Consider the following 115,343-nt stretch of genomic DNA (forward strand, 5'->3'; position numbering starts at 1 on the left):
CTTCGGATTCTTCACAAGCTGCCGAACCGCAAGGAATTCCAGGATCCGCTCCTTGATCTTCTCCAGCCCATAATGATCTTCGTTCAGAATCTGTTCCGCATGCTCGATCGAACGAATCTCCTTCGACCGTTTCTTCCACGGCACAGCCAGCAGCCAGTCCAGATAGTTCCGCGACACAGTCGACTCGGCCGACATAGGCGGCATAGCCTCAAGCTTCTTCAGCTCCTGCAGCGACTTCTCCAGCACATCCTTCGGCATTCCAGCGGCTTCAATCTTCTTCTTCAGCTCATCGAACTCCGACTTCTCGCCTCGACCAAGCTCCTTCTGGATAGCCTTGATCTTCTCGTTGAGGTAGTACTCCTTCTGAGCCTTCTCCATCTGCCGCTTCACCCGCGACTGAATGGTGCGATCCATATTCAGCTTCTCGATCGCCACATCCAGCACATCCGCAACCTTGGTCAGCCTGTTCTCCGGATCGAAGACCTCAAGCAGTTGCTGCTTCTCTTCAATCGAAAGCTGCAGGTTTGCCGCAATCGTATCGGCCAGCTTTGCCGGCTCATCCGCACGCACACTCGCCGCCATCGTCTCGTAGTTCAACGACTGCTGCAGCTTCACATACTGCTCAAACAGCGAGTGCACCCGCTGCATCAGCTGCTCCACCTGCGGAGTCATCTCGAGCTGCGTTTGACCCGTGCGTACCGTTGCGACAAAGAAACCATCGACGTCATTGATCTCGGTAGCGTGCGCCCGCTCCACACCTTCAACCAGTACTTTAATATTTCCGTCCGGCATCTTCACGCTCTGGACGATATTGCCAATCGTGCCCGTCTCATAGATATCGTCGGCGTTCGGTTCATCCACGGAGGCGTCATGCTGCGTTGCTAAAAAGATCTTACGATCGCCCGACAATGCTTCTTCCAACGCCCGAACGCTGGACTCGCGCCCAACGACAAAGGGAGTCATCATGTGAGGAAAGATGACCATGTCACGAATGGGCATCATCGGAAGCTTGCGAACATCGCCGCTTAGCGCTTTTTTTGGTTGATTTGTCATCTCTCTCCAATTAGACGTTAAAACGCCGGAAATGATGCAACGGCGTTGCGGCTTCAGGTGATTGTAATTCCTCACGCGTCATAAAGGTATTCCACAAATACAACTGGCAGGGAATTGAAAAATATATTCCGCTGTTAAAGCAGCAATCGCAACGACAATCGATGCCGTTGCGACCCACTGAACATCAAAGCTAATCTCTCCCGTCAGGCAATCTATGCGCCAGCCCGGTGCTCCTGATTAACCTGCCTTTTCCAGCAGCATCGGCAGCGTCAGGCTGTGCTTCTTCACCATCTCGGCAGTAATCGAAAGCTCCTTGACCTTCTTGTTTCCTGGAACGTAGTACATCAGATCCAGCATCAGCTCTTCGAGAATCATCCGCAGGCCGCGTGCCCCAACCTTCCGTTGCAGTGCCTCACGAGCGATCTCTCGCGCAGCCTCGTCCGTGAAGATCACCTTCACGCCTTCGAAGTCAAACAGCTTCGTATACTGCTTCAAAATGGCATTCCGCGGCTTGGTCAGAATCTCGACCAGAGCTACTTCATCCAGCTCGTCGAGGATCCCCAGCACCGGCAGCCGGCCAACGAACTCCGGAATCAACCCATACTTCAGCAGATCCTGCGGCTCAGCCTGACGCAGCAACTCCGCATCCCGCTGCGCCCGAATCGGCGTCACATCGCCATCCTTCGCATCCGGGTCAGCAATAGCCTTGAATCCCAGCGCCTTCTTGCCAATTCGCCGCCCGATCACCTTCTCCAGCCCGACAAAGGCCCCGCCGCAGATGAAGAGGATGTTCGTCGTATCAACAGCAGTAAACTCCTGGTGCGGGTGCTTCCGTCCACCCTGTGGCGGAACATTGGCAACGGTTCCTTCCAACAGCTTCAACAGCGCCTGCTGGACACCCTCACCCGAAACATCACGCGTGATCGAGGGGTTTTCGTCCTTGCGGCCAATCTTGTCGATCTCGTCGATATAGATAATCCCGCTCTGCGCCCGCTGTACGTCGCCATCTGCAGCCTGCAGCAGCTTCAGGATGATGTTCTCAACGTCTTCGCCCACATACCCGGCCTCGGTCAGCGTCGTGGCATCGACAATCGCGAACGGCACGTCCAGCATCTTCGCCATCGTCTGCGCCAGCAGCGTCTTACCCGACCCGGTCGGTCCCACAAGCAGAATGTTCGACTTCGCCAGCTCCACATCGTTGCCGCGCGTCTTGTTCATCTGAATCCGCTTGTAGTGGTTATAAACCGCCACCGCGAGCTTCTTCTTCGTCTGGTCCTGCCCGATCACATACTCATCCAGAAAGGCCTTTACCTCCTGCGGTTTAGGCAGGTGAGCCGGCGCAGCGCCCGGCTGGGTCTCGGTGCGGTCGTCTTCCAGGATCGAATTGCAAACCGCCACGCACTCATCGCAGATATACGCCCGCGGATAGTCCGAAGGCGACGAGATCAGCTTGGCAACGGCGTCCTGCGATTTATGGCAGAAAGAACAACGAAGAGATTCGTCTGAGCCCCGTGAAGTTTTCATAGATGCGACTACTCCTGAGTCATGCGCGCAACAAAGTCTTACTGTAAGTTTACACCCGATTCAACTTACAAAGCGTGGCCCGAAAGACACCACAGTACCCCGAAATGGTCATAGGCGAAAGAGCCCGAACCAGTGGCCCGGGCTCTCCCAATAGCACTGCGGTAACTAGGTGCGGGGCCGATCGATGATGTCGTCGATGATCCCGTACTCCTTCGACTGCGCGGCCGTCATGATGAAGTCGCGCTCCACATCCCGCTCGATCCGCTCCAGCGTCTGGCCCGTGCTGGCGCTCATCAGCTTGTTCGTGATCTCCCGAATGCGCAGAATCTCCCGCGCATGGATGTCGATATCGGTAGCCTGTCCGCTCAGCCCGCCCATCGACGGCTGGTGGATCAGAATCCGCGAGTTCGGCAGAGCAAACCGCTTGCCCTTCTTGCCCGCCATCAGCAGAAAAGCACCCATGCTGGCAGCCTGCCCGATGCAGAAGGTCACCACATCGTTCTTGATGTACTGCATCGTGTCGTAGATCGCCAGACCGGCCGTGATCGATCCGCCCGGCGAGTTGATGTAAAGCTGAATGTCCTTCTCCGGATCCTCGCCGCTCAGAAACAGCATCTGCGCAATGATCACATTGGCGATGTTGTCATCGATCGGCGTGCCCAGAAAAATGATGTTGTCCCGCAGCAGACGGCTGTAAATGTCGTAGGCGCGTTCGCCCCGGCTCGTCTGCTCGATCACCATCGGTACTAGTCCCATAACGCTCTCTTTCTAAAAAATCTGTAAACAGAATCCTCTGTTTTGTTTTTTATATCTACGAAGCCAGCTTTTCGTAGAGCACGCTTCCAGTCTTCTCGCGCCGCATCTGCTCGCGAATCCGGTCCAGCCCGCCATCGTTCGACAGCCTGTCACGAAGCGTCTCCAGCGGCTCACGCGACTGAATCGAGAGCAGCAGCAACTCGCGCTCCAGATCCTCTTCGCTCAACGTGACGCCCTCCACCTCGGCGATGCGATCGAGGATCATCGAAACCTTTACCTCGTTCACCGCCAGGTCGCGCTGCGAGGCACGCAACTGAACGAAGTCCAGCTTGCGCATATCCTCAACCTTCATGCCCTGTTGCGCCAGAGCCCGCAGCCCGCGATCCAGCCGCGCCTCAATCTGCTGCTGCACAAACGCCTCGGGAACAGGGAACTGGAACTTTTCCACGAACTCGCCAAGCATCTTGTCCTTCGCGGCGTTCTCGAGCGCGCTCTTCTTGCGATCAGAAGCATGCTCGCGCAGCTTAGTCTCGAACTCCTCCCAGCTCTCGTAGTTGCCCAGTTGCTTGGCGAACTCCGCATCGCGCTCCGGGAAGCTCTTCTGCTTGATGCCCTTCACGGTCACGTCGTAGCTCACCGTCTGCCCCGCAAGCCGCCGCTCGCCGAAGTCTGCCGGATAGTCCACCTCGAACTTCAGCTCCTGCCCAGGCTTCGCCCCACGCAGCGCCTCGTTGAAGGCCACCAGTGTATTCTTTCCGCCAATCTCGATCAGCACATCCTCGCCCGTAATCGGCTCGCTGTTCGAGACGCTCTGCACGCCATCCTCAGTCACCGTCTGCGCCAGATCCTTCACTTCGCCGCGAAACTGAATCTCCGCCCAGTCGCCATCGACCAGCGGACGGTCCTCTTCCACCGGCTCCACCGTCGCATGGCTGTCCAGCACGCGTTCCAACTCGGAGTTGTACTCCTCATCGGTCAACGCAGCCTCAGCCTTCGGCACTGAGACGCTGTCATAGCCGTCAACGTCGATCTCCGGCGCAACCTCAAACGCAGCCTTGAACTTCAACGGCTGTCCGTCGAACAACTGCAGGTCCAGTAGCTGCGGCTCCGACACCGGGCGCAGCTTCTGATCATCAATCGCCTTGCGGAAGCGCTCCGACACCAGGCTCTCCAGAACCTCCTGCCTAACCTCCTTCGCAAACTTCGAGCGCACCAGCGTCTCCGGCACCTTCCCGGCACGGAAGCCAGGAATCCTCGCCAGCTTCTGATACTTCTTCACCACGCTCTTGAAGCTCTTCGATACTTCGTCAGCGCCAACCTCGACGTCGATCTCCCGGGTCAGCTCCGGATTCAACGCGGGTGCATGCTGATGGGTGTGCTCATGATCGTGATGGTCGTGAGCGTGGTCATGATGCTCATGATCATGCGTCGTCGTTACTTCTGGCTGCAGCTCTGCAGTCTCATTGGTCTCTGTCATCTCAGTCGGGGTCAAATCCATGCCTTCTAAAGTGCGCCTGTGTATGCCGCGCCGTCGCCGTTATCCTGACGAGCGCGAACCACGCCTCTTATCTACTGTACGAGCCCCGGTACAAGGGGGTCAAACCAGCGTCGCCCTTCGCGCCGGTCCGGATCTTCGCAAAGTCTCCGCAAACCCCACCCAACAACTCCAGACCACGAAGATCCAACCCTAAAAGCGTTCCGGCTGGGCCGAATCTAAGGAAAATATCTCCAGCCTCACCTTCCATTGCGTGGACTCGCCCGGCTGCAGCACGACCATCCCGGTATCCTCAGCCTTGGCCCACTCATGCCCGAAGGGATCGTCGTAGTTGAACTGTGGCTCGATCGAAATATACGATCCGTCCAGTGGGGCATACACCCGCAAAGCCTTAATGGTGGGTGAGGTCGCAGTGATTCGCAGCCCGTAGCCGCTCTCAGGATCACGCAACTCCGCTACCGGGCCATCTGCCATCATTCCGCGCTTCAGCTCCACAAAGCTGTCGTCCATGTTCAGCGCACCCAGCTGCGCCCCCTGCCCGGTAAAGTCATACTGGGTCCCCGCCACCGGCAGCAGTCTTCCGCTCAACTCACCTGTGCGGCGATCCTTCACCTCCGCGCGAAGGCCCTCCGGCAACCGCAGCAACATCTGCCCGCGATGCCCGCTCAAAATCGCAAACCGAGGATGCCAGCCAATCCCGATCGGCTCCGCGGTATTGCCGATATTGTGGGCGACAATCTTTATCTCAATCGCCCTGCCGCTCAACACCACGGTCGTATTGATCTCAGTCTGCGAAAGCCAGTGGCCATCGAAATCCCCAGGACGAAACGTTGCCCTCGCCTCTCCTCCATCCGGCATAATGTTGGTGCTTGCCGTATTTGACGGCTCCTTCAGCAGCAAACCCCCCGCAGAAACCGCACTGTCCAGGCCATAGCTGTCCTTCACCCCCGTCGGCAGGTTCAGATGAACTCCGCGCCACATGGCCGTCAGTCCACCATCCGGGGTCCGCGCCCCATAGATCCGGCCCGCCCACGGAGCTTCGATCGCCGCGCCCATCGCCAGGCTCTTTGTTCCTGTAGCGTCCGCTCCACTGCCGCTCAACTGCTCCGCCGCACTCTCCAGCGGCGGCGAAGCCAGCAGATTCACCTCGCCCTTGTCTGGAAGATAGGCCGAGATCTGCAGCATATTCATCCCGCGCCCCGGCATCAACGTCGTCGACAGAAACTCAGGCCCGCTCCCACCCACCAGTTGGGTGCGCTGCAGCGTGATCACATCCTGCCCACCCGGTCGAAAGACAATATCCTGCTTCGGCTTGGCCCGTAGCTGCTTCTTCAGCAGCGCAAACTGCCCCAGCCTGTGGGTCCGCCAGCCAAACGCCAGTCCCGCAATCAGCAGTCCGAGAACCAGCACCGTCAGCAGGCCGGAGCGCATCACCGCGGCATGCCAGATACTTCTGCGACGCCGGACCGCCCACTGCTTCAGTAGCGCCCAGTACATCCTGCTCAATCTTGGATCTTCCAACTGCCCGCCTATTCCCGTCGTGATATACGAACATCATTCTACCGAGTTGTTTGACGCGCCAATCTCCCCTCCCGTCTCCCACCAACTATCATTGGAAGCAGTGACACCGGCCAACACACAAAGTACGTCTCCCCTCCTGCAGCAGATTCGCGAAACCATCATCACCTGCGAACGTTGCCCTCGACTTCGCGACTACTGCCGCGGCATCGGCGAGACCAAACGCCGCGCCTACCTCGACCAGACCTACTGGTCCCGCCCCGTTCCAGGCTTCGGCGACCCGCGCGCCAGCATCCTCATCCTCGGCCTCGCCCCAGGCGCCCATGGAGCCAACCGCACCGGCCGCCCCTTCACCGGCGACGGCTCCGGCGACTTCATGTACCCCGTCCTCCACGAGCTTGGCCTCGCCAGCAAACCCCGCGCCGTCACCCGCGACGACGGCCTCAAGCTTCGTCACGCCTGGATCGCCTCCGTCGTGCGCTGCGCCCCGCCCGGAGACAAACCGCTTCCCCAGGAGATTCGCAACTGCGGCACCCACCTCGCCCAGGAGATTCAAGCTCTGCCCCGAGTGCGCGTCGTCGTCTGCCTCGGCAAGATAGCCTTCGACGGATACATGGCTTTCCTCCTCGAAACCGGCGTCATCAGTCGCAAATCGGACTACCGCTTCTCCCATGGGGCAGAGTACCTCCTCCCCAACGGGCTCCATCTGCTCGCCACCTATCACCCATCCCTGCGCAACACCAACACCGGCCGCCTCAACCGAGTCATGTTCACACGCATCTTCCTGCGGGCAAGGGAACTGGCCGGACTTGCCGTCTAAAGCTGGTTCTTTTCTCCAAACACATCCAGGGCAAAGAACGCCGGCCCCACAATCATTGCAAGAAAAACCAGCCCGATCAAAACGTCTTTCATCGTTCACCTCTTCCTCACTCTAGCCTGCGCCTCCCCTCCGCTGCGCAGCGTGGGCAAGCGGGGCAACTGCGTCGCCATTACCTCGAAAGATTCCCTCTAACTGCTTCAAAACCTTCACCGTGTCAAACAAAAACCAACCAATTGCTGTTACGGCGAATCATACTTTTCAGGAAAGCGAAATCTCGCACGAGGTACTTCGAATGAGTGCAAAGAACTACTGGTTTGCGTTTGGCATAGGCGTCAGTGCAGGAGCCGCAATCGCTCTCCTCTACGCTCCGCAAACAGGAATCAAGACGCGCAAGCAACTCCGCAGGACAGCGGAGGACGCAGGCGATTATCTCGAGGACGCAGGCAACTACCTCAAGGCTCAGGCTGAGCGCCTTAGCGACGAGGCCCAGAAGGCCATCAAGCGCAGCAAAGGCCAGGTGGATTACGCCATAGACAAAGCAGGCGACGCCGTAAACAGTGCCGTTAAGACCGCTCAATCGCTGGTCTAGCTCTCCCCATTGCTGAGCCCTCCCCGTCTACTCTGCTGATCTGATCCTCTTTCTCCCTCAAGATCTTTCTGCACCAATCTGCCTTCTCTGGAACGGAACATCCCGGGCCCCTCCGGGATGTTCGCGTTTACCCCACTTCCAAAAGCCTGTAAAAATTCAGTCCCCCAATCCCACCTCCAAAGCCGTCATTCTGAGCGCCGCGAAGAATCCCCGCATTTCGCATTTGCTGTTGTCTGTTCTTCACCTCACGCTACTTCAAGTATCTGATGTGTCGGCACGTTCCAAAAATCAAACAACCCCGGCGGTCAGCCGAGGCGTTTGAAGTCGAATCCGTAACACCACTAAACAGTAGTCAGTTCAAGCCCAGCCATCTTCTCTTCGCCATCAGCCGAGATCGGACGGTAGTACAGCTTGTTATTCTCCATGTACACCTCAAGGAACGCAGGCCGCTCGACGATCCCGCCGCCGATCAACGCCTCCGACAGAGGATCCTCAACGAACCGCTGCAGCGCGCGACGCAGAGGCCGCGCCCCATAGCTGCGGTCCGAAGCCGTCTTCTCGATGATCCACTTCTTCGCATCATCGGCCACAGAGATCGTGATCGCCTTGTGCACAAGGTTCACATTCAACTGCTGCACCAGCAGCTCGAGAATCTGCATCAGGTCAGCATCCGACAGCGACGTGAAGATGATGATCTCGTCCAGACGGTTCAGGAACTCCGGGTTGAAGGTCCGCTTCACCTCGCCCCGCACCAGTTCCTCCATCTTGTCCAGCACCATGTCTTCCTTCTCACTTTGGAAGCCCAGCCCCTGCCGCTTTTGCAGATGCTTCGCTCCAATGTTCGACGTCATGATGACGATGCAGTTCTTGTAGTCGACCGTATTACCAAGTCCATCGGTCAGCTGTCCATCTTCAAACACCTGCAGCAGCAGGTTGAACACATCCGGATGCGCCTTCTCGATCTCATCCAGCAGCACCACGCAATATGGATTCCGCTTCACGCGCTCCGTAAGCTGACCGCCCTCTTCGTAGCCCACATATCCCGGAGGCGAGCCGATCAACTTCGACACCGAGTGTTTCTCCATGAACTCCGACATATCGAAGCGGATCAGCGCCTTCTCGCTGCCGAACAAGAACTGCGCGAGCGTCCGGGCCATCTCCGTCTTACCCACGCCAGTAGGTCCAAGGAACAGGAAGCTTCCAATCGGCCGAGCAGGATTCTTCAACCCCGCACGCGACCGTCGAATCGCCCGCGCCAACGCAGAGATCGCCTTATCCTGCGAGATCACGCGCTTGTGCAGCTCTTCTTCCACCCGCAGCAACCGCTGCGTCTCCTCTTCCTTCAACGAAGTAATCGGCACACCCGTCCAGCGGCTGACGACATCCTCGATATCCCCGCGCGTCACAATCCCCGCCGAAGAGTCATCCAGGTGATACTTGTCCCGCAGCGCCCGCAGATTCTCCCGCTCCTTGCGCTCCTCATCCGAGTAGAACCGAGCCTTCTCGAACTCATGATTCGCAATCGCGTTCTCCATCCGGTGCACGATGAACTTGATCCGCTTCTGAACCTCGGTCAGTTCCTCAGGCATCGAGGTCTGCCGCAGCTTCACCCGCGCCCCCGCCTCGTCGATCAAATCGATCGCCTTGTCCGGCAGGAACCGGTCAGGAATATACCGGCTCGAGTGCGATACCGAGAACGTAATGGCGTCGTCGGTGTAGCTCACCGCATGGAACTTCTCGTACTTCTCCTTGATCCCCATGATGATCTTGATCGCATCTTCTTCGTTCGGCGGAGGCACCTTCACTGCCTGAAAACGCCGCTCCAAAGACCGATCCTTCTCAATTGACTTCCGGTACTCCGCAGGGGTCGTCGCGCCGATACACTGAATCTCGCCGCGAGACAGAGCAGGCTTGAGGATATTGGCAGCATCGAGCGAACCCTCAGCCGACCCAGCCCCCACCAGCGTATGCAGCTCGTCGATGAACACGATCGAATTCTGATTCTCCATCAGCTCTTTCATGATCGTCTTCAGCCGTTCTTCAAACTGTCCGCGATACTTCGTTCCCGCAACGATCAGCGAAAGATCCAGCGCCAGCACCCGCTTGTCCGCGAGAAAACTAGGCACCTCGCCATCAGCGATCTTTTGCGCCAGTCCTTCAACAATCGCCGTCTTACCCACACCAGGCTCACCAATCAGCACTGGATTGTTCTTCGTGCGCCGGCACAGAATCTGGATCACCCGATCCACCTCCGAGTCCCTGCCAACCAGCGGATCCAGCTGCTGATCCATCGCCGACTGGGTCAGATCCCGCGAAAACTCCGCCAGCATACTCTGCTCGCCGCGCTGTCCCTTGCTTCCGCTCGAGGAGGGCGTCTTCTCCTGCGTCGTCCGCTGCAGCTCTTCGCGAATCGCAGGCAGCCGCAACCCACGCTCCTGCAGAATCTCCGCCGCAAAGCACTTCTCCTCACGCAGCAGTCCCAGCAGCAGGTGCTCGGTCCCGATATGTTTGTGCGAAAGCCGCTCCGCCTCCTCCGCCGCATACGCCAGCACTCGTTTGCACTCATTCGAGAGCGGAAGATCGACTGAAGTCGAAACCTTCTCCCGAATCGTCGTATGCCCTTCAATCTGTTTGCGGATCGACTCCACCGACGCGTGCGACCGCAGAAAGCGGTTCGTCAATGCCTTGTCCTCACGCAACAAACCAAGCAGCAGGTGCTCAGTCTCGATGTAAGGCGACCCAAACTGACTGGCCTCATAGCGGGCAAAAAAGATCACCCGCCGCGCCTTCTCCGTATAGCGTTCGAACATATATCCCCTTCAAGCCGGCCACCATCCAGCCCGAAGGCCGCATAGCGCCGTTGGTCCCACAACCGTCTCCGTGCCGCTCGCTCCCAGAGACAAATCAGGCTACTTCAACCTGCGAAGCATCCATCCCACTACTTCTTAGTGTAGTCGTCCCCGCAAAATATTCGAAATCCCTCGAAAGTTATGCATAACTTAGCACTCTTTTAGACGCGGCCTGTGCAAAACCAGCACCAAATTAGGTGCACTCCCCAAAACCATCATTTCCTGTTGCTTGATTGGATGATTTCCAGACCACGAAGAAGCAGTATTGCAACTCGCTGAGAGATCGCAAGATCGCGGACCGAAGCTGGGCCGAGCGCTATCTCAGCCGAACGGTCTTCCCGAAAAAGAACACGAAGAAGAATCAACCGCTGCGGTAAAACCTACGAATCAACTTTTCAGCCCGTGAGCGCAGCACAGTCGCTTTCAATCCCGCGGACTCTCTTCCGTTTAAACTCGACCGTCTCCCGCTCGCCCATCTACCAGCCGCCCCTCTCGCAGCTTCAGCACCCGGTCGCACCTCTCCGCAAACTCCAGATTATGCGTCACCAGCACACTCGTCAGCCCATGCGCCTCATGCAGCCGCTGAATCAAACTGAACACCGCCTCCGCCGTCTTGCCATCCAGATCGCCCGTCGGCTCATCGGCCAGCAGCAGCCTCGGCTCCGTCACCAGCGCCCGCGCCAGGCTCACCCTCTGCTGCTCGCCCCCGCTCAACTCCCCCGAGCGATGCTCCGCCCGATCCCCCAGCCCCACCTCCGTCAGCCAGAACTGCGCCTTCTCCAGCGCCTCCGCCCGCCTCATCCCGCGAGCCAGCAGAGGCATCGCAGCATTCTCCAGCGCAGAAAACTCCGGCAACAGGTAGTGAAACTGCCACACATACCCCACATCGCGATTGCGAAACTCCGCCGCCTGCTTCGGCGTAAACAAGCTCAACCGCGCCTCCCCGCACCACACCTCCCCAGCCGTCGGTGTATCCAACGCCGCCAGCAGATGCAGCAGCGAGCTCTTGCCCGCACCGCTCTCCCCCACAATAGCGATCATCTCGCCCGCATGAACCTTCAGATCCAGTCCGCGAAACAACTCCAGCGCCGGTCGCGCCGAACCTTGGTTCGTCGAACCTTTACTCGCAGACCCGCCTCTCGAAGCCACCGCCGCATAGATCTTCGTCAGCCCAACCGCCCGCATCACCACCGTCCGCTCCCGCACCACCGGCAGCGGCTCCAGCGTCCCCTCATTCTCAAACCGAACATCGCCATCCAGCGGATCGCTCAACCCTTCACCTCATCCATCCCTGCCCCAAAAGCCCCTGCCAAAAAAAATCGTCATCTCGACCGAAGCTGGTCGCGGTCTCATCGCGAGCAGCGTAGTGGAGAGACCCCTGTATTTGTCTTTCTTCAGACTGCCACATCCGCCGGCTTCCCCCCGCCGTCACCATGTCCCGAATGCGTCCCCAGTGCAATCGAGATCCGGTTCCACGCATTGATCGTCGTAATCACCAGCGTCAAATTCACCGTCTCCACATCGGTGAACTCCGCCCTCACCGCCTCATACAAAACATCCGGAGCATGCCCCTCTTGAATATTCGTCAACTCCTCCACCCACGCCAGCGCCGCCCGCTCCCGCTTCGTATAAATCTCCGAGTTCCGCCAATCCTCGACGCCCGCAATCCGCTCCGCCGTCTCATTCATCTTCCGCAGCTCCGACGTATGCAGACGAACGCAATACTCACAACCATTCCTCAACGAAGCCCTTAGCCTCACCAACTCCCGCAACGAAGCCTCAAGCCCCGTCTCCATATTCAGGTAGTGCTCCAGCGCCGACATCTTCGCCAAGCCCTCCAGCGCCAACTGCCCATACTTCAATCTCGGATTACTCATACCGCAAAGCCTCCCTCCACAGCACTCTCATTTTCAAAATGCAATATCCCATCTCGCACTCCAACAGACTTTATCGTTCCGCCACGCCTGTCGAAGACTGCCCACTCCGGATCTCCGTCTGAAGTCATCATCGAGCAGAGGTAGAGCCCGTTGGAAAACACTAGCTGCACTTCCGGCAAGCGTCCGAAAAGAGAAACTCCGATCACTTTGCTGCGGGTGATGCGATCAAAGAGAGGTTGCCACAACTCTTCATCACTCCAGCTTCCGGCAAGAATCTTATGTTCATCCTCGATGCGCCAGCTCCACTCGATCATTAAACCCATCTCTCCATGCGGATTACCTGGCGTCCCATCGCGCCTTATTCGCGGAGTAAGCTTCCCCATCTCAAGGAAGAGGGCAGATCCGTGTCCCCGCCAGAGGTGTGTCACCTCTAGACCAAGCATCGGCCTAGAGAAAACTTCGAAGGCGCTTAGTTGGGTGTCAGTTTTTTGCTCACTCATACCTCAGCGCCTCCGCCGGGAGCACCTTCGCCGCACTTCCACTTGGATAAATCGTAGCAATCAAACTAACGCCCAAACTCACCGCCGCCACAATCACCGCATCCCAAACCCGCGGCGCGAACGGCAGATAATCAATCGAATAGACCGCCGCATCCAGCCGAATAAACCTGTAGTGCCCACCCAGCCAACTCAGTCCATACCCAAGAATCAACCCCAGCACCGTCCCAATCACCGAGATCAACAACCCCTGCATCAAAAAAATCCGCCGCACCTGGGTCCCACTCACCCCAAAGCTCATCAGCACCGCAATATCGCGCGTCTTCTCCATCACCATCATGGTCAGCGCAATCAGAATATTCAGCGCAGCCACACACACAATCAGCGCCAGCACAATAAACGTCACCACCTGCTCCAGCTTCAGTGCGCGAAACAGCTCACGATTCTGCTCCATCCAGTTCGTCGTCTGAAACCCTTTGCCCGCCGCATCTTCAATCGCCCTTCCCACGCGATCTGCATGATAAAGATCATCAACCTTGAAGCTGATCACCGAGATCAGATCCGGCTCACTGAACAACCTCTGCGCATCCGCCAACCGAAGAAACGCATAGCTCGAGTCATACTGATAGAACCCCGACTTGAAGATCCCCGCCACTTGAAACCGCTCATACTTCGGCACCAGCCCCAGCGGCGTCAGCTCCCCCTGCGGACTCGTCACCAGCACCCCATCCCCCACCTTCGCCCCCAGCGACTCCGCCATATCCTGTCCAATCACAATCGGCGGAATCTCCCGCGACACACCTCCTCCGCAATCATTCCGCGCACTCGTCCCGCTCCCGCAAGGAGCAGCCGCCACAGCAACCGGCTCCAACGCCGCAGCCGACCCCTGCACCACACTCTGCAGCAGATCCCCGACCGTCTTCTCATCCGCCGGAATCACGCCCTTCACCAACCCGCCCCCACTCCTCGCCCCCTTCGAGATCAGCACCTGCCCATACAGCCCGGGAGCAGCGGCCACCACATGCGGCACGCCGCGAAGCCGCGCCAGCAGCGGTCGCCAGTCCCGTATCCCATCGCCCGCCACCCTCATCAGGTCCACATGCGAGGTCGACCCCACCAGCCGCTCCTGCAGATCCCGCCGCATCCCATTCGTAATCGCCAGCGCAATAATCAGCGAAGCCACACCAGCCGCCACCCCGATCACGGAGATACCCGTGATCACCCCCACCACAGCCTGCCGCCGCTTCGCCCGCAGATAACGCGCCGCAATAAAAAATTCAAATCGCATCGACTCCCAGCTTACTATCCGCCCAGCCGAGCAACGCGAGGCCCCCCGCGCCTTTCACCCGCCCAAACAAGGTATACGCGTCACGAAGTTACCGCCCCACGCGCAGGTGGCCCGTCCGACAGGACAACCAGCCTCAACTCCCCACAACCCTCGGCAGATTCCAATGCCGCCAGGCCGCCACCATCCGCAACACAAAGCAAGCCGCAGCCCCAAGACTCATCGCCACCCCCCGCGGCATCTTCAGCTTCAATCCCATCACCACAACCGCCGCCCCCGCCAGCGCCGCGGCCGCATACACATCCGAGTGCAGCACACCAGGCACCTGCGCCAGCAGCACATCCCGCACCGTCCCGCCACCCGCGCCAGTCACCGCTCCCATTATGATCGCAAGCAGCGGCGTAATCCCGAACTCCAGCGCCTTACCCACACCTGCAACCGCAAACAGAGCCAGCCCCGCCGCGTCGAGCGTAATCATCAGGTGTACCGGCACCCTCTGAATTAACGGATGAAAGAAAAACACAGCGCCACCCCCGGCAAACGCCGTCGCTCCGTACCTCCAGTCTCGAATACTGTTCGGCGGAATCGCGCCAATCAATAGATCGCGAATGGTCCCTCCACCAAGAGCAGTCACAAACGACAGCACCAGCAGGCCAAACACATCCAGACCCGCATACATCCCCGCCAGCGCCCCCTCTACCGCGAACACAAACGTCCCCACCAGGTCCACCGCCAGCAGCACCACATCCTGCCTGTACTTCGGGAACCAGTCCCGCACTGCCATTACTGCACCACCGCCTTCACCGCGACGACATTCTCATACCGGTCATACACCCTCACCGCCAACACATGCTCCTTAGCATCATTCACCGGAGCCGTAGCCGCAGGCACAGCCACCGTAAAGTCATATCGCTCAGCCAACGAATCCGAAACCTTCCCCACCGGCTCAAGATACTGCCAGGGTCCCGCATCAATCGAGTACTCAGCATGCGCGATCGGCGAAGTAGCATCCCGCACCTCCAACGTCGCATGAATAAAAGTCGAGGCAGCTTTGTTCGGACCGCTTTGTTCATATAAAGTCTGTTTCGTAGCCTTCAACACCCCCGGCACCGGCGGTGTCGTATCCACCACAAACACCTCGCTCGTCCGCTCTCCCGTCAACGCCTCCGCATCCGTATGCACGGGAGCATCGCTCGCCACCACCTTCACCTCATAGCTCCCATCCGGCAGCAGCGCCGAATCGAAGCTATAAACCTTCTCCGAGATCTTGTCCTTCAACAGCCTCCAGTTCGCCTCACCCACCCCGCGATACCACACCGCGAACATCAATTCATCGCCGTTATCGTCATGTGCCATCCAACGCACCGTCACCGCGGTCTTATCCTTCTGCGCCATCAGCGGAGCAGCATTCGCATCGGTCGAAAAACTTACCGCAGGCGCAGCACCCGTAACAGCAGGGAAGGCCACCGACACCGTAGCATTGGCCGCAACCGGAGCCACCGGCGTCACCCGAGCCCCCGGCTGCACCACCACCTCATCCACCACCGGAGCCAGGTTTCGCTGCAGATAGTTCAACCCCACCGCATCCACCGATCCCCCGCCACGCAGCACCGCCTTCCACTGCACAAATCGTCCCGGCGGAACCGCAAAGCTCCCATCCGCGCCAACGCGAGCCCACTCGCTCCATCCCATCACCGGGCTCTCCACATTTCCGCTCCTCACAAACAGATCGAACCCCGCCGCCCCACCAGATCGAACCTCCGCGCGTCCCCACTGCGAAAAACTCTGCGCATCGAACACATCACTCGTATAAGTCGCCGCCGATGCAACCGCATCGCCCAGCCGAAACACCTTCCCGCTATTACTCGTCGCCACCAGCAGCCCATCCTTCACCGCAGCAAACGCCATCCCCTGCGAAGCCTCCAGATGCGCCACATCACTAAACCGCCCACTCCCGTTGGTCTCAATCCGATACACACGCCCACGATTACCCGTAGCCGCCAGCAAGCTTCCACCCCGCACCGCCAGCGCATACACCACATCATCCTTCAGCGTCAGCAGCTTCTGCGGAGCACCATCCACCCCAATCCTATAAATCTCCGACCCATCCGGCACCAGCGTATTCGCCCCCGCCGCCGCCGACGACCCCGGCTGCACAAACGTAATCGTCACCCCCACGCCCCCCGTCACCGGCAGCGGCGGCAGTGCCGAGTGTCCCTTCGTCCCCACCCCCGCCGCATACACATCTCCCGCCGCATCCATCGCCAGAGCCGTAATCTCGCGCCGCCCCGCAGCATACGCCGCAAACGGCTTCGCCCCCGCCGTCCCCGTCGCAAACCGGTACACCACACCCGATCCATCCGACCCAGCCCACAACGTCCCATCCGCCGCCAGCAACAGACAACGAATATGCTGATCCGCCGTCCGGAACAAAACCTCCGCCTTACCGCCACCCGCCGCCACCCGGTACACCACCGCCGGAGCCCCCGCCGCCACATAAACCTCGCCGCCTTTACCCACCGCCAGGTCCCAGAGGTACTTCGGCTTCTCCTCCGTAGTCGAAGGATCGAACACCACCACCGCCGCCCCGCCATCCGCAGGAATCCGATACACCTTCCCATCCGGCGAAGTCGCCGCCAGCACACTCCCATCCGCCGCCACGCGGACTGCCTGCACCGCCAGTTCCTTCCCGGCAAATATCTGCGTCGCCTTCCCCTCCGGCGTCACCTTCATCACCACGGCCGACCCCGCCGCCGTCCCACCCAGCCCCACATAGCCGTTCCCCGCGGCATCGCTTGCCAGCGCCCACGCGTAGCTCTTTCCCGTCTCATACACCAGCGAAGCAGCCGGCCCCGCCTCCAGCCGTCCATCGCTGCGGATCGCCACCCCATCCGCATTGCCTTTCTCCATCTCGTCGTAGCGTTCCACGCTCCACAGCTTCGTACCCTGCGCGCACGCCCACCCAGACAGCAGGGAAGACACCACAAATCCCGTAACCAACACTCGTCGCATCATCACCCTGAGTCTAAAGTATCTCCACGATCTTCGAACGATCTCCGAACGGCGCGGTCGACGCACTCCCACCGTCAGCCTAAAATCGATCACGTGAGCAAACCCGCCACCATCCGGGCAGTCTTCACCGGCCAGCCCAAATCCATCACCGACGAGCGCGGCACCTGGACCTCCTCCATCTTTCGCGATCGCGTCGACGGCCCCGTACAAGTCACCCGCCAAGGACTAGCCGGAGACAAGGTCGCCCAGCCCTATCATGGCGGCCCCGGCGCAGCCCTCTGCGTCCATCTCACCGATCACTACGCCTTCTGGAACACCCGATACCACATGAACCTCGAAGCCGGAGTCGTCGGCGAAAATCTCACCCTCGACGACCTCGCCGAAGATCAGGTCTGCGTAGGCGACCGGGTCCGTCTAGGCACGTCGCTCGTTCAAGTCAGCGGCCCGCGGATCCCGTGCGCCAATCAAGCACGACGAATCGGACGCCCTGACTGGATCAAACTCACCATTCAAGAAAATCGCACGGGCTTTTATCTGCGCGTCCTTGAGCCGGGAACACTTCAGCCGTTAGACCCGTGGATCATCGAGGAGCGACTCAACCCCGAAGGCTCGATCCCTGCAATCAACCGCTGCATGTATCTGAAATTCGACGCAAGCTATGCCCAAAAAATGCAGGAGATGTCCGGCCTCGAATCATGGTGGAAGGACCAGGCACGCGAAAAACTCGAAGACCGCGCCGCCCACTGGACCTCGACCATGAAGAACGGAGGCGACTAGCAGCTATGCGTATCTGATAGCTGCTAATTCGTCAAAACCGCCCGATACCGCACCTGGTTCTTCTTCACCTTGGTCACAGCATCATTCGCCTTGGCCATCGCAAACCGCTCCGTAATCGCCTTCACCCCATGCCGAGCCGCAACGTCCAGCATCTCGCTGATCTCCTGCGGACTTCCGGTATTGCTCCCCGCAACCGCCTTCTGGTGCGCAATCAGCGACCCACCCAGAATCGGCATCGGAGAAGGCGGCGCTCCAACAACACACAAAGTTCCCTTCGGCCGCAGAGCATTCACATAAGCCTGCCACTCCTGATCCGCGCTCACCGTCGAGAGCAGCAGATCAAACGACCCCGCGACCTTTTTCAGCGCTCCCGTATCGCGCGTATTCACAAAGTGATGTGCACCCAACTGCTTCGCTTCGGCCTCTTTATCCTTCGAGGTTGAAAACGCCGTCACCTCCGCGCCAAACGCCTTCGCAAACTGCACCCCAAGATGCCCCAGCCCGCCAATCCCAATCACGCCCACCCGCGACGACGGACGCACCTCATAGTTCCTCAGCGGAGCGTACACCGTAATCCCAGCACACAGCAGAGGAGCCGCATTCTCGCTCTCAAGCTTTGCAGGCAAGGGAATCGCAAATCGCGAGTTCACCCGAACCCTGTCGGCAAATCCGCCATTGCGTCCCACGCACGTCGGTTGAGCCTTCGCGCACAGCTGCTCCAGTCCCTGCCGGCACCATTCGCAGATCCCGCAGCTATCCGCCTGCCAGCCAATCCCCACGCGCTCGCCCATCGCGCGGTCCTTCACACCCGAGCCCACCCCCACCACCGTCCCCACAATCTCATGGCCCGGAATAAAAGGATACTTGCTGATCCCCCAATCGTTATCGATCAGGTGAACATCGCTGTGACATACGCCGCAGTGCGAGATCTTTACCTCAACCTCATTCGCCTGCAGCTCGCCCGGATCGTATTTATAGGCTAGTAAGTGTGCGCCGGCCGCATGCACAGCGAGACCATGTATTTCACTCATTCGAAGTCTTTCCCTTTTGGCGCAGAACATATCCGCCGCGCCGACCCTTTGATGCCATCTACCTTTGCTGCTACCTGCCCTTTGATGCTACAACACCAACCGGAGCAAAAAAAATCCGCACGCTAATCGCACCCGATCGCAACAATCGTGTAACAAGACCTGCCTCAACACTTATTAGCGTCGCCCAAAAGTCTCACCCTGCTACCGCACCACCAGGTTCAGCACCTGGTAGCCACTCACAGCGTATCCCGCCTCCACCGACCCCGCAGCCACAACACTCTCCCCTGTCAGCTGCATCTTCTGCGCCTCTTTCAACGGCTCATAGATATTCGCCATCGACAACGGAACCTCCGGCAGAGCCTCGCCCTCCAGCACCACCTGCGCCGCATGATTCAACAGAGTCACATAAACCCGATCGTTCTCATGAATCCTGTTCAGCGCCGCCACCGTATCGGCCAGCCCCACCGACCGCTCCGCCCCCGCCTTCGTCGTCAGCTTGTCCACCGTCGCGCCATCGCTCACCACCACCCGCATCGACCCGGCGCTCACATCCTCCGGCAACCTCACCTTCACCCGCACCATCCTCGTCTCAGCCTGATAGGGATGCACCACCGCCTCCACCTCAATCTCATCCCCCGCCCGAGCCTCCATCCTGCTCAAACGCGCCGACTCCAGCACCGCCGACATCCTCGCCGGAATCGCCTCCACCCTCAGCTTTACCCCCGTCACCACCGGCTGATCCAGCGCATTCCCGTACACCTTGCTGAACCGGTCATTCACCAGCAAAGCCGCGTTGATCGTAGCCGGATTGAGCTCGTTCTGCGTCATCAACCCCTGCATCGCAACCGGCGGTAACCCCTTCACATCTATCTCGCCCGACAGCCGATAGCTCAACTCCTCCGCCGCCGTGTTATTCGTCTGCAAACTCTGATACACCGACACCACCATCGCCGACGGAGTCAGTTGCCGGTTATCCAACACCTCAAAGTGCAGCGTCCTAGTCTTGGCCTGCACTCCCTTCTCCGTCGGAGGAGGAACCACCTCCACCACCACCGGAATCATCCGCGCCTCCACCCCAAACCGCCCCATAATCGCCGAAGCGCGATCCTCCGTAAACGCCCCCACCGTCTCGGTCGTATTAATAATCTTGAACGCATTTAACGGCGACGCCAGCGAAGCCAGCACTGTAGCCTTGGTCATCGGCATATCCACCGGCCCATACTGCGTAATCGGATGCCCGCACGCCAGCAGCCTCGTCGGGTCCACATACGTCACCGTGCAAGTCCCCGCCATCGACAGATCCCCTCGAACCAGCACCGCGCTCACCGCACTCCCCGGAACCAGTGGCTCCGGCTGCACCACGGCCGAGTCCGCCCCACCCAGCCCCACCACCGGCGTCAAACCCATCGCGCGAAACCGATCCCCAAACCGCTCCACCGTCTCCTGGCTGAACCCGCCCATCATCAGCGGAGTCTCCATCGCCCGCATCTCCGGCTGCCCCTCAAACTCTCTGCTCACCCCAGGCAGCTTCACTCCGGCCAGCTTCATCCCCCCCGCCGCCCCATCTTCATCCCGTACCTGCAGCATCGACTCGATCGGCGTAATCCCCGCAATCGGCTCCTTGCTGAACTGCCCGATCCGATAACTCAGCGCCCCCACCAGCCGCCCGTCGATATACACCGGACTTCCGCTCATCCCCGCCACCACGCCCGTGTACTCCGGCTTATCCCCATGCAGCCGAGCCAGAATCATGTCCTGCCCCGGTCCCAGCGCATCCTTCAAGAGCCCCAAAATCTCCACCTGCATCGGCTCCGGATTCACCCCTTCGAAGACCGTATAAGCCACTCCGCGCATTCCCCGCCTCACCTCGGCCAGAGGAAAAAACTTCGTCACTGCCGGAGCCACCGAAGGCGCCGCCACCGCAGTCCATCCCGTCCCACTCACCGCCTGCCCCGCAGCCGAGGCCAGCGCAGAACTCCCCAACACCCAGCCCATCATCAGGCCAGTCATCCACAACCGAGTTTTTACCGCATCCATCACGTCTACAGACTACTAGGAAGTCATAAGTAGTGGCACAAACTCACCAAGCGACCAACGGGAGCAACAGGCGAAGCGGTATACAAGTCACGAAGTGACCGCCTCCCGCGCAGGGAGCCCGTCCGGCAGGACACACGCTCTACTCACAATTGCACTTAAACCCCGTCCAACATTCGGAGTAAAGTTTCAGATGATGACTATCCTTCCGCATCCCAGGGCTCGCATCCTCCTCCTTCTCTCCTGCCTCCTCCTTCTCACCCTGCCCGCCGCCGCCCCCGCGCAGGAAGCACCCGCACAAAGCCCACCCCAGCAGACCAAACCCACCCCCGACGACGCCGGCCCCGACACCGACAACGGCACCATCGTCCTCAAGAAGAAGAAGGAAGCCGACGAGCCCCCGCCGCCCCCCGCGCCCGTCGCCCCCAAGGTCAAAAATCCCGACAACGAAACCTTCTCCCTCCGCGTCGACGTCCCCATCGTCAACATCGACGCCAGCGTCATCCTCGACAAGACCCACCAGTTCGTTCCCGGCCTCAAGGCCAACAACTTCCTCATCCTCGAAGACGGCGTCCCCCAGACCATCACCAGCGTCCGAACCACGCAAACCCCAATCACAGCCGTCATGCTGCTTGAGTTCGCCGCCAACAGCTACTACCTCATCAACGACATGCGCAACGCCTCCTACTACTTCTTCCGCTCCCTCCGCCCCGACGACTACATCGCCGTCATCACCTACGACCTCCGCACCCACATCCTCACCGACTTCACCAACAACAAGGATCTCATTGCCCAATCTCTGCAGTCGCTCATGATCCCCGGCTTCTCCGACACCGACATGTTCGACGCCCTCTACGAGACCCTCGACCGCACCAGCCGCATCGAAGGCCGAAAGTACATCATCCTCATCGGCTCCGGCCGTGACACCTTCTCCAAGCTCACCCTCGACAAGATCCTCGCCAAAGTCAAGAACACCCCCAATGTCACCATCTTCACCATCTCCACCGGCGCGCTCCTCAACGAGCTCCGCGCTGGCGGAGGCCCCCGCGAGCTCGACTACCTCCAGGCGCAGAATCAACTACAGACCTTCGCCAGGATGACCGGCGGCCTCAGCTTCGCCCCCGTCTTCCAGGGCGAACTCCCCGACATCTTCTCCCAGATCAACCAGTCCATCCGCAACGAGTACATCCTCACCTACCGCCCCACCAACAACAAGAACGACGGCACCTACCGCAAGGTCAAGGTCCTCCTCGTCGACAACGAAGGCCACCCCTTGCGCATGCAGGACGAAAAGGGCAAGCCGCAAAAGTACTCCGTCATCGCCCGCGACGGCTACAGCGCCAAACTCCCCGTCGAATAATCCAGGCGTCGATTCTTCAACATGATCAGAGATCCAAATCAATCTCCGACAACGGTGTCGAGCAACAGATCAAAACGTCTCCCTCGGCAGGCCGATCAAGCGGCTCCGGCGCATAGTCGATTTTGCCCCCAATCAACCCGGACTCGCACATATGGCAGACACCCGTCCGACAAGACCATCTGACAGGAATATCGCAAGCTTCGGCGAATTCGAGAAGACTTCCATATCGCTCGCTCCACGGAACTGTAAGGCCGCTGCGCGTGAAGAAAACCTTCGGACCGCCGCCAACTGCTCCGGCAGGCTGATGCGGCTGCACCAAGGCAGTCCTTGCGATTCCGGGTGTTATTGATGATCCCGTACCGAACGTCTCTGAATGAATACAGGAATCAGGGAGACCCCAGTCCTTCAACGCCGTAGTCAGATCTGCGAGGAAACTGGCAGGTCCGCAAAGATAGAACTCCGCTGTCTTCGGTACGTTGCGCTCTTCCAAGAAGGAAAGATTCAGGTGCCCGTGAACGTCATAGTCACTCCCCAATCGATCCCCAGCTTCGGGCTTGCTATACGCAACCAACGAATGACTCTTAGGAAGACCCTTCAACAGCTCCCGCACCTCCAGCGCAAAGGGGTGTTCTCTGCCATTGCGGCCTCCGTAACACCACCAGATCTCCCGCGTGGAATTTGCCTCTGTAGCCGCAAGCGAGTGAAGCATCGAGAGCACCGGCGTCGCCCCGATACCCGCGCTCAGCAGCACAACGGGTCTGTCATTCGGTGCAAGCGTAAAGCTGCCTCTCGGTGCGCTCACCTGAAGGAGATCGCCAACCTGAATACGTTCATGAAAGTAGTGGCTGCCTGCGCCATCAGCACGCTTCACGCTGACGCGATAGGTTCCGGCACTCTGCGGACCAGACATCGAATAACTTCGCAGGATAGGAGCGGAGTTCTTGTCGAGTTCGAGCTTGAAGACAATAAATTGACCCGCAAGAGGCGCCGGCAATGCACTCCGATCCTCCGACTCGAGAAGAAAGGAGAGCACGGCAGCGCTCTCTCGTCGCACCGCCCCCACTCGCAGTGATCGAAACCCACTCCACGCCGGCGGTGGCGCAGAGGATGGAGCCAGGCCGGCATTGCCACCCTTCTCGTCCCCCTCGAGCAGAGCTTCGAACGATCCTCTCCAGCCTGCACTGAGTGCCGGGACGCGAAGGGCACGTTCCAATTGATCGCGCGGATGGTCAGGCAAGTAAAGCAGTGCATCGATCGCGGCGACGCTCATACCCTCCGGTCCATCCGCCACCTTCACGATCTCATCTCCGGCGCCGATCTCTCCCTCCTCAATCACACGGAAGTAGAAGCCCGGCCGCTTATGCGAAACCAACAGCGCGGGCATCTGAGGGTTGTTCATCCGTAGGCCGACGCGATAGCAGGTAACCCGTGGCTGCGTCACCTCGAACAGCGCTCCACCGATCCGGTAGCGATCCCCGATACAGACCTCCTCATCGGGCAGGCCATCAACCGTCAGGTTCTCGCCAAACTGACCGTACTCAAAGTCATGCCGCTGAAGGTACGTCTCCCAGTAGCGGTAAGAGTCGAGTTGGTACACCATGACGGCGCGATGTTCTCCGCCATGTCCTGCAAGGTCGCCCTGCCCATCGCCATCGAGATTTAAATGACGCGCCATCACCCTGCCTGGTGCCGATCGTTTCCAGATAGCGGTATGGACCACCTTGCCTTGCCAGTCGACGTCGTGTGGAAGACCGACATTCACGGAGATAAGCGAATTCATCCTTTGCTCCCTCACGCCGAAGATAGAGCGAGTCGTTTCCGAGGAGCAGCGCGTCTCTGTGATCCTCTGCTGCCGTCTTTGTTTTTTGAGATAGGTCCAGGCTTTAGCCTGGACATGCAAGACCCACTCCTCGATAGCCGACTATCAAGAGTAAACCCGTTCGTAGCCTTTTATCTCCGAATATCTCGTCATCCAGCCGTTACGCGCAATCGGTTCCATGACGCCAAAACCCAGTAAAAAAGTGTTTTATCGAGAGACCAGACACCTGTGATCCACCCGCAAGCACCAGCGAAACCATCACCCAACACTCTTCCCCAGTAACTCCCGCACAGCCGACGCTATCTCCTCCACGTGCGTCTGCAGAGCAAATTGTCCCGTATCTAAAAACCGCACACAGCATTTCGGACTATCCCTCCTAAAAGCCTCCGCCTCCGGAGGTAGTACTACTTTCTCTCTTGACAAACCATAACCACACGGTTATGGTTTTGCCTGTGAAGCCGGCCAGCGCCCATCACGTCTTCCGTGCCCTATCCGACCCGACCCGCCGGGCCATCTTCGAGGAGTTGACCCGGCAGGGAGAGCAGACCGTCCACGCCTTGACCAGCTTTGCCGGAGTCTCCCAGCCTGCCGTCTCCAAGCACCTCACCGTGCTCAAGCGGGCAAAGCTGGTACGGCATCGCCGAGCGGGACGCGAAACTCACTACCGCGCGCAGCCAGACGCCCTGGCACCCATGGTCGACTGGCTGCGTCACTACGGTGTCTTCTGGCGCGACCGGTTTGACAAGCTTGAAGCACTTTTGGAAAGGATGGAATAATGACCCAAGCAGTTGACGTCTCCACTCGCTCCATCGTCGTCGAACGCCAGATGCCGCATCCACAGGAGAAGGTCTGGCGTGCGCTCACCGAAGGCCCGCTCATCGAGCAATGGCTGATGAAGAACGACTTTCAGCCCATCGTCGGGCACAAGTTCAACTTCCGCGCCAAACCCATGGCCGGCTGGAACGGCATCGCCGACTGCGAGGTCCTCGTAGTCGACCCACCCCAGCGTCTCTCCTGGAGCCAGAACGCCTCCGGCGACCAGGCCGCCGACGGTCTGCGCTCAGTTGTCACCTGGACCCTGACGCCCACAAGCGCTGGCACCCACGTTCGCATGGAGCACTCCGGCTTCCGCCCGCAGGACGAAGGCGGCTACCAGGCCATGAACTTCGGCTGGCCACGCGTCCTCGCGAACCTCGAGCGTGTGGCAGGAGTGTTGAATCCCGAAGAGTTGAATCCCAGCGAGGTAAAGCAATGACCGCCCCCAATACCCTTGTCATTGAGCGAGTCTTCCCACACGCACCAGAAAAGCTCTGGCGCGCCCTCACCGAGAGCCCGCTCCTCGCGCAGTGGATGATGAACAACGACTTCGAGCCGGTGCCCGGGCGAAAGTTCCAGTTCCGCGCCGACCCCATGCCAAACTGGAACGGCATCGTCGACTGCGAGGTGCTCGTCGTCGACCCACTCCAACGCCTGTCTTATAACTGGGGTGTTGGAGGAGGCGAAGCCGGGCTTCAATGGGTAGTGCTCTTCACCTTGACTCCAGCCGACGGCGGCACTCGCCTTCGCATGGAGCAGTCCGGCTTCGGTCCCGATCAGCAGGCAGCGTATCAAGGCGCAAACTACGGCTGGCAGAAGTTCTTCGGCGGCCTCGAGCGTGTCCTTGGGGAGGTGCAATGACCACGACGGCAAAGAACATTACGTATTGGACGACGACCGGACTCATAGCATTTTTTATCGGAAGCGGCGGTGCCGGGCAGCTGGTACAGTTTCAGCGCAACCCCCATGGCGTCGTGCCCGTCCTTGGCTACCCCCTGTACTTCTTCGCCATCCTGGGATTCTGGAAGGTGCTCGGAGCCATCGCCATTCTCGTGCCACGCTACCCGAGGCTCAAGGAGTGGGCCTACGCCGGCATCTTCTTCGACCTGACAGGCGCAGCCGCATCCTGCGCTGCAGTCGGCGGTTACGGCGCCTATGCCTTTCACATCCTGGCCCCGCTCATCCTCGCCGGTATTACTGTGGCATCCTGGGCCCTGCGACCGGAGAGCCGCACTATCGGCCTCCTCTTTCCCGCAACAAACAGCACTCCGATATAACCACCAGAGCTGGAAACATCGACCCAAGGTGAGACAGAGGAATCATCGGAAGAATTGCTGCATCTGATTTGATACAACTTCCACCCATCGCGGCAGGGCCGACGGATCGGGCCACGCTCTGGGTAGCCACTTGTAGTGGAAGCCACCGGATATCTTGCACAGGGCCCAATCTCTAATTGACGCTGAGCTTTTGTAGTTAAGTTAGTTCAGTTGTGGGTGCTATGGATTGCGCATACCCTGCACACCATCCAGTACCTGTATGTTCTTCAACCAGAGGTGGAGGTGTTGATATGAAGTCAAAACGCATACTCATCAGTGTGGGTCTTGTGGCATCTCTCGTCGCCGTCTCCGAGATTGCGACCTCCGCCAGTCAGGACAAGTACACCGTAAAAGTTACAAATGGCCTCGCCTTCTCCGAGTTCAGGGGATACGAAAGCTGGCAGGTGATCGGCGTCAGCCATCACGGAGATCTGATCGCTGCGATCCTCGGAAATCCCGCGATGATCGACGCCTACAAGGCTGGCATTCCAGAGAACGGCAAGCCCTTCCCCGATGGCGCCAAGATGGCGAAGATCCATTGGAACGCGAAGAAGGATGAGGCCATGCCCGGTGAGCCGACCGTGCCAGGAACTTTGCATGACGTTGATTTCATGCTGAAGGACAGCAAGAGGTTTGCGGACGGTAAGGGGTGGGGCTATGGCGCGTTCGAGTATGACTCGGCGTCCAATACGTTCAGGCCCGCCGACTTGAATGACAAACCACCGCAGGGGCATGACGCGGAGTGTGGGGTTTCTTGCCACATGGCCGCGCAGAATCGAGACTATGTTTTCACCCGGTACGGGTCGAGGTGAGCGGTGCGGTTGCGCATCCAACCGAAAGGAGGCACTCCCTTACTCCTCCGACCAACGGGAGGACCGTGCGAAGCGGTACACAAGTCACGAAGTGACCGCCGAATCGACAACAGGTCTTCGTCGCCGGGGTAACTGAGCGCAGCAGGCCCGTCCGGCAGGACAGCGTCTTGCAGGTCACGCTCCAGCGCAGCTAAATTACGTAGGAGAGTCTGGAGCGATAAATGAAAAAGGTTGTCCCGGTGGAATCTGCATCTGCGTACATCGATGCGAAGATCAACGAACTCGGCGACTGGCGCGGCAAGACGCTCGCGAAGGTGCGCGCCATCATCCACAAGGCAGACCCTGAGATCGTCGAAGAGTGGAAGTGGATGGGCACGCCCGTCTTCTCCCACAGCGGCATCGTCTGCACGGGAGAGACGTACAAGAGCGTCGTCAAAATGACCTTTGCCAAAGGAGCTGCGTTGCCGGATCCATCGGGTCTCTTCAACTCCAGCCTCGACGGAAATGTCCGGCGCGCCATCGACCTCCACGAAGGCGACAAGCTCGACGAGGCGGCCTTGAAGGATCTCATTCGCGCCGCCGTAGCCCTCAATCTCGATCTTAAAGCCGCCAAAGCCAAGCCCAAACCGAAGCCCAAGCCAGCGAGCAACAAGTAGCTCGACTAATCTCGTGGCACCGGCGAAACCATCACTCATTACTTTTGAGAGGAGTAGACGATGCGTGTATTCGTTGCAGGAGCGAGCGGAGCGATCGGTGAACCTTTGATCGCGGAGCTACTAAAGCAGGGACATTCCGTAGTAGGCATGACAACGAGCGCGACGCGAGCGAAGAACTTGGAGGCTCAGGGGGCCGAGGCCGTTCTCGTTGACGCGTTCGATGCCGTGGCGCTGGAAACGGCGCTGCGACGTTCAAAGGCGGAAGCGGTAATCGACGAACTAACGTCGCTGCCCAAAGAACAAAGTGATATGCCTAAGTATGCGGCTGGCGACAGAAAGCTAAGGATTGAGGGTGGTGGAAATCTCTTTCGTGCGGCGCTTGCGAGCGGTGTGCGGCGATATCTACAGCAGGCGAGCGGGTTCTTTTTGAAGGCGGCCGAAGGGACGCTGGCGGATGAGTCCTCTCCGCTGGATGTGAATGCAAGCCCAGCAGTAGCGGCGAGTGCGCGGACGTATACCGAACTGGAAGCGCGCCTCTTCAGTTCCAATGCAATTGAGGGGGTGGCGCTGCGTTATGGATTTTTTTACGGGCCGAAAACGTGGTATCACCCCGGCGAGGCGGCAGCAAACATGGCGATGAAGCAACAGAATCCCGTGGTCGGTAAGGGCGAGGGAGTGTCGTCCTTTGTCCATATCGACGATGCTGCTATTGGAACAGTCGCAGCGCTGGCGGCGGAGCCCGGTGTCTACAACTTCGTAGACGATGACCCTTCACCTCAGTCCGTGTGGCTGCCGGCGTTTGCGAAGTTTGTAGGCGCTCCGCCACCTCCGCGCATGAGCGAAGCCGAGGTGAAGTCAATTGCTGGAGAAGATGTCGTTTATTACGCAACGAAATTGAGTGGCGCCTCCAATGCCAAGGCGAAGTGGGTTCTCGGATGGAAACCGCGAAGATTGCAGTGGCTGGAGGTTTAAGTAACCGTGGCGAACGGCAGAGGAGGGTGCTCATATATTGTGTGATGACGTGGGACCAAGCACTCATTGATCCACGATTGATCCTGCTACGGGTCTTCCAGCTGTATTGTCGGCATTAGGAAGTAACCCATTCTTTGCGGGTTACCTCCCGTACACACCCGCGAAACTATCACCCAACACTCTTCGCCAGCAACTCCCGCACCGCCACCGCAACCTCCTCCACATGCGTCTCCAGCGCAAAGTGTCCCGTGTCCAGAAACTGCACCGTAGCACTCGGAATATCCCGCTTATAAGCCTCAGCCCCCGGAGGAATAAAGAACGGATCGTTCTTCCCCCAGATCGCCAGCAACGGAGGCTTTGACGTCCTGAAGTACTCCTGAAACTTCGGATACAGCTTCACGTTGTTCTGATAGTCCAGAAACAGATCCAGCTGAATGTCGGTATTGCCCGGCCGATTCACCAGCGCATAGTCCAGCCAGTACCCCTCGGGCTTTACCGCCTCCGGACTCTTCACCCCATGCACATACTGAAACTTGATTCCCTCAAAGCTCACCGCAGCCTTGCGCACCTCCTCGCGATTCGCCGCCGAAGGATCGCTCCAGTACTTGCGAATAGGCCCCCACGCATCGCCAAGCCCCTCTTCATAAGCATTCCCATTCTGCGAGACGATCGCCGTCACCCGCTCCGGACGAGCCATCGCCATACGAAACCCAGTCGGCGCGCCATAGTCGAACACATACAGCGCATACCGCTTCAGATGCAGCGCATCGGTAAAGGCCAGCATCGTCTTCGCCAGCGCATCGAAGCTGTACCTGTACTGCCGCGCCTCCGGCACCTCGGTAAATCCAAACCCCGGAAGATCCGGCGCAATCACCCGATACTTATCCGCCAGCCGCGGAATCAACTCGCGATACTGAAACGAAGAAGCAGGGAAGCCGTGCAACAGCAGCACCACCGGCGCACCCGCCGGCCCAGCCTCACGATAGAACACACTCACCCCATCAGCCTCAACGCGGTGAACGGTAGTCAGCGGAACTCCTGAACCTGTCGCTCCTGAACCAGATACTCCTGAACTAGTAGACATACTCTCTCCTCTCCCGAAACTCCGGGTCTCTTCCAACCAACCTTGTGAAAGGGCAGCAGGAGCAGCACTCGCCACAGCAAGCAGACTCCCGCCTCCCGCCAAAAAGCTTCGACGATCCATTCATGCTCCACGCAACTCAAATGTGTGAAACCAGTGAAAACAGCATTCAACAGTTACAAGTAAGATGTAACCCAGCAGGATAGGTTTCACGAGTTACAATAAAAACAGAAGAAAAATCCCCCATGCCGACACCCGCCAAACTCCCTCCCTCCATCGAGCCACCAAAGGTAGGGGATCATCCTGCGCTCGACCTCCTGAACACCGTGTTCCTTCTCAACGGCACCATCGTAGACTCCCTCCAGACCGATCAGGATGTACTTCAGTGGCTCGCCGGCGCTGGCTGGCCAGTCGAGCACGACCGCGCAGGATCAAAGCCCGGCGCCCTCCTGCGCAGTGCCCGGACCCTCCGCGAAGCAATCCGCCGAATCGTTGAAGCCAGAAAGGCAGGTAAGCGCACCGACCCTGCTCCCATCAACGCCTTGCTCGCTCAATCGCAGAGTCACCTCAAGCTATCGTCCACCAAGGGTGGAACCCTCCACCTCGAACGTCAGTGGAGACAACGCACCCCCGAAGAGATCCTCGCCCCCATCGCCGAAGCCGCCGCCGAGCTCCTCGCCACCGGCGACTTCAACCTAGTCCGTCACTGCGAAGCCCCCGAGTGCGTCCTATGGTTCTACGACCGGACCCGCTCCCACCATCGCCGCTGGTGCAGCATGGCCACCTGCGGCAACCGCAACAAGGTAGCCGCCTTCCGCCACCGCCACCAAGCCACCACCTAGCGACCACGAACCCGCCACAACCTACCACAACCCACAACGAACCCACCACCAAGCCACCACAACTCACCACCAAGCCACCACAACTCACCACCAAGCCACCACGTCGCGACCACAACCCACCAATTGTTTTTGTCATCCCGCAGGGATCTGCTGTTCCTCACCTCCGCGTAGTCGAACGGGAGGAATTTGCTTGTTGCTCACCCACCAGCAACATCGTCATTTCGACCGAAGCGGACCACAGTCTCATCGTGGTCCGCGCAGTGGAGAAACCCCCGCATTTGCATTTTGCCGTTGTTGTTGCTGTTGCTGTCATCCTGAGCGAAGCGAAGGATCCCGATACATCCCACTCACCTATGCCGCAGGAACCTTTCAACCGGAATTCAGCCTTTGAACTTGCCCACCATTTATTGCCGTTAAGGCTCTTGCCGCTGATGCGCTCGTTCTCCCTCCAACGAATCGCCACAAACCCCAACAAAAACCCATGTCAAGCCCCACCCAGGCCTAAAACCTCTATCCAAACAACATCCCCGTGGCGTATCAGATAAACCACCGGACTATACTTAAGGAAGAGCAGAAAAAAGATAACACAAGACTTCAACAAACAGCTGCATATCGCCCCATAACTAATTGATTACAAATATTTTGTAAACAACTAACACGCAATCAATATTTTACAGACAGCTACCCCGCGCAAACAACTAAAAACAAACAACTTCCCTGCAAGATACTACAGGGGGAGGGGGCCACACTATCTGGGCCGTGGAATTGTAAGATCAAGATCCCCAGCAGTCATCTGCTTCGTCAGCAAAATAATCTGCCCAACATGTTGCTGCACATGCCCCACCACCTGGTAGATCGCCTCCATCACACTCACATCGCGCCCCTGCGGACTAATCCTCTCCGACAGCCGCCCCGCCGGCACCCCCGCAATCACACCCTTCGCCTCCGCCATCGTCGACTGGAACAGAGCAATCAACTCCTCCGGACTCATCCCACCCTCCGCACTAAACTCCGCATCCCGAACCCTGACATCGGCCGCCCCACCCACCCCATGCATCACCCACTGCCGCGCATTCCCGCAAAGATGGAGCACAAGATTTCCCACAGCATTCTCATGGGCCCCCTGCCGCTGCCAAACCTGATCGTAGGTCAGCTTCTTCAGGCAAGCTACCAGGCACTCGCACATCATCTCCAACCGGCGACACGAAACATCAAGAAAATCCACAGCAACAGCATCAAGGGTCGTAGTCATCCCAGCATTCTAACCCGCCCCAGAGCGTCTAGATCCGTTGAGCCGTTGACCTTATCTCCCTCACCTCGTACACTCATACAAGGCAGTCAGCGAGCACCCTGTTCGCGACGCAAAAGCGCACCCACGCCAAGCACGTTGCCCCCTAGTTCAATGGTAGAACAGTCGGCTCTGAACCGATCAATCGGGGTTCGAATCCCTGGGGGGCAACCAAAACACTCAAAACCTGAACTTCCTCGCACCTCCCCGAACATCCTCGCACGCGAGGATGTTCTTGTTTTACAGCAACTTACACGAAAATAACGTGCGAGAGAGTGCGAAGGCGTCCGAGTGCAGCCAGACTTTTCTGTGGGGAAAGATGTGGGGTAGGATGAGGCAAAGTGTGGGGAAAGAAAATCCCCGCTCTGGAGGTCCGCCGTGGCACTGACGATCGAGGAAATCGAGAATGCAAAGCCGAAAGACAAGAAATACAAGCTGGCCGATGGGGGTGGGCTGTGTCTTCTCATCCAGCCTTGGGGTGGGAAGTTCTGGCTTTGGCGCTATCGCTTCGATGGCACCGAGAAGAACATGACATTTGGGGAGTACCCGCTCATCGGTCCCAAGGACGCCCGCGAGCTTCACTTCGCTGCGAAGAAGCTACTGGCATCCGGCATCAATCCAATGGCCGAACGCAAGGCTGAGGCCGAAGCGAAGCAGCAGGAAGTCAAAGTGCTTCAGCGTGAGGCTGACAACAGCTTTGAAAAGGTCGCCCGAAAATGGTGGGCATGGTGATCCATCGGCAAGTCGCCCAGGCACGCAGAGACCCTGATGAATCGGCTTGAGGCTGATGTCTTCCCCGTCATCGGTCATTTGTCCATTGATGCCGTCCAAACGGGCCATATTCGGGACATCATGCTGACGATTGAGACACGCGGCGCGAGCGATGTCGCCAAAAGAGCCCATCAGTCCATCGGGCAGATTTTCCGCTTCGCCATCGCGCGTGAACTTGCGAGCCGGAACCCTGCGGCTGACTTCAAGCCGCGGGACGTGTTGGCAGCGACGGAATCAGAGAACTTCGCCCGTGTGGACGAAAAGGATTTGCCCGAGTTGCTGGCGAAGATGGACGACTACAACGGAGACGCTCTCACACGCTTTGGACTCAAGCTGCTGGCGTACTGTTTCCCACGCACCAGCGAACTGATCGAAGCGCCATGGACCGAGTTCGACTTCGACAGAGCGCGATGGGAAATTCCGCCGGAGCGCATGAAGATGAAGACCCCTCACATCGTCCCATTGTCACGCCAAGCTGTGGAAGTGCTTCGAGCGCTTAGGCTGCTCACCGGCAATGGCAAATTGGTATTCCCGGGAGCCAAGGACAAGAAGAGGCCCATGAGCAACAACACTCTCTTGTATGCGCTCTACAGACTTGGATATGAGGGCCGCATGACGGGACACGGATTCCGTGGACTAGCTTCGACCATCCTCAATGAGAATGACTTTGACGATGAGCATGTAGATTTGCAACTTGCCCACATGAAGCGGAACAAGGTGTCTGCTGCCTACAATCATGCGAAGTATTTGAAGCAGCGCACTGAAATGATGCAGTGGTGGGCGGACTATCTGGATACACAGCTTGCTAAAGGGAGGCGGGCGCTAGCGGCCTAAGCATATTTCTTCGAAGATGCCCAAGCGTCCCCAAGCCCGCGTCGCGGCATCCTTCTGCTTAGCTGTGAAACCGCTGATCTCGATGTCGAGATTCGCTCGGCAGCCCACTCCTTGACTTCCGATCTTACCCACGCGACAGTGCGCGGTCCTAGCCGGACGGGTGCCGGAAAACTATTCGCACGGATCAGTGCATAGAGGCTAGACTTCGACAGACCGGTGACCAATTTCACGTCTGGTAGACGCAGGAAACTGACCTCTTCCAGAGCATTTGGCAGCGCAGATCGTCCAGCGTCCGTTTCCACTCGCCCGGACGGCTTCTTCGATGGGAGATTGTGATTGGACAGCAAGGGAACCTCCGGGGGGATTACGAATGACCTTGGATGATACTGCCCGCCCTACGCGCCACCGTCCAATACTTTGTTGCGATGGATGGCGATGCTTAAACGAGATGGGGGTTTTCTGCGTCTTACTATTTGCAGAGTCGTCGGGTTGCCTTGAGTCACGCAACTTTTGTTTACCAATTTGGTTCCAATTGAAGTGAAAGAAGTTACGGGATGGAAGTCCTTTAACGACAGCACCACCGCTTACTAGAGTTCCGGGGGCATGTCCATTGAGTGTCTACGATCACCTTGAGTTCAAACACCTGAAGAGCATTGTCGCAATCGCGGAAGCGGGAACAATCACCGCAGCTGCGACGCGCATTGCGTTAGCTCAGTCCGCTCTTAACCGGCAGATCAACGAGCTAGAAGACGCCCTCCACATCCAAATATTTGAGCGGGATCGTGGCGGAATGACCCTCACTCCCGCCGGCGATATCAGCAAAGCCTCTGCTGTCGAGGTCGCAAGACCTAACAGCGAAGCGCAAGCTCACCAACCCCAATCGAAGGAGCAGACCATGACAAATACCAAAGAACTAACCCCCGAAGAGCAAAGAAGGCAGTTCCAACAGGAAGCCCACCATCCTGCAACCGACAAGGTGCAGACGCCCTCTGAAATCGACCAACGGCATTATGCACCGCTCCACAATGCGTTGCCGAATGATGCCTCTGGTTACGAGTGGAAGCGGGAGACCGGCGATATCCAGAGCTACCAGCACAACCAGACGGGCGGCTGGCTGCATATTGACCAGCAAAGTCAGTTCTACGACCGCCATGCCCAGCCCATTGCGAAGGAACATGCTTTAGAACATGCTGGACACCTCACTCTTGCGGTCAGTGAAATCTCACAAGCTCAATCTATCGCTAAAGGCACTGTCGGCACCGACCAGGGGTTGAGCTTGTGATTCGGCGGCGGCCCCAACCACTCGAATGTCAGTTGGTAGAGAACAGCGGACTCATGGGTTTTCGGATAGAGGTATGTCAAGTTTTTTCGCAAAAAAACTTGACAATATGGCGTAGGTGGGACAGAGTAAAGGAGATGCCGAAGGCCGCCAAAACCCGCAGCACCGCCAGCTCTATCCGTCTGCAGATTGAACGCGGTGGCGAGAAGTTGTGGCGTCACAATGACTTCCGGGATCAGCCTTTTCCCGCCGTTGCCCAGACGCTCTCACGTCTGACCCGCAACGGGACATTAGAACGTCTGAGCAAAGGGGTCTACTATCGTCCTCGCTTCACAGCCTTCGGGCAGAGCCGCCCCAGCCCCACGGCAATCAAGAAACTGGCTGAGGGAACCAAGACGATCTTCCCATCCGGCACCGCTGCCGCCAATCTGCTAGGTTTCAGCACGCAAACACCGCGCCGAAGTGAGTTGGCAACAAGCTCACTCAGTCTCCCAAGGAAACTCATCGGCGCCGAGACTCGCGTTCATGCACGGAGACCGGAGGCATGGAAGAGCCTGTCTGAGACTGAAGCAGCCCTCCTCGACTTTCTACGCAAGGGCGGTAGCACAAGCGAACTGTCTGCCGAACGCACCATTCAGAAGACGTTGGCCCTACTGGCAACGGATCGCCACATTGAACGACTGCTCAAGGTGGCTGATTCGGAGCCGCCACGGGTTCGCGCTCTCCTGGGCGCACTGGCGGAAGAGCTTGAACGAGATCCCGCAGCACGAGCACGTCTCCATGCCTCCTTGAATCCGCTCTCCCGGTTCGACTTTGGACAATTCACATCCCTGTCGCACGCGCGCGAGTGGCAGGCCAAGGAAAGGCCAAAAACGTGAGACTGTTTGAACATCCTGACTTCGATCAGGTGATCCTCCAGGCGGCAGAGCACTTTCAGCTCCGCCCAGGAATCATCGAAAAGGACTACTACGTCACCGAAGTGCTGCGTATCATCGCCGCTACGGCCGGCGACAAAGTCATCTTCAAAGGCGGAACCAGCCTCTCGAAAGGCTGGAACTTGATTCAGCGGTTTTCAGAGGACATCGACATCTTTCTCGACCCGCTTGCCTTCGAGCCGCCTCTGACCAAACGCGGCATCGACCGCGAACTAAAGAGCCTGCGAGATGCCGTGGCCGGGCATCCAGCCCTTCAGTTTGTTCCCGAAGAGAGCCAAACCATAGGAGGCTTCGGGCGCAATGACCGGTTCTCGTATCACCAGCTCCACGGCGGTCCCGGTGAAGTCGTCAACCGCGTGCTCCTCGAAGCAGGAGCAGCCAGCGGTCGGGAACCCACCGAGAATGTCGAGCTGCGCTCCTACCTCGGTCAGTTTCTGCATGAAAAAGTAGTCACGCTCGGAGCGGAAGACGAAAGCTCGTTCCCAATGCGCTTGCTCCATTTCAGGCGAACCTTCGTAGAGAAGATGTTTGCCATTCACAGTAAAGTGGAAATCCTCAAACGGGATGGACGTGCTCTGGGCACCTACGCTCGGCACTACTACGACCTCTTTCAACTCGCATCCTGGCCCGAGATTTTAGAAATGCTGCAATCTGCCGAGTACAGGGACATCAAGCAGGACTACGACCGCATCAGCCGCACACACTTTCCTGGCAGCTACTTCTACCCAGACCAAATGAGCTTTGCCAACAGCGACGCGCTCTTTGCGACGGGAGACCTGTCTGCCGCGATTGGCCGCGAATACAAGGGTCAGTGCGAGATTCTCTGTTTCGGCTCCCACCCATCCTGGGAGATCGTGCAAGCCCGTTTCATGGAGCTTCGCAATCTGCTGTAGAACACGAATGCGCTCCTGGACAGGTGTCAATGGGAGATTTACCCTGGAACCTCATCCATGTCGGAAAACGCTTCTCTGGCAAGAGCAGTGTCGTAGCTCTTGATGACTTGAAAGTGGTTCAAGCCCGCCACTTGCTCTAGGTAGATTTCTTGAATAGGCATCGTCAACTGCCCTCCCCGTCGGTCTTGCGCTGGATTGCAGCAGAGGTTTTCGAGGTGATCGTGTCACCAGAGGGCGGTTTTCAAAACGTCACCGAGTGGGCGAAGAAGGAAATCTGCTGGCAGCAAGTGCAGAAGCTTCGTATTCCTCTCGACCAAGAGCTCGCGAAGCAATTGGTCGCGCGTGAAGATGACCGGCTAGTGAAGAAGGAAGCTGAGGCGCAACAGGAAGCGTTGGGCGGCATTGAAACTCAGATGGTAGTCGTCAACCTCGGATCTCTCTACTGGAAACAACTTCTGGCTTGGGCTAAGGCCCGCACGTTGTTAAGTCCAGATGAAGAGTCGATTATCGCGGTGGCATGTGGCATTCCACGAAAGCTGCCTACTGAAAAACAATCGGCGAGGCTTCTCAAGATCAAGGACAGAGTGGAGCTTGAGGGTTATTTGGGTAGATAAGAGGAGTCTTAAGAGGGGTTGAGCTAATCGGGTAGAGGCATTTTTATATGCTCTTATCATTCAGCCTCCGACGATAGAGTGATCCAGCACTTTCCTTAATTTCTTTGCTCTCATTTGCGGGCGGAAGGCTCCTCCCTGTCTTCGGCCAGATGGTCCTCCGCCACCCCCCTCAGCGGGGCGGTCCACCCTCCCCGCAACGCCCCTCCGTAAACAGCAAAAACAACAGCAAAAGCCGCTAAGGGGTGAGTGTACCGGGACATGCGTTACGTTGTGGACCTGAGACATCCGTTACAAACCCCTTGCGGTGGCGACGGTTCGAGTTGAGGGGCACAAGAAGACATCTATCCAGTCGTCGAGGCCGTGGGAATGTGGGAATCCCGAAGGCATTTCCAAAGAGAGTGGGAAGGGTGGGAAGCCGGCTTCATGGCTTTCCATGCTTTCCACTCTCTGTCATTTCCATGGCCTGCTATTCACTCGGAAATGCTGGATGAACGGCTAACTAGAGCAACTGTGCAGCCCGCCGTTCATCGCCACTAGATGATTCTACGAATCGTAGGGGCTCATCATCGACAACGAGAACACGAATGTTCATCGCCCGGTCCCTTGGGAAACCAGAGAAGATGCCGTGGTCAGGGGAAATTGGATCGAGACTAGAAACCGATGGTCTTGAATCGAGGAGACTCAAACGTCCCCTCGATCTCCGTAGAGCTTTTCGAGGCACCCTGGTATTCGCCGGGCCACGCCCGTTGCCTTCTTTGCAACTCCAGCAGGCCTTTCACTATGATCGAGGGGATTCGCCACGCGCAAGTTTCTCGCCGAGGAGAAGCGACGTTGGGCTGTGGCAAAACGGTCTCTTCCGTCACTCAAGATTTGACAGCCTTCCGAGGCTGTTCCTGGATTCCTTGAAGGAGTTATTGCATGGCGACTGCTTATTCGCGCAAGACCTCGGAGATACGTAGCGCTGGTCTCGCGATCGCAACAGCCGGTCTAATCGCCGGGACATTGGATCTAGCGGAAACCCTGATTGTGTTCGGAGCTAAGTCTCCTCTCGTGATCGCTGCAGGCTTGTTGGGGATGCAAAATGCTTCCCGCGGCGGCGCGCCGATCTACATCCTGGGAGTGCTGCTGCATTACCTGATTGTGTTTTCCGCGGCGGCTATCTACTTCGCAGTGAGTCGCAGGTTGCATTTTCTGCTCGAACACTGGCTGCTCTGCGGCTTGTTCTTTGGCGTAGCGATAGATGTAGTGATGAGAATGATTGTTCTTCCGCTTTCGGCCATGCACGCGAAGGGACCTTATCAATACCACGAATTAGCTCACGGGCTGGCCGCTCACATGATCCTCGTTGGGCTTCCTATAGCGTTCAGTGTTCAGCGGTTCGGCAGAGTCGCTGAGCCGGAGGGTGAAAATGTCGGCCGTTAAGTCTCGCAATATTCTCGTACTGGGAGCCGGAGAACTCGGTCTCCCGGTCCTGCGCAACCTGGCGCGCCGCGCAAAGAACGTGAAAGGGGCCAAGATCAGCGTGCTGCTGCGCAGCAGTGCGGTGGAATCCGATGCGCCGGCTAAGCAACGCGATATCGCCGAAATCCGCAGCCTGGGAATCGAGATCGTCATAGGCGATCTGGTGAAGAGCGCATTCGAAGAGCTCGCATCCGTGTTTGCACAGTATGACACTGTGATCGGTTGCGCTGGCTATGCCGCCGGGATCGACACGCCCATGAAGCTGGCGAAGGCCGCACTGCAGTCGGGCATTCCCCGTTATTTCCCATGGCAGTTCGGTGTCGATTTCGACGTGATCGGGCGCGGCGGACCGCAGGATATCTTCGACGCACAGTTGGACGTGCGTGAGCTGCTGCGTGCCCAGACCGCTCCCGAGTGGGTCATTATCTCGACCGGCATGTTCATGAGTTATCTATTCGAGCCGGAATTCGGCGTGGTCGACCTCGAAAGAAGCGAGGTTCATGCGCTGGGCTCACTCGACACCGCTGTCACACTGACGACTCCTGATGATATCGGAGCGCTGACCGCCGAGATCGTGTTCGCCGAACCCACCATCCGGAACGAGATTGTGTATCTGGCCGGCGACACCGTGACCTACGGAGAGGTCGCCGACAAGCTTGAAGCGGCTCTGCATCGCCCGTTCAGCCGCTCGGAGTGGACCTTGCCATTTCTGATGGAAGAGCTGGCACGCGACCCGCATAACATGATGCGCAAGTATCACGCCGCCTTCGCCCTGGGGCGCGGGGTGGCCTGGAGCAAGGACGGGACGTTCAACCAGCGCCACGGCATTCCTGTCACCGATGTGGGTGCGTGGATCGACGCCAATCTTGCGCCAGGTCGTAGCGGGTAATCGTATAGCCTGCCTACCCTATACCCGTGTGGTGGCACAATCTGCTGTACATCGATGCCGCCCCTCTGCGCCAGCGCTGATGAAGCGTCGGCCAGTCTCACCCTCAGCCGCCCAGCGCAAATCGCCGGACCCGCCACGAAAGCCTATCGTGATCAATTGTCAGTGATTGTATTTGCCATTATGCCCTCATCGAGGACTGTGGAGGATAGCCGCACTAAAGCCCGTTTCAAGGAGCGAGTCCGAATGAATACGAGAGATCGGGCCGCAGGGAGCCGCAGAGCTAACCGAAATCGATTGATCAACGAGACGCAGATAGCCGTGCGGAAAAGGGGACAGGCTTAGCGACGCGAATTGTAAGGGAACCTATGCGCGACGTTATTGCACCTCTATCGCGGAAACGATCGCGTCTCCTTTGGTCGGTCTGAACTCAAGAGTGACCATGCCATCCCTGGCATTTACTTCGAAATGCTGTTGATACGCGGTCAGCACCCCTCCCGCGGTGGCTGCCACATCCAGATTGGTCAGGACTTTCTGTCCGTTCGCCAAAACGTCGAAGATGCGATCTCCGGGATGAAGAGACGGCTCAACAAACGTGAGGACTACGCTATGCGGACCGTCATCCACCGGAACACGATAGGTAAAAGTTCCGGTGCGGTATGTGGCAGCTACCTCTGGGCTGCTGGTCCCGGCAATTGACGCCGGTGCCGGAGCTCTGAACCCACCTCCCGGACCGGTGATAACCTGCGCCGTTCCACCCTCGAAGAACGTGTCCGATCCAAAGCGCTTTTCCGGACTTGCGCCGGCAACCAGCGCGCCGCAATCGATATAGGTATCCTTCGCGGCGGCGCCGGAAAGATGCCACTGAACCTTATCCTCTACATCTCCCTTGGGGAAGGAGCCAGTTGCCATGAGGTTGTTCGCGCCAGGGCTGAGAACTATGCCATTCCAGACACAGATGCGGTCTGGGCAGTTTGCGAGCATTCCAACTAGCTTTCCATTTACTTTCAGGGAGGTCATCGGCGCATTGCTGTACACGCGCACATCCGCCATCCGGTAGGCTCGCTCGGTATAGAGGCCGGAGTTGATATGGACTGTTGGCGTCGCCGTCCAGTTGGCTTTGTAGAAGAAGTACGGATCCTTGCGATGCTTGTGGTCAAAGGTCACTATGCCCTTAGTATTGATGTCCTGGGCATTGCCCTCGCTACGCGTCGTACTTCCAAAGTCGAAGGAATTCCAGATAAACGTACCCCACAGATACGGTTTGCTGCTCATCGTGGACCAGTTCTGTTCGTGAATGTAGGATTCGTATTCCTCCGCCTGGGGCCGGTTGCGAGACTCTGGGCCACCCTGCGCATTGTCAGAGTGCAGTGAAATAGCACCCCCGGCACCATATTCGGTTACCGCCATGGGCTGTGCCGGCCGCGTGCGGTGTAGGGTGTCAAGATGAGGACCTAAGTCGGACGGTTTGCCGTAGTACCAGCCGAAGTAGCGGTTCGCACCGGCGAGGTCGGTGACCGAGGCTGTGATTGGCACCACAGTATCGGGTGCGTAGCGTATTCCCTCACAGCAAGTCGCCAATGTTGTGGGCCTGCCTGGGTCCCACTCGTGCGCGAGCTGATTCAACTCTTTGAGCAAAGGCAGGGGATCAGGAACGGCTCCGGTTTTGTTTCCGACAAAGGCGGGTATGCTGTTTCCAAAATCGATCTCGTTGCCGATGGACCAGGTGATCACCGAAGGATGATTGAAGTCCTGCGCAATCAGCTCTTGCAATTGCTGTCGGGCGTTCTCACGAAGCTCCGCCGTCGGTTGCAAGCTCTCTCCCAATGTCCACTGGCTTACGAGGGGTATCTCGTCCCAGAGCACAAGTCCATCGCGGTCCGCGAGGTCGTGAATCGGCTGGCCGTGCTGGTAGTGGGTCAAGCGGATGCCGGTCACTCCCATCTCACGCATCATCGCTTCGTCCGCGGCAACATCCTCAGGTTCCGATGCCCAACCCCTACCTTCACGATCTTGGTGATAGCCGACGCCGTGTACGGCGACGTGTTTTCCGTTGAGGAACAATCCATTCTGCGCGTCGAAGCGAACCTGCCGAATGCCAAAGGGGAGAGAGACGCGATCTACCAGTTTGGATGACTTGTTCGATAGTTCCACCACCAGGCGATACAGGTAAGGATCCTCCACACCCTGCCAGAGATGCGGATGAGGCGCAGCGATGTCCGCGGTCCTCTCCACCACGTTCGCTGGTCCTACTGTGACGGACTGCACTTGTTGGGCGGCGACCTTGCCTTGCGCGTCAACGAGCAGAGTTCGGAGTACAAGGGCACCACTCTGCTCACTATCGTTGCGGACTCGCACGCGCACTTGCACCTTTGCCGAGGCAGGCGCAACGGACGTCGTCTTCGCATAGACTCCGGAGGAGCCATGGTCCATCAAATCAATGTGCACCTTCTTGGTGAAAATGAGGCTTACCGGACGATACAAACCGCCGTAAACAAAGAAGTCTCCCGTAAGCGGCAACACGTCGGCAGTCGAGCTTCCCAGCGCGGGTTTCGTGTTGTCCACCTTCACCGTGAGCGTGTTCTCATGACCTGGCTTAAGTGCTGCGGTGCTGTCCAGGCGAAAGCGCGAGAATCCCCCACGGTGTGTGCCGAGCAAGGTCCCGTTCAACCACACCGTGGCGACGCGGCTTGCTGCGTCGAATTGCAGAAAGCTTTCCATACCAGACATGTTCGCCGGCGGAGTGAAAACAAGCTTGTACCAGCCAACTCCCTGCGTCGTTACCACGTTCTGCGCGGTGTTGCTATGGGACGCGGGCGCGTCCTTATAGTAGCCCACCCGGTTCCAGGTGTGGGGCACGCTGACGGTCGTCCATGTTGCGTCCGGTTCCGCCTGTAGCTCCGTGGCAGATTCCGGCCCTAATTTGAAGCGCCATCCATCGCGGAGTGACATCTCGACACGGGGATCGTCAACCGTGGAACGGTGGCTTCCGCTCGTTGGAGACATCTGCGCCTGATTTTCCAAGGTGAGCGGCAAGAGACACAGCATAAGCAAACAATGAATGCGGTGCAAAGATAGGCTCCATGTGATCGCGTGGTTAGAGAGACTGCGCGATTATAGGCATTACATGAATTGCTGTCACCGGGCTGTGTGGAACCGACATTGAGGCGCTAAGGGCTTTGAGAATCATTAGGTCGAGAGAGCCGTGCAAACTCCGAATTTTCCGGGGTCACGATGCTTCTTTCGGTGCGGTCCCCAGGCGCTCCTGTGTAGATTGACGACAACAGGCCACGGCACTCATCGACAGCTCAGAGCACTCTTCGCGCTGCTCTGAAGCGCATCTCTTCGGAGCTGAATTTCTCCGATCTCCATGTCTCGAAAGAAGACTCTGTAGAGCCCCGGTGTGATCAGCTCGACACCCAACTCTTCGAAGCGGAATACTTCGCTGATGAAGACCCTGTTCTTGTGCCAGCTGATGTCGCCGCTATTGTTGACTCGTCGCAGCAGGAGACCCTTTGGGTACCTGAACTCTGGCAACTTGCGGGGCAGTCGGATCGAACTGGGGATATAGAGACTTGCGGGAACTTGATTGTTCAGGCCCTCGTGCGGGCGCTCGTTATTGAACACGTAGCGAAAGTTATCGAATCGGCTTTGCTGTGCGCGAAGCGATGCCGCAGGCGGATTTGTCGTGTCCTCCTTCAGTGTGCGATGCATCCGCTCATGGCGGCCGTTTTGTTGAGGTCGACCTGCTTGAATGCGCTCATGCACGATCCCGAGCTTCATCCAGCCGAGTGAGAGCTTCGACAGTCCCAGTAGTCCTGTGCCCGCAAACGGTGCTCCGTTATCCGTCCTGATCCGTGCTGGAACCCCGTGCTCCCGCATGGCGGCTTCACAAATCGCTCGGACCTGGCTTAGGTCCATTCGCGAGACAATCTGGCAACGAATCAAGTAACGGCTGTACGCATCGGTGATCGTGAACGGATCGCAGCGCTTGCCGTCACCGGTGACGAAGTAACCCTTAAAATCCATGCACCAAAGCTGATTCGGACCCGTGACCATGGAGAACGGCTCCGAGCATGGCGTAGTGCGTTTTCTCTTTTTCTGGGGGCTAGTCAGACCCGCACGGCTCAAGATGTTGCCAAATGTACTAGCTGCAGGCCACACCATGTCTGGCTGTAGCATCTCCAGCCTTGCTTTGAGGTTCCGCGCGCCCCAGGATGGATGCTTGGCCCGAAGCACGAGGATGGCGTTCTCGATCGGCTCTAGCGTCGCGTGGGAGCAACCATGCGGGCGGCGACTGCGATCTACGAGTCCTTCTGGCCCCGTCTCGTGGTAGCGGTTGATCCAACGGTAGCCCGTTGGGCGGGAGATTCCGTACTCACGGCACAGGTCCGCCACTGACATCTCCTCTTTCTGATAACTCGATAAAAACTGAAGACGTTGATCCATGATCCGACTCTCTTTCCAGGGCATACAACATCGTCGTGCGTGCCCAAAGCCGAGGAATTGTCGCCGTCGCGCTCCGCTGTAAACCATGTCTCCGGTCTGTTTTGTAACGGAAGTGCTAAGTACGCTCAGGGGAGCTCCGCCCCTCGCGCCCGCAAGGGGTGTCCCCAGGCTTCCACGCTGCGCTTGTGCAGCCCTCCGCTTCGCTACGCCCTTTCCACTTTCGCTGCGCTGCGCTTCGTTTCAAGGGTGGGAGATCCCCTCCCCTTGCAGTTGCTACCCCCCGCCTTCGCCAGGAGGCGTTCGGCATGTAGGTACATGCCACGCATGGCATGAAAAGCAACGGCCAAGGCCAAGGAGGAAGCACCCATGAACACCAACACCACCACCACCAACGTCACCCCGTCCACCCCAGCCGCAGCAACGGCAGACCGCCAAAGAGATCATCGCCGCCAATGTCAAGGAGCTTATCGCGCAGTTGGAGTCAGGTCACAGCAACGCGCTTACGGCGTACCTCGACGCCATGAGCCGCTTTCACAATTACAGCTTTGGCAATGTCCTCGAAATCGCACGACAGAGGCCGGACGCAACGCGCGTTGCGGGTCTGTACGCATGGAACCAGCTTGGCCGCAAAGTGAGGAAGGGAGAGAAGGGTATTCGCATTCTTGCTCCCATCATCGGCATTCGCCGCAAGACAGAGAAGGAAGCCGAGAAAGACCCTGCCTACCAGAACAAACCCGTTTTGGTTGGATTCCGTAATGCCTACGTCTTCGATGTCTCGCAGACTGAGGGTGCGGAGCTTCCCACCATGCACGAGGTACACGGCGACGTGGGCGAGAACCGCGACCGTTTCATACATCGAGCGGCAGAGCATCGAGCTTGTCTTTACCGAAAACATCGCTCCCGCGTTAGGTGTCAGCTACGGCGGCAGGATTGCCATTCTCCCCGGCCAATCGGAAGCCGAGGAATTTTCCACGCTTGTCCATGAACTCGCGCACGAGATGTTGCACAAGGCTGACCGCCGCACAACGACCACCAAGGTTGTAAAGGAGACGGAGGCCGAGGCCGTCGCGTTTGTAGTCGCAAAGCGGTTGGTCTGAAATCAGGAACCGCATCAGCTGACTACATCCACCTGTACCACGGAAACGCTTCACTTCTGGCCGAGAGCTTGGAAGTGATACAGCAGACCTCTGCCGTCATTCTTGCCGCATTGCAGCCGCCGACCGAAGAGCAAGCGGCGATGCCCGATGCAGAACTGGCGAAGGTGGCGTAATGAAGACTATCCTTCAAATTCTCACAATGGCGGGAGGTTGGCACCACGGACTCAACCTCAAGATCGAGAACCCGCCCTATATGGCGTTGGTGATCGAGTCCACCGAGGAGTCAGGCCCATGCGGGCTCCCTGCTATTTCTGTCGCTCACTACGGCGAACAGAACGGCGACCTTATGCGCGACCCGGAGATTTGCTTCGAGTTTGGACTTGGAGGAGGGGCGCACCTCAACCCCTTCTACTGGCGCAACGATTATGCCGGTATCGAGCAATGGTCACGCTTCATTCAAGACGGCCATTACGCCTTTCACACTGAGCTTTACAAGCAGCACGAACAGTTCGCCAAGCAGTGGGACAAAAACCTGCGACGTCAGGGCTTTATCGAAGCCTTTGAGCGGCAGCAGCGGAACCAATGCGCCTAACCCTTTCTCGCCCCGGTGCGGACAGGAAAGCGCGTCCGCTTCACAACACCCAACGCAGTGCAACCGCTCGAAAGGAGCCATTGCCATGAACACCACCACCATTGCCAACGCCACCGAGTACCGCAACCTGCCTCTCGCGTTGCTCACTGAATCCAAGACCAATCCTCGCCGAACCTTCGAGAATGATTCCTTGGAGGAATTGGCCGGGAGCATCCGCACCCAGGGCAATGTCGAGTGCACAGAAATCACGGCATAAGATATTATTTTCTTGTGTGGGAAATTTTGTGGGGGGTCATCGTCGAATATCGACATATCTCTTTGATTTATCAGAATTTTCGAAAATCTGGGGCAACCAACGTATACTTCCCCAAGCCTCCCCAGTTCGTAGTGCTGCATCCTGATGCCTCTATCGCGCGGCGATGGCGGCCGGCGCAACGGGCAATATCTCGCTACGAGCGAGGCTCGAATACTATCCGGGATATTACGCCGCTGATGTCTTGGACCCAGACGGATATTCGTTCGAGCTTGTTCACAAGAGTTAGTGTGCATTATTTTCCGCACAGCCGCTCGTGCAAAATGCAAAGAGGAAACAGGTTGTACGCGCCCTCGACGCGATGGTGAGCGAGTGGGTGTGAAGCGGCTCAGTTTTCAGCAAGTCTGGTGTAGTTGAGCGAGCAAACACATCGCTGACATGTTGGGTTTCGGGCAATGTCTAGTGTGCGCCGGAATTGCTGCGCTTCTTCAGAATTAACGGCGTCTTCTAACGAGTTCCTCTCGACTGTGCCAATCTTACGGTGAAAAAAACAAGGCCGAATAGACCCGTCGACCTCCAGTACTGCGGAAACCCAGGGTGCGTTGCAGACAGGCGACTCTGGCGTGAGCTCGCCCAGATGTTCGCGAAATCGCCGCACGATATGTCGTAGCTTCTCGGGCGGCTCCACAATGTAGCGCCGAGCGATTTCGTCGCGGAACTGTTCGAGCAGCAATTCAATCTCGACTTCAAGGGCCGCTATCTCTGACCGTGTCAGCGCAACCTCGCTCTGCCGTTCGCCGGGCCAAATGAGGTCTCGGTTGAATGCGTGCGACGATACATCAGTCGCCAGAAAAGAGATGGAATCAAAGCCCAGCCGTTTTGCCGCGGCTACCGTTTCGCGCAAAAAGAGGAAGTTGGCACGCTGCACGGTGCTTCGGGCTTGGATCGGCATACCCGGTTGATGGCACCGAATTGCTGCTATGCCTACTCGAATCAGATCAAATCCTCGAGTGACCCGCCTAATACCGTCATGGATCGCTTCTGGGCCGTCAAGCGAAATGATGATTTCATCCACGGAGCTCGCTACGATATCCGCTCGTTTCTGAAGCAACAGTCCGGTCGTTAGAAGAGTAACTCGGACCTCGCAGCTCTTGAGGAAGCTACATAATGCCTCAAAGTTCGAGTGAAGCAGCGGCTCGCCTCCCGTCAGTACGACCTGCTGCACTCCCAAAGCAATGATGGAGTCGCGGAGGCGCTTAAAGCTTGCGAGGTCGAGCCCTAAGCCAGGCGGCCTTTTCCAAATATCGCACATAAGGCAGCGGCAGTTGCAGTTCTCATGCAGGTTCAACAGCAAAATAGGAAGCGATGTGAGCTTATGCGGCAACGCGTGAGAAAGCTGCGCCTTTACTTCCAATTCAACTGACATGGCACCTCCTGCGATAAGACTTATGTCCGGTAGCGGGTTCGTCGACATGGCTACACCTTCATTCTGGAAACGCGGAGGCCGCCGACACGAACATTGCCATCACCCAAGACATTCTCCGCTGCATCGAGTAACGATGTTACTGGAGCGCGCAGCCAACGGACTTCCTTCTCAACCATGAGCGGGACAAGTGCTCGCCTCATCTGCGTTGTGAGCCTGTCGAAGATTTCAGATGAAGCAAGTTGTACCAAGCCGCCGACAATCACCAACTCCACATCCCGCCAACTCAACTCACTCAAGATATGTGCTGGGCTTCCTGCTCGCTGAGTTATAGCAATAAGGTCGGCTACGGCACCTCCGCGTAGTGAACCCTCACCGTCATGCAGCCGTAAAAGCTGTGCGGCTTCATCAGTAACCATTGAGTAGAGTCTGTCATCGCTAAGGTCGCAGGCCCAACTAGCAAAGCGAATCTCATCTAGGAGATCACCCTTTGAAGTTAACGGTGAGTCGCTTCCAAGTGCAAGCCTCTCGATGGAACGTAATAGGTCATCTGTGTGAGTTTTTTCGAAGAGAAAGCTGTTTGAAGTAGGACAAATTACCAGGGCAGAGCGGCGCTCATTCAGGAGTGCCGCACCTTTGGCATCCAGTGCTAATCCATGTATAAGGACGGTACGCTCCTCGATCGCGCCAACAGCATCGAGCGTGTATAACTCTTTAGCTGCAACATGATCGACACCTTCGCAGGCATGGATGAGAAAGGGAGCATTGGCGGGAGTACCCTCCAGGGCAGACCGGACATCTTTTGCGAATGCCAGCGAGTGGTCCCATCCGTAGTTTGTGATCACCCTTATGGGAAAGTCCCTAGTCAGCAGCACCGGATCGATCGGGTTGTGCTGACATACGGTGGTGACCCCGCACAGCAGGTTGCGGATGCCACCGCACCACAGGCGAACGTCTTTCGGCACTCTTTTGTGAAGCGCAATCTTCTCGGCTTCCTTGACTTGAATATCCAGCGCCCACTCAGTCGCGTTCTCGTATGGAGGAGAGCCCAACCGGGGGAAGAGCGCAAACTCAAGGTGATCGTGTGCATTCACCAGCCCCGGAAAGACGAGATATCCACTCAGGTCAATTTGATTCGTTCCGTTTCTAGTGGCCGTCTGTGCAGTTTCTGTCGCAATTGAAGCAATTAGTCCGCTGTCCACGGTGACAGAGGCTGCAAGACTCTCATGTGCGCCCAAAACGCAGTGAGCGCCTCGCAAATGAAGATCTTCGTACTTCCTAATTGCAGGTGATGACGCGGACATCCTGCGAAAATGAAGCAAGTAGATTGCAGGCTTTCCAGCCGCTTGCTGCCACGCTGCCTCTTTGCCTGCCGTCATGAACAATTCATGTTCACTCTCGTCGAATGGCGGTTCGAGGCACACGACAATCGCGAAACCATAAGCGACGAACGTGCTGATTAGATCGATCAGAGGCCGCGTATGCACTTTGAGTTTGTATGTCTGGACGGGAGTATCAAAGCCACGTTTCCAGCCAAGTGCAGCCGCGGTGCCCGGATGCATGTCCGACAGAAATAAATCTCCACCAGGACGGATCACTCGCGCTAATTCGGACGCACATAGCTCTAGGTCTTCCACATAGCTCAGAACGAACGAGGCGAGTCCCAGATCTTTGCTGTCGGACGCAATTGGAATAAGAGGAAGTGCGGCATGGATTAACTTCGTACCCAAAAGCTCTTTGCGAGCAGCTATCTCAATCATCTCGCTGGAACTATCCAGACCATGCAACGAGGCTGGTTCGCCGTCCACGAAACGCGACAGCCATCTTCCACTGCCACAGCCTACATCTAAGATGTGCCGGTCTTTCGTGCGCGGCAGAAGATGAGCGAAATAACGTTCCTCAAGCGCAAGCAGCGGATTAGGCTGCGTGTCATATACTTTCGCCCAAGCTGCGAAGGCATGCTCGTTTTCCGTCTTTGTTCCAAACTCAGCGGTCCTCACAGACTTTCTCGCTTTGGCTTGCGTAGCTTGATGAAGTTGTTCGCCCACTGCAACTCAACCGGATAGCTGTACACCTGCAGCGTATACCGCCATGAGCTTAAGGTTTTCAGTAGAATGCGGCTCCACTTAGGTGCGCGAATGTCCTGAACGGTAGGCCATCGAGATGCGACAACTAATTCGAAGTTGTCGATCAGCTCCTTCGTCCTGGATTTTAGCCAGGGGGCACTCGTGTCGATGCGAAGAGTGAAGTCCATCCACCGTTTAGTCGCCCATCCTGCCGGGCTGTCGGGAAAGGAAATCTTGTCGTCCACATCCCCGTACATAGAGCCTTTCTGCGGAGTGGGTGTGTAGTGCTGGACGATGATCTCCGAGTCCGGATTAATTCGTTTGATCCTTCGGATAAACCTCAGAGTTTCTCGCGTGTCCCGTTCAGGATCTTTAGGGTTACCGACCACGAACGAAAATTCAGGAATGATTCCGAACTCTCGCGTCCGCTCGGCCATCGTAATGGTTTGTTCCGTGGTTATACCCTTTTGCATTTCCTCTAATGCCCAATCGGAGCCGGACTCGGCACCAAAGAAGATCATCGCGCAACCTGCATCGGCAATCGCGGCCATCGTCTCATCTGAATATCGTGACATGATATCTACTCGTCCTTCACACCACCACCGCAGCTTTAGGGGACCCATCAGTTCGCAGAGCTTACGTGCGTGGTCTTCGCGAAGGAAGAAGTTCATATCGTAGAACTGCACCGAGTCCGCGCCATATTGGTCGATCAGATGCTTGAGGATTGCCACCGTACGTTCAGGCGATTCCATCTTTTCGTCGCGTCCATAGGCCGCATGAACGCCGCAGAAGCTGCAGTTGAAAGGGCATCCAATGCTGGCGTGATGGACTGCCGTGCGCTTGCCGAAGAAGGAAGGCCGCAGGTACTTCTCTACTGGCAGGCGATGGAACGGAGACCATGGAAAGCTATCCGGGCCTTTCATCGGACGCTCAGCATTGCTGCGATGCAGACCGAACGCATCTTTGTAGGCAAGCCCGCGGATTGAATCCAGGGGGCGCTTGCCGCGTAGCGCGTCGATCAATTCGAGCAGGGTATCCTCACCCTGTCCCCGCACGACAAAGTCTACATACCTGGCGTTTAGTGCCGCATCCGGGTAAATCGAAGGAAAATATCCCCCCCATACGATCTTTACATGGGGCCGCAACTTGCGGATCTCACGCGAAACTTCCATGGCTGTGACCATTTGCGGTCCAGGCATAGTGGAGACACCGAGTAACTGCACTGGATGCGCGTCGATAAGCTTCAATAGCGCTTCGACCGGCTTCTCTTCGAGGTTCCCGTCAACGATCTCGTACTCTTCACGCCCCTCCAAAACGGCGGCAAGAGCCAGCACCGCCAAAGGCAGCCGGCAGTTGCGTGGTCTTGTAGCTCGTGGATGAAAAAGGAGAATCATGCAGATTTCCTAGCTGTATAAATCTGGAAACGTGACGGTTCGCGGCGACGATTCCAACGTGCAATCCACGGCCGCATCGCCCAGCGGAATCCATAAAACGGATTGTGGCGCTCCCAGCGGACGCCGAGCTTCTCTTCCAGGTCTCTAAGCCGCTCGTCTGTCAAAAACTCGAGGCTTCGAAGTGAGTTCGAAGATGTGCCAAACCGCTTAAAGAACGCTGCCTGCCGTTCCGCAATCATCTGCTCGCCGCTACTCTCGTTGGAGTACCAAGGCGAATCTGCCACGACGATTGTTCCACCGTTCCTAAGGCAGCGCAGCGCTTCCTGCAGGCTGGCCTCGTAACTCTCTGCATAGTGAAAGGAGGCGTTGAAGAAGACCGCATCGAATTGGGCAGAGGCAAATGGGAGGCGCGTACTTTCGGCCTGTACACGCGGAAACATCTTCTGCAGGTGTGCCTGATAATGTTTTGCGGCACCGAGTCCGTCCTGATCATTAACCAGCAAGTCCACCGCTACAGGTCGAAGCCCCATCTGTGAAAACCGATAGCACATCCATCCATTACCCGCGCCCACATCCAGAACGCGTGCATTCGCTCCCGCTTCTGCCTGGACCTTCGGAAGAATCTGCTTCGCAAGATAGGAATACGTACGCGCACGGATTGTCCATTGCGCCTGATTCTTGCCTGAGAGATCCTTATGCGGGAGTGCCAGATAGTAATCCGCGTTTTGACCGCCACGCCCTTCGGCAGCGCGAATCATTTCATAATCTGTAATGAACTGCGAATAGTGTGCCGTGCGATCTTCGGTGAGTGCAATCCAGATCCCTTCGCGAAGAACCACGGAATGGCGACATCCATTGCAGATGAGGTCGTTCTCTTCCCGCTGACTCTGCCTGACCTTGAGCGAACCATTGCATCGTGGGCACCTCGATATCAGATCTGCAGCGGTTCTATCGCAACTTGCACTTGGGTGTTCCATCACACTTGGCATGGCCGCACTTTCTCCAGATATAGCAGCATGTGGTCTCCCAAAGTACGCAACCCTGGCCAGGTGCGCACGGTCTCATCGATAACCTCGAGAAGCTTCAAAAGGCGTGGGCGAGACATCACCCAGGATTCGACATAGGATGGGGGCACGGCCAGACCGACAGCAGTTGTTGAGACAAGGCGAAACTCAGGCGCGAAAGCGCTACGCAACTGTGCAACGGTCGGATAGTACACAGGGAACTCCAGACCATCGAGGCGTGCCTCTGATACGCCTTTCCATCGGCGAAGCGCCTTGCGCGGATCTCCACGCAGCAGAAAGTAAACGGTCTCCCACAAACAGTATCGGGTAGAAAAGCACAGCAGAAGCGGCGCGCCTGATGGAAGCCGCTTGGATAGCTGTTGTGCGAGGCTAGCCAGATTGCCAACACAGTTCAGCCCAGAGAAGTTGGAGAATACGCCGTCAAAGCACAGTGTTTGTGGCAGAGTGCCAATCTCTTCCGTACGAAGAGGGATAAACTCCACAGTGGCACTCGGGGCCTCTGCAGCCATTTTGTAGCGGGCTTGTTCGATCATGCCCAGCGAGGCATCGCATGCAGTCACCGTCATGCCTGCCTTGGCGAGAAACAAGGCATCCTGCCCAGTCCCACAGTTTAGTTCGAGGATGTGGCTGCCTCTTGCGAATGCTTTTAGTGCAAGTTTCCAGACTACCTTTCGTTGTGACCTGCCGATCGCCGAAAATGTGAAGAGCGAGTCATAAGTAGTCGCCAGACGGTCAAATGCCAGTCCGGCTGTGGAGGTTTCGAAAATATTCATCACCACTCCACCTCGGCGTAGGTTGCTAGCAGGGCGGCGCGTTCGCTTGCAATGGCCTGCTGCAACAAGGCGGCCTGTCCCTTATCGATTGCGTGGTCGGTGCCTTGTGAGCCATCCAACATACGGGCTAGAGCGACCTCATCTCGCAGCACCCTGTCCGCATGCGTATAAAAGGCGCGCGAGTGCCTCCCTTTGATTTCAAGTTCGCGGTCTGAGGTTTTTCCCCACGGAGAGATCTGAATGATCCGAGAAGCGATGCGGTTATAGTATGGCGTTCCCTTTATCGGATACGAGACGGTCGTAAAGAAGATGTCTGGCTTCGAAGTGCTAACGTGCTTAATTGTCGCCTCGATATCTTCCATATCTTCTCCCTCGTAGCCCCACATAAGAAACATGCCGCTTTGAATACCACGCTCGCGACACATTTCCACGGCCTTGTGCACCTGCTCGATCTTGACGCCGCGATCCATCGCATCAAGGATGCGCTGCGATCCGCTCTCCGATCCTATCCACATGCGGAAGCAGCCCAACTCCGCCAGAAGATCCATCATCTCGGGACTTAACCGGTCTGCACGCGAGATGCACTCAAAAGGAATGCGGATTCGACGGTGTTTCATCTCAGCAGCATAGGTACGTAACCATGCGTGATTGATCGTGAACACATCATCGGAGACCCACACCATGTCCGGGCTGTATTGTTCGAGCAGCCACTGCACCTCGTCCACAACCTTAACAGGATCACGTCGCCGATGGGATTGCCCGAAGACCTGGTGGCTACACCAATTGCAACGAAAGGGACATCCGCGAGCCGTGATGAAGTTTATCGATCCAGTGCCGTGATGAGTCCGCCAGGTCTCAACGTATCGACGGATATCGATTGCGCCACGGGCCGGCCACGGCTGTAGATCAAGATTCTGAATCTGTCCACGTGGTGCGTTCTGGCGTAGGTTCCCATCGGTGTCTAGATACGATAGGCCGGCAATTTTGGAGAAGTCCTTTTCTCCGCATCGAATCGCAAGGAGCAGATCCTCCATTGTTAGCTCACCTTCACCGGCAACTACAAAGTCGGCTCCTGCCTGGAGATATTCCAGCGAATAAGCGCCTGGCTCGGGTCCGCCCACCACGGTCGTCCAACCCGCTTCTCGAGCCACAGAAAGAGTCTCAACGACGTTGCTTCGCGTCATCAAGTTTGCGTACACGCCGAGCACCGAAGGCTTCTCTGTACGCAGGTGGTTGAATAGTTGCTCACGACTTGAAAAAGTCGTATCGAATACATCGACATCAAAACCGCGATTACGCAGGTGTGAGCAGAGATACAGAATTCCCAAGGGGGCATAAGGCTTCATGATCTGCCGTTCCTTTGGGTCTTCGAATAGGAAGTATCCGTGAGTGAGTAGAAGATCGAGCATCTATGCCCCCGTTGCTCCAGTGAGCTGATGAATGGGAACCAGATTCACCCGAGTCTTCCCACTTGCGTTCGTCGCGATAAGTTCGATTGCATCTGGATTTCTACTAATCGGCTCCAGAAGAGATACCTCATTCCACAGTTGTTCGACGGAAGCCTGGGCCACCTCGAAGCCCTGCCCATCGAGAGTCCAAGTGTCGACTTCTGCGTGCAAAGCATTGCGGACAGCGCGATAAAATCCGCTCGTATACTCTGCTTGAAACATGATGCACAAGTCATCGCTATCGGCCCAGTTGCGCTTAGACCCAAGTTGTGTCTGGACTCGCTCATAGAAAACGGTGCCGGGAAGAGGGTATGAGAATGAGATGCCAACGTCATCCGGCCGTGTATTGCGGACGAAGGCGATCGTCTCTTGCAGATCGGACCAACATTCGCCTGGGTAGCCAAACTGCAGGAAATAACCTGCGCGAATCCCGAACTCCTTCAACCTTTGTCGTGTCTCTCGGACCGATGAGATATTCAGGCCTTTGTCCATTGCGTCCAGAATCTTCTGCGAACCGGATTCAATACCCATCCATACTTCCGCGCAACCGGCCGACCTCAACGCTGCCACCGTTTCCTCAGTCATTAGATCGGCGCGAGACTGAATCTTGAATGGCAGCGCGGCCTCTCTTTGAGAGACTTCTGAAACGAACTCCTGAACCCAATGACGATTCAACGCGAACACGTCATCACTGAACCAGACGTGCTCAGCTCCCGCTTCATATTTAAGCTGTCTCATCTCTTCCGCAACAGCAGAAGCTGCACGCAGTTGAAATTTGTTGCCTGAAATCGGTTTTGCGCACCAATTGCACTGATATGGACATCCGCGGCTCGAGACCATGTTCACCGAGAAGTATCCGTGTGCTTTTTTCCATGCATGGCGGTACGAGTTGAAGTCTGTCAAATCGGTAGGCGGCCGGTGCAAGGCGGTCCAATCAGGATTTCTCGAGAGCGCCCGATCACCGTGAGTCGCTTGACCGCTGTCTCCAATACGGACGAGTCCGTCAATTTCGGTGGGCGTTCTTCCCTTAGTCAGGTCTGTGCAAAGGGCTACGAGAGTCTGTTCCGCCTCGCCGCGCAGTACATAGTCGATTCCATGACTCAAGAAGAGTTCGGGATGGTCGGTGGCATCTGACCCATGCGCGATCACCGGAACTTCTTTTTCTTTTGCCACGTCCGTGAGGTGCCAAGCCACTTCTCGCATTCGTGTCAGGCACATCTTCGTCAGAAAATTGAAGTCGTCTTCATAAATCACCACAATCTTTGGGTCGTGGTGCGCCAAAGACTTTCTGAACTCGATCTCAGGATCCGACAACATGGTATCGAATAGGGCGACAGAAAAACCTGCATCGCGAAGAGCTGCCGCTGCGTACAGGGTGCCGAGCGGGCGGTAAGGCTGCATCTTTCGCACTTGCTTCTGATCGTAGGCAAGGTGATAGGAATGTGTGAGGAGAATGTCTACCAAGAATCACCTCTGCGCATCAAGTTGGCGTGCAGGCAAGCCTCACTCAACCTGGGCCTGACGAAGCAGGGCCGGCCTAGCATGCGGCCTCCGCTGGCGTATTCGCAAGCCGTTTAGCATCGACTGCAGGTTTCATCGCGGTGTATCGCCTTAGCTTGTTGTTGAGCCAGAGCTCTACGGGCATGCGATACAGATCGTGGTCCAATCGCCAACGTGCGGGAAGCGAAATGCCTTTCTGCATCAGCCGGGTGACCTTACCGCGCTTATCTGCTCCGATTGGTATGCGGTCGAATGCAACGCGCAGATAGTCCCGGGTCACCTGAAGCCTGTCGTGCTCCCTTCCGTCAAGCCAGGGAAGCCGCGTGTACCGAGGAAAGTAATCTGCCCATGCCTCAAGTGAAGTCGGCAACTCGATGCCGAGCTCCGTGGCCTTTGAAAAAATCGGTGAGCCGGGATAGGGGGTGAAGATGTTCGTCCAGAATTCGGCGCCCGGAAATCTACGGCAGACGCTCATCATGAAATCAATAGTCTCGCGGCGTTCCTTCCTGCCTTCACCCGGAAATGCAAATATGATATTAAAGGACGGCCGTATTCCGGCTTCCAGACAGCGCGCTGCGCTTTCGTAGATGGAGTCAAAATCCTGCCAATCCTTATTCATTGCCTTCAGCACCGTCGGCGAGCCAGAATCCACGCCTTGACAGATCTGCTGCAAGCCCGCTCGACGCAGCATGTGCAGATCCCCTGGTGTAAGCCGTGCGACCACATTGCTGGTTGCCTGAATGCTCCACTGGAAGTGAGAGTCTTCGCGCACCAGACCTTCTGCGATTCCTCGGGCTCGATCCATGTCGACGAGGAAGTTATCGTCCACCACCCAGATCATATCGAGTGCATACCTGCGGCTTAGATCTACCGTCTCTTCGACAAACTGTTCCGGAGGCAGCGCGTTCCACTTACGTCCATAGACGCCGGCGTTGGTGCAGTAAGCGCAGTTGAATGGACAGGCGAGGCTAGACGTGTACATTGCCCAACGCCGTCCGCACTTGCGCTCATAAGCATCGAAATCCGCAATGTGGTATGCCTTCGGAGGCATCTCGGCCAGCGGACGCAGTGGACGTTCCGGTGTCATGACTAACCTGCCGTCGCGTTTAAATCCGATACCTGAAACGAAGTCCGGAGTGGAACCTGATTGCAGATGTTGCACCAATTCCAGAAAGCTCTCTTCGCCTTGTCCTCGCACAATGTAGTCGAGGTAAGGTGCCTCAAGCGTCTGCTTTGGAAGCAACGAAGGATGCCATCCCCCTAACACAATCGGGAAGTCTGGATTCCATGCCTTCACAGCTTTCGCGATCTCCACGGTTTCGCGGATCATCGGGCCGGTCACTAGAGAAACGCCCAGACACAGTGCATTCTTGACTTCTTCCAAGATGCGGTTCTTGAAGTCGGGTGTGATCGTCGAATCGATCAGTACGATTTCGAAGCCGGCACGGATCAGCGGAGTCGCTACCGCCAAAATGCCGAGTGGCGCCGTCGCCTCAGAACTGGCAAACGATGGAAAGAAAAAGACGATCTTTCGAGATGTACGCACGCTGTGCCCGCCGTTTCTTTGGAAAGCATAGCGAGTCGGTGCAGTGGAGTTTGTCACCAGGTTGTCAACGGACTGTCATCTTGTTACCTGCCAAGAAGGCGCGCCCGATGCACAAGAATCATCGTCGACGGACGACACCTAAAGGTATAGCAACTCGTTTAAACGCGGCTCCATTAAGAATGGCAATAATCGAATGACCGCAAAATGACGGCCGGGTGACAATCACAGAGCGGCTATTCAGCAAGCATGAGATGTGGCCGCACTTCCGGACGATCGTATTCTGCACTGGCTTGAGAGGGGTCTCCTCCTCGTCTTGTTGCTCTATCTGGGAGCACACACCTTGCCACGTGCATGGAGTAAGCTGAATACCGATTTCCCAAACTATTACATGTCTGCGAGACTAGCGCATGAGGGGTACGATACCAGCCGCATGTATGAGTGGGTCTGGCTACAGCGCGAAAAGGATCATCGTGCTCTAGACGTTCGTGTGATTGGGATGTTGCCCATCACGCCGATATCTACGTTGCCAATGTGGCCACTGACGCGGTTCTCACCTCTTACGGCAAAACGTTTGTGGCTGCTGCTGAATCTTGGATTATTAGTCCCGCTCTGCTGGCTGTTGCGCTCTCTAACCGGCTTGTCGTATCAGCGGATCGCACTTATCTTCGCGCTAAGCTTTCCTTTGCATCGAAACCTGCTGTATGGCCAGTTCTATTTACTCTTGCTACTGCTGATCGTGGCTGCATGCTGGGCATACCTACACAAGAAAGATACGCTTGCCGGTGCCCTGATCGCAGCCGCGGCAGCCTGCAAAATATTTCCGATCTTTTTCTTTGTCTTTTTCGTGCAACGCAAAGCATGGCGCGCCCTCGTTGCGGCTGCGCTCACCGGAGTAGCAACTACTGTGGCGTCTGTCTTGATCTTCGGCTGGAACGTACATCGAACCTATCTCCAGGAAATTCTTCCATGGGCTCTGCATGGGGAAGGGCTGCCACCATATGCAACAGCCAGTGGTTCCATCTCGAGCGTTCTGCATTACCTCTTCCTCGATGAACCACAGTGGAATCCGCATCCTTGGCACAACTCTCCATTTTGGTATGCCATTCTGCAACCGACCCTGCAAATGGTACTGCTGGCGCCAGCGATTCTGCTCATGCGGGGGAAAGGGCGAGCCCCTCACCGGACGCAGTTGGAGTGGTCGGCGCTGCTGCTGGCTTCCCTTGCTATCTCCACCATACCGGCTTCATATAATTTCGTTCTGCTCGTCTTTCCTGTATGCGTGTTGACAGCAATATTGCTGGAGCGAAAGAGGTATAGATGGCTTCTGGCTTTAGCCATCGTCTACTTTGGTATTGGGCTACCCCTGCCGAGCTCAGGTAGTGTGATCGGTCCAGCAGTTCTGCTGTATATTCCTCGTTTGCCATTGATGCTTGCGCTGCTATTGGGAACTTATATGCTGTTACGTTCCGAACGGTTGGTCCCTAGTTCGTCACGCAGCAGTCGGACGCAATACGCGTGGGTCGCGGCGATGACCGCTGCGGTTATGTTCAGCGTGCATTACACTCTCGAACGGGAACGGACCGTCCGTCAAGAGTACGCTTACCGGTTACCGCTTCAGACTCAAGTTCTGCTTGCTGCCAGCCCTGAATCAGCAAGTAAGGGAGTCAAATATCTGGCATTCACTTCGGCGGGATATCACCTTGAGGGCACGACGGACGCGATACGAAGCGATCCCACGATGAGCGATGAGCTCTCGTTTGCCATCAGTGCAAAAGGTCTATGGGCCGAGACGGCTCTGAACCCAGAGTCACGAATCGTCGAGCGAGGAGATTCTTCGTATGTGATAGTGGAGAACGCGCGTGAGCCAATGCTCTCAGCCGATCAAGCGAGCCTGGCTTTTGTTCGCGATTACCGTGGTCGCGGCAGTTTATTCGTTCGAAGAAACTTCCAGTCCCAGACGGCGTCGGATGTGGTACTTACACCTCCATCGCTCAACTTATATGAGGCATCTTTCCTCTCTGAGGACGTGTATGCGTTTTCTGCGGTGGAGGGGCACCACCCACCTGGGATTTACCTAAGCGACGCGTTACATAGAAACACGCCGCTGAGTCTGGGTGAATCGCGGTATCCAGCGCTTTCTCCCGACGGACGCTGGATGGCCTACAGCCGTTTCGATCGCGGCGCTTGGAACCTATGGATCCGCAATCAACAAACCGGAGAAACGAGACGCATTGCGGATATTCCCTGTAATCAAATTGAGCCAAGTTGGGAGACTGACTCGAAGACTCTGCTTTACGGCACCGACTGCGGTCGCAGTCTGTGGTTCACCGCGGTAGCACGTCGACGCGTGGTTCCATGAAGACGCCATTAGTGAATCAGCGCCTTCAAAAGCAAAGGGGATCCCATTGTCACTGATAGAGTTAAAGCAGATCGCCCAAGTGAAGTTCCCAACCCGGTGGACCGACTTCCATCTGCTAGCTTTCGAGGGAACGTACACGAGTCCAGACAACAAGGAGAAGTGTGTACAAACAGCGCTCGCCCTCATCGCGGGTAACCTCTACCACGATGCTCCTGTGGTCCGTATTCATTCTCAATGCGCCACAGGAGATGTTTTCCATTCTCTCCGGTGCGACTGCCACGACCAGCTTCATCTTGCGTTGCGCACAATTGGGAAGCTAGGTACAGGGATACTACTGTACGAGCACCAGGAAGGGCGGGGAATAGGCCTCATGGAAAAGCTGAAAGCCTATGAGCTACAGGATCAGGGTCTCGACACAATTGAAGCAAATCTCCGTCTAGGCCATGCAATCGATCATCGTGACTATCAGTTACCGGTAGACCTTCTCCGTTCGCTGAACATTCGGAGGGTCCGTCTGATGACCAACAACCCAGAAAAGATCCGGGCAGTTACATTATCAGGAATCCATATTGTCGAACGTTTAAATGCTGAAGTTCCGATCGATCCCCACTGTGCAAACTACATTGCCACCAAACGAGAAAAGCTAGGTCATCTCTCGACGCACCCTGCTGCGAGCCTAATAAGCTGAGCCTCCGCACAACTCCACGTCGGCTAGAATATTCGCAGCCATGGAGAACCATTATTTTCTCTTCGCGCATAGATACATCTGTGACATACGGCCAAGCCACGCATCTTTGGAATGTTTGATTGATTCGTTATTTCGCAAGATGGCGTTCTCGCTTATGAAATGTATCCGCTGCAAGGGAGCGCACCAGCTCTCTATCGCGCTGTTCAAATTTCTTGAGTCTCCAAGATTGGTAAAAACCGTGGATCGAGCAAAACGCCAATTCATTAGTGTATGTTTCTTCTTCTAGTATCCGCCCAATGAAGAAGCGGTGGCTGCCAACCGCGATGGAGTTCCAAATCTCAAGCTCCTTCACTCTCTGCGCGAACTCTGGAATGGGAATGCTGAGTGCCTTTGAGATCTTGGTTGCGAAAGGAAGCTCACTCCAATCGACGGATTCCTTTTTGTGCTGATTTGCCAGACGATAAGCCAAATAGCCTTGCTGCTCAGGCAGGCTGCTGAGGGCCACGTAGCCAGCCCGCCGGACAACCGTACCGGCAACTCGTTCCGTTCTCAAAGCAAAGCCGAAGTGTCCGTTGCCGAGATACCCGCAGAGATTCATGGGGAAGAGGTTGCCTTCTTCGTAATTGCCAACACTAACCAACATGACAGGGTGAGGCCGGATGAACGTGACCATAGATGCACGTCTTTCGAGGAACGACATTTTAATGCCTTGCGTGTTGTCTCTCCTCCATTGACGGTATGCGTGAAGAATGTAATGGAGTCCGAGCTGCACATTCGGCAAGCAAAAATTCTTTGAACTCCTCGGTTCGAAAAACATGAACTCCGTGCGTACCCCAGTCAAAGTTTGCCTGTAGTCGAGACCGATTTCGCCCAGGACGCACTCTTGGCCGTTTCGCTCCGAAAACACCAAGCTCAGATCAGAGCGCTCTCTGGGGCTTGGGCAGGTGCCCTCATCAAAGCCGATGCAGATTGTCAATGGCTCAGCACATGCCGTCGAAAGGTGTTCCGTTACGTCACGATTCACACCTGCGCCGCGCAGAAAGACACTGATCTCGGTCTGCGGCTCCGGCAGCCCGAGAGTGAATTCCTGGGGGAGTAAGGTTTTTCCTAAGGCAATTCTCTTGATCCCTGCACGGACTCCGGTATCGATCGACATACAGAAGATTCTCCTTGAGTGGACGTCGAACCTCAAAAACGAACAAATCTCTTGTTGGAACTCCCGGCGTCGACCAGTGATCTCATCATCCGGCAGACGCTCATCCGTTCCGGGCTTTTAGTACAACGGGTCTAAGGCGGTGTGTCGTCAGTTGTCGCCAATGGAAGGCAATATCTGGAATTAGAATGGCTAGAAATGTGATTATGATGATCTCGATAGCGAAACCGGCCTCGCTGTGCCGGTTCCACGCCGGAATGGGTTGAAGCACGCGAGTACCCACAAATGTAAGTGTCACGGCATAGGAACGGACCATCCACTCGCGATGTTGCTGAATGTGGCCATTACGAGCCGTGAGAAATGCCGCAAGCGTAGTAATCATCCATGTGCACGCTTGAACAGAAGTGGCCACTACAAAATGGATAGCTCGAGGGTCGTGCCGGTGCTGTGACAACGTGATCGCGAGGGGAGCGGCTACGAATACGGCAGTCACATAAATCCTTCCAAGTGCCCGGTGAAATCTTGGATAACGTCTGCGCACTCGGCTCGAAAACTGAATTGGCCCGATAAGAAGTGCGAGCACGCCCCCCGTTATGTGCGGGACTATGAGAAAAAGAATGGAGCCCAGGTACGCCCGTTCCGCAGCTTGACGGAGAAGCGGTACTTCGCTGTAGAGCGTAACTGATAGTGTCATCGCGCCGATTAGCATCCAAAGCGCAACCTTCATAAAACGCGGCTGAGAAGAATGGACAACCTGTTTTTCTGTCGCTTCTTCGCCAGGTTGCGCGATCCCTCTGGATGGGTTTAGGGGAGCACTCACAGGGGACGACCCTATGCGCTGGTACCGCCCTGTCAGCGTCGCGCGATTGTTTCGATCACTGCCAAGCCCCATGCGCTCCCTCTCTTCCAGCAAGCACCGGCACGTTGACTGCGGAATGGCCAACCGCGCGCTTGCAACTGAAAGTCTGTTCGATCAAGGCAGAGTTGGCGAGGGCCGCTGCACCTCCCACACCGGCACCGGAGATCTTATGACTGTGCCATCCCGACGTACGTCGATCCGTCAGCGTAAAAGCATTTGCTCCTTCGCCAAGCTGCTTTCCGATTAATTCGCTGGATGCCTGATTGGCGATATACAGTACCGACTGCCTGGTGATTGCCGCAATCCTTTGCAGGCACTCAGTCATCGCGCTCGCCGATAGAGTTGAAACTCCATCGGAGCTAAAAGTGATGTCGATAGAGGCGTTCTGCGTAGCCGCCAGCGCAGATATAGGCAACAGTGCGACGTCAACATCTGAAAGAGTCTCTTGGGTCAGCGGCTTCTCCCCATATAGTAGAAAAGTTAAATGGGGAAACGCCTTCATCAGATGGTATGAGCTCAGAGCAATTCGCTCCGGAATGTCAAAATTAAAATAGGTTAGAGGTCGATGATCACGGAGAAGATAGTAGGCGATAGCGCCGAAGCCGCCACCGATTTCCGCAACGGTCGAATGGGGTATGCAGAAGCGATCGCCTAAACCTGCCACCCGCTCCGCGCAATAGTGTGAGTACTCCGCTCCGACGGCGATATGCGTCCCGTCGATCACAACGCCAAACGGATTGCCGATTCCCGATCCGGCGAGGTCCTTCAGAGAGAAGCGGTCGCCCGTAAGATATTTCCAGTAGTCGAGTCGATATAAAACGTGGCTTAGATAAAAATGACGATAAATGTCTTTGACTTGCGGTCCAAAGTACGCAGTCGACATTCCTTGAGGAGCAGCCAGCAAGCCGGCAGAGCAAGGATCGCGGTAGAAGTTTCGGTACATCGCTCCTAAAGCAACAGTGTCATGCTCAATGAGCATCCGGATCGATGGGCTCAAACTTCCTTGTCGCAGCCTTCGCACTGACTCCGACGCCAAATAGGCGCCAAGCACGGAATGCGGCTCGCTTTCGGCTTTATTATAGGCTGCACAGATGCGTTCAAGAAGAGGTGTATCGTCAGACGCTTCATCAGTACGATTGGCGAAGCCAGCCGTAACCTGTTGCAGATCATAACGAGGATCTTTTTTGAAACGTCTTCGGCCGTGGTTGCCAAACCTCCACATGTGAACATGAGCAGCAAACCATGACTTCGCCTTCCTGGCGCTGCTAAGCGGATGACTTATAACCGTCAAACTGGAGTTGGGCATAGGTCTCCTTCGCCAGTCGCCACAAACAGGTTGCTTTCGAGCCCGTGTTGTCTCGTGTAGAAGTCATAGTAATGTCGCTGGAGCGTATACAAAGATTCATGCGTGCCACGTTCGACTATCTTCCCGCGATCAAGCACAAGAATCTGGTCTGCGCGCCGGATTGTGGAAAGCCGATGAGCGATCACAAAAGTTGTTCTGCCCCTCATCAAAGCATTCAAACCTGCTTGGATCATCGCTTCCGATTCCGAGTCAAGCGAACTTGTGGCCTCATCGAGGATGAGAATGCGCGGATTAGCTAGAATGGCGCGAGCAATGGAGATTCGCTGGCGCTGTCCCCCCGAAAGCCGGATTCCCCTTTCGCCCACGACTGTCTCATACTGATCCGGAAGCCGCTCTACGAATTCATCCACGCGGGCGATACGGCAAGCCTCGAGCCACTCTTCTCTATGTGCGCCAGGACGGCTGAATAGGACGTTTTCGCGGATGCTCCCATCGAACAAAAATGTATCCTGCAGCACCACGCCCAGTTGTTGGCGATAGCTGTCGAGTCGCACGGTTGACAAGTCGACGTCATCGATAAAGATCTGGCCGCTAACTGGAATATAAAAGCCGCAAATCAGCGAGATAATTGTAGATTTACCAGCCCCAGAAGCGCCGACCAGCGCGGTCACGGTACCTGGATCGGCCTCGAACTGAACCCCATGCAATACAGCCTTGCCGGTTGTGTAAGTAAATGAGACACCCCTGAAAACGACGCTACCTTGGATTGGGCCAATCATTTGGGTACGGCATATCTCACTATCCTCACTAGGTTCTCTTAGGAGGACCGCGGTACGGTGAAGTTTGGCGATGGACTCCATAAGTTGACTTCCGACACTAACGAGGAGCGCAATGGGAGCCACCATAAAGGCCAGCAGCATGATGAACTCCACATAACTGCCGACGTCTAAACGGTGTCCCTTCACCTCCAGGGCCCCGAGATACATGATCAGGCCGCCAACTATGCCAAACAGAATAGTAGACGCCAGCGACATCCATGATTGTGCCCTGATGGAGCTCACATGGTTCTTAAGGATGCGCTCAGCGCCATTGGCAAACACATTGGCCTCGCTAGCTTCGGCGCGGTAGCCCTTTACTACACGCACAGCTGCAAGCGATTCGGTTAAGCGCCCCGCTACCTCAGCAGTTAGTTTGGAGCGCTCATGAAAGATCGGCCGCGTAACGCCGAATGCAGTCTTAAGAAAGAACCCGAACCCGATCAGAATGCAGAAAGTCAACATTGTCATCAAGGTGCTGATGCGTAAGAGAAGGGCAAGAGCGATGATCGCGGTCAGCATACCTCCTGCCAAATCCACGAGGCCTGCGCCTACCAGGTCACGTACACCTTCCGCATCGTTCATAATGCGAGCGGTGAGATCTCCCGCGCGACTGCCATCGTAAAACGAGATGGGGAGGCGCCCAATGTGATTCTGAACTTGTTTCCGGAGGTCCGCAATCAAACGCTGACCAGCGATGGACAGCTTTTGTGAAAGAAAAAAAGTAGTGACACCCTGAATGCATGTCGCCCCAGCGACGGCACCAATGATAAGAGCTAACTTATCGAAATGATGTCCGTACATCACATCGTTGACTAAGTAACGGAAAGCGACGGGAACTGCGAGGCTACATATGCGGTTAACTATCATCAACGCAAAACAACCAAAGATCAGCCAGCGAAATGGCTTGACGAGCATCCAGATCTCAGGAATTACCGTGACAAGTTCCGGCTTCCATCCGCGGTCCGACGCATGTAGAGTGCCCTTGTCGCTGGATAATCTGGAAGGAGGCTTCATAAGCCCTCGTGTCCCGGATTCTGCGGCAGAGCAAGCCCGCTCGACAGAGAGCCGTAATCAACTTCTGAGATAGTATCGAGTGGCATCTGAAGCTTGATCTGGTTCAGAATTCTGCCGTAACGTACTCGCATTTGCTCAGTATCGGCGGTATCGACAAGCGTTGTCAGCTCGTCAATCGACGGCTTGAATTTCAGAGGCAGGTGCTTCCAGAAGTACTTAAGATCCTTCGACAGCCAATGGGCGTAGGTGCTTTCCCATGAGCGATCGTTCGAGCCAGGGAACACAAAGTTTGCAGGATTTGAGATGTGCGAGTAATCCTGAAACCTGCAATCCATAGAGATTCGGAGTTGACCGGAAGTGTTTGGAGAGGCGGAGTGAACTGTTAAGCTATGGAAGATCAGCGCATCTCCAGCATTGATCGCCCCGTTCACCCATTCTCTGCCTCGTGCACTACCTTTTGAGATCACTCCAGCGTCAGGATCGGCGTCTTGCAGGCCGAAATGATGGGAACCCTCCAGGACCTGCAGCGGACCGAGCTCAGCCGGACAGTCGTGAAGTGGCAGCCATGCCGTAAAGCAGTTTGTATCACCTCCAACAGCTAAGTGGTCCTGATGTGCATGAATCACGAATCGATCGCAATTAGGAAAGATCAATCGAGCGATCGGTTTCGGGTGAACAAGCAGCTTCGGGCCAACCACCAAACGCATCACCTCGCGAAGTTTTGAGTGATGAGCAAAAGAGTGAAAAGCTTCGAGATTGAAGACTTTTTCGTATACTCGCTTGAAAGCAGGATCAGATTCGCCGCAGGCCGCATTTGGGTTGGCTGCTCGCACCATGGGTTGCTGATTTGGCAGCAGCCAGCCTTCGTCGGAGAGAATCTGCACGATCTGGCGCAGCAAATTCTCAATGTCTTCAAATGGCAGGAATTGCCTGATGAGCACGTAGCCGCGCGAATCCAATTCACTCTTTACATAAGCTGAATCCACGTGACTAGCGTCGATTTCGCGGAATGACTCCATCTAATGACCTCTAGTTCGTTGTCCTCTGGATCACGACAAACACACTAGCGCTCGTAGTTCATCGGCGTACCAACAGACCTCCAAAGCATATGGTCGGTGCTGCTATCGTTTGTCATCGAGTTGTCACTTCATTGTCTTTTCGGATCTTTATGCATCGCGAGGTATGCCATCCTGCCCGATCGAATCGGGTCCCAACTTGCTCATGCAAGAAACCTCGACAATGGAATGAAGACATTTAGACAATCTAGCGACAAGTAGAAAATAGCTACGCGCATATCTTGGGAAAGACGCTGCAAATTGAGAATCGGCCAGGGGATAAAGGAAGCTGTGAGCGTCTGCCCATCATCTCAAGCGTCTCGACTAACTTGCTACATGAACGGCAATATAAAATTAGTTTCGAAGTATCTACGCAATCCGGTTCGAACGCTGAGATCCGCAGGCATCAGGTGGCGGACGGCGTGGGCAAATCGGGAGCTTCTGTATCGAGGCGGTAATTACTTCAGAGGTGATCCCCGATACGATCTTGATGGCGTCACTCGCGGGTTTAGGGATCGCATCGGTGACAACGGCTCCGATCGGCCATTACTGCAAAGGATTTGCAGGGCCTACTCCCTGGCAATGAGTCGGGAACAGGTTGCATCGGCGAAATACGATCCAACCCCTTGGTGGCAGCAACACCGCGATCACACGCTTGAGCCTGTGATGCGGGCTTTGGCTTCGCACGACCTCGATATATTGCAGAAGATGTACGAGAACTTCTTCCGCGATGAGTGTTCAACGGGGCTGCTCCCCGTGCAACGGGTGAAAAACAATTATTTCGGTCATGTCATTACCGACTTCTACCGCCGTCTGTATTTGGTCGATGCCCTTTATCGCCTGGACTACTGGAAGGCGGAGACAAGCGGCTGTTATACGATCGGCGATCTGGCTGGCCCGGCGACAGGAAACCCCTTCGGCGTTGCTCTGGGGGATACCCTTGTCAGAGTAGGCTCTGAGTACCAACACTACTGTGCACAGAGAATTGCCCGGCTTCTGCACGGTCACGCCACGATCGCCGAGATCGGCGGTGGGTTTGGTGGAATGGCATATTATCTTCTTCGCGATCGCCCAGGAACAACTTACATTGATTTCGATGTGCCAGAAAGCATATCTCTCACATCGTATTACCTGCTCAAAAACTTTCCGCACCTCAAGATTGTTTTGTACGGAGAGGCAGAGTTGACCTCTGATACGATCCGGCAGGCCGACATCGTCCTAATGCCATTAGTCGAGCTTGCGCATCTGCCGAACGACATAGTCGATCTTAGCTTCAGCTCACATGCCATGTCAGATCTCGCACCGGAAGTCATGCCCGAGTACTTATGCGACATTGCCCGGATCACACGAAATCATTTTCTCTATGTAGGAACCGAAATCTCCGCAGCGAGAATTGTGGATTTCTCCGAAGCTATGCCTAGTCAATTTATATTGTTGGAGTCACGTCAGTCCGGCTGGAACCGTCATATCGCGCCCAACGCTGGTCACGTGGAATGTATCTACCAAATTAGTTGTTCATCTTCACCCATACCCCCGTCTGAACAGGCTAGTCCGGGAACCAAACGCTCATGTTGGGACAAAGAAGTGACAAATCGGTAACAACACGCAAAAAGACTCTGTTCATAATCAGCTTGAATGCAGCACGAGCATATGACAAAGCGACTTCATAAATCCGACATGAGCATCTCCTGTGCGCAACCCTTCGGAGCGCCGAATACTTCTCGGCCTCACGAAGATAAAGGAACCCAAATATGACGATCCAGGAGATCGAACTGGCGTGTGACAACTCACAGCCATTGGACTTTTCCAGGCCCGAACTCCCGAAACCCGAGCTCTCACTGACAAGAGAATTCTATCCATATGGATTTCCCGTCGAAGTCAGGACCAACTCAGTCGACGTGTTAGAGGTGCTGGAGGGTATTTGGGGGAAATTCGAGCAGCGATATTACACAACTCCCATCTCCTCCGAAGTGCACTTGGTGACGAGCGATTCTCTCGACTGTCCGCCCCTGCCGGTGTACCGCCTTATGTCACCATTATTTATCAGTATCGCGGATAAAGATAACTACAGCATCGTCGATATGGAGCGGCATACAGCGCAGATATGTCTTTCGGATGCAGCCCTCCGTCACAAGCTGTACGCAGGATATTACTTCCTCGGAACTCCGGTCTCCTGCATTGCGTCCTGTCACACAACACCGGTACATGCAGGGTGTGTAGCCCTGAACGGGCGCGGTGTGCTGCTGTGTGGAGACTCAGGAGCAGGCAAATCTACATTGTCCTACGCATGCGCGCGAAAGGGATGGACGTACGTCTCCGACGATGGAAGTTATCTATTGAGCGGCGGCAAAGATCGCGTAGTTACAGGCAACTGCCATCAGGTAAGGTTCCGGCCGACCGCGGCGGAGCTGTTTCCGGAGATCGGAGAGCTCAAGATGATGCCACGAGCAGCCGGTAAACCATCCGTAGAGATGCAGACATCAATGATCCCGGGATTGACCTGTGCTCAGGCAACGAAGGTCGACTTCATCGTGTTCTTGAATCGTCGTTCGGAAGGTAGGCAGGGTCTTGTACCCTATCGCAAGGACGTGACGCGCAACTTTATGCGCCAGATGCTATTCGGACCACCAGATACACGCGATCGGCAACATGCGGCTATCGAACAATTGTTGACCGCCGAAGTCTTCGAGCTGCGGTACAAGGATCTGAACTGGGCAGTTCATCGGCTGGAGAAGCTGGTTCACGACGGACAGTAGTGGATTTTGCTTCTACATCTGCCCATGTTAATCGGCAAAAGCAGAGACGCCATCCCTGACCCCTACGATCTCACAAAGCATAAACAACCGGGCAATCCACCTTCGCCGAAGATTTGAAGAACGCAATTCAGCCAGAGAGCAAAATTATGTTGCAAGCCAATCCAGCATTTCAATCGACGCGGAGAATACACATTTTCGAAGTCTGGACAGATCGCGAGTGCCACTGAGACATGTCAGCTTGTTAGGGATTTAGAAAGCGTAGGAGCTCTTGTTCATCGTGCTGACTTAGCGATGCCCGCACACGCATGTGGCGCACCACCGTGCCCGATATATTGGGCGAGAACCCATCAGGTGCCGTATGGCATCGCGAACAGTTCTGTGCGAAGATGCGATCGCCCTCACTATGGGGTATCGGCGAGTTTTGTTTCGTGGATGCTTTCTGCTCAACGTGTGCGGAGGCTGGCTGATTCCCTTGAGGCTTAGTTTGCGCCGCCAGAAACGGCGTAAGGAGCGCACTTAGACCAAAAGCATAAGCGAGAAGATGTGTCTGACTCATTATTGTTTTCCTTTCCAGGCCGGGAAGAGGAACCGATATACGATTCCGATCTCCCAGATGTTGACATTTCCGCTGGAAGAGAACTGTCGCGAATAGCTTGTGAGAATTCTCGTATTGTGCGGTAGGTTATAGTCCAGGCCGAAGTCTGCACGCTGTGTGTTGATTGCTGGCAAACTATCGCTCGCTACGTTGTCGATTCGAAACGTCTGCTGAATACGAAAGATAGGCTCCAGTCTGCCGATCCAGCTATCAAGTCCCCCGAAGTTTGTGGGTCGATAATCAGCTTCCACCCAATAGCCCTGTGCGTGCTGACCGCGAGCCCACTCTGAACGCAAACGAAAGGTGCTATCCTTGGGCTCCCACCAGACATGCGTTCCGTAGAAGTTCTCGTGAGTGCCTTGCAAAAGCCGTCCATAAGAAAAACCTACTTCCAGACGTTTCTCGGGCAGATAAAGGCTCACCCGTCCACCCGAAGAGCGTTTTGAATTAAACTGTTCGTTCCCACTTCGCGCAGAGAAGTATGCAGCATAGTCAATGGAGAAGTTACGCCGTGAGACTGCGGATCCTCGCAACTGACCGCCGAGACCAACTCCTGTGGTCATAACTCCTAGCGTTTGGATCAATGGTCCATCCTGAAAATTATTGATCCAAATTGGAGATAGCCGTTCGTTGTAGGTTCCGAATGGGGTCAAGAAACTCCCGCCCACAACGGTCACATGCGGAGAAGCAATGTAATCGCCCTGAAGATAGGTCAACCCAATGAAATGACTGTGGTCATAGCCGGGCTGACCGCCAGTTTTCGGTGTAAAGTCCTCGAGCAGTGCCGCTCGAGACTCGATGAGAAAGTGATCTCCGATTGGTGCGGCTAACAAGGGCGAAATGATCGGTAAATAGGTTGTACTCCCCCCGGTGGTGTTTGTGAAAAAACCAACACCGCCGGAGATTAGCGGCGTGTCCTGGGCTCTGCCGTACTGGGTAGCGAAGAGTACGACCACACTGAATAGGAGCGGTCTCGCAGACCATAGTGATTTGAAGAAACGAAAATCTCGTCGGGGGGACGGCATAGATGCAACTGTAGTTACGTCTCCAACCGGATGTGTCTCAGGCTCGTATGTCCTTTGTCAAAAGTTTGTCATGCAACACCAAGCGAGTTTTCTGACGTGCGCCCCAGGGTATCGAGGCCCAGCGGCTCGACCTAAAACGTGTCCGTATTCACTGACTTGTATGCCCGGCAATCGAAGCCGATCGGCGAGATAAAAATGACAATTGACTTACAGCCCCATGACAAACGTCCCTGGAATCTTTCCTACAGTTGAAGTCACCAATGCAGGTTGGCGAGCGGCTCGCGGCGTCGCGGAACAGCTTGGTATTTGTCTTGGTTCCGAGTCCGCATGAAATTTGAAGCGATAAAAGAATCTCTGAGCGCCGAACAACAAATCAGGCATGCTGTGCTGCTGACCTTCTGCGACCCGCTTCCTGCCCAGTGTTCGCTACTGCGACATATCTCCTCTAAGGATTGGAAGAAGCTACTGCATTGGCTGGATACCAGTGGTCTTGCATTGTATTTTCTCGACCGGATGCTGGAGTTGCAACGATCCGAAATGCTACCGCCACCGGTACTGGCACGTCTGCAGCAGAATCTCCACGACAATATTGCCCGCACTCAGCGCATGGCGGCCGAATCAAATTCGATTCACCGTGAGTTTCAGCACTCACACCTCTCTTATGCGACCCTGAAAGGATTTTCGCTCTGGCCACTTTCGGCACCAAAGCCGTGGCTGCGATCGCAACTAGACCTGGATTTCTTAGTAGCGGAGGATCATATACCCGAGGCGCGCCGGATCTTGGAACAGCGAGGCTATTACCTCCACGCGGTCAGCGGCAAGAGCTGGGAGTTCAAGACGATCCATGCTCCGGACGGGTCTGTGAAGGATTTATACAAACCTCTTCCGTTGCGTTGCGTAGAGCTACACGCCGAAACAAGCGACCGGAGCCGTCCCTCAGTGCTCGCACGAAAACATGAACTCGACTTCAATGATGTCTCCATTCCGGTGCTTTCTCGCAGCGATCTTTTCATAGGACAGGGGTTACACCTGTTTAAACATGTAGCCGGCGAGTTTTCACGGACTGCACACCTCGTCGAATTCTACCGGCACGTGCTCGCTCGTCGTCACGATGAGCTCTTCTGGAAGGAAGTCCAGGCTGCGGCTGAGGAGAACCCAAGAGCGCCTTTGGCACTCGGGGTCATCACAATTTTGACTACTCAGCTTATGGGCAATTTCGCTCCTGAAACACTGACAAGCTGGACGGTTCATCACGTCCCCGCTCGCGTACGGTCCTGGGTAAGACTGTACGGATGCAAGTCGGTTCTTGCTAGTTTTCCCGGCAGCAAGCTTTACCTGTTGCTCCAGAGAGAGCTTGAACGCGAAGGTATGCCCTCGAAACGGTCGCTCCGACAATCACTGCTGCCGCGGAGTTTGCCGCCGGCAATTGCCCATACGCCTCCGCACGAGACAGTTCCTGAGCGGATCCGACGGTACTTTATCCAAGTGCGTTTCGTATGTTTCCGCCTGTGGTTTCACTTATTTGAAGGTATCTGCTACCTCTGCGAGTCGGTCAGATGGCGTCAGCGATCACGTCGGCTTGCGCTTTGAATTGAAGTCAGCAGCGACGATTGTTGGATAGACGCTCCAACCCTTCTCACGCAGACAAGAGATTGACATTTGCCTTACGAAGGCATGACACCGCAGCGGTTCGAGTTCTTTACGTTGAGAGACGAAGAGAAATCTATGCTGATATCTTCCAGACCCTTCAGTATTCTCAAGCGAATTCGAATCATACCCTCGCTTGAGACTGCCTACCGCAATCGAATGTCGCGTTCGCACGCGGTTGCAGCAAGCGGCTTATTGGCAATTACGGCGATGCTGAGTCAGTCTTCACAGGCGCAAGGGGTGTTCTCACCTCCGCAGAGTACAACCCAATCTCCCTCAACTCCAGGCTCAGGTCTAGGAGCTACGGAGCAATCCCAAATTGACGGATCGCAGGACGATAAAAGCAGCTCCTCGAGCAGCCTCGTCGTTCCGGCTACTCTTTCCTCGAACCTAATCATTAACATCCTGCAGCAGAATCCCGATCTTGTGGTGGAGTTGAAGTCCCAGGTAGCCGATCGCCTCCAACAGCAGGGGACGCCGATCGACGCCAACGATATCTCCGACCAGATGCTCTATAGCCAGATCGCAACCAACAGCGATCTGCGCGCGAACATCACGATGTTTCTTCGCGCAAGAGGATACGTTTCGCAGGACGATCTCCAAAGTTTGGGCTCCAATTCAAATATTGGAGCCCCGGAAGACAGTGAAATAACTGGACAAGGAGGCAGTAGACTGACGGGACAGTCTTCTATTCCGGCTGGGGTCGATACAGCGGCCCCAGCTGAGGCTGGTCTCTCTTCTCCCGATCAAATAGGTGTTCCGAACCGTACGGCACAGTTGATAGGTTCGTCCGCCAATCGATCGTCCAGCGAAGAAAAGCGTGGCCATGAGACGGTGAATGCCTCGACCGACGCGCCGAAAGTTCTGCGCCAACCTGCTCCTTATAACCTGCAATCGATGCGTGATTTATATACGCAGATCCCCGAACAGACCGTCCCACTCAAGCGCTTCGGTTCAGATGTATTTGTCAACCGCAGCGTCTCCGCGATGGCTCGTGGCGGGGCTGGCCGGGACACCCCTCTGGATGTGCCCCTCGGCCCCGACTACGTGATCGGCGCTGGTGACACACTCACGATCAATATGTGGGGTGGCATGACACAGAGTGTGAATCGCGTCATCGACCGCGACGGTCGCATCTTGTTGCCTGAGGCGGGTTCGCTGGACTTGGCCGGGCTTTCGCTCGATCATGCGGAGAGTCTGATTGACAACGCACTTAAGAAACAATATCGAGATGTTAAGGTTACCGTGACCGTGTCGCGCCTTCGCTCGGTGCGAGTGTACGTCGTAGGCGATGTGCAGCGGCCCGGCGGATATGACATCAGTTCGCTGGCAACTCCGTTAAGTGCACTCTATCTCGCGGGTGGCCCTACCGCGGCCGGCTCACTTCGGATGGTGCGTCATTTACGCGGAGAGCAGCTCGTTGAGAATATAGATCTCTACGACTTTCTGCTGCATGGAGTCCGTGCCAAGGGCGCCCGTTTCGAGAGTGGTGACACCTTACTGATATCGCCTATAGGACCACAGGTTGCGGTCTCAGGCGCGGTCAAGCGGCCTGGGATCTATGAATTGAAGCCTGGCGAATCGACGTTGGACCTGGCGATCAGCGATGCAGGTGGTCTTACTGCGGCAGCCTCTCTTGAGAACATCACAATCGAAAGAATCAATATCAACCGACAACGCGAGACTGTCACGCTTAAGACTTCTGCAACCGGAACTGCTGACGCCGACCGTGCCACCATTGCAGCGTTCCAGATCCGGGATGGTGATCGCATTCGGATTGCGCCTATTCTGCCTTATAGTCAGCGAGCAATTTATCTTGAGGGGCACGTCGTTCGACCAGGCAGGCGTTCATACAGTGACGGAATGCGTCTCAGTGACGTTCTGCGCAGTTACCAGGATTTACTGCCGGAGCCGTCGCCTGTAGGGGAGATTATCCGCCTCGTACCACCTGATCTCCACGCAGAGACCATCAACTTCAATGTGCCGGATGTGCTGATCGGGAACAGCAATCTCGAGCTTCAGACGTTCGATACGATTCGCATTCTAGGCCGATACCAAGCGGATGCCCCAAAGGTGACGATCCAGGGCGAGGTGCTGCGGCCAGCCGCGTATCCGTTGTCAGACGGCATGACGGCTGCACAACTCGTCCGTATGGCTGGTGGATTCAAACGTGACGCCATGCTCGACGTCGCGGATCTGACAAGCTATGGCGTGGCGAATGGAAGTCGAGTTACGGGAAGTCTTGTTAACGTTCACATTGGCGCGGCTGTGTCGGGGAGTGAGCCGAACGCAGACGTTCCGCTTAAACCAGGAGACATCCTCACCATTCACCAGATCACGGGATGGAATGACATCGGTCAGTCGGTACAGATTGAAGGGCAGGTCGCTTATCCCGGTACGTACGGCTTTCGGGAGGGAGAACGTCTCAGCTCAGTGCTGCGTCGCGCTGGCGGATTCCGCGAGACGGCATATCCAGCGGGCGCAGTCCTTGTACGTGAACAAGTGCGCGAACTCGAACAGAAGAGCCGCGAGGAACTGATTCGACAGATTGAGACGAGCTCGGCTTCGGCACGTCTTTCACCGAATCTGGGCTCTGGCGACTCCGGAGCAACGCTGAAGTTGATCCAGGCGCAACAAGATCAGGTGCTGGCACGCTTGAAGAGTGAGCCCCCGACAGGTCGTCTTGTGGTCCATATCACCGCGGACATCGATAGCTGGTCGAACACCGCTGTTGACATCGAAATGCGCCGCGGCGATGTGTTGACGATTCCTAAACGTCCCGGCTTTGTTCTGATTACCGGTCAGGTATATAACGCCACGGCACTCACCTTCGCACCAGGAAAGACTGCGAGCTGGTATCTGCAGCATGCCGGTGGAACGAGTGATACGGCGAACCGAAAAGAGATCCTCGTGATCCGTGCGAATGGCTCAGTCATTGGTCGGCATTCGGGCGGTCTGTTCGATCCTTCTGTCCTCTCCACACGGCTTGGCCCTGGTGACGTGGTGGTCGTACCGCAGAAGGTGATTGGGGCTTCGCTCTTCTGGAGAAATCTCCTCACTGCAGCACAGCTCGCGTCGTCCATTGCCATCACCGCAGCCGTAGCCAATCTCTAGCGTCGTTATGGTCCTTGCCACTCTCATGTCGAACACGATGTTTCAAGGCGAAACCAATCCGAGCACCCAGCAATGGCACCACTCCCTGTCGAGAGCAAGGCCATGAGCGAAAGTGTCATGACACCACGCATTGAGTCCACTCCGAAACGGGCGGCTTCAGCACCCACGGATTGGCTTAGCCGCGCGAGACTGCTTTGGCAGTACCGCCAGACCCTTGCACGTATCACGGCCGTTGCGCTCGTAGCAAGCCTCGCGATCGCATTCCTGATTCCTAAACGTTACAAGTCCATTGCAAGCATAATGCCTCCCGACCAGCAAGGCTCAGGTGCGATGCTGCTGGCCGCATTGGCCGGACACTCTGGTAGTTTGGGCAGCCTCGGTAGCCTTGGAAGCCTTGCCGGCGGCTTGCTCGGTGGGCACACCAGCACTGCACTCTACGAGAGCCTGCTTGAAAGTGGGGCCGTGCGGGGACGTCTCATCGACCGCTTCGACCTGCAAAAAGTCTACTGGTCGCGCTACCGCTTTACCGCTGCGAAGCACCTGGCGAGTATGACGAAGATCACGGACGACAAGAAGAGTGGCGTGATCACCATTGCGGTGCAAGACACCGACCCGGTACGGGCGCGTGATATGGCTCAGGCCTATCTGGATGAATTGAATAATTTACTGACGCGAACGAGCTCGTCTTCCGCCAGGCAGGAACGCATCTTCATCGAGAGCCGCCTTCGCTCTGTAGGGGCGGATCTCGAACAAGCCCAGCTTGAGTTGAGCGAGTTCTCTAGCAAGAACAGCACGATCGATATCAAAGAGCAGACACGTGGATTGGTCGAAGCAGGAGCAAGAGTGCAAGGTGAGTTGCTGGTTGAGCAATCAGGCCTTCAATCACTGCGTCAGATCTACGGTGATGGAAACGTGCGGGTCCGTGAGACCGAAGCGCGAATCGCATCGCTGCAGCGCGATCTGCAAAAGATGACTGGGACTTCTGCCCCGCTGACTATAGACGACGCGACCGGCAGCCACGCGTCGGCAAATCCCAGCGATCAAGGGGAACTGTATCCGCCGCTGAGACAGCTTCCCCGTCTCGCGGTTCCGTATGCCAACCTGTACCGCTGCGTACGAGTGCAGGAGGCGGTATTCGAGCTGCTCACACAGCAGTACGAGCTGGCTCGCATCGAAGAGGCGAAAACCATTCCAGTCGTCACAGTCATTGACTCTCCGGAAGTACCGGAGAAGAAGTATTTTCCGCCTCGTCTCTTGCTGACCCTGTTGTGTACCTTCCTCGCGTTTGCCGCCACTTCAGCAATGATTGTGGTTCGTGAACATTGGCGTGCCGCCGACGGCCGCGACCCGCGTAAAGAGCTGACGATTGAAATCCTTTCGGTTATACGCAAACGCCTTTTCCGGATAACCCGACGGGGGCATGTTGTCGAATGAAAAAACACCTTGTCAACGCAGTCTACGGAGTTCTCGACTATGGTTCATATCCGTTCGGGATGTTGCTGGTTGCACCCATCGTGCTGCACAAGCTCGGTGCGGCAGAGTATGGGATTTGGATGATCTCAACGGCCGTAGTCAGCGCTGGAGGCATCATCGCCTCGGGATTCTGTGACGCCAACATTCAGCGGGTTGCCATACTTCGAGGAATCGGCGCAACCGATTCGATGGTGAACTCTGTGCGTAGCATGTTGGGCATCAATCTAGTGCTTGGCATTGCCTTAGCGATTGCCTCTTGGATTGCTGCGCCATACGCCGCGCGTCATATCACGGTCGCATCTTTCACTCCGGTTCGGGAGTGTCTGATTTGCCTCCGCATAGCGAGCCTGCTGATCCTGGTGCGCGCTATCGAAAGCGTAAGTGTAAGCACGCAGCGCGCCTTTGAACAATATCGCGATGCAGTGCAGGTAAGCGTCGCGGTTAGACTCTTGACACTTGCGGCGGCAGCTCTACTCGTCCAATCTGGGCACAGTGTCATCTCCATCCTGACAGGCACTGCTGCATTCCTGATCTCGGGTACGTACCTTCAGTTTCGTCAACTCTGGCGGCTACTTGGCAGACCCTCGTTGTGGCCTGCCTTTCATCCCGGCGAGACGCGATCGCTGCTGCGCTTCGGCATCTTCGCTTGGGTGCAGGCTCTGGGTGGCATTATCTTTGGACAGCTCGACCGACTATTGCTTGGTGTCTATTTGGGTGCCGTGGCCCTCGCCCCTTACGCTTTGTGCATACAGTTTGCGCAGCCTATATTTGGGCTTACTGCATCGGGACTCCACTTTCTGTTCCCCTATATATCTGGACGCGCGGCTACAGTCTCCCGCGAAGAGTTGAAGCGAACAGTGATGAAGGCATTCGCGTGCAACTTGCTGCTCGTTTTCTGTAGTGCGGCCATGCTACTTAGCTTCGGACCCAGGTTGATCAGGATCTGGGCGGGAGTGGAAGTGGCACAAAGTGCCGCCGCTATCCTTCCTCCGATTGTGATTGGCTCGGCCCTCATGGGTCTGGGGGTCACTGGCATCTACGCCATGCAGGCTCTGGGGCTATTCCGCATGGTGGCATGCATCAGCCTTGGAGGCAGGGCGGTCATGTTAGTTGTGATGATCTACATGCTGCGCCATATGGGGATTGAAGGTTTGGCGATAGCGCGAGTCGGGTATGGTGCAATTGCTCTCCTGGTGTATCTGCCCCTTGCCTATGAGCTGGGGATAGCGCGCAAGAAGACGGCTGGTGTTTCATCTCTCGCAACAGCTTGCGAACTTCCTGAAGGCCCCCGTCTATGAAAATTCTCGTCGTCGCCGCCTCCTACTCGGCTAACATCTCTGGCCTTCAACGTCATGCCTTCAACATGGTGCGCTGTCTATTGCTTAATTCCGATATCACGGCGGTACACCTGATCCTTGCCCCATGGCAGCGCAAGATGGCCGAGTCGGCCCGACTGGGTTCGGACCGGCGTCTTGCAATCCATTTTGAAGAGATGGACCGTGGGACCGTTGCTCGAAACCTGTGGTATTACAGGAAGCTTCCACAGCTTGTCTCCCGATTGAAACCCGATCTGGTTCACCTCACTTATCCGATGCCGGTCGATGCAGAGGCGATCGGATGTCCGACAGTGCTGACCTTGCACGATCTTTATCCGTACGAGATACCGAGAAACTTCGGACTGCATAAGGTCCTTTTCAACCGAGTGATTTTGCAGCACTGCCTCAATTCCGTCGATGCGATTGCCTGCGTGTCCGAGACGACGATGAATCGACTGAAGCAATATGCCTCGAGCAAGACTTATCAAAAGGCGACCCGCCTTTATAACTGCGTTGAGCCAGAACCCTTTTGTGCAACGCAATCTCCGCTTCCACGATGGCGGGGTGAACCATTTCTGCTTAGCGTTGCTCAGCATAGACGGAACAAGAACATTCCTCTGCTCATTCGTGCATTCGATCGCTTGTTGCAGCAGAAGCAAATACAACCCGCGACGAAGTTGGTTGTAATCGGAATTAAAGGACCGGAAACCCATCTCATCGAAACGTTGGTGTCTCGGCGTGGTCTTCACAAAAGTGTGATCTTCCTGGAAGGGCTGGAAGAGATGGAGTTGCAATGGTGCTACTCGCGTTCTGAGGCCGTCGTGCTGCCGTCAGTAACAGAAGGTTTCGGTCTGCCTGTCGTGGAGGCGCTTCTTGCCGGCTGCCGCGTAGTCTGTTCAGACATCCCTGCGTTCCGCGAGGTCGGCGACCGATATTGCGAGTTCATCGAGCTGCGAGAAGATGCCGAGGAAACTCTCGCGAGGGGGATCAAGGCCACATTGGACAGCCCAATCAAAGAACCTGTGTCGCTTCCGCATCTCTCCGCAGAAGTTCTTGCGGATGAGTACGCAAGACTTTATCGCGGCTTGATACCGGCCGCCTCGGTAGCAAAGAGCATGACCCGCAACCCTTCAATCCAACTGGCGGCCCCAGAAAGACAGTCCCTATGAAGACGGAATAAGACACGCCCGCACCCTGCTGGCTCGAAGATGTGGGCTGACGACGCGCGATTGGAGTCTGATGTGACTAGACAGAATTTTGACAATTGACTAACCGACACATGACAACTTGAGGCGATGAAATATCTACGGTACGAAGAGAGCTGAGATATTCCGAACAAACAAGTCCAGATACGTTGCGCGATTGACAATTGTGCCCGGCTTATACCCAAACGGATGTAGCTAAAGGAGAGTGTATGAAGAGAAATGTAACGTTGATGGGCACCTTGATCGCAGGTTTAGTCGCAAGCTGCTTCGCGGGCTATGTGGTCAAAGCGCAGGGAGCACCTCGTCAGGTGGAAATTACAGCCAAGCGTTTTGCTTATGCTCCGGGTGAGATCACTCTAAAAAAGGGACAGCCTGTTGTACTTGTCATTAAGAGCGAAGATGTAGCCCACGGCCTGCGCTTTCGTGAACTCAATCTGAATGCTAAGGTCGACAAAGGTGGATCGGCCCAGTTGAGTTTTACCCCAGATAGAACCGGTGACTTCGTGGGGCATTGCTCTGTGTTTTGCGGCTCCGGTCATGGTGCGATGACCTTAACATTGCATGTGGTGGAGTAGTCATGCGGCTGCCTGCCGGAGTAATTGTCGCAGCGTTCGCGGCAGCGTTGACTGGATGTAAGGCGAGCCCTCCAGGCAAGATCGAGACGGCGACTGTCACCTTCGCCAAGCACCACATCTTCATCCGCAACAAGAGTCAAAAGAATCCACTGGAGCCTAACGCTGCAACCTGGGCGGATGGCAAAGAGGCGTTCTCGCATTATTGCGTCGCTTGCCACGGCATGGATGGGCAGAACACTGGGGTTCCATTCGCGGATCACATCTCACCACCCATCCCCTCCTTGGCTTCTGATGAGGTCCAGCGATACTCGGATGGTCAACTCAAAGAGATTCTCGACAATGGAATCTGGCCGTCAGGCATGCCTGGTTCTAAGGGAACACTTAGCGATGATGAGCTTTGGGCCATCGTAGTGTTCATTCGGCATCTACCGCCAGCCGGGAGCCAAGGCATTCCAGAGATGTACAACCACTAAGTCTTCAACGAGACAAGTGAACAATGGCGACCGCCGACAACTCGACCATCGCATCACAACCACGGGTGTCGAAGTATTCAGCTTCGGCATTTTGCGTCGGGTTCTATTTTGCAATCCGCGTTGTTACGACTGTCTTCTTTGTCCGTATCCTGGGTGCTGATCCGCAGGTGGGTGCCGCAACAAACTTGACGTTGAACTTCCTGCTGTTGGGCTTCATCTGGTCATCGACGTTGGGAACATCAAGTCGCGATTCCGCCTCCGTGCTGACGCTTGCGCAGATTCGATGGGTTCTCATCTTTCTCGGGTTTTCAGGTTGCAGTCTTCTGTGGAGTGAAACAGCATCGCCATTGGCATCGGCTGCATACTGGTGTGGCACCGTATCTGATGTCGCGATTATTGTCTTGCTGCTCCGCAATCGATCTGGAGTTGAAGCGGCGGATTCGCTAATGACGGGTTTCGTATGGGGCGGCTGCTGCATTGCCTTAGTAGCTTGGGTCATGCCGACGCAATTTGATATGCGTCTTGGAGATGAAGACTATCTCAACGCAAATACAATTGGAAATCTCTGTGCGTTTGCCATCTTTTTCGCTCAATATCTCAGGACGTCTAAAAAAGCCCGTTGGGGACCTGCGATATTCTTCCTTGCGATTACACTTGTCCGCAGTCTCAGTAAGACGGCGATCGTCGCGTTCTTGATCAGCGAAGGATACCTCGTCATCCACGACCGGGTCATGAATCGCCGAACCAAGACATACCTGACGATCGGCGTAGCCGTCGTTGTCCTTGTCTTCTGGGGCTTGTTCGAGGCGTACTACGACTTCTACACAACCTACGGCAATCAGTCTGAGACCCTCACGGGGCGCACCGCGATTTGGGCTTATGTAGTCGATGCGGCTCTTGCAAAGCCTTGGATCGGTTATGGCTTCGATTCTATGTGGAAAGTAGTTCCTGCCTTCGGAGCCTTTGAAGCGCGGCACGCCGAGAATGAACTATTAGAACAACTCTACTCTTACGGAATCGCAGGCCTGGTTATGCTCTGCGGCGTCTATGGGAGCCTCTATCGGAAGGTTCGCAAACTCGGCGAAAGCCCGCTCCGGATCATCTTCGTCGGAATGCTGATGTTCGTCATCATCCGCGGCTTGGCTGAGGCCGAACCCTTTGATCTCTTGTTTCCACTGTGGGCTATCGTCTTAGTCACCTCCCTCGTTACTCGGACTGACGTAGCCGGGCATCACATACATCCTCATCCACAGCAATCGGAACCGGCGTATGACTTTGGGTTCAAATCAATCGCGGCCAGCGCAATCCAAGTGAATAGGGGAACAGCAGATCCACGCTCTTAACTCACTCATTACAGAGCGAGAATCTTCTGACCGGAATTGTCATCTGATTGTCATTTGTGCCGCCTGGCGCTTCAGTTCTCGGTGCCGGTCGATGAGAATAAACTAGAGAGGGACAAAATCATGATCATGGAAGCGGATTTTGTGAAAGACAGCATCGAACTCGAATCGGCGCACTCAGTCAGTCTCGGAACAATCCTGATCATTGAAGATGACCCGCGCATGCAAAAGGTGCTCCGCCGAATCTTCACCGAAGAGCATTACGCTGTGCTCGTTGCAGGCGATGGACAGACCGGGCTAAATTTATTTCGCACGGAGCGACCCTTGGCTGTGGTCCTTGATTTAATCCTGCCTGGTATTCCTGGCCGCGAACTTTGCCAGAAGTTCAAGTCAATCTCCAGCGAAACTCCGATCATCGTGCTCAGCGCGATCAGCGAAGTAGTGGACAAGGTTTTACTGCTGGAGCTGGGAGCTGACGACTATGTTACAAAACCATTTAGCCCGCGCGAACTAACGGCCCGCATTCAAGCGGCAATTCGAAGGCAACGCAAGACCGCCCGCGCAGAGATCTTTCGCTTTGCCGACTGCGAAATCGACTTCAAGAGTATGAGCGCCCGGCGCAACAGAGTGCCCGTCAGCCTCACTGCACACGAGTTCAAGCTGCTAAAGTACTTTACTGACAACATCGACCGTGTACTTACGCGAGAACTCCTATTGAATGAGGTGTGGGGTTATAATTCTTATCCCACCACGCGGACAGTAGATAATCAGATACTGAAACTGCGTCAAAAGCTGGAAACAAACCCTGCCGATCCAAAACATATTCTCACTATCTATGGAGCAGGATATAAATTTATTCCGTGAGTATCCCCGGTCAAGGCCGGCTAACCAAATGACCAACGAGTTAGTGGGCATCAACGAGAAGCGGGGAATTCGGACACATATTCTGTTGGTCGTTGCCATGGCGCTGGTAATTGCAGTTGTCACAGGTTCGTCCTTGTTGCTCATCCGCCATCGTCTGCGCGCCGAAGTTACAGAGGAGTTGTCTCAGGACCTGACTCACTCTGTCACTACCTTCCAAAACCTGCAGGCAGAGCGCGTAGCCGCGTTAGAGCGTGAGAACTCGCTCCTCGCCCAACTGCCTACCCTGAAGGCTCTGATGACCAGCGGTGACGACCTCACCATTCAGGACGGCGCCACCGAATTCTGGCAGCTTAGCGGAAACGATTTGTTTGCATTGATGGACCCCGGCGGACGTGTGGTCGCTGTCTATAGAAGGAACGCGTCTCCTGATGCAACTCTGGTTCACGGGCTGCAAACCCTGGCTGCCTCACCGGACAAGCGTTACCTAATTGATAGCCGCGGACTTTATGTCTGCTCTCTGCAGCCTCTTTACTTTGGTAGCGACGGCGAGGGCACACTGCTTGGCTATGTTGTAAGCGGTGTTTCCATCGAAGCGACCGTGCGTCAGATCAGCCGGCCCACCGGCGCTGAGGCTACATTCTTGAGCGGTGACGAAGTGGTTGCCAGTACGCTGAGTTCATCAGCACAGGTTAGCCTCGCGGTCGAGCCGCTCTTGTCGTCCAACGCGATGCGGACGCCTTCGACGTTGAACCTCGGAGGTACCCGTTTTCTCGCGGATACCGAAGATCTCTCAGCTGCGGCGACTGCTCCCCTCAAACTGGTCGTATTGAGATCCTTCGAGGAAGCGGACCGGTCGATCAATCGGATCGATCGGATTGTGTTGAGCGCAGGGCTTCTAGCGCTTCTCCTAGGCACCGCGTTGATGATTGCGCTCTCACGCTTCGTGACTCGTCCTCTCGAAGAGCTTTCGCGAAGTGTGATCGCATTCGGTGTCGGTGATGGAGCATATCGTATCCCTAAATATGGGACGCAGGAGGTTCGCCAGCTGAGTACAGCCTTCTCAGGCATGCGGGACGAGATTCAGCAGAAGAGCAGGGCATTGCTTGAATCTGAGCGTCTGGCGACGATAGGCCGCATGGCGAGTTCGGTCTCTCACGACCTTCGGCATTATCTGGCCGCGATCTATGCCAACTCAGAGTTCCTGGCCTCACGTCAGCTTTCCGAGCGGGAACGTGCGGAGATATTCGCAGACGTTAGTGCGGCGGTGCACGGTACCACCGATATGATCGATTCGCTTCTCATCTTCAGCCGTAACGGCGCTGGCATGAGACGCTCGCCGGAGCTAATGGCTACCCTGATCGAACGAGCAATTGCGGTGGTCCGTGCACATCCTGATGCGGAGAGTGTCTCATTGAAGGTGCAGTACGGTGATCCGGCCCAGACCGCGATTGTGGCCGATGGAAAGCAGATCGAGCGCGCACTCTGCAACCTCTTGCTCAACGCCTGCCAGGCCACGCGCCCAGCCGAGCGAGAGCGTAAAGTGACGTTGACACTCGAGGTCAGGGAAACTCAGATGATTATCTGCGTTATCGATAATGGAGAGGGAATCCCCGACGCCATTCGTAACAGCTTGTTCGATCCCTTTGTCAGCGAGGGAAAACAGAAGGGCACAGGTCTAGGTCTCACGCTTGCTAACTGCATTGCTATTGAACACGGAGGAGAGGTCGTTCTTCTCAAAAGCCACCCTGGTGAAACTGTCTTTCAGATGAGGTTGTCGCGTGGGCTTCTGACCTCTGACGCGGCGGTTCTTCCGGAAGCGAATCCGCAAAATCAGGTTACCGAACATGAGAATATACGGTCCTAGAAGAACGTGTCGTTTCCTGGGTTCTCTTCGTAACCCATGGTGGATGATGTCGATACTTACCGTATCCTGCGGACTCTTCGCCCCTGGTACGTATGCCCAGAACGCAACGTCGCCGGATTTGTCGGAGCAGCTCATGAGGCTGACGGAAGCAATGGCGCGAACCCAGGCTCAGGTCGAGCAGTCGCAACACGAACTGGACGAGATGCGCCGGCAGGTGAGTGCATTGCAGGCACTCATGGCACAGCCGGGTTCGTCTGCGCAGGTTACACCCCCGCCTGCGGCTACTCCGGCGTTTTCTCCCGTCGCTCCATCAACGACTACCAGCGCCGATATTGATGAAATTCACGAACGTCAAGCAATAGACGAAGCGCAGATCAGAACTCAAGACCAGACAAAGGTCGAGAGCGAATCGAAGTATCCCGTAAAGGTAACTGGACTGTTGCTGATCAACGGATTCGTCAATACCAAGCAAGTGGACACGGCGCCTACGCCTACACTCGCGGTTCCTGGACCAGGCAGCAGTGGCGCGTCTTTACGTCAGACTGTTCTCGGTATCGATGCACGTGGCCCGCATCTCTTCGGAGCTCGCAGCTATGCAGATCTAAGCGTGGACTTTGACGGCAATCCGCCGTCCCTCAGCACAACCAATTACACAGGTTACGACACGTCCAACGCTACACTGCTGCGGCTGCGTACCGCTCATGCGGATCTACAGTGGCAACACACCCAGGCGTACTTCTCGTTGGATCGCCCTATCCTTAACCCGGATACGCCAACGTCGTTGACCGCTGTAGCTGAGCCTTCGCTCGCCTGGTCCGGCAATCTCTGGACATGGAATCCGCAGCTCGGCGTCACGCAGGACCTTCCCCTCGGTTCTCATTCAATTCGTCTGCAGGGCGCTCTGGTCGATGTCGGCGATGCCCCATGGCCTGCCCCTCCCATCTCTGCGGTCACCGGCGGGACCTCCGCCACCACCGCACAGCAGAGCCGTTGGCCGGGCGTGGAGGCTCGTGTCGCGCTGCTTGGATCGAACCCCGACGAGGGAAGTCATCTCGGCTTCGGGGGGTACTTCGCTCCTCATCTCACTCCCTTCGGAAATCGCTTCGACTCCTGGGCCGGGACGCTCGATGCGAAGCTGCTTCTGCCATACCGCCTCGCATTCAGCGGTAGCTTCTACCGCGGAGAAGCACTGGGCGGCCTAGGGGGTGGAGGCTTCAAAGACTTTACGTACATCGTCGGTCCACTGCCCGGTGAATACTACTTCCGCCCGCTCGATGATGTCGGAGGATGGGCACAATTGAAAGAGAAGCTCAGTGAGCGGCTGGAGTTCAACGCCGCATTCGGGCTCGACAACGTCTTCTCGAAGGAGCTGCGGCCATACGCCATCCCCGGCGGAACGATCTATCGGAACCTCGCAAGAAACCGGACATACACCGGCAACATCATCTACAGCCCAAGCGCTTACCTGCTCTTCTCCCTCGAGTATCGTCGTCTTGAGAGCGCACCTGTCAACGGCCTGGCCGCCGGGAGCAACGTCATCGGCGTCGGCGCGGGATATAGGTTCTGATGGCGAGAACACATCTCCGAAGATGGCTGGTCTGCTGTGTGAGTCTGGCGTCGAGCCTCACCTGCGCCCAATCCAACTCCTCGCCGAATCCTATGGGCGAATTGCGACTTCGCGCCGTATCGCCTCAATCCGCCAAGCATCATCCCGCGCCCGCAGTCATCTGGCTAGAGCCGCTCGGTGCTACCCCAGCCCTTAGCTTCCGGCCCCATGGTCGCTACACCTTACTTCAAAAGAATCGGACCTTCATCCCACATCTGCAGGTCATTCCAGTTGGCACCGTAGTTCAGTTCCCCAACGCCGATCCCTTCTTTCATAACGTCTTCTCGCTATTCGATGGAAAACGTTTTGATCTCGGTCTCTATGAGGCGGGCTCAAGCAAAACCGTGACCTTCTCGCGAGAGGGGGTTTCCTACATCTTCTGCAACATCCATCCGGAGATGAGCGCAGTGGTGCTAGTGCTATCAACACCCCTCTATGCGATCGCCGACGCGAACGATGCGTTCGTTTTATCCAACATTCCCCCTGGCGACTACATCCTCCACTTGTGGGTGGAGGGCTTGCCGCAAACTGTCGCCGATCGGTTGACGCAACATTTGCATCTGACGGGACAAAATGTCGATTTGGGCGTGATAACGATCCCTGCCACATCTGGCGCCAGCGATGCCCATTCAAATAAGTACGGCAACCCTTACGACCCCATTCCTAAGTCGCCCTACGACCACTAACCCCCCAATCCCTTCCGGGGCGACTTGCTGATCCTATTTATGGGTTCTAATCAGAGCAGGCTTGCATCATCCTTTCTCCGAAAGATCAATGAGTGCACCAACGAACGTTGCGCCGCTACCTAACCCAGGCCTCCCGCAAAAAATCAAAGCTCCCCGCCCCGCGAGGCACAACGCCCTCAACTCGCCGGGTATGAATCACCTCGTTATTCGGATACCAAAGTGGTATCCCCGGCAGCTCCTCCGACAAAATCTTCTGCACCTCAACATAATCCGCTCTTCTCGCCGCCCGATCCGAGCTGGCTGCAGCCTCTGTCAGCAAAGCATCGACCCGAGCATTCGAATACCGCCCCCGATTGCCACCCTTCGGCGGAAAGCTTCCCGACCCATACGCATACCGAAAGATATCCGGGTCTTCATTGCTCCCGATCCACCGCAGCGCGTACATCTGGAACGCTCCCTTGGTCACATCCGCATAGAACGTCCCAAACTCCGCCGACCGAATCTCCAGACGAATCCCCGCAGCCCGCAACTGCTGCTGCAACACCGTCACCATCAGCCGAGTCGTCTCGTCCGTACTCGTCTTCATCGTCAGCCGCAGTCGCACTCCATCCTTGCCAACAGCGAAGCCAGCCTCCTCCAGCAGTCTCTGCGCCCGCGCCACATCATGCGGATACTGAGCCAACTCCGCATCTCCCGCCGCCGCCCAATGTCCCGCCGGCAGCAATGTATCGGCCAGCCTGGCCTGCCCCCTCCATATCGCATCCACAATAGCCTGCCGATCCATCGCGCAAGCAATCGCCTGTCGCACCCGCTTATCTTTCAGCAACGGATCTGTAACGTTGAAGGTCACATAAACCACCGGCGATCCAGCCCCGGACTCCACCTTCAGGTTCGGCGCACTCTCCAGCGCATGCACCATATCCAGCGTCACGACATTGCTGGCCAGATCCGCCGATCCCTTTTTCAACTCCAGCGCAGTGGTAATAGCATCCGGCACCACCTCAAACAGAACTCGTTCAACTCTCCGTGTACCCTCCGGAACCGCCTGCATCGGTTCAATCTTCGATGCCCAGTAATCGTCATTGCGTACAACGATCACCTCTTTATCCTGAACTGCACTCACAAACCGGAACGGCCCCGACCCCACCGGATGCAACCCGAAGTCCTTCCCACTTCCACGCGCCACCACGCCAAACAATCCATCACTGACGTTGAACAACAGCCCCGCATCCGCCCGCTTCATATGTACCACCACCGTCAGCCGGTCCTTCGCTTCCACCTTGTCCACCGCACCAAAGCCACCACCCTTCGCAGTAACCAGCGAGCCATCAATCAAACTCCGAATTGTGTAAGCAACATCCTCTGCCTCCAGCGGCCTTCCATCATGAAACCGCACCCCATCGCGCAGATGAAACACCCAGGTCAACGGATCGGACTGCTCCCAGCTCTCCGCGAGCCACGGTTGCAGCTCATAGTGCTCATCCTTCTTCACGAGAGCATCGAAGATCAACCCTCCAACTCGCTCCGATTGCGCATCCGCCCCCACCCGCAAGTCCAAATTATTCGGACTACTCTCAATAATCACCACCACAGAACCCGGCTCCTCCACCCGCCCCCGGCAACTACATAGCAGTAAGCACGTGAGAAACAACGTCTTCATCGCGACGAGCGATGTAAAAGAAAAGGTTCTTCGATTAGTCATGGTTTAAAGGTGGATCGCTTAGGGAGGAGATGTTGTGCAAAATCTTTTGCAGATCCTCCAAGCTCTTCTCGGAACCCAATAGCGTTACTGACCACATTCCATCGTGAGAGAAACAGATGACGTGGAGAGACAAAAATCTTTTGCTATGAGTTGAGAGGCAGGAGTAGTGCGTTTGTACGAATGCATCTCCGAAAAAACCTTCAGTCCAATCTCCCGGTTGTCGCAAACGAGGCTCAATACTCTCCCAGTGATGCATCGCTGCCCTCGAATCAAACGGCTTAAGCCTGTCGTCATGAATCTGAATCCACTCCGAACCGAGATAAGTGAGTTTTCTTGACGGCCGGCGAAGAGAAATCGAGTGTGTTCCAGCTGGAGTCTGTTCTTGTCGCCACATCAAAGGAACTTTGAGGGGTTTATTTTGATACGAGGCCGTCCAGTTGTGACTTAATCCCCAGGCGAGAGAACTGACTGGCAGCGTTACGTAAGGCAGAAGCCAAAGCGCTACCAGAATAAGTCCGATAACAAGACAGATGCGCTCTATCGGCACCTTCCGATTCCACCATCGAACCTCATCGCCAACTGCATCAGCATCCCTCACGCGTGAGTTACCTTCCCCAAAACCACTCTTCTTTCCGCGCCAGTCGCAGCCGGAACATTCCCCGGCAGTCCGCTCCAGCTCAACCAAGCCAGCAGCGCAAACGCTACAGCCTCTTTTGCCTGCGCCGGAACCCCCAGCTCCTCCATCAATCTCACCTTTACTCCCATCGGCTCCAGCTCAGCGCCAAGCATTCTCATCAAACAAGCATTCTTCGTTCCCCCGCCTGCAACCACAAACTCCACCCGCGACAAAGGCGCAGCCTCTCCCACGTGCCCCCGCACAAATCTCCGGTAAGCCTGTGCAATCGAGGCTGCCGTCAACGCGGTTGCTGTGGCTACCACGTCTTCATCGCGATCTTCCCGCCCGCCTGCCTTTCGGCACATCGCAACAAAACGCGAAACAAACGTCTCCCCAAACTGCTCTCGCCCGCAAGACTTCGGTGGCAGGGCAGAGAAGTACGTTTCCTGCAAAATCTTCTCCACCACATCTCGCAACACGGTTCCAGTCCGGGCTACAGCGCCACCACGGTCAAACTCCCGTTCGTATAGTCTCTTCATGCAGGCGTCGATCACCATATTCCCCGGCCCCGTATCGAACGCCATCAGCCCATTCGCATCAGCCTCCGCAGGGATAGCGGTCAGATTTCCAATCCCACCAAGATTCAGCAGCACACGGCTCACCTTCGCCGAACGAAACATGCAGTAGTCCAGCATCGGCACCAACGGAGCCCCCTGCCCACCGGCAGCCAGATCCCCCGGTCTGAAATCACTCACCACCGGAACCCTCAGTCGCTCCGCAATCACCGCTGCCTCGCCCGTCTGCCACGTAGCTCGCAGCGCCCGCCCCAGGTACTTCTCCAAAGCCCCTTGGTGATAGATCGTCTGTCCATGACAACCCACCAGCTGCACCGTCACGCCGAACTTCTCCTGAGCTCTAGCCACAGCCTCGGCATACAACTCACCCAATCGCCAGTTCAATCGTGAAAGCTCCGCCACCGAGATAGCCTCGGCGTCCATCGCACTGAGCACTGCCGCTCGCAGCGTCTTCGGATAGGCCACTCCCAAATGTCCTAGCAGCTTGATTCGCGGCGTCCCACCAGCTCGAAGCGCCGGCGACACTCTGCAGATCGCGACGTCCACACCGTCCGCCGAGGTCCCACTCATCACTCCAGCCACTACCAAGCTCTTCACCGGGCCTCCCACCGGGCAATGCCCGGTCCCATGCAACACACATCACCACAAAGGGTACACAAGTCACGAAGTGACCGCCCGCCGCGGAGGCGGCCCATTCGGCAGGACATCATCCCTTCAACTCCCGCTGTAACTCCGCCAGCAGATTCAAAGCTTCACGTGGAGTCAGACCATCCACATCCGCCTCAGCCAACCGATCCACGATCCTCTGCGACAGCGGAGTAAACATCGTCATCTGCATCTGCACTGCCTCAGTTGGCGAAGCCTCTCTCACCTGCTGTGTCTCCGCCCGTTCGTGCACCTTCAACACCTCGCGAGCCCTCGCGATCACACCACTCGGCAAACCAGCCAGCCGCGCAACCTCAATCCCATAGCTCTTACTCGCAGGCCCCGCCTCCACCGTGTGCAGAAACACAATCCCCCCCGCAGTCTCTTTCACCGTCACGCGCAGATTCGTCAACCGAGCCAGCCGATCCGCAAGCAGCGTCAGTTCATGATAGTGCGTCGCAAACAGAGTTCTCGCTCCAATCCGGTCATGCAAGTGTTCCACTGTCGCCCACGCCAGGCTCAATCCGTCATAAGTAGCCGTGCCGCGTCCCATCTCGTCCAGCAGCACCAGCGAGCGGTTCGTCGCCGTATTCAGGATCGCAGCCGTCTCCGTCATCTCGACCATAAACGTCGACCGCCCCCGCGCCACATTGTCGCTCGCCCCGATGCGCGTATAAATCCTATCCACCAATCCCAGCCGCATCCCTTCAGCTGGAACGAAGCTCCCCATCTGCGCCATCACCACCAGCAGCGCTGCCATGCGCAGATACGTACTCTTCCCGCCCATATTCGGCCCTGTAATCAGCAGCACCGCAGGCCCGGCATCGGCATCCAGATGAACCGAATTCGGCACAAACCTCCCGCCCCCCGACTCCTCCATCCGCCGCTCCACCACCGGATGTCGTGCCTGCACAAACTCCAGCACGCCCGACACTTCAATCTGCGGTCGCACCCAGCCGCGCAGCGCAGCCAGATGAGCAAAGCACCCCAGCAGATCGATCTCCGCGATCTTCCTCGCCGTCTCCCGCATCCGCCCCGCCGCCTCCAGCAACTGTCTTCGCAACTCCGCAAATATCCTTCGCTCGATCTCTCCGCTTCTCTCCTGAGCGGTCAAGATCTTCGTCTCATACTCCTTCAACTCCGGAGTCGTAAATCGTTCCGCATTCACCAGCGTCTGCTTCCGCTCATAGTCGGCCGGCACCGCCTTCGCATTTGCTTTCGTCACCTCAAGGTAGTAGCCGAACACGTTATTGAACCGCACCTTCAAAGACCCAATCCCGGTTCGTTCGCGCTCGCGTTCTTCAATCGCCGCCAACGCCTGTCGTCCACTGCGGCTCAACTCGCGCAGCTCATCCAGATCCGGATCGACTCCCACGCGAATCGCCCCGCCATCCCCAATCGACACCGGCGGCTCGTCTGCAATCGTCCGCACAATCATCTCGTGCAGATCCTCCAAAGGATCGACACTCTCCCCCAGCTCTCGCCATCGCGCCGCAGAGAACGCCTTCACCGCCCCCACCACCCCAGGCAAACACCCCAGCGTCTTCGCCAGAGCCATCACCTCTCTCGGCCCAGCCGAATCCAGCGCAACCCGCCCCAGCAGTCTCTCCAGATCGAGCACTCCATCCATCGACCGCCGCAGATCTTCACGTCGACGCAAATCCCCCGCAGCCTCCCCCACCGCCTCCAGCCGAGCCTCAATCTCCCCCATCCCACTCGCAGGCCGCAACAACGAAGCACGCAGCAGCCGCTTTCCCATCGGAGTACAGCAAGCATCCATCGTGTAAAAAAGCGTAGTCTGCGCCGACTCACCAGAGAACAGCGGCTCCACCAGCTCCAGATTCCGCACACTCACCGCGTCAAGCTCGAGACACGTAGACCGCTCATAAAATCGCAGCCCATCCACATGCTCCAACCCACCCTGTTTGGTCGCCCGCATATAGTGCAGCAGAGCCCCAGCCGCCACCGCCGCCGCCTCATGTCCTCCCAGCCCCATCCCATCCAGCGAATGCACTTTGAAGTGATTCCGCACCAGCGGCACCGCATACTCTGCCGTAAACACCCACTCCTCCACCGCCGTCTTCGTGCGAATCCCATCCAGCCCCGCCGCCGTCTCGCTCTCCCCAGCGAGATTCACACCGCCCAACAACCCCGACCCATACAACAGCTCCACCGGCCGCACCCGCCCCAACTCATCCACCAGCGCCGCCCATCCGCCAGCCCCTAGAAACTCGGTAGCCCGAAACTCGCCCGTCGAAAGATCCAGCAGCGCCAACCCACAAGTCTGTATCGTTCCCGAACCCAACACCGCCACACTCGCCAGGTAGTTGCTCTGCTCCGCCCCCAGCGCAGGATCGAGCGCAGTCCCCGGCGTCAGCACGCGCGTCACCTCCCGCCGCACCACCGACTTCGTCAGCTTCGGATCCTCCATCTGCTCCAGCAGCGCAATCTTGTACCCCATGCGCAGCAGCTTCTGCAGATACACCTCCGCCGCATGGTAGGGAACCCCGCACATCGGCTGCTTCTTCTCGCGATCACGCGCCGTCAGCGTAAGCTGCAGCAAACGCGACACAAGAATCGCATCTTCATAAAACAGCTCGTAAAAATCCCCAATTCGGCAGAACACCAGACAGTCGGGATACTGCTCCTTCGCCGCAAAGTACTGTCGCATCGCCGGCGTCGCCCCTGCCGCATCCCCCGCCAAGCTCGTTATTGTCTCGTTCGCCATCCCATTCATAATCACACAAAGGAAATAGGAGCCGAAGTCGTGTCAGCCTCTTGTGGCAGATCGCGCCGTGCGCGCAGCACGCGGTTGTCAGTTTTGCCTTTACCCAAATCCAAAGCCCAATGCGGTACACTCATAACCAGCAGTATTAGATCGTCCGTGAGAGGTTCTTTCCATGACACAGTCGACCTGGGCCACGCCCGACTTTGAAGAAATCACCCTTAACTGCGAGATCAACTCCTACGCTCCCGTAGAACTCTAAGCAGAGTTTCCGTGAGGATTAAAGTCCTGGGGGCCGCCGCAGGTGGCGGCCTTCCCCAATGGAACTGTACCTGCACGAACTGTTCCGCCGTCCGCAACAACAAGCCAGACATACAAGCCAGAACCCAATCTCAGCTTGCCGTAACGGCTAACGGAGACGCATGGTTCCTTGTCAACGCCTCCCCCGACCTTCGTCAACAACTCCTCAATAATCCCGAACTCCACCCAGACCCCGCAAAGGGCCTGCGCAACACTCCTGTCGCCGGAATCATCCTGACCAGCGCCGATCTCGACCACGTCCTCGGCCTTCTCCTCCTGCGAGAGTTCACCCCGGTCCGCATCTACGCCACGCGCACGGTTATCGGCATTCTGAAAAAAAACAGCTTCTTCCAGATGCTCGACCGCATCCCCGGACAAAGCCGCTGGACAGAGATCGAGCCCGACGTCAGCTTTCACGCCGGCAACGGTCTCGTCTTTACTCCAATCGCACTATCCAGCAATCTCCCCAGCTACATCGGTGAACAAGAACGCGCCGCCCTCGACCCAACCGGTGCGACGATCGGGCTGATCCTCGAAGATCCTCAAGGAACCCAAGCAGCCTATCTCCCAGCTCTACCCGCGATAACCGATCCCTTGAAGGAACGTCTCTCCAAATGTTCCACTATCTTCATAGACGGAACGTTTTGGAGCGATGACGAACTACAGAAGATCCAACCCGGAACACCACTAGCGCGCTCCATGGGTCACCTGCCAATCGACGGCCCGGACGGCTCTCTCGCAAGCCTCAAAGATCTCATCAACACACGCAAAATCTACACTCACATCAACAACACCAACCCGATCTTGCAGGAGCAAAGTTCAGAGCGTCGCATCGTCGAAGACGCAGGTTGGGAAGTGGCATGGGACGGACTAGAAGTATTTGGTTGATTCACACTGAGTTGTAGGCTGTGTTACTCGGTGGCTGCTGTACCGAGCCAAAATATGAGCATTCCCAACGCGCAAAGAGGGGCGTACCAGCGAAGAGCGTTGCCGCGTCGCGCTCCAGCGATTGAAAGAATCAACGCCAGCAAAGACAACAACGTTCCCCATCTGTAAATTCGCAGTAAAGATGGATCATAGTAGCGAAAGTTGTGAAAGTGTCCGTAATAGAGTGATGAGATCGCAAGTAAAGCAGAACTAGATCCTAAAACAAACCCGCAAAGTGTTATCACTGACGTGAGATTGAGAGGCTCTCGCACTTTTCCGAATCTGATCCATCCAATTACGAATGCCATCGGCAACGCGATATATATGGAAACTGCATAGACAAAAAAGATTATCGTTTGCATTGTCCCGTGACCTATTTTTCCCCGTTACATCGATTTGCGAGCATGACTATCCTAAGCCCTCAAAATACCGTAGCCGGATTTATCAGAAAAGTTGCGAGGTAAGTGTTTGCCCAAATTCGCTAAAAGTACTTTAGATCAAACAGAGTCGCATCCGCTGAGCAAGACCGAGCTGCGTCAACGCCTTCAACAGGTAGGCGAGGCGATGTATCACCACAAACATCCCTTTCACCTGCGCATGCACTCAGGCGAACTCACACGCGGCCAGATGCAGGCCTGGGTGTTGAATCGCTTCTACTACCAGAGCCGCATCCCCATCAAAGACGCCATCATCCTCTCGAAGTCCGAAGACGTAGCCTTCCGCCGAGCGTGGCGCAAACGCATCATCGACCACGACGGCGACACCGGCGCAGGCGGCATCGAAAAATGGCTGCAGCTCGCAGAGGCCGCCGGTCTCGACCGCAGCTACGTCATCAGCACCCAGGCCATCCTCCCCGGCGTTCGTTACGCCGTCGACGCCTACATCGACCTCGTCACCCACAGCACTCTGCTCGAAGCCGTCTCCTCCTCGCTCACCGAGTTATTCGCCGGACAACTGATCGCTTTGCGCATGGACGCTCTCGCGAAGCACTACCCCTGGCTTCAAGATGGCCTCGCCTACTTCCAGGGCCGTCTCACCCAAGCTCCCGAAGACGCCGCATTCGCCTTCGACTACGCCGCCGAACACGCCGACACCCCGGGACTGCAATCGTTAGTAGTCCGCTCCCTCGAACGAAAGTGCGCGCTCCTCTGGGCCCAACTCGACGCCCTGCACTACAGCTACGTTGATCCAGGATCACTCCCCCCACAGCCCAACATCTTCCGCCCCGAGACGTCATGAGCGAGACCCCCGCAGACACCAGAATCCCGCGCCTGGCAGTAGGTTGTCGCGTACGCACCGTCTCGCCCGACGAAGCAATGCTTTTAGTCCCCGAGGGTGCATTGAAGCTCAAAGGCTCAGCCAGCGAGATCATCAGTCTCATCGACGGACAGCGCTCCGTCGAAGCAATCACAATCGAACTCCAACAGAAGCACGCCACAACCGACTCATCACAGATCACCGCCGAGGTAAAACAGTTCCTCGACAAACTCCACGCACGCAGCGTCCTCCTCTACAACGACTAAAGCATCTTCCCATATCAAAAGATATCGTCATCCTGAGCGGAGGAATCTGCCGTTGTCGTTGTAGTTGCCTGTTCTCTTGTGTCCTCCGCAACGCAGCCGGGTGCCCCATCCATCGCGTTTTTTGCGATGGGTGGGAAAGCACAATGTTCGTCAGCCAGGGCTTGCAGTTGTCTCTGCTTTTGCTGTTGCCTGTTCTCTTGTGTCCTCCGCAACGCAGCGGGGTGCCCCATCCATCGCGCTTTTTGCGATAGGTGGGACAGCACAATGTTCGTCAGCCAATGGCTTGCAGTTGTCTCTGCTTTTGCTGTTGCTTGTTCTCTTGTGTCCTCCGCAACGCAGCCGGGTGCCGGGTGCCCCATCCATCGCGCTTTTTGCGATAGGTGGGAAAGCACAATGTTCGTCAGCCAAGGGCTTGCAGTTGTCTCTGCTTTTGCTGTTGCTTGTTCTCTTGTGTCCTCCGCAACGCAGCCGGGTGCCCCATCCATCGCGCTTTTTGCGATGGGTGGGAAAGCACAATGTTCGTCAGCCAAGGGCTTGCAGTTGTCTCTGCTTTTGCTGTTGTTTGTTCTTTTCCTGTGGCCTGCTCTTTTGTTTGTCATTCCGCAGCGCAGCGAAGGAATCTGCAGTTCCGCTTACCATCGCACACCGTAGCCAGCACCACCGCCACGCAGACCCAGACCCAAAGCGGCATACAATCCATACAAGCCGCAAATATGTCGACACTCACAGGCCCACTCTCCCTCGTAGCAGAAGTAACCCATCGCTGCCCCCTGCACTGTGTCTACTGCTCAAACCCCCTCCAGATGCAGTCCGCAGCAAACGAGCTATCAACCACCGACTGGGCAAGAGTCTTTCATCAAGCCTCGGAGCTAGGCGTCCTCCACCTTCACCTCACCGGAGGCGAGCCGCTGGCAAGACACGACATCGCCAAGCTAGTAGCCGCGGGCAGGGAAGCGAACCTCTATGTCAACCTGATCACCTCAGGCCTCGGCGTCACCGCCGACCGCATGGCCGACCTCAGAGACGCAGGCCTCGAACACATCCAGCTAAGCCTTCAGGACGCAGAGGAGGAAAAGGCAAACGAGTTCGCCGGCGCGCGCGCCCATGCCCACAAACTGAAGCTCGCCGCACTCATCCGCCAACAAGACATCGCCTTCACCGTCAACGTAGTCGTGCACCGCGACAATCTCGATCGCCTCGAAGCCATCCTCGCTCTCGCCGAATCTCTTGAGCCGCAGAGAATCGAAGTAGCCCACGTCCAGTACTACGGCTGGGCGCTCAAAAACCGCGACAGACTGATGCCCACCCCCAGTCAGGTTGAACGCTCCGTGCAACTGATCACTGAAGCGCAGTCCCGGCTGAGCGGCCGCATCCAGCTCCAGGCCGTCTTCCCCGACTACTACGCACGCTACCCCAAGCCGTGCATCGGCGGCTGGGGACGCCAGATGATCCTCATCGACCCCGCCGGTCTAGCTCTCCCATGCCACGCCGCCGCCATCATTCCCGGCATGGAGTTCGACTCCGTCCGCACCAACTCCCTCGAATGGCTCTGGAAACAGTCTCCAGCCTTCAACCGCTTCCGCGGCCAAAGTTGGATGAAAGACCCCTGCGCAGACTGCGACCGCAAGGAAATAGACTTTGGAGGCTGCCGGTGCCAGGCCTTCCAGCTAACTGGCGACGCCACCAACACCGATCCCGCCTGCAGCCTCAGCGACCTGCACGCCGACCTGGTCGCCATCACCCAGGCGCCCCAACCCGCAGCGGCCCAGTGGGTCTACCGCATCCTCGCAAACTCCTGATTCCGCACCCTTCGACGCCTCCCGTCCCACTCGAAAAATAAAGTCAAAAACCATGGCGTATTTTTCGGACGCTGAAAAAGCCATGTCAAAATACCACGTTTACCACGCATTCCACCACGATCTCACCACGTTTTCACCACAGCAAACACCACAAAAAACTCAAAAACCCCTGCAAAATCACCAATTCACCACACCAAATTAAAATCCCCCCGATTCCGCAAAAATTCACCCGTACATCCTTCGAGGGATGTCCTATCGAACTCTCGTCACTATAGTGTCGTCCTCGTTCCAAAGGACAGGATTATGGCCAGAGTGTCAATGCCGGTAGGGATCAACCTGAATCTCACCTCTTCAACCCGAACCAAAACCGAAGATATCCCCGAAAGGGATATCAACAAAGGTTCGAGCCCTGCCGCTGGAATCGTCTTTGGTCTTCTCTGTTCTCTGATCGCCTGGATGTTCATCGCCTATGGAATCTATCGCCTCCACGCGATGTCCATCCCAATCAGATAAGCCCGCGAACTGCCACGGTCATAACCGACAGACCGACATCGGTAAAATAGCCAGCTCCCGACGATCCTCCCCACAAACCATAAGGCACTCAAGATACTAACGCACTGCCGCTCCACAGGCAGACTTGCGTCCCCATGAGATCGTGCGAAACCCCCAGCACCCACGCAGAATCAAACTCATAAGCGATATACTCAATGTTTGCGGAAAACCCCGCGAAGTACGTCACTTATGTCTCTTTTCTGGCTCAGAGTCGCGGTCTTACTCTACGGCATTGCCGCGCTTGCGGTCCTGCCGGCGGCCCTCTATGACCGCCCCCGCTGGCGCCATATCGCCGTCCCCGCCACCATAGCCGCAGTATTCTTCCACTTCGTCTCGCTGGCCGAGATGCTCAACGCGGCCCACCATCGCCTCCCCGTAGACACACACGAAACCCAATCCTTCCTTGGCCTTCTCCTCGCACTGGCCTTCCTCCTCGTCTACGCCCGCTACCGCACCGTCTCGCTCGGCATCTTCCTCCTGCCTATCTGCTTCCTTCTCGGCCTGGTCCCAGCCTTCCATCCCGGCCAGGAGAGCACCACCTTCCCCATCCTCCACGCAGGCTGGATCTTCCTCCACGTCGCTCTTCTTCTTGCCGCCTACGCCGCGCTCTTCCTCTCCATGCTGGCCTCGCTTCTCTATCTGGTGCAGGAGCGCCATCTCAAGCAGAAATCGCCAACCCTCTCCTGGCTGCCACCGCTAGAAACCACCGACCAGATCGCCCTCAAAGCCCTCCTCGTCGGCCTGCCCTGCATGACCGCCGGCCTGCTCATCGGTTCGCTCATCGCCCAGGCCACCGTCGGTGCCTCTTACTTCCGCGACCCCAAGATTCTTCTCGCCTTCGCCATGTGGCTGGTCTACGTGGCGATGATCCACATCCGCCGCATCTCCGGCCTCCGTGGCCGCCGAGCTGTCTACCTCTCCAGCTTCGTCTTCCTGGTCATACTCACCGTGTGGGTGGCAAACCAGTTCTCCGCGGTCCACAGGTTTACCGCCCCATGAGCCAATCCAAGCCCACACCCACGCAGGGGCGTCTTATCCTCCTCGGCATCAACCACAACACCGCGCCCATCGAGGTACGCGAGCGCCTCGCCATCCCCGCCGAGCGCCTCGCCGACGCCACCCGCACCCTTCTCCACCAGCCCGGCGTCCGCGAAGGCCTCATCCTCTCCACCTGCAACCGGGTCGAACTCCTCACCCTCCAGGACGACTCCGAAGCCGCACAGCCACAGGCCAAAACCGACCTCCTTCGCTTCCTGCACGAGTACTTCGCCGTCCCGCCGCACGACATTCAGCCTCACCTCTACGAGTTTCGCGAGCGCGAAGCCGTCCGCCATCTCTTCCGCGTCGCCAGCTCCCTCGACAGCATGGTCGTCGGCGAACCCCAGATCCTCGGCCAGGTAAAAGAGGCCTACACCGTAGCCCGCGACGCTGGCGCAGTCTCCACCCACCTCGAAGCCCTGATGCAGCGCACCTTCACCGTCGCCAAAAAGATCCGCACCGAAACTCAAATCGGTTCAAGCTCCGTTTCCATCGCCTCGGTAGCCGTCGATCTCGCCCGGAAGATCTTCGGCTCCCTCTACGGAAAAACTGTCCTCCTGGTTGGCGCAGGCAAGATGTCCGAGTTAGCCGCCCGTCACCTCATCCAGCAGGGCGCATCCTCCATCCTCGTCACCAACCGCACCCAGTCCCGCGCTGAAAAAATAGCCTCCGACTTCAACAGCCTCACCGTTCACACCGAAGCCATCCCCTTCGAAGCCCTCTACGAGCAGGCCGATCGCGCCGACATCGTCATCACCTCCACCGGAGCCCCCCAGAAGATCTTCGGTCGCTCCCACGGCCAGCACTTCCTCCATCGCCGCCGCAATCGCCCTATGTTCTTCATCGACATCGCCGTTCCCCGCGACGTCGACCCGCGCATGAACGAGGTCGAAGGCTGCTTCGTCTATGATATCGACGATCTCCAGCAGGTAGCAGCCGCCAACCTGGCCGATCGCAGCCGCGAAGCCGCAGCAGCCGAGAATATAGTCAGCAGGGAAGTAGACAAGTATCAGGAGCGTCTCCAATCCCGCGACGCCGTCCCCGCCATCAAAGCCCTTCAGCAGCAGGCTGAGCAGCTCCGCCAGGCCGAACTAGTCCGCTCCCAATCCAAGCTTGCCGATCTCACCGCCCAGCAGCGTGACGCCGTCGAAGCCCTCACCCGCTCGCTCACCGCCAAGCTTCTCCACCCCCAGCTCACCGCGCTCCGCGAGTCCACACGCAAAAAAGACTCCGAGTAAGACGCAAAGGCGTTCTGCCTCATGTCTCCTCGGAGTCTTTTTCAGTCTCGATCCGCCAATACCAACCAGCTTCGCCGAAAACTATACCTACACTGCCCCGGAGCCACGAAAGACTGCAGGGATAGTTTGAAACAGGATCTTGATATCGAGCCACATCGACCACTGGTCGATATAGCGCATATCCAAAGCCATCCACTCATCGAAGCTGATCGAGCTTCTCCCCATCACCTGCCACAGGCACGTAATTCCAGGTTTGACGCTGAATCGTCTCCGGTGCCAGTCCTTCGAGAACCCTTCATAATCTCTAACGGGAAGTGGCCGCGGACCGACAAGACTCATATCACCGAGGAACACATTGACCAGTTGAGGAATCTCATCCAGACTCGACTTCCGTAGAAACTTACCCAACGGAGTGATCCGGGGATCGTTCTTCAACTTGAAGGTCGGGCCCTTCGTCTCGTTCAAATGCTCCACCTGGGCCATCAGCTTCTCTGCATCGACCACCATGGTCCGAAACTTCAGAATCTCGAAGGGCCGTTTGCCATAGCCAATCCTGGTCTGACGAAAGAAGACGGGACCCTTCGAGGTCAACCTGATCAACGCGGCAACCAGGAGAAAGACCGGAGCCAGCGCCAGCAGCAGCACCGCCGACACAACCGCATCGGTGACTCGCTTGATCATGAACCCCCATGCATTCCACGACTCGTCATGCAGAGTGATCGTGCCTACCCCTCTCTGCAGATACGCGGTTCGTTTCGTCTGTTCGTGATCGAAGAACGTTCCGATGCTTCGCACTGCAATCCCATGATCCCGGCACGAGGCAACAATCTCCGCTATCTGCTGATAGAACGACGCCAGAGGCAACGCCACGATCACCTCGTCCACCGGAAGCGTCCGCAACAGAGAGGGAATCGAATCCAACCCGCCCAGCAAGGACCCTGCATTGGACGCAGCCGTCTCTTCAGACCACCATTGATCGTCGACGAAACCCTGCAGGTGATAACCCCATTCCGGATGCAGTGCAACATCCTGCGAAAACCCGTGGGCGCGTCGATTGGTCCCGACCACCAGAACATGGCGAAGGTTATAGCCCTTGGAACGGAACACACGCGCCAAAGCTCGCCCCACCAGCCGAGTGGATACGAAGATGGCAAAGCTCACTGCGCCGAAGACCGCGCTGATAAAACCAATCTCTGCGATGCTGTGTTTTGAGTGGGAGCACACCAGCCACAGCCAGGCACAGGAGGAGAGAGCGCAAAGGACGCTCGCGATAAAAACATCCACGACCTCTCTGACAAACCCATCCACTCTTCGAGACCGATAAAACTTATTCGACCGCAGAATTCCATGCCATACTACCGCCAGCACCAGTGTCGCGAGGAAGACCTGTACGGGGTGTCGCGTCTCCAGGGAGTCAAGAATTCCAAAGAAGCGGTGGCCGGACGTAAGAGCATACGCGCCGCCCAAGCTGCCGAATAATAGGCATAGGTCGCCGAACTCCACCAACTCTAAAAAGATTTTCCTGTTGGGTGGTGTCATAGATCAAGCCCCTTTTCATGAATGCTGTAACGCAAGTTATGATGCGAAGCCGACAAGGGAAAAGTTGATTACCACACGTCACTAGAGTAACCAGGCACCCAAAGCTCTGCAATGAAGCGTATGGTCCGAGAAGGCTTTCTCATATTCTCGGCAATTCGCTATCTCCACCCTTATAAGCAATTCTGAGGCCGGACCGATGAGGAGGACTCTAATCTGCCAAATCGACAAACAACCCGGGTAGAACTCCTCCGCAATCGCCTCTTTCTAGAGAGTTATGGTCAGGTTTGGGATTCACACGACACAGGCTTACGGCTTTGGACTCGAAAATGCTCACAACCCGGAGAGAAAGTATCCCGTTCCCTGGGGGAAGAGAAAGAAACTCCGAGGAGAAAAGCATGAAAACAATGTGACATTGCTAAAAAATTGCCTACTAAGTGGGAACTTTCGTTCCATTCGTACCTCGGATGGTGCACTTCAGCCGACTCCACCAACCACGGTACGGAACTATAATGATCTATTGATCGAGCAAGCTCTGGCGTTCCGTGCAACGGAGAAATATGCAAAACCAACCGGGTATCCGCGATGTGTCTAGGCTCCTTGACCAGCTCTCTCTCTCCGAGAGTTCCTCCAGCCTGGCCAACAGATATCAAAATAGTCGACCGTACCCGCATTTAACAATCGATAACTTGTTCAATTCAGAGCAGCTTGCGGCCGTGCTTCAAGAGATGTCCCACACCAGAAGATCCGATTGGGTGCATCACAATACCCAAAATCTCGAGAAGCTTGGGCAGAAGTCTGCCGCCGGGCTTGGACCGGCTGGCTTTCAGCTCGTAGCTCTGCTTCACTCAGCTCCATTCCTCTATCTTCTTTCGGAGATTACGGGAATCTGGAATCTGCTGCCTGACCCATATATGCATGGTGCGGGCTACAGCATCATTCCCCCAAAGGGAAAGTTCGACGTCCACATCGACTCCAACGCCGACCTGACCAGCGGACTGATTCGTCGTCTCGCTCTGATCATCTATCTCAACCATGACTGGACCCCGGAGTATGGCGGCCAGCTCGAGCTGTGGAACGAAGATGCGAGTCGCAAAGAGGCCGAGATAGAGCCCATCTTCAACAGAACGTTGCTGATGAATATCTCGGAAACCTCCTACCATGGCATCAATCCGGTCGTCGAACCTACCGGTAGGTCGCGTTATTCCTTCATGATCTACTACAACACCGCCGGCAACATCCTCGGCAAAGAGATGGGTGTGCACAGCTCTCTCTATGCACCTGACTGTTATAAGCCGAAGCACACGGCACGTAGTCTGGTTCGCAAGTGGACGCCTCCTGTCTTCTACGACTTCGTTCGTCAGAGGATTCGATAGCTCTCGCTCGATCACGCTGCTTCAGGGATAACAGGCTGTCAGTTGTTCCTGACGGGCGAAGGTAAGATCTTTGTCTTAAATCTTCAAAAGTCCGACGGGTTTTAACTTAGGTTGACAGGTGATCAGTCTTACCTCTGCATCTCACTCAAGATGGCCAAATACGTGCTCAATACAGGGTCGATGAGAGTATCTTCCTATCCTACTTGCGATAACTTCTCTCCAATGCGAAAGCGCAGCGACTGCGTTACAGTGAAAAACACCGATAGATTTTTTTTGAGGCCTGATGCGGATTCTGTTTCTACACAATAGATACATCTATCGAGGTGGAGAAGATGAATCTCGAGAGCAGGAGATTGCGATGCTTCGCTCGCGCGGAGAAGAAGTTCACGACTACACCCTCGACAACGCTGAAATAAAATCAGGGAACCTCATCACCATCGGTCTGCGTTCGGTCTGGAACACCAAAGAGGCCGACCGAGTGAAAGATCTGATCCGATCCACAAAGCCGGATCTCATAAAGGTAGATAATTTTTTTCCTCTCCTTTCGCCCTCCATCTTCGACGCTGCGAAGTCAATGGGAGTTCCGACCGTTCTCTCCGTACGAAACTATCGGCTCATCTGTCCGTCCGCCAATCTGTTTCGCGATGGCCACATATGCACCACATGCGTTGGGAGCAAAGTTGCACTCGCCGCTATTCAGCATCGTTGCTACCGGCAGAGCTATCTGCAATCGGCTGCAGTGGTTGCCAGCAATGCGTACGCTCATCTCCGCGGCATCTGGACCAACTCTGTCGACCGCTATATCGCAGTCAGCAGCTTTGTGAAGCAACAGCTTGTCGAGGGTGGATTTCCCGAGGAGAAGATTCTCGTAAAGCCAAACTTCATCTCGGATAGCGGAGTCGGCGACGGCTCCGGCGGATATGGCTTATATGTAGGGCGTCTCACTGAAGAGAAAGGCGTTCGCTCGCTTCTCAATGCGTGGCCGGACGTGCCGTCATCAGCCACTTTGAAGATCATCGGTGATGGCCCCCTCGAGTCCGTCGTTCGTCAGGCGTCTGATGCTGATCCGAGGATCGAGTACCTGGGACGAAAATCGCTGACAGAAGTCTGCGACTATCTCGGCAAAGCCGCCTTCCTCATCTTCCCGTCGCAGTGGTATGAGCCCTTCGGCCGCACGATCGTCGAGGCATACTCCAAAGGGACGCCGGTCATTGCCGCCCTGACCCCACCGATGAAGGCGATGGTCGACGATGGCGTGACCGGACTCTTATACAACCCCTCTGATAGTAAAGACCTTGCCGCCACCGTAAGCATCCTTATGGCGGACAAGGAGCGTCTGAATCTAATGCGGGTTCAGGCTCGAGCGAAATACGTAGCTGCTTACACGGAAGATCAGAACTATCGGCAGCTCATGGATATCTTTCAGCAATGTATCCATACGTATCACGCCCAGCCCGCGTAGCAAAAGGAGATACCTTCCTGCTGTCGAGTCAGTCTTACAACAGGACCAACCTACTACGAGTAACTGGTCCTTCAAGAATGCAGTTTGAAAATCTGTTTATCGTTTGAACAGACTGAAGTTAGAAAGAGACGGAAACCCTAGCGCTGCCGCACATTTATTGTTAGAGGACACCATGGCAATGACATTCAACTCATGCTGCTGCAACGCTCTATCGACGGTTATTCGTTCACAGATGTTCGAGGAGACCAGTAAAGCCTGTGGTAGTATTCATGAATAAATACCTGATCTGCACTGTAAGATTTTTAGCCCTCGAGTCTCAAGAGGGTGTTGCTCTTGAGCTAGCACAATTCATAGCATTCCCTCGATCAGTTACCTCCGGCCGGGGAGAATGCAAAAAAGGATTATTGCTATGAGTGCACTTCAGCCACATCCTACTCTCTCTACAAAAAATCAGTCTGCCGCATTGGGCACCTTGTCCGACGACGCTCTCTTCGCATCGGGACCTTCCGAGTACGAGACGCTTTCAGGTGTTCTCCGGGTTCTGCGCCGGCGATGGAGGACTGTCGTTCTCGTCACGCTCGGCATCTTTCTTCTAGGCCTGCTGGTCTGCCTCATCATGACCCCGAAGTATGCCTCCACGGCCGTCATCGAAATCAACAAAGAAGATAATAGCGCGAATGTCTCCACCGACACGGGAACCGCGTCGCCGACCGCAGATGAGTTGAAGGCTGAGATCGAAACCGACATCAGCGTCCTTCAAAGTGATGGGCTGGCATTGGCCGTGATCCAGGATCTCAACCTCACCCACATCCGCCCCTTCAATAAAGATATTGTCTCGTCCGAGAAAGACAAGCCCCTTGATCAGGCTCCACTCACTCGCGAGAAGTTGATCAAACGATTCGCCAAGAATCTCACCGTCGAAAATCCGCCGGACACGCGCCTCATTACCGTCACCTTTCTAAATCCCGATCCCGCCGTCGCCGCCAACGTGGCCAACGCCATCTCGCAAAAATTTATCGATAGTGCGATGGATCGGCGCCACAAGTCGACGATCCAATCGTCCTACTGGCTCCGGAAAGAGCTCGACGATCTGAAGAAGCAGGTAGAAGACTCCGAACAGAAGCTGGCGGACTACCAGAGGGAGTCCGGGCTTGCGGGCGTTCAGATCTCAGCAAATGGCGGTGGCGACAGCGCAGGTGGTGCCGCCGGAATCTCCCCGCATAGCACCGTCACAGACCGGCTCTACACGCTGAACCAGGAGCTCACCGCTGCTGAGTCCAACCGCATCTCCACTGAAACCGTCTTCCACCTCGTCCAATCCCAGGATCCTGAAGTTGTGCTTGGCCTGGGTTCCATGAGTGCCGCCGGAGGAACCGGTGGCGGATCGCTCACACCCGATGGCGGCATTCAACTTATCCGATCTCTCCGCACCGAAGAAGCTGCGCTCGAACAGGAGTACGCAGGCGCCGCCGTCAAGTATGGCGCAAACAACCCGCGTCTCGCCCAGACCCAGCAGCAGCTCGATGCAGTCAAACAGCAGCTCCACGCCGAACTGCAGCGCATCAGCAAGCGCGCCGAAAACTCCTATCTCTACGCCAAGCAGAACGAAGACACCATCCGGCAACAGTTCGTCAAGCAGCAGTCGAATGCAAACGAGATGGCCGATGCCACCGTCCATCTTCAAGTGCTCGCGCAGGAGGCCTACTCCAATCGAGCTCTCTATGAGAGTCTCTTCTCCAAACTGCAGACGGCTAATCTCGCCTCCGGGGTTCGCGCCACCCGCATCGACATCGCCGACCAGGCTCGTCCCGCGGGCACACCGGCCATACCGAACTATCTGAAGTATCTGTCTCTGATCGCCGGCGTAGGAATCTTCTTCGGCATCTCCTCCGCCTTTCTGCGTGAGAGCCTCGATGAGACCGTGCGCAGACCACGTGATCTGCAGAGGATCGCAGGGCTTCGCATGCTGGGCTATGTCCCTAGAATGCAGACCAAGAGCTTGCTTGCCTCAAGTGGCGGAGACAGCAAGTTGATCGACGCTCCAAAGGCTCCTTTCTCCGAGGCCTTTCGCGTCATCAGAACCTCCATCATGCGTGCTCTCCCATCGATTGGATCGAGGACCCTGCTCGTCACCAGCGCGGCAGGCCGTGACGGCAAGACGACTGCCGTCTACAACCTCGGAGTGGCCTTCGCACAGCAGGGTGCTCGAGTTCTGCTGCTGGATTGCGATCTTCGCAACCCGGATCTGCACCGCCTCTTCGGGTGCGCGCTATCGCCCGGTGTTAGCGATCTGCAGGATCCTGTCACGAAGGCCGAAGTTCTCGGCATCGTACGCCATACCTCGCTCTCCAACCTCTTCATGCTTCCCGCCGGGCCCCCCCCGGAGTTCCCAGCCGAATTCTTCGAGTCGCAGACCTTCGATGCTCTTCTGCGGGTCTGTGCCGCCGACTACGACTATGTCCTGATCGACAGCCCACCCATTCTGTCCGTCACAGATACCTCCATCATCGCCAGTAAGGTTGGCGGCTCTATCGCCGTGGTTCGCTCACGCAGCACGACGCAGTCGGTTCTCTCCAGTCTGATCGAGAGCCTGCATCACGCCAACACTCCGGTACTCGGGGTCGTGCTCAACGACGTTCGCAATCCTGAGAACGATGGATTTCATGGCTACAGCTATTCCAGGCAAGAGGAGGGTCCTATCCATGCAGGAATTTAGGTTTGAAAGAAAAAACTGGGCGATTCCAGCATTGGCGGGGTTGCTCGCACTCACGTCCTGGACTGCCATGGCACAGGGGAACGCGCCTCCAAGAGTCGGCGGAACCAGCACCTTCGATAGTCCAGGGGCAAATGAAGGTCAGGGAGCCAACAACAGGAGAAGGCTTACCACCCTCACTCCGGTCCCGGAGGACTTCTCCAACCTGAAGCTCTCACCCGGCTTTCTACTCAGCATGGACGTCTATGACGCGCCTGAGCTATCGACCGATCTCCGCATCGACACTCAGGGCAACGTCGTCGTTCCCATGGTCGGCTCCGTCCACATACAAGGCGAGACGATGACCGAGGCGGCAGCGTCGATCGGGCAACGGCTCAAAGACGGCAAGATCCTCAACAATCCGCAGGTCAACCTGAACATCACCCAGTATTCTGGACAGAATGTCAGCGTCCTCGGCGAGGTTCACACTCCCGGGCGTATCGAGTTGCTGGCCCCGCACAGTCTCGATGACGTCATCGCCCTCGCAGGCGGCGAGACCGAACTGGCAGGAAACACCATCGAGATCCGTCATGCCACGGGCGTCACCCCGCAGAAAGAGACGATCCACTTCTCCCGCAGTTCGGATGATCCGACTATGAACGACGTCAGCGTTCGTCCTGGCGACACGGTCACCGTGCGCAGGGCAGGCGTCGTCTATGTTCTTGGCGGAGTCACCCGGCCTGGCGGCTATGTCATGCAGGAAGGCGGAGAGCTGGACGTAGCCCAGGCTCTCTCCCTGGCCTACGGAACCACGATGGGCGCTGCCGTCGGCTCCATGCGGATCATCCGTAAGCTGCCTGACGGTAAGGTGCAGGAGATCCCCGTCGCGTATCGAGATATCGAAAAAGGAAAAGCCCCCGCGCCGCGGCTTCAGGCGGAAGACCTTCTCTACGTCCCCATCAGCAAGGTCAAGACGGTCCTCACCACTTCACTGCTTTCCGCGACCTCTTCGGCTGCACTCTACGTGTACCACTAGTCGATCGACAGCCCGGTCCAGGTGTCGATTGCGAGGCAAGCAACTGGACCGGGAGCGGACACCATGGAAGACTCTAAGACTTTATGACGCTTGATCGACCCTACTCAGCGCAGAAGCAGAATCCGCTCTTGTACTGGACCACCCTGGTCTACATGGTCGGTGCGCCCAACTTCCTCCACTTCGACACGACAGGGCGCACCCATGAGCTCGGTCTCTTCAATCTGACCTCCATCAGTCAGATCGTCATCGCGCTCGGCAGCGTCTATGTCCTCACAGCGGTTCTGTTCTTGAGCCATCGCCCGCTCTTGTGCCGCAAAGTAAACTTCGCGCAGTGGCTATGGTTTCCCCTGCTGTTCCTGCTCGTCGTGGCCACCGTGCTGCACCCTCGCAGCAACCTTACCCCGTCTTCTGCAAAAGACGTCATCATCAGCCTCTATCGCCTCTTCGAATGGGTTCTGGCCTTCGCACTTTTTCTGGCTCTTTACACTCGCACGCCACTCGAACACGCAACCGAGATGGTCGTTCAACTGATCGGTCGCGCTTCCTGGATCTGGACCGCAATCGTCTGGATCGTGCTACCCGTCATGCCCGCACAAGTCTTTGGCATCTCTGAAGAATCTACCAAGGCAGTCGCGCAGCTCGGAGGTCAACTCATCTCTCCGTCCTACTTCGCCACCCTCTCCGTTGCGGCATTCTTTTATGCTCTCTTCTATTTTCCGCGCGGCCTCGCCACGATTGCAGGCTGCATGCTCGCATTTGTAGATATAGTCTTGGCACGAACCCGTATCGAACTGATCAGCTTCCTCTTTTTGCTGATCATCTATGCGATCTTCTTCTCAGGAAAATTCATCCTGCGCATGGGCACGATTATCGGACTCGGAGCTTCCGGAGTGTTGGGTATTCTCTTCCGGGATCTCATCTTCAAATTTCTCTCTCGCGGCCAGAGCCTCAAAACACTCTCCACTCTCGACGATCGCACTCGCGTCTGGCAGGCGACCTATGAGGCCGCTCGTATCAGGCCCTTCATTGGATATGGCTTCATCGTAGGCGCTAAAAATGCGATTAAGGATCACTGGAAATATACCCACTGGACCCCGCCGCATGCACACAACGAGTTGCTTCACGCATGGGTCAGTGGGGGAATCTTCACGGCCATCATCGTTCTCTGTCTTTATGGCCGGGCGCTTTGGACCGCATTGAAGACAGTCCGGCAAGGCACGCCAGAGGTGTTCCTGTTCCTCTTCTTCCTCCACTTCGTCGTCAGATCAATTGGCGGACCAAATCTAATCGTGGCTTACGGCCGTGTCGGGGCAGTTTTTCTGCTGACTTTTATAGGCATCGTCGCAAATCCCCAATATGCCTCCCGCAGGCGGCTCAAACAGTCTAAAAAAACCTCAGCACATCTTCATCCCCAGGAAGTTGGAGCATAGCAATACCGGGCAAGAGATTGTATGCAAGGCCGCAATCAGTAAGATGCTGTCATAGTTGGGAAACTCGTTGACAATGATATCGATGGCTTCAGCTAAGCAACCAAAAGCGCTCCCGAGCCGTCTTTTTAATTTTGAATAGACAATCAGTTTTCGTAAAATGGAACTGCCCATCTGAATTTTCGACCAGCGCACAGCAACCAAAGGAGCTGATTCAGCCTATGAGCAGTAGTATCTACGCCGATCTCTTCTGGCTCCCCAAATCTCCCGAAAACTTTTCCTCTCTCTGCCGGTTCGTTCTTGAAGACGATCATGGACTTGGCAGAAGACTGCAAGGGCTCGCCAAATATGCCCTCAACGGAAATCAGTTAGGTCGTCTGGCAAAGGTGCTGGCAAAGGCACGTGCCGACGGAATGTCTCTAGCTCCTCTAACACCATTCCGGCTCGGAGTTCTCAGCAACTCAACCCTGGACTTCATCGTGCCCGCGCTCGAAGCCACGGCTCTCCGTCACGGTATCGCGCTCGAGTGCATCAAGGCAGACTACGGCCAGGTCATCCAGGCGGCCCTTTCGCCGGACTCAGTCATTAATCGAGCGAAGCCGGACGCAGTTCTCGTAGCGGTGGACCTCCGTTATCTTCCTCTGCAATCGACTCTGGGAGATCAAGAGGCGGCCACGGTGGCAGTGTCCGGTGTCCTCCAGCACTTTCAGGCCATCCGCGAAGGCGTCCAAAATAATAGTGGCGCCATCTCGATCCTTCAAACCCTCGCGCCTCTTCCCGAGAGTCTCTTCGGAAGTTTCGATCGCGTTCTTCCCGGTGCATCTCGTCAATTGATTGATGCAGTCAATCGTGGGCTAGCCGAAAGTGTCTACGGTACTGAAGACGTCCTGGTCGACGTCTCTGCGATCGCTGAAACTGTCGGCCTTGCGCAATGGCACTCTCCCGCCCAGTGGAACATGGCCAAACTCCCCTTTGCGGACGAGCTGGTTCCACTCTATGCCGACCACGTCGCTCGCACCATCGCCGCACTTCGAGGAAAGAGTAGGCGCTGTCTGGTCCTCGATCTGGACAACACCGTATGGGGTGGCGTCATCGGCGACGATGGCCTGGAAGGAATCAAAGTAGCGCAGGGAGACGCAACCGGCGAGGCGCATCTGGCAGTGCAGAGAATGGCTCTGGCGCTTCGCGAACGCGGAGTCGTACTAGCCGTGTCGTCAAAGAACAACGACGATGTCGCACGCAAACCCTTCCGCGAACATCCTGAGATGCTCCTCAAGGAAGACCACATCGCCGTCTTCCAGGCCAACTGGAACGATAAAGCGACCAACATCAAAGCGATTGCCGAAGAACTCTCACTCGGCCTGGAGTCCTTCGTCTTCCTCGATGACAATCCCGTCGAACGAGGACTCGTTCGAGAGATCCTTCCTCAAGTCGCCATTCCGGAGCTTCCAGATGATCCGGCTCTGTTCTCTCGCACGCTGAGCGCGGCAGGTTACTTTGAGGCCGCTACATTCTCCTCTGAAGACCTCAAACGCGCGGAATACTACCAGGACAACGCGCGCAGAGTCACACTGCAAAATCAAGCGGGAGACATCGACGCCTACCTCGCCTCCCTCAAGATGGAGATCACCTTTCAACCCTTCGATAGGACAGGCCGAAGCCGCATCGCCCAGCTGATCAACAAGTCGAATCAGTACAATCTCACCACTCATCGGTACACCGAAGCCGAAGTCGCAGCGGCAGAGACTGATCCCCGTTGCTTCACCCTGCAGGTCCGTCTCGCCGACATCTTCGGAGACAACGGCATGATCAGCGTAGTCATCTGTCGCCGCACCGATCCCAAAGTATGGGAGATCGACACATGGTTGATGAGCTGTCGCGTCCTCGGCAGAAAGGTCCAGGAGGCGGTACTCCGCGAGATACTGAAGCATGCAGAAGGAAACGGAATCGAAGAGCTGATCGGAATCTACAAGCCGACCGACCGCAACCAGATGGTCGAAGGGCACTACCGTTCCCTCGGATTCGAGCAGATTGGTTCAGAGCCCGACGGTTCAACAACGTGGAAGCTTCTGGTACAAGAAGCCAGTGTTGTGGAAACAGCGATGTTGGTCCGATCGATCGGCTTTGAAACCGTCGAAATATAACTGTATCAGCGTGCCCAACATTATTTGTTACCACGACAATTACAAATAGAGAGATGGAGTGTGTAAGTGGAATCAACTGAAATCTATGATCGTCTTACAAAAGTCTTCCGAGAAGTGTTCGATGACGACGAGATAGTCGCTCGTCCCGACCTGACTGCTTCTGACGTCGAAGAGTGGGACAGCCTCAAGCATGTACGCCTCATCCTCTCCGTCGAAAATGCATTCAAAGTTCGCTTCTCTGCGTCAGAGGTCAGCAACCTCAAGAACGTCGCTGATCTCGCGAAGGTCATTCAGTCGAAGGTGTAGCGCGTAAACAGGTTGTCAAATTGATAGCAATTTGCTCTAAGCCATCCAGATCTCTTGAGCGACAATTATGAGCACAATGGTGACCCTTCCAAAGGATCAACTTCCTCGCCGCGACCTCCTTATTCTCCCGGCGCTCAGTATCCTGACCCTCCTCGTCCTCCTCATAGCATCCGAGGCGGCAGCAAGATTCTTCTTCCCCGAACAAAAGACCGACTACTGCGAAATCCCGAATGCGCGTCTCGGCTTCAGCTACAAGCCAGGCTGCATCACCCACGTCAAGGCCGCTGAAGGCCCTTGGGTCGTCAATCAATATAATGACTGCGGCTATCGCTCTCGGGAGTCCTGTGGACCCAAGCCATCAGGAACAACGAGGATCGCCTTGATAGGGTCATCGATCGCCGAAGGATGGCTCGTCGGCTACGACCAGAGCTTCAACGCTCGCGCCGCGAAAGATCTCACCGCTCGTTGTCATCGCCCTGTCGAGATCCAAAACCTCGGTCGTCAGGCATGCAGTCTCACCTGTATCTCGCGCCGCGTCGATGAGGCTCTTGCTCTCAACCCCGACGTACTCCTGATGACCATCAACGCAAGCGACATAGAGACTCTTACGGAAGCAGACATGGCCACCCGCTTTCAGCCAACCGTGCCCGCTCACAAGGACCCCGCAACCGAAAAACGTAGTCCGGTCAGACGGATCAAATCTCTATTCGCCGAAAGCCGGGCAATGATAGTGATAGAGCACTATCTCTTTCAGGATGCTGCGACCTACCTTCGCCTGGCCCTCATCAATACGAATGCCACCGGCTTTCTGCATACTCCTTTCAACTCCGCATGGGAACAGCGCTTTCATAACGTGGATATCTTGCTCTCTGAGACTGCAGCAAAGGCCCACGAGGCCAACGTGCCGTTCGTTCTTGTTGAATTTCCAAGCGCTGCTCAGACCGCAGCTCTAGTTCTAAAAGACCCTGCTCAAAAATTGGATCCCGATGCGATCAATACGCGGCTGGCCCAGATATCTTCCAGCCACGGAATCAGATTTGTGAACACACTAAACGCTTTCCGGGAGACACCTGCATCAAACAAACTTTACTATTTGGCCGACGGTCATCTGGACGGTGAGGGACAGGCGCTGATCAGCGGACCGCTGGTCGAGCAATTGACCGACTCCAGCGATTCGATAATCGCTGGCTGTCCTGTTCTACACGCTCAAGGGTCCCGATAGAGCTCACTACCGAATAACAGCAGGAGCTTCTGACATGACAATCGCGTCATTTACATTTCTCGGATTTGCGCTTGCCGTGGTCCTTATCTACAACTGCTTCTCGAGTGCGACCTGGCGGATGTGGATCTTGCTCCTGGCAGATCTAGTCTTCCTCTCTACCTTCTCCCACAGCGTCTCCGCCTTTGTACCGCTGGCCGTCTTCCTGGCATGCGGCTTCTTCGCCGTCCATGCCATGCAGCGCGCTCACAAAGAAGTATCCTATCTGTGGATCATCGGTGGAACGATCCTCGCCTTCATCTGGCTAAAAAAATACACCTTCCTGCCCCACACCACGTTCCTGCAATTCGCTTACACAACGCTCGGCCTCTCCTACATCTTCTTCCGCGTCATGCACATGATCATCGACTCCCATCAGGGAAGCCTCAACCAAAAAGTAGGCCCGCTTGCTTACCTGAACTACACGCTAAACTTCACAACGCTGGTCTCCGGTCCCATCCAAAGCTATCCCGCCTTCATCGAGCAGCACCTCGCTCCCGTACGACCGCCCCTCACCATCATCGACATGGGCAACGGACTGGAGCGAATCGTCGTTGGGTTCTTCAAAGTAAACGTAGTCGCCTTGGTTTTATCGATGATTCAGAATCAGGCGATTAATGCACTCTCTTCCTCTCAGCCTCTCGCAACGCGAGCCCTTACCGGAGCCATCATCGCCGCAACCTATCCGGTCTACCTCTATTACAACTTCTCCGGCTACACAGACATCGTCATCGGCATAGCGCGCTTCCTCCGAATCAAGCTTCCGGAGAACTTCAATCGTCCCTTCTCCACCGACAACTTTCTTGAGTTTTGGAACCATTGGCACATGACCCTCTCCGGCTGGCTCAAGGAGTACGTCTACAACCCACTCCTCAAGTCGCTCATGAGACGTTATCCTTCGCCCCGCGCAGAACTCTCTCTTGGAGTCATTGCCTTCTTCGTCACGTTCTTCCTCATCGGTATCTGGCACGGACGGACGTCGGAGTTTCTCTTCTACGGCGTCCTGCTCGGAATCGGCGTCAGCGTCAACAAGCTGTATCAAGTCAAGATGGCGAAGTCCCTGGGCAAGAAGCAGTACAAAGCTCTCGCCAACAACTGGATGTATCAGGCGCTCTGCCGTGGCCTGAACTTCACCTTCTTCGCGTTCTATCTTCTCTGGTTCTGGTCTACCTGGAAGGACCTGGGTAAGATGGCCAACACCTTGGGTCCGTCTGCGCAGCTGCTGGGATGGAGCCTCATCTTTGTCGTCTCCACCATTGTGCTGGCTCTCTGGCAGGTCGTTCGTGCCAGCGTCTTTCGTGTGCAATGGGAAGACCAGCCCTTCATCTTGTCCCGCTACGTGAGAACGGTCTTAGAC

General features: G+C 56.3%; 93 protein-coding genes, 1 tRNA gene and 2 pseudogenes (2 of these 96 cut by a window edge). 58 read left to right on the forward strand and 38 right to left on the reverse strand.

The annotated features are described in order from the left end of the window. From lon to HDF10_RS15185, 5 genes are all read right to left on the reverse strand, one after another. Positions 1–1,053, reverse strand: partial view of an endopeptidase La gene (lon, locus tag HDF10_RS15165; RefSeq protein ID WP_183814796.1) — the beginning only. The gene continues 1,374 nt to the left of window position 1, outside the view; 1,053 of the gene's 2,427 nt are visible here — the first part of the coding sequence; its start codon is at positions 1,051–1,053; its stop codon lies off the left edge, out of view. A 237-nt stretch (positions 1,054–1,290) separates the two neighbouring features. Continuing rightward, on the reverse strand, positions 1,291–2,577 hold the full coding sequence (gene clpX / locus HDF10_RS15170) for an ATP-dependent Clp protease ATP-binding subunit ClpX (protein WP_183760363.1): 1,287 nt from the start codon (positions 2,575–2,577) through the stop codon (positions 1,291–1,293). A gap of 165 nt (positions 2,578–2,742) precedes the next feature. Further along, positions 2,743–3,333 (reverse strand): ATP-dependent Clp endopeptidase proteolytic subunit ClpP, encoded by a 591-nt coding sequence (gene clpP / locus HDF10_RS15175; RefSeq protein WP_026336315.1) that lies wholly within the window; start codon positions 3,331–3,333, stop codon positions 2,743–2,745. A 55-nt stretch (positions 3,334–3,388) separates the two neighbouring features. Beyond that, positions 3,389–4,810: a trigger factor gene (gene tig, locus HDF10_RS15180; RefSeq protein WP_183814798.1), complete on the reverse strand. Its 1,422-nt coding sequence runs from the start codon at positions 4,808–4,810 to the stop codon at positions 3,389–3,391. A gap of 210 nt (positions 4,811–5,020) precedes the next feature. After that, positions 5,021–6,325: an aldose epimerase family protein gene (locus tag HDF10_RS15185; RefSeq protein WP_183814800.1), complete on the reverse strand. Its 1,305-nt coding sequence runs from the start codon at positions 6,323–6,325 to the stop codon at positions 5,021–5,023. A gap of 124 nt (positions 6,326–6,449) precedes the next feature. Here HDF10_RS15185 and HDF10_RS15190 point away from each other — a divergent pair, with 124 nt between their 5' ends. Further along, entirely contained in the window at positions 6,450–7,166 is a 717-nt protein-coding gene (locus HDF10_RS15190; protein WP_183814802.1) for a uracil-DNA glycosylase, read from the forward strand. Between the two features lie 292 nt (positions 7,167–7,458). Next, entirely contained in the window at positions 7,459–7,755 is a 297-nt protein-coding gene (locus tag HDF10_RS15195) for a YtxH domain-containing protein (protein ID WP_183814804.1), read from the forward strand. 341 nt (positions 7,756–8,096) lie between these two features. Here HDF10_RS15195 and HDF10_RS15200 read toward each other — a convergent pair whose 3' ends face one another. The 7 genes from HDF10_RS15200 to HDF10_RS15230 form a co-directional block, all read right to left on the reverse strand. Beyond that, complete coding sequence (locus HDF10_RS15200) at positions 8,097–10,565, reverse strand: ATP-dependent Clp protease ATP-binding subunit (protein ID WP_183760374.1); 2,469 nt, start codon at positions 10,563–10,565, stop codon at positions 8,097–8,099. A gap of 486 nt (positions 10,566–11,051) precedes the next feature. Continuing rightward, on the reverse strand, positions 11,052–11,876 hold the full coding sequence (locus HDF10_RS15205; protein ID WP_260177913.1) for an ABC transporter ATP-binding protein: 825 nt from the start codon (positions 11,874–11,876) through the stop codon (positions 11,052–11,054). Positions 11,877–11,998: 122 nt separating this feature from the next. Continuing rightward, positions 11,999–12,481, reverse strand: coding sequence for a carboxymuconolactone decarboxylase family protein (locus tag HDF10_RS15210; RefSeq protein ID WP_183814806.1), 483 nt, complete (start codon positions 12,479–12,481; stop codon positions 11,999–12,001). Continuing rightward, positions 12,478–12,804, reverse strand: coding sequence for a hypothetical protein (locus HDF10_RS15215; RefSeq protein WP_183814808.1), 327 nt, complete (start codon positions 12,802–12,804; stop codon positions 12,478–12,480). Before HDF10_RS15215 ends, HDF10_RS15210 begins: the two co-directional genes overlap by 4 nt. A gap of 169 nt (positions 12,805–12,973) precedes the next feature. Further along, positions 12,974–14,266, reverse strand: a complete 1,293-nt coding sequence (locus tag HDF10_RS15220; protein WP_183814810.1) for an FtsX-like permease family protein — start codon at positions 14,264–14,266, stop codon at positions 12,974–12,976. Positions 14,267–14,399: 133 nt separating this feature from the next. Continuing rightward, positions 14,400–15,047 (reverse strand): trimeric intracellular cation channel family protein, encoded by a 648-nt coding sequence (locus HDF10_RS15225; protein ID WP_183814812.1) that lies wholly within the window; start codon positions 15,045–15,047, stop codon positions 14,400–14,402. Next, positions 15,047–17,278, reverse strand: coding sequence for a hypothetical protein (locus HDF10_RS15230; protein WP_260177914.1), 2,232 nt, complete (start codon positions 17,276–17,278; stop codon positions 15,047–15,049). The genes HDF10_RS15225 and HDF10_RS15230 overlap by 1 nt, the downstream gene beginning before the upstream one ends. 90 nt (positions 17,279–17,368) lie before the next feature. Between HDF10_RS15230 and HDF10_RS15235 the strand changes: the two genes are divergently transcribed. Then, positions 17,369–18,052 carry an MOSC domain-containing protein gene (locus HDF10_RS15235; protein ID WP_183814814.1) on the forward strand — a complete coding sequence of 228 codons (684 nt, stop codon included), beginning with the start codon at positions 17,369–17,371 and terminating at the stop codon, positions 18,050–18,052. Positions 18,053–18,075: 23 nt separating this feature from the next. On the opposite strand, the gene HDF10_RS15240 is transcribed toward HDF10_RS15235, so the two are convergent. Together HDF10_RS15240 and HDF10_RS15245 are read right to left on the reverse strand one after the other, a co-directional pair. Continuing rightward, complete coding sequence (locus tag HDF10_RS15240; protein ID WP_183814816.1) at positions 18,076–19,083, reverse strand: NAD(P)-dependent alcohol dehydrogenase; 1,008 nt, start codon at positions 19,081–19,083, stop codon at positions 18,076–18,078. A gap of 201 nt (positions 19,084–19,284) precedes the next feature. Then, entirely contained in the window at positions 19,285–21,120 is a 1,836-nt protein-coding gene (locus HDF10_RS15245) for a SpoIVB peptidase S55 domain-containing protein (RefSeq protein ID WP_260177915.1), read from the reverse strand. A gap of 190 nt (positions 21,121–21,310) precedes the next feature. On the opposite strand from HDF10_RS15245, the gene HDF10_RS15250 reads away from it, so the two are divergent. After that, positions 21,311–22,477 carry a VWA domain-containing protein gene (locus HDF10_RS15250; RefSeq protein ID WP_183814818.1) on the forward strand — a complete coding sequence of 389 codons (1,167 nt, stop codon included), beginning with the start codon at positions 21,311–21,313 and terminating at the stop codon, positions 22,475–22,477. A gap of 25 nt (positions 22,478–22,502) precedes the next feature. Here the strand turns inward: HDF10_RS15250 and HDF10_RS15255 are convergent, their stop codons facing one another. Next, entirely contained in the window at positions 22,503–24,257 is a 1,755-nt protein-coding gene (locus HDF10_RS15255) for an MOSC and FAD-binding oxidoreductase domain-containing protein (RefSeq protein WP_183814820.1), read from the reverse strand. A 479-nt stretch (positions 24,258–24,736) separates the two neighbouring features. On the opposite strand from HDF10_RS15255, the gene HDF10_RS15260 reads away from it, so the two are divergent. The 7 genes from HDF10_RS15260 to HDF10_RS15290 all read left to right on the forward strand — a co-directional run bounded on the left by HDF10_RS15260 (position 24,737) and on the right by HDF10_RS15290 (position 28,868). After that, positions 24,737–25,072 (forward strand): ArsR/SmtB family transcription factor, encoded by a 336-nt coding sequence (locus HDF10_RS15260; RefSeq protein WP_183814823.1) that lies wholly within the window; start codon positions 24,737–24,739, stop codon positions 25,070–25,072. Further along, the gene (locus HDF10_RS15265; protein WP_183814825.1) at positions 25,072–25,551 is read left to right on the forward strand and encodes an SRPBCC family protein; all 480 of its coding nucleotides are present in this window, start codon (positions 25,072–25,074) and stop codon (positions 25,549–25,551) included. The genes HDF10_RS15260 and HDF10_RS15265 overlap by 1 nt, the downstream gene beginning before the upstream one ends. Further along, positions 25,548–25,973, forward strand: a complete 426-nt coding sequence (locus tag HDF10_RS15270) for an SRPBCC family protein (RefSeq protein WP_183814827.1) — start codon at positions 25,548–25,550, stop codon at positions 25,971–25,973. Before HDF10_RS15265 ends, HDF10_RS15270 begins: the two co-directional genes overlap by 4 nt. Continuing rightward, on the forward strand, positions 25,970–26,389 hold the full coding sequence (locus tag HDF10_RS15275; RefSeq protein ID WP_183814829.1) for a DoxX family protein: 420 nt from the start codon (positions 25,970–25,972) through the stop codon (positions 26,387–26,389). Before HDF10_RS15270 ends, HDF10_RS15275 begins: the two co-directional genes overlap by 4 nt. Positions 26,390–26,679: 290 nt before the next feature. Further along, positions 26,680–27,240: a cytochrome P460 family protein gene (locus tag HDF10_RS15280; RefSeq protein ID WP_183814831.1), complete on the forward strand. Its 561-nt coding sequence runs from the start codon at positions 26,680–26,682 to the stop codon at positions 27,238–27,240. Positions 27,241–27,461: 221 nt separating this feature from the next. Further along, positions 27,462–27,896 carry a DUF1801 domain-containing protein gene (locus HDF10_RS15285; protein WP_183814833.1) on the forward strand — a complete coding sequence of 145 codons (435 nt, stop codon included), beginning with the start codon at positions 27,462–27,464 and terminating at the stop codon, positions 27,894–27,896. Between the two features lie 60 nt (positions 27,897–27,956). Further along, complete coding sequence (locus HDF10_RS15290; RefSeq protein WP_183814835.1) at positions 27,957–28,868, forward strand: NAD-dependent epimerase/dehydratase family protein; 912 nt, start codon at positions 27,957–27,959, stop codon at positions 28,866–28,868. Positions 28,869–29,037: 169 nt separating this feature from the next. On the opposite strand, the gene HDF10_RS15295 is transcribed toward HDF10_RS15290, so the two are convergent. Beyond that, complete coding sequence (locus HDF10_RS15295; RefSeq protein WP_260177916.1) at positions 29,038–29,952, reverse strand: alpha/beta fold hydrolase; 915 nt, start codon at positions 29,950–29,952, stop codon at positions 29,038–29,040. A 242-nt stretch (positions 29,953–30,194) separates the two neighbouring features. On the opposite strand from HDF10_RS15295, the gene HDF10_RS15300 reads away from it, so the two are divergent. Next, on the forward strand, positions 30,195–30,791 hold the full coding sequence (locus HDF10_RS15300; protein WP_183814845.1) for a CGNR zinc finger domain-containing protein: 597 nt from the start codon (positions 30,195–30,197) through the stop codon (positions 30,789–30,791). 748 nt (positions 30,792–31,539) lie between these two features. On the opposite strand, the gene HDF10_RS15305 is transcribed toward HDF10_RS15300, so the two are convergent. Beyond that, positions 31,540–32,043, reverse strand: a complete 504-nt coding sequence (locus tag HDF10_RS15305) for a DinB family protein (RefSeq protein WP_183814847.1) — start codon at positions 32,041–32,043, stop codon at positions 31,540–31,542. 136 nt (positions 32,044–32,179) lie between these two features. Between HDF10_RS15305 and HDF10_RS15310 the strand changes: the two genes are divergently transcribed. The 3 genes from HDF10_RS15310 to HDF10_RS15315 all read left to right on the forward strand — a co-directional run bounded on the left by HDF10_RS15310 (position 32,180) and on the right by HDF10_RS15315 (position 33,684). Continuing rightward, positions 32,180–32,253, forward strand: a tRNA-Gln gene (locus HDF10_RS15310). Between the two features lie 204 nt (positions 32,254–32,457). Continuing rightward, positions 32,458–32,811: an Arm DNA-binding domain-containing protein gene (locus HDF10_RS20600; RefSeq protein ID WP_221271773.1), complete on the forward strand. Its 354-nt coding sequence runs from the start codon at positions 32,458–32,460 to the stop codon at positions 32,809–32,811. A gap of 3 nt (positions 32,812–32,814) precedes the next feature. Then, on the forward strand, positions 32,815–33,684 hold the full coding sequence (locus tag HDF10_RS15315) for a tyrosine-type recombinase/integrase (RefSeq protein ID WP_406706553.1): 870 nt from the start codon (positions 32,815–32,817) through the stop codon (positions 33,682–33,684). Here the strand turns inward: HDF10_RS15315 and HDF10_RS15320 are convergent. Next, positions 33,681–33,986, reverse strand: a complete 306-nt coding sequence (locus tag HDF10_RS15320; protein ID WP_256369953.1) for a helix-turn-helix transcriptional regulator — start codon at positions 33,984–33,986, stop codon at positions 33,681–33,683. The genes HDF10_RS15315 and HDF10_RS15320 overlap by 4 nt on opposite strands. Before the next feature lie 308 nt (positions 33,987–34,294). Between HDF10_RS15320 and HDF10_RS15325 the strand changes: the two genes are divergently transcribed. The 6 genes from HDF10_RS15325 (at position 34,295) to HDF10_RS15350 (ending at position 39,755) form a co-directional block, all read left to right on the forward strand. Beyond that, positions 34,295–34,966, forward strand: a complete 672-nt coding sequence (locus HDF10_RS15325) for a helix-turn-helix domain-containing protein (RefSeq protein ID WP_183814849.1) — start codon at positions 34,295–34,297, stop codon at positions 34,964–34,966. A 134-nt stretch (positions 34,967–35,100) separates the two neighbouring features. Continuing rightward, positions 35,101–35,841, forward strand: coding sequence for a DUF6088 family protein (locus HDF10_RS15330; protein WP_183814851.1), 741 nt, complete (start codon positions 35,101–35,103; stop codon positions 35,839–35,841). Then, a complete protein-coding gene (locus HDF10_RS15335) occupies positions 35,838–36,791 on the forward strand; it encodes a nucleotidyl transferase AbiEii/AbiGii toxin family protein (protein ID WP_183814853.1) in 954 nt (317 codons plus the stop codon). Before HDF10_RS15330 ends, HDF10_RS15335 begins: the two co-directional genes overlap by 4 nt. 149 nt (positions 36,792–36,940) lie before the next feature. Then, positions 36,941–37,405 (forward strand): hypothetical protein, encoded by a 465-nt coding sequence (locus HDF10_RS15340; RefSeq protein ID WP_183814855.1) that lies wholly within the window; start codon positions 36,941–36,943, stop codon positions 37,403–37,405. 918 nt (positions 37,406–38,323) lie between these two features. Further along, the gene (locus HDF10_RS15345; protein ID WP_183814857.1) at positions 38,324–38,827 is read left to right on the forward strand and encodes a hypothetical protein; all 504 of its coding nucleotides are present in this window, start codon (positions 38,324–38,326) and stop codon (positions 38,825–38,827) included. Further along, positions 38,814–39,755 carry an aromatic alcohol reductase gene (locus HDF10_RS15350; RefSeq protein ID WP_183814859.1) on the forward strand — a complete coding sequence of 314 codons (942 nt, stop codon included), beginning with the start codon at positions 38,814–38,816 and terminating at the stop codon, positions 39,753–39,755. Before HDF10_RS15345 ends, HDF10_RS15350 begins: the two co-directional genes overlap by 14 nt. Before the next feature lie 375 nt (positions 39,756–40,130). Here HDF10_RS15350 and HDF10_RS15355 read toward each other — a convergent pair whose 3' ends face one another. Then, a complete protein-coding gene (locus tag HDF10_RS15355) occupies positions 40,131–42,758 on the reverse strand; it encodes a glycoside hydrolase family 2 TIM barrel-domain containing protein (protein ID WP_260177918.1) in 2,628 nt (875 codons plus the stop codon). 302 nt (positions 42,759–43,060) lie between these two features. Further along, a pseudogene (locus tag HDF10_RS15360) lies at positions 43,061–44,225 on the reverse strand (IS481 family transposase). 415 nt (positions 44,226–44,640) lie between these two features. Between HDF10_RS15360 and HDF10_RS15365 the strand changes: the two are divergent. The 3 genes and pseudogenes from HDF10_RS15365 to HDF10_RS15375 all read left to right on the forward strand — a co-directional run bounded on the left by HDF10_RS15365 (position 44,641) and on the right by HDF10_RS15375 (position 46,146). After that, a pseudogene (locus HDF10_RS15365) lies at positions 44,641–45,471 on the forward strand (ArdC family protein). After that, on the forward strand, positions 45,471–45,890 hold the full coding sequence (locus HDF10_RS15370) for a DUF6908 domain-containing protein (protein WP_183814863.1): 420 nt from the start codon (positions 45,471–45,473) through the stop codon (positions 45,888–45,890). Before HDF10_RS15365 ends, HDF10_RS15370 begins: the two are co-directional and overlap by 1 nt. A gap of 85 nt (positions 45,891–45,975) precedes the next feature. Then, positions 45,976–46,146: a ParB N-terminal domain-containing protein gene (locus HDF10_RS15375; RefSeq protein ID WP_221271810.1), complete on the forward strand. Its 171-nt coding sequence runs from the start codon at positions 45,976–45,978 to the stop codon at positions 46,144–46,146. A gap of 385 nt (positions 46,147–46,531) precedes the next feature. On the opposite strand, the gene HDF10_RS15380 is transcribed toward HDF10_RS15375, so the two are convergent. The 8 genes from HDF10_RS15380 to HDF10_RS15415 all read right to left on the reverse strand — a co-directional run bounded on the left by HDF10_RS15380 (position 46,532) and on the right by HDF10_RS15415 (position 57,375). Beyond that, on the reverse strand, positions 46,532–47,569 hold the full coding sequence (locus tag HDF10_RS15380) for a radical SAM protein (protein WP_183814865.1): 1,038 nt from the start codon (positions 47,567–47,569) through the stop codon (positions 46,532–46,534). Positions 47,570–47,619: 50 nt separating this feature from the next. Continuing rightward, positions 47,620–49,614, reverse strand: a complete 1,995-nt coding sequence (locus tag HDF10_RS15385) for a methyltransferase domain-containing protein (protein WP_221271777.1) — start codon at positions 49,612–49,614, stop codon at positions 47,620–47,622. Continuing rightward, positions 49,563–51,026: a B12-binding domain-containing radical SAM protein gene (locus tag HDF10_RS15390; protein ID WP_183814869.1), complete on the reverse strand. Its 1,464-nt coding sequence runs from the start codon at positions 51,024–51,026 to the stop codon at positions 49,563–49,565. Before HDF10_RS15390 ends, HDF10_RS15385 begins: the two co-directional genes overlap by 52 nt. Next, positions 51,023–51,865: a class I SAM-dependent methyltransferase gene (locus HDF10_RS15395; protein ID WP_311732775.1), complete on the reverse strand. Its 843-nt coding sequence runs from the start codon at positions 51,863–51,865 to the stop codon at positions 51,023–51,025. The genes HDF10_RS15390 and HDF10_RS15395 overlap by 4 nt, the downstream gene beginning before the upstream one ends. Before the next feature lie 137 nt (positions 51,866–52,002). Then, the gene (locus tag HDF10_RS15400; protein WP_183814873.1) at positions 52,003–52,824 is read right to left on the reverse strand and encodes a class I SAM-dependent methyltransferase; all 822 of its coding nucleotides are present in this window, start codon (positions 52,822–52,824) and stop codon (positions 52,003–52,005) included. Continuing rightward, a complete protein-coding gene (locus HDF10_RS15405) occupies positions 52,824–54,233 on the reverse strand; it encodes a B12-binding domain-containing radical SAM protein (protein ID WP_183814875.1) in 1,410 nt (469 codons plus the stop codon). The genes HDF10_RS15400 and HDF10_RS15405 overlap by 1 nt, the downstream gene beginning before the upstream one ends. After that, positions 54,234–55,673 (reverse strand): B12-binding domain-containing radical SAM protein, encoded by a 1,440-nt coding sequence (locus tag HDF10_RS15410; RefSeq protein ID WP_260177920.1) that lies wholly within the window; start codon positions 55,671–55,673, stop codon positions 54,234–54,236. A gap of 136 nt (positions 55,674–55,809) precedes the next feature. Continuing rightward, positions 55,810–57,375: a B12-binding domain-containing radical SAM protein gene (locus tag HDF10_RS15415; protein ID WP_311732776.1), complete on the reverse strand. Its 1,566-nt coding sequence runs from the start codon at positions 57,373–57,375 to the stop codon at positions 55,810–55,812. Between the two features lie 373 nt (positions 57,376–57,748). On the opposite strand from HDF10_RS15415, the gene HDF10_RS15420 reads away from it, so the two are divergent. Together HDF10_RS15420 and ribA are read left to right on the forward strand one after the other, a co-directional pair. Further along, on the forward strand, positions 57,749–59,677 hold the full coding sequence (locus tag HDF10_RS15420) for a TolB family protein (protein ID WP_260177921.1): 1,929 nt from the start codon (positions 57,749–57,751) through the stop codon (positions 59,675–59,677). A gap of 46 nt (positions 59,678–59,723) precedes the next feature. Then, positions 59,724–60,365 (forward strand): GTP cyclohydrolase II, encoded by a 642-nt coding sequence (ribA, locus tag HDF10_RS15425; RefSeq protein WP_183814881.1) that lies wholly within the window; start codon positions 59,724–59,726, stop codon positions 60,363–60,365. A 127-nt stretch (positions 60,366–60,492) separates the two neighbouring features. Here the strand turns inward: ribA and HDF10_RS15430 are convergent, their stop codons facing one another. From HDF10_RS15430 to HDF10_RS15450, 5 genes are all read right to left on the reverse strand, one after another. Beyond that, positions 60,493–61,521 carry a flavin reductase gene (locus HDF10_RS15430; RefSeq protein ID WP_183814883.1) on the reverse strand — a complete coding sequence of 343 codons (1,029 nt, stop codon included), beginning with the start codon at positions 61,519–61,521 and terminating at the stop codon, positions 60,493–60,495. A gap of 100 nt (positions 61,522–61,621) precedes the next feature. Beyond that, complete coding sequence (locus HDF10_RS15435; RefSeq protein WP_311732777.1) at positions 61,622–62,410, reverse strand: DUF2306 domain-containing protein; 789 nt, start codon at positions 62,408–62,410, stop codon at positions 61,622–61,624. Next, complete coding sequence (locus tag HDF10_RS15440; protein WP_183814884.1) at positions 62,394–63,683, reverse strand: class I SAM-dependent methyltransferase; 1,290 nt, start codon at positions 63,681–63,683, stop codon at positions 62,394–62,396. Before HDF10_RS15440 ends, HDF10_RS15435 begins: the two co-directional genes overlap by 17 nt. Further along, entirely contained in the window at positions 63,665–65,515 is a 1,851-nt protein-coding gene (locus tag HDF10_RS15445; RefSeq protein WP_183814885.1) for an ABC transporter ATP-binding protein, read from the reverse strand. The genes HDF10_RS15440 and HDF10_RS15445 overlap by 19 nt, the downstream gene beginning before the upstream one ends. Next, positions 65,512–66,534 carry a phytanoyl-CoA dioxygenase family protein gene (locus tag HDF10_RS15450; protein ID WP_183814886.1) on the reverse strand — a complete coding sequence of 341 codons (1,023 nt, stop codon included), beginning with the start codon at positions 66,532–66,534 and terminating at the stop codon, positions 65,512–65,514. Before HDF10_RS15450 ends, HDF10_RS15445 begins: the two co-directional genes overlap by 4 nt. Before the next feature lie 618 nt (positions 66,535–67,152). On the opposite strand from HDF10_RS15450, the gene HDF10_RS15455 reads away from it, so the two are divergent. Both HDF10_RS15455 and HDF10_RS15460 read left to right on the forward strand, forming a co-directional pair. Then, complete coding sequence (locus tag HDF10_RS15455) at positions 67,153–68,169, forward strand: putative sugar O-methyltransferase (RefSeq protein WP_183814887.1); 1,017 nt, start codon at positions 67,153–67,155, stop codon at positions 68,167–68,169. A gap of 152 nt (positions 68,170–68,321) precedes the next feature. Further along, on the forward strand, positions 68,322–69,326 hold the full coding sequence (locus HDF10_RS15460) for an aldolase (RefSeq protein WP_183814888.1): 1,005 nt from the start codon (positions 68,322–68,324) through the stop codon (positions 69,324–69,326). A gap of 555 nt (positions 69,327–69,881) precedes the next feature. Here HDF10_RS15460 and HDF10_RS15465 read toward each other — a convergent pair. Beyond that, positions 69,882–70,754: a hypothetical protein gene (locus HDF10_RS15465; RefSeq protein ID WP_260177922.1), complete on the reverse strand. Its 873-nt coding sequence runs from the start codon at positions 70,752–70,754 to the stop codon at positions 69,882–69,884. A gap of 519 nt (positions 70,755–71,273) precedes the next feature. On the opposite strand from HDF10_RS15465, the gene HDF10_RS15470 reads away from it, so the two are divergent. The 12 genes from HDF10_RS15470 (at position 71,274) to HDF10_RS15525 (ending at position 87,109) form a co-directional block, all read left to right on the forward strand. Continuing rightward, on the forward strand, positions 71,274–72,536 hold the full coding sequence (locus HDF10_RS15470; RefSeq protein ID WP_183814890.1) for a nucleotidyltransferase family protein: 1,263 nt from the start codon (positions 71,274–71,276) through the stop codon (positions 72,534–72,536). Positions 72,537–72,671: 135 nt separating this feature from the next. Beyond that, positions 72,672–75,707, forward strand: a complete 3,036-nt coding sequence (locus HDF10_RS15475; protein WP_260177923.1) for an SLBB domain-containing protein — start codon at positions 72,672–72,674, stop codon at positions 75,705–75,707. Positions 75,708–75,809: 102 nt separating this feature from the next. Then, positions 75,810–77,141, forward strand: a complete 1,332-nt coding sequence (locus tag HDF10_RS15480; RefSeq protein ID WP_260177924.1) for a GumC family protein — start codon at positions 75,810–75,812, stop codon at positions 77,139–77,141. Then, positions 77,138–78,478, forward strand: a complete 1,341-nt coding sequence (locus HDF10_RS15485; RefSeq protein WP_183814891.1) for an oligosaccharide flippase family protein — start codon at positions 77,138–77,140, stop codon at positions 78,476–78,478. Before HDF10_RS15480 ends, HDF10_RS15485 begins: the two co-directional genes overlap by 4 nt. Continuing rightward, positions 78,475–79,665, forward strand: coding sequence for a glycosyltransferase family 4 protein (locus tag HDF10_RS15490; protein WP_183814892.1), 1,191 nt, complete (start codon positions 78,475–78,477; stop codon positions 79,663–79,665). The genes HDF10_RS15485 and HDF10_RS15490 overlap by 4 nt, the downstream gene beginning before the upstream one ends. A gap of 245 nt (positions 79,666–79,910) precedes the next feature. After that, complete coding sequence (locus HDF10_RS15495; RefSeq protein WP_183814893.1) at positions 79,911–80,276, forward strand: cupredoxin domain-containing protein; 366 nt, start codon at positions 79,911–79,913, stop codon at positions 80,274–80,276. A gap of 2 nt (positions 80,277–80,278) precedes the next feature. Next, the gene (locus HDF10_RS15500) at positions 80,279–80,749 is read left to right on the forward strand and encodes a c-type cytochrome (RefSeq protein WP_183814894.1); all 471 of its coding nucleotides are present in this window, start codon (positions 80,279–80,281) and stop codon (positions 80,747–80,749) included. A 23-nt stretch (positions 80,750–80,772) separates the two neighbouring features. Further along, positions 80,773–82,092, forward strand: coding sequence for an O-antigen ligase family protein (locus HDF10_RS15505; RefSeq protein WP_183814895.1), 1,320 nt, complete (start codon positions 80,773–80,775; stop codon positions 82,090–82,092). A 120-nt stretch (positions 82,093–82,212) separates the two neighbouring features. Then, positions 82,213–82,953, forward strand: coding sequence for a response regulator transcription factor (locus HDF10_RS15510; RefSeq protein ID WP_311732778.1), 741 nt, complete (start codon positions 82,213–82,215; stop codon positions 82,951–82,953). 28 nt (positions 82,954–82,981) lie between these two features. Further along, positions 82,982–84,817, forward strand: a complete 1,836-nt coding sequence (locus HDF10_RS15515) for an ATP-binding protein (protein WP_183814896.1) — start codon at positions 82,982–82,984, stop codon at positions 84,815–84,817. A gap of 133 nt (positions 84,818–84,950) precedes the next feature. Next, positions 84,951–86,384, forward strand: coding sequence for a hypothetical protein (locus HDF10_RS15520; protein WP_183814897.1), 1,434 nt, complete (start codon positions 84,951–84,953; stop codon positions 86,382–86,384). Positions 86,385–86,476: 92 nt separating this feature from the next. Then, positions 86,477–87,109 carry a cupredoxin domain-containing protein gene (locus tag HDF10_RS15525; protein WP_183814898.1) on the forward strand — a complete coding sequence of 211 codons (633 nt, stop codon included), beginning with the start codon at positions 86,477–86,479 and terminating at the stop codon, positions 87,107–87,109. A gap of 115 nt (positions 87,110–87,224) precedes the next feature. Here the strand turns inward: HDF10_RS15525 and HDF10_RS15530 are convergent, their stop codons facing one another. The 3 genes from HDF10_RS15530 to mutS form a co-directional block, all read right to left on the reverse strand. After that, positions 87,225–88,700, reverse strand: coding sequence for an ABC transporter substrate-binding protein (locus HDF10_RS15530; protein WP_311732779.1), 1,476 nt, complete (start codon positions 88,698–88,700; stop codon positions 87,225–87,227). A 705-nt stretch (positions 88,701–89,405) separates the two neighbouring features. Then, entirely contained in the window at positions 89,406–90,599 is a 1,194-nt protein-coding gene (locus HDF10_RS15535; RefSeq protein WP_183814900.1) for an anhydro-N-acetylmuramic acid kinase, read from the reverse strand. A gap of 109 nt (positions 90,600–90,708) precedes the next feature. Beyond that, positions 90,709–93,375, reverse strand: a complete 2,667-nt coding sequence (gene mutS / locus HDF10_RS15540) for a DNA mismatch repair protein MutS (RefSeq protein ID WP_183814901.1) — start codon at positions 93,373–93,375, stop codon at positions 90,709–90,711. Positions 93,376–93,547: 172 nt separating this feature from the next. Between mutS and pqqA the strand changes: the two genes are divergently transcribed. The 9 genes from pqqA to hemA all read left to right on the forward strand — a co-directional run bounded on the left by pqqA (position 93,548) and on the right by hemA (position 100,749). After that, positions 93,548–93,634, forward strand: coding sequence for a pyrroloquinoline quinone precursor peptide PqqA (gene pqqA / locus HDF10_RS21460; RefSeq protein ID WP_183815181.1), 87 nt, complete (start codon positions 93,548–93,550; stop codon positions 93,632–93,634). 11 nt (positions 93,635–93,645) lie between these two features. Beyond that, positions 93,646–94,560 carry a pyrroloquinoline quinone biosynthesis protein PqqB gene (gene pqqB, locus HDF10_RS15550; protein ID WP_183814903.1) on the forward strand — a complete coding sequence of 305 codons (915 nt, stop codon included), beginning with the start codon at positions 93,646–93,648 and terminating at the stop codon, positions 94,558–94,560. A 507-nt stretch (positions 94,561–95,067) separates the two neighbouring features. Then, on the forward strand, positions 95,068–95,838 hold the full coding sequence (gene pqqC, locus HDF10_RS15555) for a pyrroloquinoline-quinone synthase PqqC (protein ID WP_183814905.1): 771 nt from the start codon (positions 95,068–95,070) through the stop codon (positions 95,836–95,838). After that, positions 95,835–96,122, forward strand: coding sequence for a pyrroloquinoline quinone biosynthesis peptide chaperone PqqD (gene pqqD / locus HDF10_RS15560; RefSeq protein ID WP_183814907.1), 288 nt, complete (start codon positions 95,835–95,837; stop codon positions 96,120–96,122). The genes pqqC and pqqD overlap by 4 nt, the downstream gene beginning before the upstream one ends. A 393-nt stretch (positions 96,123–96,515) precedes the next feature. After that, positions 96,516–96,773: a hypothetical protein gene (locus HDF10_RS15565; protein WP_183814909.1), complete on the forward strand. Its 258-nt coding sequence runs from the start codon at positions 96,516–96,518 to the stop codon at positions 96,771–96,773. Positions 96,774–96,835: 62 nt separating this feature from the next. Then, on the forward strand, positions 96,836–97,921 hold the full coding sequence (gene pqqE, locus HDF10_RS15570; protein WP_183814911.1) for a pyrroloquinoline quinone biosynthesis protein PqqE: 1,086 nt from the start codon (positions 96,836–96,838) through the stop codon (positions 97,919–97,921). A 303-nt stretch (positions 97,922–98,224) separates the two neighbouring features. Then, complete coding sequence (locus HDF10_RS15575) at positions 98,225–98,434, forward strand: hypothetical protein (protein ID WP_183814913.1); 210 nt, start codon at positions 98,225–98,227, stop codon at positions 98,432–98,434. A gap of 228 nt (positions 98,435–98,662) precedes the next feature. Further along, positions 98,663–99,472, forward strand: coding sequence for a cytochrome C assembly family protein (locus HDF10_RS15580; RefSeq protein WP_183814920.1), 810 nt, complete (start codon positions 98,663–98,665; stop codon positions 99,470–99,472). Beyond that, a complete protein-coding gene (hemA, locus tag HDF10_RS15585; protein ID WP_183814922.1) occupies positions 99,469–100,749 on the forward strand; it encodes a glutamyl-tRNA reductase in 1,281 nt (426 codons plus the stop codon). The genes HDF10_RS15580 and hemA overlap by 4 nt, the downstream gene beginning before the upstream one ends. Positions 100,750–100,836: 87 nt before the next feature. Here hemA and HDF10_RS15590 read toward each other — a convergent pair whose 3' ends face one another. Beyond that, positions 100,837–102,288, reverse strand: a complete 1,452-nt coding sequence (locus HDF10_RS15590) for a sugar transferase (RefSeq protein WP_183814924.1) — start codon at positions 102,286–102,288, stop codon at positions 100,837–100,839. Positions 102,289–103,040: 752 nt separating this feature from the next. Here HDF10_RS15590 and HDF10_RS15595 point away from each other — a divergent pair. The 9 genes from HDF10_RS15595 to HDF10_RS15635 all read left to right on the forward strand — a co-directional run. Beyond that, positions 103,041–103,661 (forward strand): 2OG-Fe(II) oxygenase, encoded by a 621-nt coding sequence (locus HDF10_RS15595; RefSeq protein ID WP_183814926.1) that lies wholly within the window; start codon positions 103,041–103,043, stop codon positions 103,659–103,661. 358 nt (positions 103,662–104,019) lie between these two features. Continuing rightward, entirely contained in the window at positions 104,020–105,123 is a 1,104-nt protein-coding gene (locus HDF10_RS15600; protein WP_183814928.1) for a glycosyltransferase, read from the forward strand. 409 nt (positions 105,124–105,532) lie between these two features. Beyond that, entirely contained in the window at positions 105,533–107,839 is a 2,307-nt protein-coding gene (locus HDF10_RS15605; protein ID WP_183814930.1) for a GumC family protein, read from the forward strand. Beyond that, positions 107,826–108,851, forward strand: a complete 1,026-nt coding sequence (locus HDF10_RS15610; RefSeq protein WP_183814932.1) for a polysaccharide biosynthesis/export family protein — start codon at positions 107,826–107,828, stop codon at positions 108,849–108,851. The genes HDF10_RS15605 and HDF10_RS15610 overlap by 14 nt, the downstream gene beginning before the upstream one ends. An 83-nt stretch (positions 108,852–108,934) precedes the next feature. Then, entirely contained in the window at positions 108,935–110,281 is a 1,347-nt protein-coding gene (locus HDF10_RS15615; RefSeq protein WP_183814934.1) for an O-antigen ligase family protein, read from the forward strand. Between the two features lie 218 nt (positions 110,282–110,499). Then, positions 110,500–112,422, forward strand: coding sequence for an HAD-IIIC family phosphatase (locus HDF10_RS15620; protein ID WP_183814936.1), 1,923 nt, complete (start codon positions 110,500–110,502; stop codon positions 112,420–112,422). A 66-nt stretch (positions 112,423–112,488) separates the two neighbouring features. Beyond that, positions 112,489–112,728, forward strand: a complete 240-nt coding sequence (locus HDF10_RS15625) for an acyl carrier protein (protein ID WP_183760498.1) — start codon at positions 112,489–112,491, stop codon at positions 112,726–112,728. 67 nt (positions 112,729–112,795) lie between these two features. Next, entirely contained in the window at positions 112,796–113,950 is a 1,155-nt protein-coding gene (locus HDF10_RS15630) for an SGNH/GDSL hydrolase family protein (protein WP_183814938.1), read from the forward strand. 34 nt (positions 113,951–113,984) lie between these two features. Further along, positions 113,985–115,343: the 5' portion of an MBOAT family O-acyltransferase gene (locus HDF10_RS15635; protein WP_183814940.1), read on the forward strand. 81 nt of this gene lie beyond the right edge of the window; the window shows 1,359 of its 1,440 coding nt (coding positions 1–1,359); the start codon lies at positions 113,985–113,987; the stop codon falls past the right edge of the window.

The organism is Tunturiibacter empetritectus (assembly GCF_014201375.1).
Lineage (GTDB): Bacteria > Acidobacteriota > Terriglobia > Terriglobales > Acidobacteriaceae > Edaphobacter > Edaphobacter lichenicola_D.

Excerpts from the sequence above, each read along its gene's own strand:
- HDF10_RS15245 (WP_260177915.1), bottom strand. The coding sequence starts at position 21,120 with ATGGATGCGGTAAAAACTCGGTTGTGGATGACTGGCCTGATGATGGGC.
- pqqD (WP_183814907.1), top strand. The coding sequence starts at position 95,835 with ATGAGCGAGACCCCCGCAGACACCAGAATCCCGCGCCTGGCAGTAGGT.
- HDF10_RS15500 (WP_183814894.1), top strand. The coding sequence starts at position 80,279 with ATGCGGCTGCCTGCCGGAGTAATTGTCGCAGCGTTCGCGGCAGCGTTG.
- HDF10_RS15515 (WP_183814896.1), top strand. The coding sequence starts at position 82,982 with ATGACCAACGAGTTAGTGGGCATCAACGAGAAGCGGGGAATTCGGACA.
- HDF10_RS15255 (WP_183814820.1), bottom strand. The coding sequence starts at position 24,257 with ATGAATTCGCTTATCTCCGTGAATGTCGGTCTTCCACACGACGTCGAC.
- HDF10_RS15440 (WP_183814884.1), bottom strand. The coding sequence starts at position 63,683 with ATGCCCAACTCCAGTTTGACGGTTATAAGTCATCCGCTTAGCAGCGCC.
- HDF10_RS15345 (WP_183814857.1), top strand. The coding sequence starts at position 38,324 with ATGGCGACTGCTTATTCGCGCAAGACCTCGGAGATACGTAGCGCTGGT.
- mutS (WP_183814901.1), bottom strand. The coding sequence starts at position 93,375 with ATGGCGAACGAGACAATAACGAGCTTGGCGGGGGATGCGGCAGGGGCG.
- HDF10_RS15230 (WP_260177914.1), bottom strand. The coding sequence starts at position 17,278 with ATGATGCGACGAGTGTTGGTTACGGGATTTGTGGTGTCTTCCCTGCTG.
- HDF10_RS15280 (WP_183814831.1), top strand. The coding sequence starts at position 26,680 with ATGAAGTCAAAACGCATACTCATCAGTGTGGGTCTTGTGGCATCTCTC.
- HDF10_RS15225 (WP_183814812.1), bottom strand. The coding sequence starts at position 15,047 with ATGGCAGTGCGGGACTGGTTCCCGAAGTACAGGCAGGATGTGGTGCTG.
- HDF10_RS15610 (WP_183814932.1), top strand. The coding sequence starts at position 107,826 with ATGCAGGAATTTAGGTTTGAAAGAAAAAACTGGGCGATTCCAGCATTG.
- HDF10_RS15355 (WP_260177918.1), bottom strand. The coding sequence starts at position 42,758 with ATGTCTCCAACGAGCGGAAGCCACCGTTCCACGGTTGACGATCCCCGT.
- HDF10_RS15240 (WP_183814816.1), bottom strand. The coding sequence starts at position 19,083 with ATGAGTGAAATACATGGTCTCGCTGTGCATGCGGCCGGCGCACACTTA.
- HDF10_RS15210 (WP_183814806.1), bottom strand. The coding sequence starts at position 12,481 with ATGAGTAATCCGAGATTGAAGTATGGGCAGTTGGCGCTGGAGGGCTTG.
- HDF10_RS15185 (WP_183814800.1), bottom strand. The coding sequence starts at position 6,325 with ATGTACTGGGCGCTACTGAAGCAGTGGGCGGTCCGGCGTCGCAGAAGT.
- HDF10_RS15435 (WP_311732777.1), bottom strand. The coding sequence starts at position 62,410 with ATGGGGCTTGGCAGTGATCGAAACAATCGCGCGACGCTGACAGGGCGG.
- pqqE (WP_183814911.1), top strand. The coding sequence starts at position 96,836 with ATGTCGACACTCACAGGCCCACTCTCCCTCGTAGCAGAAGTAACCCAT.
- HDF10_RS15475 (WP_260177923.1), top strand. The coding sequence starts at position 72,672 with ATGCTGATATCTTCCAGACCCTTCAGTATTCTCAAGCGAATTCGAATC.
- HDF10_RS15405 (WP_183814875.1), bottom strand. The coding sequence starts at position 54,233 with ATGCTCGATCTTCTACTCACTCACGGATACTTCCTATTCGAAGACCCA.
- HDF10_RS15630 (WP_183814938.1), top strand. The coding sequence starts at position 112,796 with ATGAGCACAATGGTGACCCTTCCAAAGGATCAACTTCCTCGCCGCGAC.
- HDF10_RS15390 (WP_183814869.1), bottom strand. The coding sequence starts at position 51,026 with ATGATTCTCCTTTTTCATCCACGAGCTACAAGACCACGCAACTGCCGG.
- HDF10_RS15590 (WP_183814924.1), bottom strand. The coding sequence starts at position 102,288 with ATGACACCACCCAACAGGAAAATCTTTTTAGAGTTGGTGGAGTTCGGC.
- HDF10_RS15525 (WP_183814898.1), top strand. The coding sequence starts at position 86,477 with ATGGGCGAATTGCGACTTCGCGCCGTATCGCCTCAATCCGCCAAGCAT.
- pqqA (WP_183815181.1), top strand. The coding sequence starts at position 93,548 with ATGACACAGTCGACCTGGGCCACGCCCGACTTTGAAGAAATCACCCTT.
- HDF10_RS15375 (WP_221271810.1), top strand. The coding sequence starts at position 45,976 with ATGAACACCACCACCATTGCCAACGCCACCGAGTACCGCAACCTGCCT.
- HDF10_RS15580 (WP_183814920.1), top strand. The coding sequence starts at position 98,663 with ATGTCTCTTTTCTGGCTCAGAGTCGCGGTCTTACTCTACGGCATTGCC.
- HDF10_RS15220 (WP_183814810.1), bottom strand. The coding sequence starts at position 14,266 with ATGCGATTTGAATTTTTTATTGCGGCGCGTTATCTGCGGGCGAAGCGG.
- HDF10_RS15250 (WP_183814818.1), top strand. The coding sequence starts at position 21,311 with ATGATGACTATCCTTCCGCATCCCAGGGCTCGCATCCTCCTCCTTCTC.
- hemA (WP_183814922.1), top strand. The coding sequence starts at position 99,469 with ATGAGCCAATCCAAGCCCACACCCACGCAGGGGCGTCTTATCCTCCTC.
- HDF10_RS15445 (WP_183814885.1), bottom strand. The coding sequence starts at position 65,515 with ATGAAGCCTCCTTCCAGATTATCCAGCGACAAGGGCACTCTACATGCG.
- HDF10_RS15490 (WP_183814892.1), top strand. The coding sequence starts at position 78,475 with ATGAAAATTCTCGTCGTCGCCGCCTCCTACTCGGCTAACATCTCTGGC.
- HDF10_RS15620 (WP_183814936.1), top strand. The coding sequence starts at position 110,500 with ATGAGCAGTAGTATCTACGCCGATCTCTTCTGGCTCCCCAAATCTCCC.
- HDF10_RS15480 (WP_260177924.1), top strand. The coding sequence starts at position 75,810 with ATGAGCGAAAGTGTCATGACACCACGCATTGAGTCCACTCCGAAACGG.
- HDF10_RS15275 (WP_183814829.1), top strand. The coding sequence starts at position 25,970 with ATGACCACGACGGCAAAGAACATTACGTATTGGACGACGACCGGACTC.
- HDF10_RS15615 (WP_183814934.1), top strand. The coding sequence starts at position 108,935 with ATGACGCTTGATCGACCCTACTCAGCGCAGAAGCAGAATCCGCTCTTG.
- HDF10_RS15460 (WP_183814888.1), top strand. The coding sequence starts at position 68,322 with ATGACGATCCAGGAGATCGAACTGGCGTGTGACAACTCACAGCCATTG.
- HDF10_RS15195 (WP_183814804.1), top strand. The coding sequence starts at position 7,459 with ATGAGTGCAAAGAACTACTGGTTTGCGTTTGGCATAGGCGTCAGTGCA.
- HDF10_RS15305 (WP_183814847.1), bottom strand. The coding sequence starts at position 32,043 with ATGACTACGACCCTTGATGCTGTTGCTGTGGATTTTCTTGATGTTTCG.
- HDF10_RS15400 (WP_183814873.1), bottom strand. The coding sequence starts at position 52,824 with ATGAATATTTTCGAAACCTCCACAGCCGGACTGGCATTTGACCGTCTG.
- tig (WP_183814798.1), bottom strand. The coding sequence starts at position 4,810 with ATGACAGAGACCAATGAGACTGCAGAGCTGCAGCCAGAAGTAACGACG.
- HDF10_RS15485 (WP_183814891.1), top strand. The coding sequence starts at position 77,138 with ATGAAAAAACACCTTGTCAACGCAGTCTACGGAGTTCTCGACTATGGT.
- HDF10_RS15215 (WP_183814808.1), bottom strand. The coding sequence starts at position 12,804 with ATGGGTTTAATGATCGAGTGGAGCTGGCGCATCGAGGATGAACATAAG.
- HDF10_RS15200 (WP_183760374.1), bottom strand. The coding sequence starts at position 10,565 with ATGTTCGAACGCTATACGGAGAAGGCGCGGCGGGTGATCTTTTTTGCC.
- HDF10_RS15455 (WP_183814887.1), top strand. The coding sequence starts at position 67,153 with ATGAGTCGGGAACAGGTTGCATCGGCGAAATACGATCCAACCCCTTGG.
- HDF10_RS15290 (WP_183814835.1), top strand. The coding sequence starts at position 27,957 with ATGCGTGTATTCGTTGCAGGAGCGAGCGGAGCGATCGGTGAACCTTTG.
- HDF10_RS15520 (WP_183814897.1), top strand. The coding sequence starts at position 84,951 with ATGAGGCTGACGGAAGCAATGGCGCGAACCCAGGCTCAGGTCGAGCAG.
- HDF10_RS15350 (WP_183814859.1), top strand. The coding sequence starts at position 38,814 with ATGTCGGCCGTTAAGTCTCGCAATATTCTCGTACTGGGAGCCGGAGAA.
- HDF10_RS15505 (WP_183814895.1), top strand. The coding sequence starts at position 80,773 with ATGGCGACCGCCGACAACTCGACCATCGCATCACAACCACGGGTGTCG.
- clpP (WP_026336315.1), bottom strand. The coding sequence starts at position 3,333 with ATGGGACTAGTACCGATGGTGATCGAGCAGACGAGCCGGGGCGAACGC.
- HDF10_RS15450 (WP_183814886.1), bottom strand. The coding sequence starts at position 66,534 with ATGGAGTCATTCCGCGAAATCGACGCTAGTCACGTGGATTCAGCTTAT.
- HDF10_RS15330 (WP_183814851.1), top strand. The coding sequence starts at position 35,101 with ATGCCGAAGGCCGCCAAAACCCGCAGCACCGCCAGCTCTATCCGTCTG.
- HDF10_RS15295 (WP_260177916.1), bottom strand. The coding sequence starts at position 29,952 with ATGTCTACTAGTTCAGGAGTATCTGGTTCAGGAGCGACAGGTTCAGGA.
- HDF10_RS15565 (WP_183814909.1), top strand. The coding sequence starts at position 96,516 with ATGTTCGTCAGCCAAGGGCTTGCAGTTGTCTCTGCTTTTGCTGTTGCT.
- HDF10_RS15605 (WP_183814930.1), top strand. The coding sequence starts at position 105,533 with ATGAGTGCACTTCAGCCACATCCTACTCTCTCTACAAAAAATCAGTCT.
- HDF10_RS15420 (WP_260177921.1), top strand. The coding sequence starts at position 57,749 with ATGTATGAGTGGGTCTGGCTACAGCGCGAAAAGGATCATCGTGCTCTA.
- HDF10_RS15495 (WP_183814893.1), top strand. The coding sequence starts at position 79,911 with ATGAAGAGAAATGTAACGTTGATGGGCACCTTGATCGCAGGTTTAGTC.
- HDF10_RS15370 (WP_183814863.1), top strand. The coding sequence starts at position 45,471 with ATGAAGACTATCCTTCAAATTCTCACAATGGCGGGAGGTTGGCACCAC.
- HDF10_RS15430 (WP_183814883.1), bottom strand. The coding sequence starts at position 61,521 with ATGTCGATCGATACCGGAGTCCGTGCAGGGATCAAGAGAATTGCCTTA.
- HDF10_RS15510 (WP_311732778.1), top strand. The coding sequence starts at position 82,213 with ATGATCATGGAAGCGGATTTTGTGAAAGACAGCATCGAACTCGAATCG.
- HDF10_RS15285 (WP_183814833.1), top strand. The coding sequence starts at position 27,462 with ATGAAAAAGGTTGTCCCGGTGGAATCTGCATCTGCGTACATCGATGCG.
- HDF10_RS15260 (WP_183814823.1), top strand. The coding sequence starts at position 24,737 with ATGGTTTTGCCTGTGAAGCCGGCCAGCGCCCATCACGTCTTCCGTGCC.
- HDF10_RS15575 (WP_183814913.1), top strand. The coding sequence starts at position 98,225 with ATGGCCAGAGTGTCAATGCCGGTAGGGATCAACCTGAATCTCACCTCT.
- HDF10_RS15410 (WP_260177920.1), bottom strand. The coding sequence starts at position 55,673 with ATGCAGCCTTACCGCCCGCTCGGCACCCTGTACGCAGCGGCAGCTCTT.
- clpX (WP_183760363.1), bottom strand. The coding sequence starts at position 2,577 with ATGAAAACTTCACGGGGCTCAGACGAATCTCTTCGTTGTTCTTTCTGC.
- HDF10_RS15270 (WP_183814827.1), top strand. The coding sequence starts at position 25,548 with ATGACCGCCCCCAATACCCTTGTCATTGAGCGAGTCTTCCCACACGCA.
- HDF10_RS15265 (WP_183814825.1), top strand. The coding sequence starts at position 25,072 with ATGACCCAAGCAGTTGACGTCTCCACTCGCTCCATCGTCGTCGAACGC.
- HDF10_RS15470 (WP_183814890.1), top strand. The coding sequence starts at position 71,274 with ATGAAATTTGAAGCGATAAAAGAATCTCTGAGCGCCGAACAACAAATC.
- HDF10_RS15600 (WP_183814928.1), top strand. The coding sequence starts at position 104,020 with ATGCTTCGCTCGCGCGGAGAAGAAGTTCACGACTACACCCTCGACAAC.
- HDF10_RS15300 (WP_183814845.1), top strand. The coding sequence starts at position 30,195 with ATGCCGACACCCGCCAAACTCCCTCCCTCCATCGAGCCACCAAAGGTA.
- HDF10_RS15380 (WP_183814865.1), bottom strand. The coding sequence starts at position 47,569 with ATGTCAGTTGAATTGGAAGTAAAGGCGCAGCTTTCTCACGCGTTGCCG.